Annotated in this window: 109 protein-coding genes, 5 tRNA genes and 5 pseudogenes (1 of these 119 only partly in view); 53 read left to right on the top strand and 66 right to left on the bottom strand. The window is 66.1% G+C overall.

Annotation, left to right across the window (positions count from 1 at the left end):
• The first annotated feature begins 301 nt into the window (after positions 1–301).
• Positions 302–1600 carry an ATP-binding protein gene (locus tag ACOGJB_RS12190; RefSeq protein ID WP_419837388.1) on the top strand — a complete coding sequence of 433 codons (1299 nt, stop codon included), beginning with the start codon at positions 302–304 and terminating at the stop codon, positions 1598–1600.
• 9 nt (positions 1601–1609) lie between these two features.
• Here ACOGJB_RS12190 and ACOGJB_RS12185 read toward each other — a convergent pair whose 3' ends face one another.
• Positions 1610–2161, bottom strand: coding sequence for a helix-turn-helix domain-containing protein (locus tag ACOGJB_RS12185; RefSeq protein ID WP_419837387.1), 552 nt, complete (start codon positions 2159–2161; stop codon positions 1610–1612).
• Positions 2162–2666: 505 nt separating this feature from the next.
• On the opposite strand from ACOGJB_RS12185, the gene ACOGJB_RS12180 reads away from it, so the two are divergent.
• A complete protein-coding gene (locus ACOGJB_RS12180; RefSeq protein ID WP_419837386.1) occupies positions 2667–3518 on the top strand; it encodes a hypothetical protein in 852 nt (283 codons plus the stop codon).
• Positions 3515–4501, top strand: coding sequence for a nucleotidyl transferase AbiEii/AbiGii toxin family protein (locus ACOGJB_RS12175; RefSeq protein ID WP_419837385.1), 987 nt, complete (start codon positions 3515–3517; stop codon positions 4499–4501). The genes ACOGJB_RS12180 and ACOGJB_RS12175 overlap by 4 nt, the downstream gene beginning before the upstream one ends.
• 82 nt (positions 4502–4583) lie before the next feature.
• On the opposite strand, the gene ACOGJB_RS12170 is transcribed toward ACOGJB_RS12175, so the two are convergent.
• Complete coding sequence (locus tag ACOGJB_RS12170; protein WP_419837384.1) at positions 4584–4706, bottom strand: hypothetical protein; 123 nt, start codon at positions 4704–4706, stop codon at positions 4584–4586.
• Positions 4707–4782: 76 nt separating this feature from the next.
• On the opposite strand from ACOGJB_RS12170, the gene ACOGJB_RS12165 reads away from it, so the two are divergent.
• The 5 genes and pseudogenes from ACOGJB_RS12165 to ACOGJB_RS12145 form a co-directional block, all read left to right on the top strand.
• Positions 4783–5055: a hypothetical protein gene (locus tag ACOGJB_RS12165; protein WP_419837383.1), complete on the top strand. Its 273-nt coding sequence runs from the start codon at positions 4783–4785 to the stop codon at positions 5053–5055.
• 85 nt (positions 5056–5140) lie between these two features.
• Positions 5141–5968 (top strand): transposase, encoded by an 828-nt coding sequence (locus tag ACOGJB_RS12160; protein ID WP_419837382.1) that lies wholly within the window; start codon positions 5141–5143, stop codon positions 5966–5968.
• Complete coding sequence (locus ACOGJB_RS12155) at positions 5961–6824, top strand: nucleotidyl transferase AbiEii/AbiGii toxin family protein (protein ID WP_419837381.1); 864 nt, start codon at positions 5961–5963, stop codon at positions 6822–6824. Before ACOGJB_RS12160 ends, ACOGJB_RS12155 begins: the two co-directional genes overlap by 8 nt.
• A 103-nt stretch (positions 6825–6927) precedes the next feature.
• Positions 6928–7482: pseudogene (locus tag ACOGJB_RS12150) on the top strand (UGSC family (seleno)protein); the annotation flags it as partial.
• Positions 7483–7671: 189 nt separating this feature from the next.
• A pseudogene (locus ACOGJB_RS12145) lies at positions 7672–8802 on the top strand (UGSC family (seleno)protein); the annotation flags it as partial.
• A 207-nt stretch (positions 8803–9009) separates the two neighbouring features.
• On the opposite strand, the gene ACOGJB_RS12140 reads toward ACOGJB_RS12145, so the two are convergent.
• The 9 genes from ACOGJB_RS12140 to ACOGJB_RS12100 all read right to left on the bottom strand — a co-directional run bounded on the left by ACOGJB_RS12140 (position 9010) and on the right by ACOGJB_RS12100 (position 19865).
• Complete coding sequence (locus tag ACOGJB_RS12140) at positions 9010–11001, bottom strand: cell wall-binding repeat-containing protein (protein WP_419837380.1); 1992 nt, start codon at positions 10999–11001, stop codon at positions 9010–9012.
• Between the two features lie 130 nt (positions 11002–11131).
• The gene (locus ACOGJB_RS12135; protein WP_419837379.1) at positions 11132–11506 is read right to left on the bottom strand and encodes a cytochrome C oxidase subunit IV family protein; all 375 of its coding nucleotides are present in this window, start codon (positions 11504–11506) and stop codon (positions 11132–11134) included.
• Between the two features lie 10 nt (positions 11507–11516).
• Positions 11517–12197, bottom strand: a complete 681-nt coding sequence (locus tag ACOGJB_RS12130; RefSeq protein WP_419837378.1) for a cytochrome c oxidase subunit 3 — start codon at positions 12195–12197, stop codon at positions 11517–11519.
• Positions 12190–14271, bottom strand: a complete 2082-nt coding sequence (gene ctaD, locus ACOGJB_RS12125; protein WP_419837377.1) for a cytochrome c oxidase subunit I — start codon at positions 14269–14271, stop codon at positions 12190–12192. The genes ACOGJB_RS12130 and ctaD overlap by 8 nt, the downstream gene beginning before the upstream one ends.
• A gap of 35 nt (positions 14272–14306) precedes the next feature.
• Complete coding sequence (gene coxB / locus ACOGJB_RS12120) at positions 14307–15470, bottom strand: cytochrome c oxidase subunit II (protein WP_419840732.1); 1164 nt, start codon at positions 15468–15470, stop codon at positions 14307–14309.
• Positions 15470–16252 (bottom strand): hypothetical protein, encoded by a 783-nt coding sequence (locus ACOGJB_RS12115; RefSeq protein WP_419837376.1) that lies wholly within the window; start codon positions 16250–16252, stop codon positions 15470–15472. Before ACOGJB_RS12115 ends, coxB begins: the two co-directional genes overlap by 1 nt.
• Before the next feature lie 7 nt (positions 16253–16259).
• Positions 16260–16877, bottom strand: coding sequence for a cytochrome c oxidase subunit 3 (locus tag ACOGJB_RS12110; protein ID WP_419837375.1), 618 nt, complete (start codon positions 16875–16877; stop codon positions 16260–16262).
• Entirely contained in the window at positions 16877–18679 is a 1803-nt protein-coding gene (locus ACOGJB_RS12105; RefSeq protein WP_419837374.1) for a cbb3-type cytochrome c oxidase subunit I, read from the bottom strand. The genes ACOGJB_RS12110 and ACOGJB_RS12105 overlap by 1 nt, the downstream gene beginning before the upstream one ends.
• Positions 18680–18929: 250 nt before the next feature.
• A complete protein-coding gene (locus tag ACOGJB_RS12100; protein ID WP_419837373.1) occupies positions 18930–19865 on the bottom strand; it encodes a heme o synthase in 936 nt (311 codons plus the stop codon).
• Between the two features lie 62 nt (positions 19866–19927).
• Here ACOGJB_RS12100 and ACOGJB_RS12095 point away from each other — a divergent pair, with 62 nt between their 5' ends.
• The 4 genes from ACOGJB_RS12095 to ACOGJB_RS12080 all read left to right on the top strand — a co-directional run bounded on the left by ACOGJB_RS12095 (position 19928) and on the right by ACOGJB_RS12080 (position 22219).
• Complete coding sequence (locus ACOGJB_RS12095; RefSeq protein WP_419837372.1) at positions 19928–20929, top strand: COX15/CtaA family protein; 1002 nt, start codon at positions 19928–19930, stop codon at positions 20927–20929.
• A 122-nt stretch (positions 20930–21051) separates the two neighbouring features.
• Entirely contained in the window at positions 21052–21399 is a 348-nt protein-coding gene (gene clpS, locus ACOGJB_RS12090) for an ATP-dependent Clp protease adapter ClpS (RefSeq protein ID WP_419840731.1), read from the top strand.
• Between the two features lie 59 nt (positions 21400–21458).
• Complete coding sequence (locus ACOGJB_RS12085; protein WP_419837371.1) at positions 21459–21947, top strand: DUF2017 family protein; 489 nt, start codon at positions 21459–21461, stop codon at positions 21945–21947.
• A 199-nt stretch (positions 21948–22146) separates the two neighbouring features.
• Positions 22147–22219 (top strand) — tRNA-Glu (locus tag ACOGJB_RS12080).
• A gap of 502 nt (positions 22220–22721) precedes the next feature.
• On the opposite strand, the gene ACOGJB_RS12075 is transcribed toward ACOGJB_RS12080, so the two are convergent.
• Both ACOGJB_RS12075 and ACOGJB_RS12070 read right to left on the bottom strand, forming a co-directional pair.
• Positions 22722–23360, bottom strand: a complete 639-nt coding sequence (locus tag ACOGJB_RS12075) for a DUF6036 family nucleotidyltransferase (protein ID WP_419837370.1) — start codon at positions 23358–23360, stop codon at positions 22722–22724.
• 37 nt (positions 23361–23397) lie between these two features.
• Entirely contained in the window at positions 23398–23898 is a 501-nt protein-coding gene (locus ACOGJB_RS12070; RefSeq protein WP_419837369.1) for a hypothetical protein, read from the bottom strand.
• Positions 23899–24304: 406 nt separating this feature from the next.
• On the opposite strand from ACOGJB_RS12070, the gene ACOGJB_RS12065 reads away from it, so the two are divergent.
• Both ACOGJB_RS12065 and ACOGJB_RS12060 read left to right on the top strand, forming a co-directional pair.
• The gene (locus ACOGJB_RS12065; protein ID WP_419837368.1) at positions 24305–25489 is read left to right on the top strand and encodes an ATP-binding protein; all 1185 of its coding nucleotides are present in this window, start codon (positions 24305–24307) and stop codon (positions 25487–25489) included.
• A 239-nt stretch (positions 25490–25728) separates the two neighbouring features.
• Positions 25729–26400, top strand: a complete 672-nt coding sequence (locus ACOGJB_RS12060; protein ID WP_419837367.1) for a recombinase family protein — start codon at positions 25729–25731, stop codon at positions 26398–26400.
• 155 nt (positions 26401–26555) lie between these two features.
• Here the strand turns inward: ACOGJB_RS12060 and ACOGJB_RS12055 are convergent, their stop codons facing one another.
• The 4 genes from ACOGJB_RS12055 to ACOGJB_RS12040 form a co-directional block, all read right to left on the bottom strand.
• Entirely contained in the window at positions 26556–27071 is a 516-nt protein-coding gene (locus ACOGJB_RS12055; protein ID WP_419837366.1) for a hypothetical protein, read from the bottom strand.
• A 147-nt stretch (positions 27072–27218) separates the two neighbouring features.
• Positions 27219–27752: a hypothetical protein gene (locus tag ACOGJB_RS12050; protein WP_419837365.1), complete on the bottom strand. Its 534-nt coding sequence runs from the start codon at positions 27750–27752 to the stop codon at positions 27219–27221.
• A 412-nt stretch (positions 27753–28164) separates the two neighbouring features.
• Positions 28165–28398: a hypothetical protein gene (locus tag ACOGJB_RS12045; RefSeq protein WP_419837364.1), complete on the bottom strand. Its 234-nt coding sequence runs from the start codon at positions 28396–28398 to the stop codon at positions 28165–28167.
• A gap of 129 nt (positions 28399–28527) precedes the next feature.
• Positions 28528–28770: a hypothetical protein gene (locus ACOGJB_RS12040; protein WP_419837363.1), complete on the bottom strand. Its 243-nt coding sequence runs from the start codon at positions 28768–28770 to the stop codon at positions 28528–28530.
• Positions 28771–28842: 72 nt separating this feature from the next.
• On the opposite strand from ACOGJB_RS12040, the gene ACOGJB_RS12035 reads away from it, so the two are divergent.
• Positions 28843–29706, top strand: a complete 864-nt coding sequence (locus ACOGJB_RS12035) for an ATP-binding protein (protein ID WP_419837362.1) — start codon at positions 28843–28845, stop codon at positions 29704–29706.
• A 39-nt stretch (positions 29707–29745) separates the two neighbouring features.
• Here ACOGJB_RS12035 and ACOGJB_RS12030 read toward each other — a convergent pair whose 3' ends face one another.
• From ACOGJB_RS12030 to ACOGJB_RS12005, 6 genes are all read right to left on the bottom strand, one after another.
• Positions 29746–29919, bottom strand: coding sequence for a hypothetical protein (locus ACOGJB_RS12030; RefSeq protein ID WP_419837361.1), 174 nt, complete (start codon positions 29917–29919; stop codon positions 29746–29748).
• Positions 29920–30274: 355 nt separating this feature from the next.
• The gene (locus ACOGJB_RS12025) at positions 30275–30520 is read right to left on the bottom strand and encodes a hypothetical protein (RefSeq protein ID WP_419837360.1); all 246 of its coding nucleotides are present in this window, start codon (positions 30518–30520) and stop codon (positions 30275–30277) included.
• A 59-nt stretch (positions 30521–30579) separates the two neighbouring features.
• Complete coding sequence (locus tag ACOGJB_RS12020) at positions 30580–32040, bottom strand: hypothetical protein (RefSeq protein WP_419837359.1); 1461 nt, start codon at positions 32038–32040, stop codon at positions 30580–30582.
• A 387-nt stretch (positions 32041–32427) separates the two neighbouring features.
• Positions 32428–33840: an ATP-binding protein gene (locus ACOGJB_RS12015; RefSeq protein ID WP_419837358.1), complete on the bottom strand. Its 1413-nt coding sequence runs from the start codon at positions 33838–33840 to the stop codon at positions 32428–32430.
• Between the two features lie 88 nt (positions 33841–33928).
• A complete protein-coding gene (locus ACOGJB_RS12010) occupies positions 33929–34633 on the bottom strand; it encodes a response regulator transcription factor (protein WP_419837357.1) in 705 nt (234 codons plus the stop codon).
• A gap of 204 nt (positions 34634–34837) precedes the next feature.
• Positions 34838–35380: an NUDIX hydrolase gene (locus ACOGJB_RS12005; RefSeq protein ID WP_419837356.1), complete on the bottom strand. Its 543-nt coding sequence runs from the start codon at positions 35378–35380 to the stop codon at positions 34838–34840.
• 96 nt (positions 35381–35476) lie between these two features.
• Here ACOGJB_RS12005 and ACOGJB_RS12000 point away from each other — a divergent pair, with 96 nt between their 5' ends.
• The 4 genes from ACOGJB_RS12000 to ACOGJB_RS11985 all read left to right on the top strand — a co-directional run bounded on the left by ACOGJB_RS12000 (position 35477) and on the right by ACOGJB_RS11985 (position 38489).
• Positions 35477–36562: an LLM class flavin-dependent oxidoreductase gene (locus tag ACOGJB_RS12000; RefSeq protein ID WP_419837355.1), complete on the top strand. Its 1086-nt coding sequence runs from the start codon at positions 35477–35479 to the stop codon at positions 36560–36562.
• 133 nt (positions 36563–36695) lie between these two features.
• On the top strand, positions 36696–36932 hold the full coding sequence (rpmB, locus tag ACOGJB_RS11995; protein ID WP_419837354.1) for a 50S ribosomal protein L28: 237 nt from the start codon (positions 36696–36698) through the stop codon (positions 36930–36932).
• Positions 36932–37096, top strand: a complete 165-nt coding sequence (gene rpmG / locus ACOGJB_RS11990) for a 50S ribosomal protein L33 (RefSeq protein ID WP_323671457.1) — start codon at positions 36932–36934, stop codon at positions 37094–37096. Before rpmB ends, rpmG begins: the two co-directional genes overlap by 1 nt.
• A gap of 136 nt (positions 37097–37232) precedes the next feature.
• Positions 37233–38489 carry a winged helix-turn-helix domain-containing protein gene (locus tag ACOGJB_RS11985; RefSeq protein WP_419837353.1) on the top strand — a complete coding sequence of 419 codons (1257 nt, stop codon included), beginning with the start codon at positions 37233–37235 and terminating at the stop codon, positions 38487–38489.
• A 91-nt stretch (positions 38490–38580) separates the two neighbouring features.
• Here ACOGJB_RS11985 and ACOGJB_RS11980 read toward each other — a convergent pair whose 3' ends face one another.
• Both ACOGJB_RS11980 and ACOGJB_RS11975 read right to left on the bottom strand, forming a co-directional pair.
• Positions 38581–39507 carry a hypothetical protein gene (locus ACOGJB_RS11980; protein WP_419837352.1) on the bottom strand — a complete coding sequence of 309 codons (927 nt, stop codon included), beginning with the start codon at positions 39505–39507 and terminating at the stop codon, positions 38581–38583.
• Positions 39507–40571 carry a DNA methyltransferase gene (locus ACOGJB_RS11975; RefSeq protein ID WP_419837351.1) on the bottom strand — a complete coding sequence of 355 codons (1065 nt, stop codon included), beginning with the start codon at positions 40569–40571 and terminating at the stop codon, positions 39507–39509. Before ACOGJB_RS11975 ends, ACOGJB_RS11980 begins: the two co-directional genes overlap by 1 nt.
• Before the next feature lie 315 nt (positions 40572–40886).
• On the opposite strand from ACOGJB_RS11975, the gene ACOGJB_RS11970 reads away from it, so the two are divergent.
• Together ACOGJB_RS11970 and ACOGJB_RS11965 are read left to right on the top strand one after the other, a co-directional pair.
• Positions 40887–40961 (top strand) — tRNA-Asp (locus ACOGJB_RS11970).
• Position 40962: 1 nt separating this feature from the next.
• Positions 40963–41035 (top strand) — tRNA-Phe (locus ACOGJB_RS11965).
• An 84-nt stretch (positions 41036–41119) separates the two neighbouring features.
• Here the strand turns inward: ACOGJB_RS11965 and ACOGJB_RS11960 are convergent.
• The 4 genes from ACOGJB_RS11960 to purL are packed head-to-tail and all read right to left on the bottom strand — an operon-like array spanning position 41120 to position 47689.
• Positions 41120–42535: an NAD-dependent malic enzyme gene (locus ACOGJB_RS11960; protein WP_419837350.1), complete on the bottom strand. Its 1416-nt coding sequence runs from the start codon at positions 42533–42535 to the stop codon at positions 41120–41122.
• Positions 42532–43665 carry a phosphoribosylformylglycinamidine cyclo-ligase gene (purM, locus tag ACOGJB_RS11955; RefSeq protein ID WP_419837349.1) on the bottom strand — a complete coding sequence of 378 codons (1134 nt, stop codon included), beginning with the start codon at positions 43663–43665 and terminating at the stop codon, positions 42532–42534. Before purM ends, ACOGJB_RS11960 begins: the two co-directional genes overlap by 4 nt.
• A 56-nt stretch (positions 43666–43721) precedes the next feature.
• On the bottom strand, positions 43722–45314 hold the full coding sequence (purF, locus tag ACOGJB_RS11950) for an amidophosphoribosyltransferase (RefSeq protein WP_419837348.1): 1593 nt from the start codon (positions 45312–45314) through the stop codon (positions 43722–43724).
• The gene (purL, locus tag ACOGJB_RS11945) at positions 45311–47689 is read right to left on the bottom strand and encodes a phosphoribosylformylglycinamidine synthase subunit PurL (RefSeq protein ID WP_419837347.1); all 2379 of its coding nucleotides are present in this window, start codon (positions 47687–47689) and stop codon (positions 45311–45313) included. The genes purF and purL overlap by 4 nt, the downstream gene beginning before the upstream one ends.
• A 50-nt stretch (positions 47690–47739) precedes the next feature.
• Here purL and ACOGJB_RS11940 point away from each other — a divergent pair, with 50 nt between their 5' ends.
• A complete protein-coding gene (locus tag ACOGJB_RS11940; RefSeq protein ID WP_419837346.1) occupies positions 47740–48141 on the top strand; it encodes a hypothetical protein in 402 nt (133 codons plus the stop codon).
• Positions 48142–48202: 61 nt separating this feature from the next.
• Here ACOGJB_RS11940 and purQ read toward each other — a convergent pair whose 3' ends face one another.
• From purQ to ACOGJB_RS11905, 7 genes are all read right to left on the bottom strand, one after another.
• Positions 48203–48901, bottom strand: a complete 699-nt coding sequence (gene purQ, locus ACOGJB_RS11935) for a phosphoribosylformylglycinamidine synthase subunit PurQ (RefSeq protein WP_419837345.1) — start codon at positions 48899–48901, stop codon at positions 48203–48205.
• Positions 48898–49200 (bottom strand): phosphoribosylformylglycinamidine synthase subunit PurS, encoded by a 303-nt coding sequence (purS, locus tag ACOGJB_RS11930; RefSeq protein ID WP_419837344.1) that lies wholly within the window; start codon positions 49198–49200, stop codon positions 48898–48900. The genes purQ and purS overlap by 4 nt, the downstream gene beginning before the upstream one ends.
• On the bottom strand, positions 49197–50102 hold the full coding sequence (locus tag ACOGJB_RS11925; RefSeq protein WP_419837343.1) for a phosphoribosylaminoimidazolesuccinocarboxamide synthase: 906 nt from the start codon (positions 50100–50102) through the stop codon (positions 49197–49199). The genes purS and ACOGJB_RS11925 overlap by 4 nt, the downstream gene beginning before the upstream one ends.
• Positions 50103–50177: 75 nt before the next feature.
• Complete coding sequence (gene purB / locus ACOGJB_RS11920) at positions 50178–51608, bottom strand: adenylosuccinate lyase (protein WP_419837342.1); 1431 nt, start codon at positions 51606–51608, stop codon at positions 50178–50180.
• 7 nt (positions 51609–51615) lie between these two features.
• Entirely contained in the window at positions 51616–52062 is a 447-nt protein-coding gene (gene purE / locus ACOGJB_RS11915) for a 5-(carboxyamino)imidazole ribonucleotide mutase (RefSeq protein ID WP_419837341.1), read from the bottom strand.
• Positions 52063–52249: 187 nt separating this feature from the next.
• Entirely contained in the window at positions 52250–53509 is a 1260-nt protein-coding gene (gene purD / locus ACOGJB_RS11910; protein WP_419837340.1) for a phosphoribosylamine--glycine ligase, read from the bottom strand.
• Between the two features lie 26 nt (positions 53510–53535).
• Complete coding sequence (locus ACOGJB_RS11905) at positions 53536–54816, bottom strand: adenylosuccinate synthase (RefSeq protein WP_419837339.1); 1281 nt, start codon at positions 54814–54816, stop codon at positions 53536–53538.
• Between the two features lie 276 nt (positions 54817–55092).
• On the opposite strand from ACOGJB_RS11905, the gene ACOGJB_RS11900 reads away from it, so the two are divergent.
• Both ACOGJB_RS11900 and ACOGJB_RS11895 read left to right on the top strand, forming a co-directional pair.
• Positions 55093–58173 (top strand): DEAD/DEAH box helicase, encoded by a 3081-nt coding sequence (locus ACOGJB_RS11900; protein ID WP_419837338.1) that lies wholly within the window; start codon positions 55093–55095, stop codon positions 58171–58173.
• Positions 58174–58180: 7 nt separating this feature from the next.
• Positions 58181–59041, top strand: coding sequence for an SWIM zinc finger family protein (locus ACOGJB_RS11895; RefSeq protein ID WP_419837337.1), 861 nt, complete (start codon positions 58181–58183; stop codon positions 59039–59041).
• A 136-nt stretch (positions 59042–59177) separates the two neighbouring features.
• Here ACOGJB_RS11895 and ACOGJB_RS11890 read toward each other — a convergent pair.
• The 5 genes and pseudogenes from ACOGJB_RS11890 to dnaK form a co-directional block, all read right to left on the bottom strand.
• A pseudogene (locus ACOGJB_RS11890) lies at positions 59178–61334 on the bottom strand (ATP-dependent Clp protease ATP-binding subunit); the annotation flags it as partial.
• 136 nt (positions 61335–61470) lie between these two features.
• Entirely contained in the window at positions 61471–61902 is a 432-nt protein-coding gene (locus ACOGJB_RS11885) for a heat shock protein transcriptional repressor HspR (RefSeq protein ID WP_419837336.1), read from the bottom strand.
• The gene (locus ACOGJB_RS11880; RefSeq protein WP_419837335.1) at positions 61899–62873 is read right to left on the bottom strand and encodes a DnaJ C-terminal domain-containing protein; all 975 of its coding nucleotides are present in this window, start codon (positions 62871–62873) and stop codon (positions 61899–61901) included. The genes ACOGJB_RS11885 and ACOGJB_RS11880 overlap by 4 nt, the downstream gene beginning before the upstream one ends.
• Positions 62874–62882: 9 nt before the next feature.
• Positions 62883–63611: a nucleotide exchange factor GrpE gene (locus ACOGJB_RS11875; protein WP_419837334.1), complete on the bottom strand. Its 729-nt coding sequence runs from the start codon at positions 63609–63611 to the stop codon at positions 62883–62885.
• Positions 63608–65425: a molecular chaperone DnaK gene (gene dnaK, locus ACOGJB_RS11870; RefSeq protein WP_419840730.1), complete on the bottom strand. Its 1818-nt coding sequence runs from the start codon at positions 65423–65425 to the stop codon at positions 63608–63610. Before dnaK ends, ACOGJB_RS11875 begins: the two co-directional genes overlap by 4 nt.
• Before the next feature lie 213 nt (positions 65426–65638).
• On the opposite strand from dnaK, the gene gpmA reads away from it, so the two are divergent.
• A complete protein-coding gene (gene gpmA, locus ACOGJB_RS11865) occupies positions 65639–66361 on the top strand; it encodes a 2,3-diphosphoglycerate-dependent phosphoglycerate mutase (RefSeq protein WP_419837333.1) in 723 nt (240 codons plus the stop codon).
• 42 nt (positions 66362–66403) lie between these two features.
• On the opposite strand, the gene ACOGJB_RS11860 is transcribed toward gpmA, so the two are convergent.
• Positions 66404–66757 carry a P-II family nitrogen regulator gene (locus ACOGJB_RS11860; RefSeq protein WP_419551321.1) on the bottom strand — a complete coding sequence of 118 codons (354 nt, stop codon included), beginning with the start codon at positions 66755–66757 and terminating at the stop codon, positions 66404–66406.
• Positions 66758–66940: 183 nt separating this feature from the next.
• On the opposite strand from ACOGJB_RS11860, the gene ACOGJB_RS11855 reads away from it, so the two are divergent.
• The 3 genes from ACOGJB_RS11855 (at position 66941) to ACOGJB_RS11845 (ending at position 71025) form a co-directional block, all read left to right on the top strand.
• Positions 66941–67372, top strand: a complete 432-nt coding sequence (locus ACOGJB_RS11855) for a Crp/Fnr family transcriptional regulator (protein WP_419837332.1) — start codon at positions 66941–66943, stop codon at positions 67370–67372.
• A 216-nt stretch (positions 67373–67588) separates the two neighbouring features.
• The gene (locus ACOGJB_RS11850) at positions 67589–69766 is read left to right on the top strand and encodes a heterodisulfide reductase-related iron-sulfur binding cluster (protein WP_419837331.1); all 2178 of its coding nucleotides are present in this window, start codon (positions 67589–67591) and stop codon (positions 69764–69766) included.
• A 101-nt stretch (positions 69767–69867) separates the two neighbouring features.
• Complete coding sequence (locus tag ACOGJB_RS11845; RefSeq protein ID WP_419837330.1) at positions 69868–71025, top strand: ATP-binding protein; 1158 nt, start codon at positions 69868–69870, stop codon at positions 71023–71025.
• A 201-nt stretch (positions 71026–71226) separates the two neighbouring features.
• Here the strand turns inward: ACOGJB_RS11845 and dcd are convergent, their stop codons facing one another.
• Entirely contained in the window at positions 71227–71805 is a 579-nt protein-coding gene (dcd, locus tag ACOGJB_RS11840; RefSeq protein WP_419837329.1) for a dCTP deaminase, read from the bottom strand.
• A 40-nt stretch (positions 71806–71845) separates the two neighbouring features.
• On the opposite strand from dcd, the gene ACOGJB_RS11835 reads away from it, so the two are divergent.
• A tRNA-Gly gene (locus tag ACOGJB_RS11835) sits at positions 71846–71916 on the top strand.
• A 4-nt stretch (positions 71917–71920) separates the two neighbouring features.
• On the opposite strand, the gene ACOGJB_RS11830 is transcribed toward ACOGJB_RS11835, so the two are convergent.
• The 7 genes and pseudogenes from ACOGJB_RS11830 to ACOGJB_RS11800 form a co-directional block, all read right to left on the bottom strand.
• A complete protein-coding gene (locus tag ACOGJB_RS11830; RefSeq protein ID WP_419837328.1) occupies positions 71921–72181 on the bottom strand; it encodes a hypothetical protein in 261 nt (86 codons plus the stop codon).
• 5 nt (positions 72182–72186) lie between these two features.
• Positions 72187–73587, bottom strand: a complete 1401-nt coding sequence (dnaB, locus tag ACOGJB_RS11825; protein ID WP_419837327.1) for a replicative DNA helicase — start codon at positions 73585–73587, stop codon at positions 72187–72189.
• 169 nt (positions 73588–73756) lie between these two features.
• Complete coding sequence (rplI, locus tag ACOGJB_RS11820) at positions 73757–74206, bottom strand: 50S ribosomal protein L9 (RefSeq protein ID WP_419837326.1); 450 nt, start codon at positions 74204–74206, stop codon at positions 73757–73759.
• A gap of 182 nt (positions 74207–74388) precedes the next feature.
• Positions 74389–74649, bottom strand: a pseudogene (rpsR, locus tag ACOGJB_RS11815) (30S ribosomal protein S18); the annotation flags it as partial.
• Entirely contained in the window at positions 74649–75113 is a 465-nt protein-coding gene (gene ssb / locus ACOGJB_RS11810; protein WP_419837325.1) for a single-stranded DNA-binding protein, read from the bottom strand. The gene ssb and the pseudogene rpsR, both read right to left, overlap by 1 nt.
• Positions 75114–75124: 11 nt before the next feature.
• Positions 75125–75454 (bottom strand): 30S ribosomal protein S6, encoded by a 330-nt coding sequence (gene rpsF, locus ACOGJB_RS11805; RefSeq protein ID WP_419837324.1) that lies wholly within the window; start codon positions 75452–75454, stop codon positions 75125–75127.
• 234 nt (positions 75455–75688) lie between these two features.
• Positions 75689–77308, bottom strand: a complete 1620-nt coding sequence (locus ACOGJB_RS11800) for a transglycosylase domain-containing protein (RefSeq protein ID WP_419837323.1) — start codon at positions 77306–77308, stop codon at positions 75689–75691.
• Positions 77309–77372: 64 nt separating this feature from the next.
• Here ACOGJB_RS11800 and ACOGJB_RS11795 point away from each other — a divergent pair, with 64 nt between their 5' ends.
• From ACOGJB_RS11795 to ACOGJB_RS11750, 10 genes are all read left to right on the top strand, one after another.
• Positions 77373–78740: a hypothetical protein gene (locus ACOGJB_RS11795; protein ID WP_419837322.1), complete on the top strand. Its 1368-nt coding sequence runs from the start codon at positions 77373–77375 to the stop codon at positions 78738–78740.
• Positions 78741–78750: 10 nt separating this feature from the next.
• Positions 78751–79146: a DUF5318 family protein gene (locus tag ACOGJB_RS11790; RefSeq protein WP_419837321.1), complete on the top strand. Its 396-nt coding sequence runs from the start codon at positions 78751–78753 to the stop codon at positions 79144–79146.
• Positions 79147–79323: 177 nt separating this feature from the next.
• Positions 79324–79806 carry a CarD family transcriptional regulator gene (locus ACOGJB_RS11785; protein WP_419837320.1) on the top strand — a complete coding sequence of 161 codons (483 nt, stop codon included), beginning with the start codon at positions 79324–79326 and terminating at the stop codon, positions 79804–79806.
• A gap of 38 nt (positions 79807–79844) precedes the next feature.
• A complete protein-coding gene (murJ, locus tag ACOGJB_RS11780; protein WP_419837319.1) occupies positions 79845–81644 on the top strand; it encodes a murein biosynthesis integral membrane protein MurJ in 1800 nt (599 codons plus the stop codon).
• On the top strand, positions 81641–82498 hold the full coding sequence (locus ACOGJB_RS11775; RefSeq protein ID WP_419837318.1) for a DegV family protein: 858 nt from the start codon (positions 81641–81643) through the stop codon (positions 82496–82498). Before murJ ends, ACOGJB_RS11775 begins: the two co-directional genes overlap by 4 nt.
• Before the next feature lie 29 nt (positions 82499–82527).
• Complete coding sequence (locus tag ACOGJB_RS11770; protein WP_419837317.1) at positions 82528–84036, top strand: hypothetical protein; 1509 nt, start codon at positions 82528–82530, stop codon at positions 84034–84036.
• Positions 84037–84209: 173 nt separating this feature from the next.
• Positions 84210–84554: a hypothetical protein gene (locus ACOGJB_RS11765; RefSeq protein WP_419837316.1), complete on the top strand. Its 345-nt coding sequence runs from the start codon at positions 84210–84212 to the stop codon at positions 84552–84554.
• Positions 84509–85573: a thioredoxin-disulfide reductase gene (trxB, locus tag ACOGJB_RS11760; protein WP_419837315.1), complete on the top strand. Its 1065-nt coding sequence runs from the start codon at positions 84509–84511 to the stop codon at positions 85571–85573. The genes ACOGJB_RS11765 and trxB overlap by 46 nt, the downstream gene beginning before the upstream one ends.
• Positions 85574–85650: 77 nt before the next feature.
• On the top strand, positions 85651–85974 hold the full coding sequence (gene trxA / locus ACOGJB_RS11755; protein ID WP_419837314.1) for a thioredoxin: 324 nt from the start codon (positions 85651–85653) through the stop codon (positions 85972–85974).
• Positions 85965–86936 (top strand): peptidoglycan-binding protein, encoded by a 972-nt coding sequence (locus ACOGJB_RS11750; RefSeq protein ID WP_419840729.1) that lies wholly within the window; start codon positions 85965–85967, stop codon positions 86934–86936. The genes trxA and ACOGJB_RS11750 overlap by 10 nt, the downstream gene beginning before the upstream one ends.
• A gap of 133 nt (positions 86937–87069) precedes the next feature.
• On the opposite strand, the gene ACOGJB_RS11745 is transcribed toward ACOGJB_RS11750, so the two are convergent.
• Complete coding sequence (locus tag ACOGJB_RS11745; protein ID WP_419837313.1) at positions 87070–87978, bottom strand: ParB/RepB/Spo0J family partition protein; 909 nt, start codon at positions 87976–87978, stop codon at positions 87070–87072.
• Positions 87975–88829 carry a ParA family protein gene (locus tag ACOGJB_RS11740; protein WP_419837312.1) on the bottom strand — a complete coding sequence of 285 codons (855 nt, stop codon included), beginning with the start codon at positions 88827–88829 and terminating at the stop codon, positions 87975–87977. Before ACOGJB_RS11740 ends, ACOGJB_RS11745 begins: the two co-directional genes overlap by 4 nt.
• Positions 88830–88959: 130 nt before the next feature.
• Between ACOGJB_RS11740 and ACOGJB_RS11735 the strand changes: the two genes are divergently transcribed.
• Positions 88960–89580: a 16S rRNA (guanine(527)-N(7))-methyltransferase RsmG gene (locus tag ACOGJB_RS11735; RefSeq protein WP_419837311.1), complete on the top strand. Its 621-nt coding sequence runs from the start codon at positions 88960–88962 to the stop codon at positions 89578–89580.
• A gap of 23 nt (positions 89581–89603) precedes the next feature.
• Here the strand turns inward: ACOGJB_RS11735 and ACOGJB_RS11730 are convergent, their stop codons facing one another.
• The 3 genes and pseudogenes from ACOGJB_RS11730 to ACOGJB_RS11720 form a co-directional block, all read right to left on the bottom strand.
• Positions 89604–90104: a protein jag gene (locus ACOGJB_RS11730; protein ID WP_419837310.1), complete on the bottom strand. Its 501-nt coding sequence runs from the start codon at positions 90102–90104 to the stop codon at positions 89604–89606.
• Positions 90105–90130: 26 nt separating this feature from the next.
• Positions 90131–90847, bottom strand: a complete 717-nt coding sequence (locus ACOGJB_RS11725) for a hypothetical protein (protein ID WP_419840728.1) — start codon at positions 90845–90847, stop codon at positions 90131–90133.
• Positions 90848–90886: 39 nt separating this feature from the next.
• Positions 90887–91186 (bottom strand): annotated as a pseudogene (locus ACOGJB_RS11720) (Rieske 2Fe-2S domain-containing protein); the annotation flags it as partial.
• Between the two features lie 156 nt (positions 91187–91342).
• Here ACOGJB_RS11720 and ACOGJB_RS11715 point away from each other — a divergent pair.
• Complete coding sequence (locus ACOGJB_RS11715; RefSeq protein WP_419837309.1) at positions 91343–93388, top strand: cytochrome P450; 2046 nt, start codon at positions 91343–91345, stop codon at positions 93386–93388.
• 10 nt (positions 93389–93398) lie between these two features.
• On the opposite strand, the gene ACOGJB_RS11710 is transcribed toward ACOGJB_RS11715, so the two are convergent.
• Genes ACOGJB_RS11710 through rpmH form a run of 5 tightly spaced genes read right to left on the bottom strand, consistent with a single transcriptional unit; the run spans position 93399 to position 95808 of the window.
• Positions 93399–93767, bottom strand: a complete 369-nt coding sequence (locus ACOGJB_RS11710) for a Jag N-terminal domain-containing protein (protein ID WP_419837308.1) — start codon at positions 93765–93767, stop codon at positions 93399–93401.
• A gap of 40 nt (positions 93768–93807) precedes the next feature.
• Positions 93808–95037 carry a YidC/Oxa1 family membrane protein insertase gene (locus ACOGJB_RS11705; RefSeq protein ID WP_419837307.1) on the bottom strand — a complete coding sequence of 410 codons (1230 nt, stop codon included), beginning with the start codon at positions 95035–95037 and terminating at the stop codon, positions 93808–93810.
• Positions 95037–95333 carry a membrane protein insertion efficiency factor YidD gene (gene yidD, locus ACOGJB_RS11700; RefSeq protein WP_419837306.1) on the bottom strand — a complete coding sequence of 99 codons (297 nt, stop codon included), beginning with the start codon at positions 95331–95333 and terminating at the stop codon, positions 95037–95039. The genes ACOGJB_RS11705 and yidD overlap by 1 nt, the downstream gene beginning before the upstream one ends.
• A complete protein-coding gene (gene rnpA / locus ACOGJB_RS11695; protein WP_419840727.1) occupies positions 95330–95674 on the bottom strand; it encodes a ribonuclease P protein component in 345 nt (114 codons plus the stop codon). The genes yidD and rnpA overlap by 4 nt, the downstream gene beginning before the upstream one ends.
• Positions 95674–95808, bottom strand: a complete 135-nt coding sequence (rpmH, locus tag ACOGJB_RS11690; RefSeq protein WP_419840726.1) for a 50S ribosomal protein L34 — start codon at positions 95806–95808, stop codon at positions 95674–95676. The genes rnpA and rpmH overlap by 1 nt, the downstream gene beginning before the upstream one ends.
• Before the next feature lie 438 nt (positions 95809–96246).
• On the opposite strand from rpmH, the gene dnaA reads away from it, so the two are divergent.
• The 11 genes from dnaA to ACOGJB_RS11635 all read left to right on the top strand — a co-directional run bounded on the left by dnaA (position 96247) and on the right by ACOGJB_RS11635 (position 107860).
• Positions 96247–97851 carry a chromosomal replication initiator protein DnaA gene (gene dnaA / locus ACOGJB_RS11685; protein WP_419837305.1) on the top strand — a complete coding sequence of 535 codons (1605 nt, stop codon included), beginning with the start codon at positions 96247–96249 and terminating at the stop codon, positions 97849–97851.
• A gap of 325 nt (positions 97852–98176) precedes the next feature.
• Positions 98177–99286, top strand: a complete 1110-nt coding sequence (gene dnaN, locus ACOGJB_RS11680) for a DNA polymerase III subunit beta (RefSeq protein ID WP_419837304.1) — start codon at positions 98177–98179, stop codon at positions 99284–99286.
• Positions 99283–100365 carry a DNA replication/repair protein RecF gene (gene recF / locus ACOGJB_RS11675; RefSeq protein ID WP_419837303.1) on the top strand — a complete coding sequence of 361 codons (1083 nt, stop codon included), beginning with the start codon at positions 99283–99285 and terminating at the stop codon, positions 100363–100365. Before dnaN ends, recF begins: the two co-directional genes overlap by 4 nt.
• 74 nt (positions 100366–100439) lie before the next feature.
• Positions 100440–100760 (top strand): DciA family protein, encoded by a 321-nt coding sequence (locus ACOGJB_RS11670; RefSeq protein ID WP_419837302.1) that lies wholly within the window; start codon positions 100440–100442, stop codon positions 100758–100760.
• Positions 100761–100877: 117 nt separating this feature from the next.
• Entirely contained in the window at positions 100878–102851 is a 1974-nt protein-coding gene (locus tag ACOGJB_RS11665; protein ID WP_419840725.1) for a DNA topoisomerase subunit B, read from the top strand.
• Between the two features lie 33 nt (positions 102852–102884).
• Positions 102885–105449 carry a DNA gyrase subunit A gene (gyrA, locus tag ACOGJB_RS11660; RefSeq protein WP_419837301.1) on the top strand — a complete coding sequence of 855 codons (2565 nt, stop codon included), beginning with the start codon at positions 102885–102887 and terminating at the stop codon, positions 105447–105449.
• A 9-nt stretch (positions 105450–105458) separates the two neighbouring features.
• Positions 105459–105878, top strand: a complete 420-nt coding sequence (locus tag ACOGJB_RS11655) for a pilus assembly protein TadG-related protein (RefSeq protein WP_419837300.1) — start codon at positions 105459–105461, stop codon at positions 105876–105878.
• A 17-nt stretch (positions 105879–105895) separates the two neighbouring features.
• Complete coding sequence (locus tag ACOGJB_RS11650) at positions 105896–106519, top strand: DUF3566 domain-containing protein (protein WP_419837299.1); 624 nt, start codon at positions 105896–105898, stop codon at positions 106517–106519.
• 99 nt (positions 106520–106618) lie between these two features.
• A tRNA-Ile gene (locus tag ACOGJB_RS11645) sits at positions 106619–106692 on the top strand.
• 20 nt (positions 106693–106712) lie between these two features.
• Positions 106713–106853, top strand: a complete 141-nt coding sequence (locus ACOGJB_RS11640) for a hypothetical protein (RefSeq protein ID WP_419837298.1) — start codon at positions 106713–106715, stop codon at positions 106851–106853.
• Positions 106854–106873: 20 nt separating this feature from the next.
• Entirely contained in the window at positions 106874–107860 is a 987-nt protein-coding gene (locus ACOGJB_RS11635; RefSeq protein WP_419837297.1) for an NAD(P)-binding domain-containing protein, read from the top strand.
• A gap of 26 nt (positions 107861–107886) precedes the next feature.
• Here ACOGJB_RS11635 and ACOGJB_RS11630 read toward each other — a convergent pair whose 3' ends face one another.
• Positions 107887–108624: a maleylpyruvate isomerase family mycothiol-dependent enzyme gene (locus ACOGJB_RS11630; RefSeq protein WP_419837296.1), complete on the bottom strand. Its 738-nt coding sequence runs from the start codon at positions 108622–108624 to the stop codon at positions 107887–107889.
• On the opposite strand from ACOGJB_RS11630, the gene lgt reads away from it, so the two are divergent.
• A complete protein-coding gene (gene lgt, locus ACOGJB_RS11625; RefSeq protein ID WP_419837295.1) occupies positions 108623–109570 on the top strand; it encodes a prolipoprotein diacylglyceryl transferase in 948 nt (315 codons plus the stop codon). The two genes, ACOGJB_RS11630 and lgt, sit on opposite strands and share 2 nt — an antisense overlap.
• Before the next feature lie 75 nt (positions 109571–109645).
• Here the strand turns inward: lgt and ACOGJB_RS11620 are convergent, their stop codons facing one another.
• The 5 genes from ACOGJB_RS11620 to ACOGJB_RS11600 form a co-directional block, all read right to left on the bottom strand.
• The gene (locus tag ACOGJB_RS11620) at positions 109646–110542 is read right to left on the bottom strand and encodes a TIGR03564 family F420-dependent LLM class oxidoreductase (protein ID WP_419837294.1); all 897 of its coding nucleotides are present in this window, start codon (positions 110540–110542) and stop codon (positions 109646–109648) included.
• Positions 110543–110592: 50 nt separating this feature from the next.
• Positions 110593–111495 (bottom strand): LLM class flavin-dependent oxidoreductase, encoded by a 903-nt coding sequence (locus ACOGJB_RS11615; protein WP_419837293.1) that lies wholly within the window; start codon positions 111493–111495, stop codon positions 110593–110595.
• Between the two features lie 52 nt (positions 111496–111547).
• Positions 111548–112585 (bottom strand): methyltransferase domain-containing protein, encoded by a 1038-nt coding sequence (locus ACOGJB_RS11610; RefSeq protein WP_419837292.1) that lies wholly within the window; start codon positions 112583–112585, stop codon positions 111548–111550.
• 227 nt (positions 112586–112812) lie between these two features.
• On the bottom strand, positions 112813–114018 hold the full coding sequence (locus ACOGJB_RS11605) for an MFS transporter (RefSeq protein WP_419837291.1): 1206 nt from the start codon (positions 114016–114018) through the stop codon (positions 112813–112815).
• Positions 114019–114121: 103 nt separating this feature from the next.
• Positions 114122–114153: the 3' end of a hypothetical protein gene (locus tag ACOGJB_RS11600; RefSeq protein ID WP_419837290.1), read on the bottom strand. 652 nt of this gene lie beyond the right edge of the window; 32 of the gene's 684 nt are visible here — the last part of the coding sequence; the start codon falls outside the window, past its right edge — the gene reads right to left on this strand; its stop codon occupies positions 114122–114124.

Raw genomic sequence — 114153 nt, 5'->3', positions numbered from 1 at the left:
CGAGTCCTCATCGAAGCTTGTGGCACCTCCGCGGGCGGCGAACCGTGGTTTGCGCGAGTACCCCCCCCCCCCGGATGTCGCCGGGCTCGTACCCGCAAGTCAGAGAGTTGCACTCCTGCCCAGTTTCCATACTTCAGCACTCTGGGAGGAGGCGAGGGCTCGAATGATTCCAGAGTGCCAGATGGGCCCACTTCACCGAACTCCCAGAGTGCCAACATCGCCGAAAGGCTACTCCCCCAGACCGAAGCCTCCCGCTCACCGTCCGCCCATCTCGCTGCATAAATGCAATAATGTTGCATATATGCAGTTCGGTACGCGCAATCCGTTCACTCCGACGTTCGGCTTCGCTCCACACGTCCTCATCGGCAGGGACGGGTTACTTTCGGCCTCTGGTCTTGCCCTCGAAGAAGGCCCCGGCAGCAGCGGATTCTCCGCTCTCTACATGGGGCCGCGAGGTTCGGGCAAGACCGTGCTTCTCAACGAGATCGAGGACCACGCCGCGCGGCGCGGCTGGACAGTCATTTCTGTCGATGCCGCAAGCACAGGCGTGGGCGAACGGATCTCCGAGATGATCGAATGGGCCGCATCGGGCGACGACCGCAGCAGTGACGGCAGCGAACAGATCACCACGGTCAAGGGCGTTCGCATCGGCCCGTTCCATGCACGCCGAGAATCGCTGCGAAGAGTGCAGCCCAGATGGAGTCTTCGACGACAGCTCACCGAACTCGCATCGGCTGCCGCAGACAGCGGTGCTGGGGTCCTGCTGTCCATCGATGAGATGCATCGCTGCGAGTCGGACGCGCTGCTGCGGCTCGCCAACGACATCCAGCATGTCGCCAAGCGTGGACAGATGCCGTTGGCGTTCGCCGGCGCGAGCTTGCCGGAGATCAAGCACACCTACCTCGCCGACGACAGGTTCTCGTTCTTTCGACGGTGCGAATGCGTCGACCTGCCGCTGATCGACGCTGCGGACGCATTCCGGTTCGTCACCGAATCCGTCACTGCCGGCGCCGGAGAATGCACGCTCGAAGCGGCGAGACTGCTCGCCGACGCATGTGACGGTCTGCCGTACCAGATGCAGCTGCTCGGCGATCACGCATGGCGAATCGCCGGCGCACCAGACTCCGGGATCGACAGCGACGCCGCCCTGGAGTCAATCCGCGTCACCGCGTCCGTCATGCAGGACCGTGTGTATCGACCGACGTTCGACAGCCTCACCCCCATCGAACGCCGCTACCTGGCAGCGCTGGCAGAACACGGCGGCACGGCCACACGACGCGATCTCGGCACCGGATCAAGACTCAGCGCTGCCCAGATGGCAACCGCCGAACAGTGGCTGATGGACAACGCTTGTATCGAGGTCGTGAACGCTCACGAGCACCCGGCCGGCCCCGAGGCGGAAATCGGATTCGGCTGCGCCCTTGCGGCGAGCACGGTCGCTGAGCGCATCGAGATCGAATCGGGCTACGGGCGCACGGAGGCGACAGTGACGCACGAGTCCGCTCGTGCCCTGTCGCCGCGCTGCAATCACCCGATGCCGCGGGCGCGAGCACGTTGCATCCTTCGCCTCGGTCATCGAGGAGGGCACAGGTCTCGCTGAAGCCGGCGCTCACACCGACGTTCTGAACGGCAACCGGGCCGGACATCTCGCCGGAGGGCTAAGTCGCTCGTGAGGCATGTCATGAGAAAATGAGGCACATAGTGCGTTACGTTGGGCGTCTGGCAGGTCTGCTGGCACCTCGTCGACGGCGCTGTTGGCGAGCTTGACCACATGGAACGGATCGGCGACCTGGACCGCTTCGGGCAGCGCATCGGTGAACGCCTTGCGATAGGGGCCGCGGCGGAACATCAAGATCTCGTCGAGCCCCAAAGCGGTCACCCCGTCGATGCGTGAAGCGTCGGCGTCGAGCAGCGCCTGGCCCCACCGGTGCACTGCTGCCATCGCGGTGCGCCAGCTGCATCCCAACTCGGCTGCGATCTCGGTGATCGCGCGTCCCGCACCGGCGCGACGGGTCGCCCAGCGGGCCGCCCGGCTGGTCATGCGCCCCCTGGGCGGCGCGACGGCAGGCTGCTGATCGGTGAACGTGCGCACCGGGCAGTCCTGATGCGGGCACAGCCAGCGATGCCTGCGCCATACCAGCCGCACCGCCCGACCGAACACCGGCAGATCGTTTGCAAGGCACGAAACCAGCGAAGCGCAGAGTCAGACCCGTACCCGTCGAGGACACAACCACCATCATGAGTGCGAAGCGCCTCTTTAGCCGTCCGAAAGGGCGGCCACCGTTGAAGGAATACATCAACAGAACACTCAGATCGATCTCACGACCTCATCGGCAGCACCCAGCACCCTCATGGTGGCGGCCGATGCTCGCTCGGCAACGGCACCCGCTTCAGCCTCAAGTGCCGGACTCGCGGCTGTCCCTTCGCCGAGACCACCAAAATGGCCAATACCGACCTGCGCGACCTGAAGCGACGCACGGGGACAAGCCCGAGGATATGACAGCCGTTTAACTCGCCGCGTGTGCCCGAGTCTGCCGCTTCGCCGCTTGGGCGATCTCGTTGAGTGTGCCTGCGCGTGTGGCTGCCATGTGGCACCGACTGCACAACCCACGCGACTCGATGCGTTTCACTTGGCGCATCTTCGTTCGTTGATGTATACTATTCGTATGGCTTCTGCATATGCGCTTGTGAAGATGCCGTTCGTCTTCAGGACGAACGAGTTCTGCGCGTGTGCCGGCATCAAGCTGTCGTCTGCGTCGCGTGCCCTGCGTGCTGCCGCCGCTGAGGGCGCCATTTCGCGAGTCGGACGGGGCCTGTGGCAGCGCCGCGACTGCGAAGCGCCTGTTGCCGAATACAGCGCGCCTCATCCGTTCCCGCCTGCTTGGATGAACACCAACGAGTGCCTCATGGATGCAGTGATCGGCCCGCAGCCGCGCCGCATGTCGCACATGATGGCGCTTGAAGCCGCCGGGGTGCCGCTTGTCATCGGGCCGCAACTGTCGCTCCCGCATGAACACGCTAGGACTGCTGCGCCGCTGGGAATGACTGTGTTCAGCGAAAGCAGCGATCGTGTCACTATGTATGCGACGAGGCTGACCGCGCGCACATGGATGTCGTCCCCGACACGCGCTGCCGTCGAAACTGCCCACCACGATGTTGCTGCGCCCTTGTGGGACGAACGCATAGCGTGGGCGTTCGCAGAGGACGGCACCATTCTCGACGCTGCCGAAGCCATCGAACTCAGCGACGCGCTGCAGATGCGCGCAGGGCTGCGGCGTCTGTCGTCCATCGCGGACGCACTGCGCCGCTTCGCAGCAAACGACCTCGGCGACAGCTTGCACAGCGCCACAGACGAGTGGGCAGACATCGTGAGCGCCCGGCGCGGCGACGCGTGGATTCGCCTGCGCCGATCCAGGCGCAGCCCGCTCGGGCCGTCCGAAGCTGCATGGGCAGACATCGAACACAAAGTCCTGTGGGATCGGCATCCCAGCGTGCTCGTGGCATCCCTAATGACATGAGCGTTCTTTCACCTGCCGAAGCAAGAGACATGGTTCAGCACCAGATACTCGCTGCGTTGGCCGAAAAGCAAGAGACCAACCCGCGGATGTGCTTCAAGGGAGGGACGCTGCTGCGGGCCTGCTGGGCAGAGCAGTACCGATTCTCTGAGGACTTGGATTTCGACTGGATCGGCCCACCTGAGACTGCCAACAAGGACCGCATTCTGGTCTTCCTGCTGGACTTGGCGAAGCTGACTGACCGGCGGTACAGCACAGAATGCGAAGTGCATTGGGGTTCGCAGAACGCTCGCGTCGAGTGGAGAAGCAAGACTCTCGGAAGCGGACGCATCAAGATTGACATCAACCGCAACATGGCACAAGACAACCTGCCGGAAACGAATCAGTGGGAATTGATCGACAGATATCCGGGCATTGACCGATCGTATCCGGTGTTGGGATATTCGCTGAATTCGGTTGTCGCAGCGAAACTCGACTGCATACTGAACCAGCAGCGAGCGAAATCCCGTGACTACTACGACATGTGGCGTCTGCTTGAGTCAGACGATCTCGACACTGCCGTTTTCGTCGGACAGCACCTCCGTCGGCAGAATCTCACTTTCGACGGTCCGCCGGGCCATGCGATCATGACGGAGCTGCTCGAAGAGAGCTTCCAAGCGTTCGATGAACTGGACAACGACTACAGGGAATCTCGCGCTGCGGGGCTGATCACGGACGGGCCGGACAGCTTCGAGGCGCTACTGGACGAATGGGAAGGACGCATCACAAAATCATTGGATGTGTTCGACTCCGTGGTCGAGAACGAACAACAGACACAACAAGATCAATCCCTGCAGACCGCCATCGGGAGACTCATAGATGATCACGCCACTGCAAGCAGGCAGAAGCAAGCCAGATGCGGGAAACGTCTACCCGTAGCGAATGCCCGATGCACACTTCGCAAAGGACATCCCGGGGCCTGCCGTCGCGACAAGCACAATGGCTAGAGCGCCTTCGGCTCATCCTCGGCACAGCGCAACAAGACGGCCGATGCCGACACTGAGGCTCCCCAAACGGGCTCTTCGCGCTTTAGCGTGGGGTGAGGGTGTCGAGCAGGGTCCAGTCGGGTTTTCCTGCATACAGCAGGACTCGGATTCGGTAGTGGTCGAAGTTGGTGATCCCGAACGAGGGCCTGTCAGAACACGGCGGCACGGCCACACAGGAGGTCTGAGTCGCTCATGAGGCACTTCGTGAGAAAATGAGGCACATAGTGCGATACGTTGGGCGTGTGGCAGGTCTGCTGGCGAACCCCAATGTGCCTCCCCCGAATCTCTTCACACCTGACTTCGGGCAGGAGCCCCATGTGGTGGTCGGCCGTGATGCGCTCAACGGTGCGCTGCGCGCTGGCCTCGGCGGCGGCCCTCGGGACAACAGATTCACCAGTCTTCTTCTGGGGCCACGAGGATCCGGCAAGACGGTGATGCTCAATGCGCCGATGCCCCGTGCCCATGCCCGCTGCATCCTTCCAGTCGGACACGCTGGAGGGCACCGATCACGCTGAGATGCCCCTCCACGCACCGAGACGATCTGCTCAATAGCGCGACTATCTGCACCCAGCTCAGTACCCAGGTGGTACGTTTCGGGGGATGGGCGCACGCGATGACGAAGAAGCGGAGCGCTTCGTCGCGCAGCAGCGTTGGCCTGACGGCGCGCGTTGCCCCAAGTGCGACAGCCGCAACGTCGCTGTCCGCAAGCGTCGCCCGGATCGGCGCTGGCCGCAGTGGCGATGCCGCGACTGCCGACGCGACTTCACGGCGATCACCGGGACCAAATGGGCCGGCAGCCGACGCTGCGCCCTCGAGATCGCCGCCGTCGTGGAATCCGTCGATCAGCAAGTCGATCAGAGCGCCGAGGGCAGCAGCATCACAGCAGGGCTGCCCGCAAGCGAGCGCAAGGTCATGGCCGCGCTGCGCCGGCGTCCGCTGGGGGCCACATCAGCCAAGCTGGCCGAGCTCGCGGCTGTGTCGCCGTCGCAGACTCGCAGAGCGCTGCGGCGGCTGGAACAGCGTGGCTGGACCGAGCGTCGGAATAGGGCGATCAACGACGGGCACGTGCTGGCCCCGGTGTCGCTCTGGGCGCTCACCTACGGCTCAGAGTGCATCAGCGCCTTGAGGTACCTGCCGCAGCAGCCGGCACCGATGCCACCCCTTCCGGCGCCAGATGCAGTGCCGCCGGAATTCTGGCATCTCTTCTGGTCGGGCACTTCAGGACCCGAGCTGCGAATCTCCGAGGACGCACTGCGGATCGCAGGGTCAACGATTGGCAGCAATGACCTCAGCGCCGAAGCATGGGCGTTGGCAACATTGCCGCTCCACGCATTGCAGACGCTCGAGCAGATACGCGGCTACCAGAAAGGTGATGCAGCGTCTCTCGTCGCTTGCGAAATCGAACGCCGGACGACAGCTCGTGCTTGACAGCTACGACGATCTGCTTGACCCTGAGTTGCGCGCTCTTTGGCCTCTTGCGTCCGTGGTGGCCAAGAGCATTGAAGGCCGATTGATGGGCGGCACCGCATTGACGTTGCACCTGCGTCATCGCGCGAGCAAAGACATCGACATCATGACGCTGATTCCATTCGACGGCAGAGATGTACAGACGCTGATCGAGAGTCAATTGCGGTCAATTCGCCCCGATGACTATTGGAGATTCTGCAGCGTCATCGAGGCACGAAAGAACGGCTACTGCGCTCTCATCGACAACGTCAGGTTCGACGTGTTCTTGTCTTTGGGAAGCGGCGATATGCAGGCGCATGACATGCGATGGCTGCAAGCACCGAGATGCATCGAAGGCATGGCGGTAGGCGAATTACCGGATCTCTTGGCATCAAAGCTCGCGGCGGCATCAGATCGCGGCAAACTGCGAGACTTCGTAGATCTTGCGGCTATCGATCGTCTCAGCGGATACACGCTTGAGGACGGTCTGGAGTTCTATCGCCGAGTGTTCGGGCTGGACGTGCATCCGAACCCAGCAGCCATGCGTCGCGTCTTGCGAGTATTGGCTGACCCTGGCTACGTGGAACCCGATCGCGCCTTCGAATCGTTGCGAGAAGACGTATTCGTGCATCTGCGCAGCCGTTCTGAGGACTTGCAGCGCTACATGGTCGAGATAGCCGATCAACACATCCAAGCTGGCACCGCCGCCCATGCATCCGATCTCGGCGCCCCGCGATCATCCGCCATGCCAGGACGGTGCGGGCAGTGGATGCCGCGCGCCAGAGCCCAATGCTCGCTGCCGCCAGGTCACAAGGGGCCTCATCGCCGGCGCCGCTGATATCGAGCTGGCGCCGTCAAATTCTGACATTCCGCTGTCTCGTAGGATTTCGCCATGCGGACACCGAACCGGCCCCTCACCAACCGGCCCCTCACCAAGACCTATGACTGCCATTGATTCAGGCGGCGAACCCGCCTATGACGTTGTCTGGCCCGGGGCGCCGTCGGGTATCGAACAGCGAGCGCTCGCGCCGCGGCTCGACACGCTGTCAGGCAAGCGGATCGGCTTCCTGTGGGACTACCTGTTCCGGGGCGACGAACTGTTCCCGGTGCTCGAGCGCGAACTCGCTGCCCGGTATCGCGATGTGACCTTCGTCGGCTACGAAGCTTTCGGCAACACCCACGGCGGCGACGAAGCCGAGATGATCGACCGCCTGCCTGAATCGCTGCGCTCACGAGGTGTGGACGCGGTGGTGTCGGGCATGGGCTGCTGAGGCAGCTGCACGCCCGCCGTGGCGCGGGCAGCAGTGGCAGCCGAGGCCGCAGGGGTGCCGTCGGTCTCGATCGTGTGCGAGAGCTTCGACGGCCAGGCCGTCGCGACCGCCCGCGGACACGGCTTCGACGGTCTGCAGTTGGCGGTCACCGTGGGCCACGTCGATGCCCAGTCGGCCGCCGAGATGGAACGCAACTTCGTCGACCACACCGTCGACGCCGTAATCGCCGGGTTGACGGAGGCGGCAACCGGCGGCAGCAGCACGACCGGCGGCAGCAGCACGACCGGCGGCAGCAGCGCGACCGGTGCGGTCGCGGGCGTCAGCACCGACAACACCGGTCGACCCCAAGGTGGACCGGGCACCGTTCGCATGAACCCCGCCGACCCAGACCAGGCACGCTCGAATGCCGCCGACCCAGACCCATTGGACACGGTGGCGAGCGGGTCGATCGACGAGATCAACGACACCTTCGCAGAGCGCGGCTGGTCTGATGGCCTGCCGATCATCCCCCCGACACGCGACCGCGTCGAGGCATTCCTGGACGGTTCCGGCTTGGACCCGCAGCAATCGCTGGGCCTGGCTCGCACCACCGGCCGCGACATGACCGTGTGGTCGGTGGCGACCAACGCCGTGATGGCCGGCTGCGAGCCGCGCCACCTGCCGGTACTGCTCGCCGCCGCGCGCATCTTGGCAGATCCGCACTACGGCGTCGAGCACTCGGGCAACACCACGGGCGCCGATGCGCTGATGATCCTCGACGGTCCGCAGGCGGCGAAGCTCGGCTTCAACTCCGGCGTCGGGGCGCTGCGCGACGGCGTGCGTGCCAACACCAGCGTCGGACGCTGGCTGCGGCTCTATCAGCGCAACGTGTTCGGCTTCACCACCGCCGAGCACGACAAGTCCACCTTCGGGAACTCGTTCCGTGTGGTGCTGTGCGAGGACGCTGCTGCGCTCGCGGACATCGGTTGGGAACCCGTCGGCGCCGAGTTCGGCTTCGGCCCCGACGACGACGTGCTGACCATGGCCCGCTTCAACAGCGGCGCGATCGTCGGCAGCGTGTTCGGCTCGACCCCCGACGAGATCGTGCCCTACCTCGCCGACGGCCTGGCGCGCATCACCGGCTGGGATCTCGTGCACCTGTACGGCCTCGGGCAGCTGCACTACCGGCCGCTGCTGGTGCTGTCACCGATCCTGGCACGCACCTGCGCTGCGGCCGGGTGGTCGAAGGCAGACCTGGCCGGCGCGCTGTTCGAACACGCTCGCATCCCAGCGTGGCGTTTCGAGAAGCTCATCGGTGCTTGGACCAATCTGGTGCCAGGCCGGCCACGACTGAGCGATGTCGTCGCCGACGGCAATCTGCCGCCCGAGTTTGCGACCTCTAACGATCCTGACCGCCTGGTGCCGATCGTCTCGGCGCCCGCGAAGTTCGTCATCGCGGTAGCAGGCGACGCAAACCGCACCAACGCGTACGTGTTCAGCCACGACGGCCCCCACGGCGACTACACCGCAGCAGCCCTCGACCTCCCCCCGCCCGGGACCGCGTAGCGCCGCCGCGCAGTGCCGTCACTCAGGCGGTGAGGAGCGCCGCGGGGATCACGGCGATCCTGCCCGCGGCAGATAGGCATTGCGCGACTCCGACCCCATCCCGTCCAACGCTACTGGACCAAACCGACGGTCTCTAATGAACCGATACGACGGTCTTAATCACACCAAAACGACGCTCGGCTGTCGGCGCGAAGTCGCGGGCACCCGTCATGTGCCGCCAGCACCCGTGACGAATATCCGGCTGTAGGCATAGCCCATCTCGAAAGTGTTAAACAGAATCAGCTGTCCATCGGGTGACCAGTCAGGGTTGATCTCATCGCCTTCCAAGTCGGTGATTTCCCTCACCTGCTTGGTGCGAAAATCGAAGACGGCAATGTTCGACTCGCCTGAAATCGGGATACCATCTCGTTCTTCGAAGACGCTGAACGCCAGCTGCGTGCCGTCAGGTGACCATGACGGCCCGCTCCAACTGTTGAGTTCATAATCCACCGGCAATGGCTCGACATCGGTGCCATCGGGATTCATCACAGCCAACCGTCCGTTCCACTCCACGGCAATCCGGGAGCCGTCCGGCGACCACGATGGGTTGGTTTCGCTATATGGGCCCCGAGTGATTTCCGAGAGGTTCTCGCCATCCGCATCGATAGACGCGATGAACCACTGCTGGCCGCGTCTGCCTTCCGCAGACTCCTCGGTCCATATCTGGCGACCGAATACCAGCTCGCGCCCATCCGGCGACCACGATGGCCCGTAGTCCTCGACGGCGCCGCTGGTCAATTGCGTCATACCGGTGCCGTCTGAGCCCACAGTGAAAATGTGACTCCGGCGAAAGAAGTGGCCCGCTGAACTTTCGTACCGCGACGCGACGAGGGCAATCATGGTGCCGTCGGGCGACCAATCCGGTTCAACGGCGGACACCGTCGGAATACCGAACACGCTCCGAGGGTTCGAACCGTCACGGTCTGCCACATACACCGAACCTCCAGACGAAAATGCGATCTGCCGGCAATCTGGCGACCAAGCCGGATCCCGGGCGATGCTGGTTCTTCCGGCTATTACTGCACGGGGCGGATCCGTGGCATTCCCGCCGCAGCGGTTGGCTACATCCTCAGATTGTTCGGGTGCTGATGCGCCGTTTCGGGTCAAGTACGCCTCGATAGCGGCTTGTGAGACTGCCGCCTCTCCGCCGAACACGGTCACCCTGACGTCACCATCTTGGACGGAGCGACGGACACCGTCGAGGTAGGCGGCTGTGTCGTCGGGGATGGCTTTGGGGTCCGCGAGCAGCAGAGGCGCGCAGAGGCGGGCCAGCAGCGGTCCGGCGCTGAACGAATCAAATGGCACACGAGCGCGAGCGAGGCCAGCACGACGAGTGCTGAAGCAATCGCTGCTGTAGCGGCCCGTCGTCAGCTCGGCAGCCTTGACCGCAGTGTCGTACCGAGTCGTGCCGGCGAGTCGGGTGACCTCGATGCCGAGCGCCCGAATGGATACTTCGACGCCTCGGCTGAGCGCCGCGGTACCACCCATCAGCACGACATGGTCGACCTGCAGATCTCTGAGATATTCGGCGGCGCTGTCGTGCAATTCGTCATCTGGTGTCAACAGCACCGGATGCTTCCCACGGGCAGCAAATGCCCCCGCGACGAGAGCGTCGGCGAACACTTCACCGCTGGCCACTACCGCAGTCGAGCCGAGGCTTCCCATGTCGCCAGGCGTACCGATGACTGCGGCGACGAGTGCGGCGGTCGTGTACTGGTCACTGTGCGAAGTCCGGACGGTCGTGATTCCCAGCCTGTTGAGGCCCGAGATGACTGTGGGGCCGACGCCGTCGGTGTCGCTGTTCGCGCCGATGAGCTGCACCGTCGAGACGCCGGTTCGCTCCAGGAACGCGGCCGCATCGGCGCGCAGTTCGCCGGGCGGCGTTGCCAGCACCGCTGCTCCCAGATGTCCTGCCAGCGGAGCCGCAACGACTGCGTCGGTCCAGTTTCGGCCTGAGACCAAGACCACTTGGTCGAGCGTGCCTCCCGCCTCTGCGGCCACTGCCTCGGCGATGAGCAACGACGTGGCGTACCGGTCACTGCCTCCGTAGCGCTCGATGGCGACATCAGCGGGCGATTCCGCAGCGCCGGCCGTCGCGCAACTTGGCAGCGTCCAAGCTGCCGCCGTAACGACCACCACGATCCAAAGCACACGTCGCATGCATGCGAGCTTAGGCATAGCGGGTTACTTGTGTGGCTGGCCCCGTAATTTGCAGCGGGTTCTCGGCGTCGAGTACCTCACCAGCGGCTGACGGGCAGATTCACCGACGTGCCGCGGCACGCTGCGCGGATCAGCAGCTTGGGTTGGGGCTGAGGTCGCAGCCTGCGGGGTCGGTCCAGAAGACCATCGATGTTGCGAACGCCGCGTACACAGCGATGGCGAGCACCAAGCCACCGACGAATAGCCACGTGAAGAGCTTGTTGTCGAAACGAAGGTGCATGAAGTACGCAACGACGATCCAGAACTTCACCACCATCAGAATCAGCAGCCCAGGCACTTCGACCGGTCCGACATCGACGAAGTACGTCATCACCTCGGCCGCAGTGAGCACCGCCAGCAGCAGCGCGACCTTGATGTAGCCGAAATCGCTCAGGCCGTGGCCGTGGCCGTGGTCGTCGTGCGCGTCGTGAACCTCTTCGGGGGTGGTCTCGGTGGCGGTGCTCATCGATCTCCCCCTACGGAATCAGGTACACGACCGCGAAGATCACGATCCAGACGACGTCCACGAAGTGCCAGTACAGGCCGATGATCTCGACGGTCTCGGCACGCTCAGGGCCGATGATCCCTCGATTCACCATCGCCCACAGCGTGACCAACATGATGATGCCCAGCGACACGTGGACGCCGTGGAAGCCGGTCAAGGTGTAGAACGCCGACGACGAGATGCTGACGGTGTAGCCGAGGCCTTCGCGGTAGAAGCTCGTGAACTCGTACACCTGCCCGGCGATGAACACGACGCCCTGGGCAGCGGTGGTCAACAGCCACAGCTTGCAGCGCTCCATCTCGCCACGGGAGATCGCCGACACGGCCAGCACCATGGTGAGCGAGCTCATCAGCAGCACGAACGAGCTCACCGAGGTGAACGGGATGTCGAACAGATCGGCCGCTCTCAGCGACTCCTCGCCCGACAGCGGTTGACGGTTGCGCAGCAGCAGGTAGGTCGAGATCAGCGCTCCGAAGAGCAGGCAATCTGAGCCCAGGAAGGCCCACATCGTCATCTTCTCATTCGACAGATTCGTCGTGGGCGGAACGATCTCGTAGTCGTCCCACTCCGTGCGTGGATACGCGGCCGGCGGCTCGTCGCCCTCGACCGGCTCGGCGGCGGCTGTGCTGGAGGCCGTCGGGGTATCAGTCACCGGCGGTCTCCCCGTTCACAGTGCTGGAAGTCAACACGCCGTTGCCGTCGTCGTGGCCGTTGGGCCCGCCGTCATGATCGTCGCCGTGGCCCCCGTCATCGTGGCCATGGTCATCGTGACCGTGACCGTGGCCCGCGTCGGGATCGGTTGCCGGCTCGAGCGTCCAGCCGAACATCGAGCCGACCAGCAGCAACAGTCCGATGCCGGCGATCCACAGGTTGTAGATCAGCCCGAACCCGATCAGCGGCAGGCCTGCTGCGAGCACGATCGGCCAGTACGACGGCGATGGCAGGTGGGGGTGCTGGTCGCCGCGCTGGGCGATGTCGTTGCCGTCGGCAATGCGCCGCAGCTTGCCGGTCTCGTCGGGCTGGTATTTCTTGTGCCAGAAGTCGTCGACGTCGGTCACCACCGGCACGTAGTCGAAGTTGTGCTCGGGCGCCGGCGAGGGAATCGCCCACTCCAAGGTGCGGCCGTCCCACGGGTCTGCTTCGGCCTGCGGCTCGAGGCCCCGGCGATATCGGCCCCACGTCCGGAACATGTTGACCGCCAGGATCGTCATGGCGATGAACATGAAGAAGTAGCCGATCGTGGCGATCTTGTTCCAGAACTCGAAGCCGTCGAATTCGCCGTACACGCTGTGACGCCGCGCCATGCCCTGCAAGCCCACGATGTGCATCGGCCCGAACGTGACGTTGAAGCCCAAGAGCATGAGCCAGAAATGCCAGCGGCCGAGCCGTTCATTCAGGTGATAGCCGAAGGCTTTGGGCCACCAGTAGTAGATGCCGGCGAACATGCCCATCAGGGCGCCGCCGACGAGCACGTAGTGGAAGTGCGCCACGATGAAGTACGTGTCGGTCTGCTGCGTGTCCGCGGGCGCGATGGCATGCATGACGCCTGACAGGCCGCCGATGGTGAACATCGAGACCAGCGACACCGAGAACATCATCGGCACCGTGAAGCGGACCTTGCCCGCCCACATGGTCGCGATCCAGTTCAGGATCTTCACGCCTGTGGGCACCGCAATGAACATGGTCGTCGCCGAGAACGCCGCCACTGACACCGGCCCCATGCCGGCGGTGAACATGTGGTGGGCCCACACGCCCCAGCCCATGAAGCCGATCGCAGCGCCCGACAGCACCACGATCGGGTACCCGAACAGGGGTTTGCGGCTGAACACCGGCAGCGTCTCAGAAACGACGCCGAACGCCGGCAGGATCAAGATGTACACCTCAGGGTGGCCGAATATCCAGAACAGGTGCTGCCACAGCAACGGGTCGGCACCCGCGGCTACGTCGAAGAAATTCGACTCGAAGGTGCGGTCGAAGGTCAGCAGCACCAGCGCCACGGTGATGACCGGCAGCGCGAACACCAGCAGGAACTGCACTACCAGGATCATCCACGTGAAGACCGGCATTCGCAGCAGCGTCATGCCCGGGCAACGCATGTTGATGATGGTCACGAGCAGATTCAACGCGCCCAGCAGCGAGGCGATGCCGGCGATCTGCAGGCCCAAGGCGTAGAAATCCATGCCGTTGCCGGGGCTGAATGCGAGCCCGGTGTTGGGTGCGTAGGCGAACCAGCCTCCGTCAGCGCCGCCGCCCAGGAACCAGCTCAGGTTCAAGAAGATGCCGCCGAAGACGAAGATCCACAATCCCAGCGCGTTCATGCGCGGGAAAGCCACGTCCCGGGCGCCGATCTGCAACGGCACGAGATAGTTCGCGAACGCATTCGCCAGCGGCATGATCACCAGGAAGACCATCGTGACGCCGTGCATCGTGAAGAGCTGGTTGTACGCGTCGGCGCTCAGCACCTCGCCGTCGGGCGCCCACAGCTGCAGGCGCACCAATCCGATCTCGATGCCGCCCACGAGGAACCAGAACAGCGCAGCAGCGCCGTACATGATCCCGATCTTCTTGTGGTCCACCGTGAAGAGCCACTCGCGCCAGCCCGTCGCGTGCGTGGGGCGGGCAAAGACGCCAGTACGGGGCGCGTCGTCGTGATCAGGGTTGCCGTCAGCCACCTCGAGCTCGGTGCTCGGCCCAGCGCTGTCCGGCTGATCGGTGATGATTGCCATCAGGTCGTCCTCCTAGGCCCGTGCGCCAGTGCTCATCAGGGCAGCACCGGCGGGCTGCCGAGGGTCTTCAAATAGGCCATGAGATGGTCGAGATCCTGATCGGTCAAGACCTCCGAGAAGTCCAGCATGCCCTGCTGGTTGTCGGCACGAGCCGGCTTCATGTCGGGCGCGTTGCGCACCCACTCACGCATTTCTGCGATGTTGAGGACGAGGTTGCCGTTGGAATCTCGCAGGTACTCACCGTCGGGTCCTTGCAGGTAGGTCTCATACAGCGCTCCGGCAAAGGCCGTGCGGCTCATGAGGTTGGTGAGATTCGGTGCGACGCCTGCGAGGAGGTTCGCATTGCCCCCCGCCGCGCTCTCGTACGTTCCGTCGACGACGTGGCAGCTGATGCAGTGGGTCTCGAACAGCGCTGCACCGGCAGCTACGGCCGATCCTTCTGCGAGGGCCGCCTGCGCTGCCGCCTGCCCGTCGAGCTGGTCTTGCTTCCAGCGCTCGAAGTCTTCAGGCGCGAGCGCAATGGTTCGCATCTGCATGTTGGCGTGGCTCAGGCCGCAGAACTCCACGCACTCGCCATAGAAGACGCCCGGTTCGTCGGAGCTGATACGCCAATCGTGAACGCGGCCGGGTACAACGTCGCGCTTGCCGTTGAGTTGAGGGATCCAGAACGAGTGGATGACATCTCTCGAGTGGAGCTCAAGGTTGACCTCTTCGCCGGTCGGGATCACCAGGTCATTCGCCGTGACGATGTCGTCGAATTGCCCGTCGTCGTCGAGGTCGTAGCTGAACTGCCACCACCACTGCTGACCCTCGACCTTGATGGTGCGTCCGCTGCCTTCTTTGGCAAGATCGAACACCACCGGCAACGTGTAGGCCGTCAGGCCGACCAGCATGATCGTCGGAATAAGCGTCCAGGTGAGCTCAGCTTTGCGGTTTCCGTGAATCTGCGGAGGCAGGTCGTCGGGGTCGTCGGTGGGCTTGGCCCGGAACTTCACGATGATTGTGGCAACCGCCGCGGCCACGAAGATGCCAACGCCCACCGCCATCCAGCCCGACAGGCGCATGAGCCCGTCGATTTCGCGGGCGTTGGGGCCGGCGGGCTTGGTCGCGTCGAGGCGGCCCGTGGCACAGCCGGCGACGGTCAGGCCCGAGAGCGCCACGGCCGCGATGCGCCAGCATCGAGCGAAGCGAATGCCCATCACTCGTGCCCTCCATCTGACTCGGTCATTTCGCCGGACTCGCCTGAGCCTGCTTCGCCATGATCGTCGGATACCTCGGCGTGCCCGCCATGCGGGTGGAACTCGCGCTCGCCGATCACGGCTGAGGCGATGCCCGCGACAATGAGTGCGATAGCGCCCAGCACCAGCATCGAAGCCGTGACAGCACGGCGCAGCTGGGGCTTCGCGTACACGACGAAGGCGAACGCCAGGATCACCGCAGCGATCACGATGGCCGCGAGGCTCGCCGCCGTCTTGCTCACGGTCAGGAAGATGCGCGATGCGAGCACCACCGGAATGGCGATGCCCAACGCGCCGTAGAGCGAGATCTCGAAGGGCCGCAGCAAGCGTGCGCGCTCAGTCGCATTCGACGCCGCGTCAGTGGACAGGTGCTCTGCCCATGCACTCATCGTCCACTCAACCGCGGCGATCAGCAGCAATGCCACACCCGAGATCGTGAGCAGCGAATCGGTCACCAAGCCCACCATGAGCACGCCCATGCCCATCGCCGCCATGACCGGCCAGTACGCGGGGGTCGGCCGGTGGACGTGGGAGTGCTCGCGGTCGAGCGAGTCGCCGTCGCCCACGGTGAGCGCCAGCGCGAACAGCAGGGCAAACGCCCCGGCGGCGACGCCCAGCACGATCGTGGCGTACATGACCACGTGACCGGTGCCGTCCATGCCGGTGAGCACGCCGACCACCACAGCGGCAGCGGCGGCCAGCGCTATGCGCCCGGCGAAGTACCTGCTGGCGATGCCGACCATCGATCCCCTACTTCACCACGTACACGACGTACCAGGTGGCGGCCCACGCAAGCACGGCAAAGTCCCAAAAGAAGACCGCTGCACCCAGCGGTGTCGAACGGTCGCGGCCGACGCTGCCGCCCAGCGAACGAAGCGTCATCAGGCCGAGATAGAACATCCCCACCATCACGATGGCCAGCGAGAGCCCGGTGACGGCGAACGCCAGGGTGGCCCATTCGCCCGAGCCGATCTCGATCTCCATGCGGTTCAGGCTGAACATCACCATGTTGAAAAAGGCGAAGCCCATCACCAAGGTCAGGGCCATGCCCACCCAGGTGTGACCGCGCTCGCCGCGACCGCTTGCCCACACGGCCCAGTGGGCGGTGACAACGGAGACCCCCAAGGTGATGAGCGCGTAGACAAGTTGCGGGTTCGGCACCGCATGGCCGGCGATCCATTCATGGCCCGGGTCGTTGAGCAGGTGCCGGCGTGCCATGTAATGACCCAGCGCCCCCGCGACTGCCATGGCGCCGGCCGCGACGGCGAACCCGGTGGCGACGAGCTGGCTGCGCGGGCGCGGCGGCGGTCCGGGGAGGTTGTAGCGGCCCGGCTGGGGGGCCTCGACGGTGCCGGTCATGTCCGCCATCAGGCCGGCACCTCGTGCGCGTCGCGATCGGCCGCAACGCCACTGCCGTTGAGCCCATTGCCGTTGAACTCAAGGTCGAGCAAGGGAGTGCCTGAGGCGAGCTCCGGCAGGGTCTCGGACGGCCCGAGCGGGGGCGGCGAGTCGAGCAGCCATTCCGGCGTCAGACCGCCCCACGGATCGGACTCGGCCGGGGCACCCTTGCGCATCGACACGCTGACAAGCAGGTTCAGCACCACGAGCACCACGCCTGCCAGCACGATGACAACCCCGATAGCACCGACCGTCGACAAGCCCTCAGCGACGGAGGCACCGGTGTCGTCAACCTGGTCGGCATAGCGAGTCGTGAGCAGCGGATCGCCGTACACGAACTGCGGCTGCTCGGTGAGGACACCCGACAGTGTCGGGCCGAGCCACGCCAACAAGGCGCCTCCGCCGATCGCCAGGAGGCTGGCCCAACCGGCGAGTTCGGACAGCCGCCGACCCCAGATCTTTGGCGCCCACCAGTGCAGTGCAGCCAGCCCGCCCAGGAGTCCAGCGCCATAGATGAGCAGGCTCTGCTGGCCGGTGACCCATGTCGTGAAGCGCAGTGGGGCATTTCCGTCGACGCCGCGATCCGCAATCTGCAGCCAGTCGACACCGGCGCCGACCAGGCCGACCAGCGCGGCCGCGGCGACGAGCGTTCCGGCAACAAACGCTGCGGCCAGCGCCGTGTTGGGCCGCGTCAATGACAGAGTGCCGCTGCCGGGCCTCGGCTGATTGCGGCCTTGCCACACGGTGAAGCCCAACAGCGCCAGCAATCCGGAGACCCCTGCGAGTGCACCTGCGTAGAGGCCGACCAGCACGATGCCCTCGAGTCCGTCGACAATGTCGGCGCCCTCGTCGGTGATGCCGAAGTTCGCCCACGCGCCGAACCCGAAGAGCCCGACGAGCCCCATCGTGAAATACAGCGCCAAAGGCTCGAACACCCAGCGGCGAGCGGCCGCCAGCATGATCTCGGCAACCACGCCCAGCACCGGCACCACGTAGATGAACAGCTGCGGCGTGCGGTACATCCAGTCGATACGAGACCAGATGCCGTAGTTGCCGCCGAGGAAACGGGGGCCATAGCGGTGTTCGATGTAGAGAATGACGATCTGGCCGAGCACCACGCCGAGGCTGACGACCAGCATGGACGCCGTGACGAGTGCCGACCAGGCGAACGGGGGCGTGCGGTCCATGTACATGCCCGGCGCGCGCATCGTGAGCGTGGTGACGGCGACACAGATCGCTCCGGTCAGCAGCGATATCACCAGCCCCGCGACGGCCAGCAGGTGCAGATCCACTCCGTCCGCGAAGCCGCCCCCGGGGCCGCCGTTCGCGATGTAGGCCCCGACGAGCACGCCAGCCGATACCAGCCAACCCCAGAACGACAGGGCGGCTGCCCGCCCGAAGGCCACGTTCGGCGCGCCGACCTGCAGCGGCACCACATAGACGGCAATGCCCAAGAACAGCGGGATGAGCATGCCAAATACGAGGGCGTCGCGCGTGAAGGTGAATACCTGCACGAACGAGTCGCCGTTGAGAACGGTGTGTCCGCCCGATGAGGTCAAGTCGAACCGGACCAGCAGGTCCGCGATGGTGCCGGCGAGGCCGAACAGCAACGAGCAGGCGATGAACAGCCTGCCGATGCGCTTATGGTCGACCGTGTTGAGCCAACCGAACGCCGTCGGGTCTTCCGCCGGTGCAGGCGCGGCAAATCCGTCTGCATCCGCAGACACAGACGGCCCTTGTGTATGCCCCGCTTCGGTAATGGCGTCGGTCATGCGGCGAAGTGGTTCCCGGACTCGGCTGGCAGCGCCGCTTGGGGGCGACGCCAACGGGGCACTCTAGCGACCCGCGGCCCCCTCAACCAGATTGCCAAGGTCGCAGCTTGCGTTGCATCCCGCTCCGGTTTGAGGTCCCCGTACGAGGCTCGTTCAACGGCTGCTTGTGCTGGCACAGTGCCCTGCGAATGTTGCTCTCGCTCGCTTCGCCCGCGGGCAGCACTGGCCCGAGGCGGCGCCTCTTCGCGGCTCACCAGCTGAGCCGAACTACGACGTCCACCGCCATTGCCGCGAACAGCAGCCCCAAGTACGCGATGGAGGTGTGAAAGACGCGCATCGCGGTCGCCGGTGTCAACGCACGCCACAACCTCACAAGCTGCCATCCGAACGCTGCGCCCCCGGCCAGCGCGACCGCCCAATACAGCCCGCCCGCACCGGCAGCCACCGCGAACCACAGCGACAGCGCGATCACCGCACCGGTGTGCAGCGTCATCTGCACTAGGACCGAACGCTCGCTGGCAACCGAGGGCAGCATCGGCACCTCGGCGGCGCCGTAGTCCTCGGCGTAGCGGATCGCCAGCGCCCAGAAATGCGGCGGCGTCCAGAAGAAGACAATCGCGAACGCGATCCAGGCCTCGAGCGACAGCGTCCCGGTCACGGCCGCCCAGCCCACGAGCACTGGGGCCGCACCGGCTGCACCGCCGATGACGATGTTCTGAGCGGACGACCGCTTCAGCCACAGCGTGTACACGAATACGTAGAACAGGCAGGCCGACAGTGCAAGCGACGCCGCCAGCAGATTGGCGCCCCACCACAGAATCCCGAAGGCCGACGCCTCGAGCACCACGCCGTAGATCAGCGCTGCCCGCGGCGTCACCGTTCCGACCACCAGCGGGCGGTGCGCTGTGCGAGCCATCGTCGCATCGATATCGCGATCGATGTACATGTTGAAGGTGTTGGCGCCCGCGGCGGACAGCGTGCCGCCGACGACGGTGAGCAGCATCAGCGCCACGCTGGGCACGCCGCGCTCGGCCACGAACATCGGCGGCACCGTGGTCACCAGCAGCAGCTCGATGATGCGCGGCTTCGTGAGCGCGACATATCCCCGCAATGTCGTGGAGACCGACGGGCCGGCGGGCGCGTCGGCGTGCAACCCGGCGACGCGGGGTGCCTTCATCGCCGACATCGCAGCGGCCGCTGACGGGCTGGCATCGGTGTGAGGCTACGCATCAGCCCTAGCGTTTCAGCGTGAGCTTCCAGCGCCACGCCGACACTGCGCAACGTCGGCCGTTCGTCACACCGCAGCGGTTCGCGCTCGTGGCGCGCTGGGCGCTGTGGTCGCTCGTGGCGATCGTCATCACGGGCTCGCTCGTACGGCTCACCGGCAGCGGTCTGGGATGCAGCGAATGGCCGAACTGCGAGCCCGGCGAGTTCGTGCCGGCTGCTGACTTTCACGGCTGGGTGGAGTTCGGCAACCGCATCGTGACCGGCCTGGTGTCGGTGGCCGTCGTGGTGGCGGTCGGGGCGTCGTGGTGGCGCCGGCCGCGCCGGGGCGACTTGGTGTGGTGGTCGCTGGGCCTGGTGGCCGGAGTGGTCTTCCAGATCGGTCTCGGCGCTGTGACCGTGCTGACTCACCTGTCCCCGCCGGTCGTGATGTCGCACTTCCTGGCATCGCAGGTGCTGGTATCGGCGGCGGTCGTCTTGGCGCATCGAGCGGCTGGCGAGCCGTCCCCCGGCGGCAACCGCGACGCCCGGCTCCCAACTCATGTCCGGACGCTCGCATGGCTCGCCGCGACGCTGACGGCCGCAGCCCTGTGGACCGGAACGGTGGTGACTGGAACAGGCCCCCACGGCGGCGACGAGCATGTCGAGCGCTTGCAGTTCGCCCTGCCGTCAGTGGCGCGCATTCACGGCATCACGGTGGTCGTGCTGGCAGCGGTCACGTTGCTGGGAAGCGTTGCGGTCCGTCGTCTCGCCGCGACATCGCGCGACGAGACAGCCAGCATGGGCGCTGCTGTGCTGGGTCGGCGCATCCGAATCGTGATCGGCGTGATGGCCGTGCAAGCGGCGATCGGGTACGTGCAGTACTTCAACGAATTGCCCGTGCTGCTGGTGGCCCTGCATGTTGCAGGCGCAACACTGCTGACCATTGCGATGACTCGCCTCGTGCTCGCCGCTTCGGGCCGCGGGGCCAGCGATGGCTGGTTCGCTCATTCGCCCAACACCGTGATCTCTGGTCGAGACCGATGATCCGACACCCGCACGGTGCGGGATCGGCGAATTGGTTGGCATCGCGGGCCGCGATTTCGCAGAATAAGCCCGTGAGCCCGACCGCTTCGACTGTGTCGTCCGATCTGGTGCAGGTGCCAGCCATGTCGTCTGAGTTGGCGAACGCCATTGCTGTGTCGCCTCGCCTGGCGAGCGCTCCAGCCGTGGTCGATCCCGAGGTCGTCCGAAATCCGACGACTGAGGACGAGCACGAGACCGACGCGCCGTGGGTGGTTCTCGTCTGGAATGACCCGATCAACCTGATGAGCTACGTCGTGTACGTGTTCCAGAAGCTGTTCGGCTACAGCGAGGCCAAGGCCACCGAGCTGATGCTGGACGTGCACCACAAAGGTCGCGCCGCTGTGGCCTGGGGCGCGCGCGAGAAAGCCGAGCTCGACGTCTTCCGGCTCCACGAATACGGACTCTGGGCCACCATGCAGAAGGACAACTGAGCGATGCCCGCGGCACCCCGGCGGCGACCGCCTGACGGCGGGCTGATGGCGGAGGCCTCGTGAGCGGGACGCGGTTCGGGGCCCGCGGTTCGCTGGTGAGCGTGCACCTCGCCGATTGGGAGCGGCGTCTGCTGGCCGAGATGGTGGGAGAGCTGCGATCCAACCTGCTCGACCACACACCGGCGCGCGACGGCGGCGACGGGCTCGACCCATCGCTGCGGCGGCTGTTCCCGCCGGCCTACTTGAGCGACCCCGACCGCGATGCGGAGTACCAGCGACTCATGCGCGACGAACTGCTGGCCGAGCGCTTGGACCATCTCGATCTGCTCGACAGCACCCTCGCCTTGGAACATCTCGACGATTCGCAGGTCACCGCCTGGGTGCAGGGCCTGAACGAGCTGCGCCTCGTGCTCGGAACCCAGATCGACATCTCCGAGGAAGACGATCCCGCCGACGTAGATCCGCACGATCCTGCACAGCGGCCACGGCTGCGCTACCACTACCTCGGCGGCCTGCTCGCGGAACTCATCGACGCCGTCGAGCGTTAGGGTCCGCCAGAAGTCAAGTCGCGTGGTCTGCGCTCGGAACCATGCGTAACTCTTGGCAATCACACGGATCGTTCGCGCGACTTGACCCGCGGCGGGCCCTTAGGGCACCGGCGCTCGATTCCCTCCCACCAACGGCCGGAATTGCCCGCATTCAGCGTCGGTGGTCGCGGCGGTGGCGAGGCGTAACCTGATGTGCCCTGCCCCCATCGTCTAGCGGCCTAGGACACCGGCCTTTCACGCCGGCGGCACGGGTTCGAATCCCGTTGGGGGTGCTGTCGAGCAGCCTCCGCCTCAGTCATGTCGGATGAGCGGAAGCCGAAGCTCGACGGCGGCATCGGGGCCCTCGGTGCCAACCACTGAAGCAGAGCCGTCGTGAGTGCGAGCGACATAGACGACGATGGACAGCCCGGGGCTGACCTGCCCCGCTGAGACGGGGCCACTCGCAACGGGAAGCTGTCCCGAAACCTGCAGGTCAGGGACGCATTTTCGTGTCTAAGAAACGGTTGTTTCATCGACAGAACCGGAGCGCGACAATGAGTCGGCGTGCGACGCCGCGGCGGGTGTCAGTTCGGCGGCGGCGACGGTCCCCGATTGCTCAGCAAGCACGCGGGTTTGCGGCTCAGACAGGCCCCGTCACCGGCGAGAGACCGAAGAGCTGAAAAGTCAGCTTGACAGGCTCAGATCAGATGTCCACGATACGAACGATTCGTGTGCAGCCATACGGTCCGGTGTGCTGGCAGTAATCGAATTGGGCGGCTGCTGGTTTCGAAGCGGCTACCGTGGTTTCATCTCTGACGGGTAGCGGGTCTTGTCGTCGCGTACAAGGCGTCTCAGACGCTGCCACAAGCCGACCTTGCCTTGCTTCGTACGGAGTTCGGCGGCTCGGGCGAGGATCGGTTCGATGTTGTCTGACCAGTCGGCCGTGCCGCCGGGGAACTCCCAGTCGTACGTCTCAGTCACAGCGTCGTAGATCTCGTCGTAGGTAGTGACGTCGAGATCAGCTGCCAAGCGGGCTGCGTCGCGCAGGTCGTTGTCGCGTCCGGCTAGGACTTTCATAGCGATTAGCGCCTGCCCGCTCACGCTGTCCACTGTGAGGTTTCGTCCGGTGTACATGCGTTCTCGCTCGAAGTGCGGCAACAATTGATGGCGTGACACGGAATCGTTCATCCAGTCATGGTGGATACCGAATCTGCCAGCCACTTCAAGGACGGCTGCATGGGTCCTGTCGTCCAGCAACGAGTTGAGGACATCGATGTCGCTGCTGAGCCGATCGTCGTAGCGCCAGATCATCGACGCGCCGCCGCAGACGATCAGATGCACCGGCGGGCCGCCGCTCAGCGCTTCGTCGAGCGCCGACAAATAGTCGAGCATCTCCGAACGGCCGAACCGGTAGCTGTCTCTGGATGGGGCCATGCCCTGTGTCCCCGCAGCCGTGCTCAGGGCGGCTTATTCAGACCATTGGCCGAAAGCCATGCACCCTGATGTCCTCAATGAACGCTTGGTCAAACCATGCCCGGTGATAGTTGCATGCCTCTGGGGCGTCGCTGTAGCGCTTTTCGGAACGCGGATCAGCCTGATCCGGTGCGCCGAGAACGGAGAATGCCCCCCATGAGACACGAATGTGATTCGGTGCACGGTGCTTGTGAACCCAGTCGGGCACGTCGATGCCGTCTCGATCGCACAACGCATGCACCACTGCTGCGACTCGCACCAGGTTCCATCGATGCCATGGGTGCCAACGGTCGGTGATGTAGCCGTGACGTGGCGGGTCGGCGATCATCGCTTCGCGGTGCTCGGGGACAAGCGCCCAGTGCTTCGCGAAGCTGCGCAGAGCCGAGTCGCGGGTCGAGCGGCGACGCGGGGACATGTAGCGCGGCAGCCAACGGGCCACTGGCATGCGCAGCCCAGGATGCGGCGGTGTCACGACCGACTCGGCAGCGCTCGACTCCATGCACGCGACACTAACGCGGCGAAAGCACCCGGCGACAGCGTGAGCCAGGCGACACGACAAGACTCGCGATGCTCCTATGGTTCGTCAAGCGGCGGTTTGTTGGGTGTTGAGCCAGTCGCGGCAGGCGGGGCGAGCTGGGGGTGGGTTGAGGGTCCGCGGGTAGGGGTCGAGGCCGTGGGGGATCGGTGTTTGGACACGCCGAACCCTGGAGGGCCTCGATGAATCGTGATGCTGTGTCGGTGCGGCTGTGGCGCCGGGCCGCACTCGCCCTGCTCGACCGAGATGGCACGGGTGCACCCATCGCTACGTGCATGCACTGCGCCGGCTCGCAGATGCAGAAACCGTTGGTCTGATAAATAGAAATGGACTTGCTGAGAAATAGAACTTGAAACTAGGCTTCTCAGCAGTGCTGGAACGGAAGATCGCCGCCGATTGCCATGACTCGCTGCTGCAGCGCCGCCTGGCGGACTATCCGGCGGTCGCCCTGGTGGGACCGCGTCAGTGCGGCAAGACGACGCTCGCCCGCTCGCTCGGGGCCCGCTATTACGACATGGAACTCGACGCAGACCGCTTGCGGCTGGACTTGGAGTGGGCCGAGATGGCCGCGAGCGAAGACTTGGTGGTCATCGACGAGGCTCAGGCAGCGCCGGAGATCTTCCCGCGCCTGCGCAGCACCATCGACGCGGCCCGTCGCCGGCACGGGCGGTTCCTGCTGCTGGGGTCGATCTCGCCGTCGCTCATGAAGAACGTTTCCGAATCTCTGGCCGGCCGCCTCAGCGTGGTGGAGCTGACGCCGCTGTCGTGGCTGGAACTGAACGGCGACTGCCGCGAACGGCTGTGGCACCGCGGCGGCTTCCCCGACGGCGGGGTGCTCGGCGGCCGAGGGTTCGCGGACTGGCAGCACGATTATCTGAGCCTGCTCGCGCAGCGAGACCTGCCGGCATGGGGCCTGCCAGCAACGGCGCGCACCACCCAACGGCTCTTCGACCTGCTGGCGGTATCGCACGCGCAGCAGTGGAACGCGAGCGAGCTGGGCCGCGGCCTCGGCCTCTCGTATCACACCGTGAACGCCTACTTGGACTACCTCGAGGGAGCGTTCCTGCTCAGGCGCCTTCCCGCCTACCACGCCAACGCCCGCAAGCGACTCACCAAGCGGCCGAAGGTCTACTGGCGCGACAGCGGCCTGCTGCACGCCCTGTGGGGTGTCGACACGGCTGCAGGCCTGTTTGGGCACCCAATGGTGGGAGCAAGCTGGGAAGGGCACGTCATCGACCAGGTGCTCACCGCTTTGCAGCAAGCCGGAAGGAGGTTCAGCGCCTCGCACCTTCGCACCGTCGATGGCCGCGAGATCGACCTGATCCTCAACGTCGGACGCGAATTGTGGGCCGTCGAGATCAAGCTCACCACGAACCCCAGCCGCGCCGACATGACCCGTCTCAACGACACCGCCGACCTGATCGGCGCCCATCGACGGTTCCTCGTCAACCGCGGCCCCGAGACAGCCAGCAGCGGCACAGCCACGGTCTGCGACCTCAGCCGCATGGTCTCCTACGCGACGCAGCCGTCTGCCGATCCCCGCAACACCGTCTGATGCCGGCGAGCGATGTGCGCAGTTCATGACCAGCATCGGTGACCAATTTGCTGGGCGTGCGACATCGCCAAGGTTTCCAGCATCGCATTGCAGCTGCGCACCAATTCGCCCCGCACGTCGTCTTCGCGGCGGTACTTGGGTTGTGGGACACCACCTCGGCGGCTGCGCGGTTCGACTTGGTCATTTACTGCGAACCTGCATTCTTGAATCATTCGTTTGCATGCACTACGTTGCGTTCTATGAATGAACGTACGTATGTAGTCGAATCGAAGCGAGTCATCTCGTATGCCCGCGTGTCGACCGGCGCCCAAGCCGCAAGCGGGCTCAGTATCGATGCCCAGCACCGAGCCGTCGCCGACATGGCTGCCGTTCGCGGGTGGCGCGTCGTCGAGCGCGTCAACGACGAAGCAGTATCAGGATCAGTGCCCGTTGACGAGCGGCCTGGGCTCGGCACTGCACTCGTGCAGCTCGAGCAAGGCGAAGCAGACATGCTCGTGGCGACACGCGTTGACCGGCTGGCCCGCGAAACGCTGGCAACACTGCAGCTGTTCGACCGTGCTGAGCGCCTGGGATGGGAATTGATCACCCTTGATGCACCGGAGGGCACCAAGACTCACGACGGCCGGCTGCTGGTCGGAATCCTTGCTGTCATCGCTGCCCACGAAGCCGGGTCAGCCCGCGCCCGCACGGTCGCGGCCCTGCAAACCGCCCGACGCAACGGCACACGGCTCGGCAGGCCCAGCAATCAGCCCGAGGAAGCCCGAGCCCTCGCCAAGCAACTCCATGCCGAGGGCTACAGCCTGCGCGAGATCGCAGCGGCGCTCGAAGTCGCAGGCATTCTCACCGCGACCGGCAAGACCACCTGGCACCACTCCAGCGTCGCCGCCCTGCTCAACAAACCCGACGCTTAGCCCGATTCGCCGTCGCGCACGGCACCCGCGACATCGCCTGCGTCACCGGTCGGCCCTGCCAGACCGTCCACCGCTGACGCACACAGCCCCCCGGCCAGACCCGGCTCAGGGAAGTATGCGACGCCCTCAAAGACGCGGGCTGCGGATAACCCCCGCTAGCGGCTCGCGACCGCCGACGATTCGACGGACTGGCAGGGTCCGCCGTCAGAACGGCCCGCGCACAGCACAGCGGCTGGCCGCAGCCCGCACCAACGACAACGCCCCGAAGCAACAACGTCGGTACGCATCGCCGGCTGCGAGGACCTTGCCGCGATCGGCGGCGGCCCGTGCTTTGTCGGCGCACGGTGCCCCTGCCACCTGATCAGGGTCGCCCCTGCGGCAACGCTGACAGCCAGAACCGGCGCTACGGCCCAGCCGGGGGAGAGCAGACGCAAGGACAGCACTCCAACGGCCAGCACCGCGACCGCTGCGAGCAACCCTGCCAGACGCTCGCGCAAGTCACGGCTGGCCCACAGGGCAACCGCTGCGAACAGCGCAGCAAAGGCGATCAGTCGCGCCAGCGTCATGCTCGAATCGATGACGCTTCGCCCCGCGAGAATCACCACGAAAAACCACAGCCATTCCCAGCGGCCCCGCTTCGTGGGCATCGCATCGGGTTCGTTCGCGGCCATGGGTTCAAGGTAGTTCGGGGCGCTCATTTGCGGAACAGGTCGATCTTGCGCGGGTCATCGGCTCGGCGGCGTGCTCGCCTCGGGCGGTGTGTTCGGCGTGGGATCCACATCGCGCGTCGGCAAGCCCGACGTCGAGCGCCCGCGATGTCAGCTACCAGCCGCCTCGGCCTCGCGCCGCTCGGCGGCCTCACGGCGCCGCTGCTCGGCCGCCCGCTCGTACTCGGCTGCTTGTTCGGCCCGCTCGCGGCGGGCCGCCTCCGCGCCCTGCGCCCAACGCGCTTCGGTTGCTGCTCGCCGCTCCGCTGGCGTCCGGGCCGCGGGCGACGCCTCGGGCCTGTCCGGCCGACCGCCCGACATACGCCTCTTATGCCACCCGAGCAGCGCCGTCATCGCCGCAGCAGTGAGGGCGAGGATCGCCGCCAAAGCCCACCCCGCGGACAGCAGCCGCAGGGCCAGCAGGCCCACGGCGAGTACCGCGGCAGTGGCAAGAACAGCGGTAGCGCGCTCGCGGCCGTTGCGGTCAGGAAGGAGCGCGAGCGCTCCGAGAATAGAGACGGCAGCGAGCAAGATTGCCAGCGGCCCTGGGTCGATAATCCGTGCCGCGACGTACAGCGGGACAAACCAGAGAAGCGCCCAACGACCCCACTCCCGGCGGCGCCCAGCGGTTTCGTTCGTAGGCATGGTGTCAGGGTAGTTGGGGTCGCTCATTGCGGAACCGGTCGATCTTGCGCGGGTCATTGGCCGAGGCTGGCGAGGGCCGCTTGGCATTGTGTCACAGCCCATTCTCGGTTGTCGTAGCTGCTTTGGTACTGGCTGTATCCGGCACCGTTCACGTACAGCGTGACCTCGCCGCGACCGGGGCGCCCTCGGAACGCGAACGATGTCCACGGGCCGCAGTAGCTGCCGTCATCGTCGCCGCTGCTGTCGTCGTCGCCGCTGCTGTCGTCGTCGCCGCTGCTGTCGTCGGCTCGATAGTCAGCCCTCGCCTTTGCATCAGAGACTCCGAGCGCCCTCAGCGCAACAAGCAGAAAACCCGCCGACCGAAACCGACGGGTTCCCCAAAGTTCCAGCAGCGCCCAAGCGCAGCGGGCCGCTATTTGGCGAACGTCTCCGCTTGCTCAGCCTCACGGCGGCACTGCCTGCGGAAACGCGTATACGACACGATCCCGTAGATCGGAACCCATGCCAGCACGACCCACCACGGGAAGCCGATGCTCATCGCGCCCTTAGCTGCCAAGTACGCCACAGCGCAGCGCGGCCCGGAATGGAGCAACGATTTGAAGAAAGACGTCGGGGCTGGCGGGCTGCTGGGTTCGGCAGCGCTCATGGTGTCAGGGTAGTTCATGGCGCTTAGCGCAACGTCGGGGGTGCTCATTCGCAGTGCCCCGGCGGGAAGTCACCGTGCCCAGCCGCGCCCAGGCGGCCTCTACCGGCAGCGCCCAAGCGCAGCGGGCCGCTACTTGGCGAACGTCTCCGCCTGCTCGGCTGCGCGTCGGCGGGCGCTCTTGCTGGCCTCTATCGCCTTCATAAAGACTTCTTGGCTGAGCACCATGAGCACGCCACAAAGCAGCCCGAGCAGGAGACGGGGCATGATCCAATCGGCATGCGACGTCAGTATGCATGCCGCGATGAATGCCGCTAGGGAGATGGCCCAGACCGTCCAGAGCTGGGCGAGTGCCATGGTGTCAGCGTAGTTCATGGGGCCGACTTGCAGAAATACTCGATGCCGTAAGTGTCACACATGTACTTCGCGTGGAGAGCATCTCGCTCCTTGTCATTCTGCGGCGGATTGTTTCGCAGCAGCTCGTCCCAGACGGGATCGCCCGAGCCGTCGCCGTCGCTGTCGTGGCTGGAACTGAACGGCGACTGCCGCGAACGGCTGTGGCACCGCGGCGGCTTCCCCGACGGCGGGGTGCTCGGCGGCCGAGGGTTCGCGGACTGGCAGCACGATTATCTGAGCCTGCTCGCGCAGCGAGACCTGCCGGCATGGGGCCTGCCAGCAACGGCGCGCACCACCCAGCGGCTCTTCGACCTGCTGGCGGTATCGCACGCGCAGCAGTGGAACGCGAGCGAGCTGGGCCGCGGCCTCGGCCTCTCGTATCACACCGTGAACGCCTACTTGGACTACCTCGAGGGAGCGTTCCTGCTCAGGCGCCTTCCCGCCTACCACGCCAACGCCCGCAAGCGACTCACCAAGCGGCCGAAGGTCTACTGGCGCGACAGCGGCCTGCTGCACGCCCTGTGGGGTGTCGACACGGCTGCAGGCCTGTTTGGGCACCCAATGGTGGGAGCAAGCTGGGAAGGGCACGTCATCGACCAGGTGCTCACCGCTTTGCAGCAAGCCGGAAGGAGGTTCAGCGCCTCGCACCTTCGCACCGTCGATGGCCGCGAGATCGACCTGATCCTCAACGTCGGACGCGAATTGTGGGCCGTCGAGATCAAGCTCACCACGAACCCCAGCCGCGCCGACATGACCCGTCTCAACGACACCGCCGACCTGATCGGCGCCCATCGACGGTTCCTCGTCAACGGCGGCCCCGAGACAGCCAGCAGCGGCACAGCCACGGTCTGCGACCTCAGCCGCATGGTCGCCTACGCGACGCAGCCGTCTGCCGATCCCCGCAACGCCGTCTGATGCTGGCGAGTGATGTGCGCAGTTCGTGACCGACGTCGGCTAGCCCCCACCTGCCGCCTCAGGGCGCCGCTTGGCCCATGCGTACATCAGGATGCAGCCCGCGATGACCGCTGCGGGTGCCGACAGCACCCACCACGGCCACCCTGTCAGCCACAGCACGGCACGCCAGATCATGGCCATCACCACGTACCCAAACCAGTCGTTTCCGATCACACGCCGCAGCCGGGAACTCCCTGGCGGCGCTCATCGGCTCGGCGGCACCTCAGCCTCGTGGGGATTTCTGCGGGCTGCGATCAATTCCGCCGAACGCCGCTCCAGGCCCGATGTTCCGATCAGGCCAGCCCAGGCGATTGTCTTCGTCCGAGCCGCTGTCATCATCATCAGTGGGGCTGTCGTCGCCGCATTGCTCGATAGCCCCGACGCTTAACCCGGTTCGCCGTCGCGCACGATGCCCGCGACATCGCCTGCGTCAACGGTCGGCCCCACCAGACCGTCCACCGCTTACGCACACAGCCCCCCGGCCGGTGCAATACGCCTGCCTGCCTCTTGAGCACGGGTAGGCATCGCGTCAGGCCGAGATTCGGTTCCGCTGCCAGCGAACGAACATCATCGCGCCCAGCGCCCAAACGCAGAGCACGGCTGCGAGCGCTACCAGAGCGGCGGGTGAGGTCCCCCAGGCACTGAATATGAGGCTCATCAGCAGGAGACCTAGGGCATTCACAAGCAAGACGATGGTCTTCTCGCGTCGGTCCCGCCCGCGTGCCCGCCACCATCGGGGACTGGCCGCTGCTGGCGGTGCCGTGTCGGTGTTCATGGGTGCAGGGTAGTTTGGGGCGTTCATTCGCGGAACCGAGCCGGTTGATCTTGCGCCGGTCATCGGCCGAGGCTGGCAAGGGCCGCTTGGCATTGTGCCGCCGCCCATTCTCGGTTGTCGTAGCTGCTTTGGTACTGGGTGTATGCGGCACCATTCACGAACAGGGTGACCCCGCCGCGATCCGGTCGTCCCCGGAACGCGAACGATGCCCAAGGACCGCAGTAGCTGCCCGCCGAGTTGTCGTCGGGCGCGTCGTCGGCGGGGCTGTCGTCGCCGCCCGGGCTGGGGGGAGCCGTGGTGGGCGTTGGCTCGGGTTCGCTGTTCGCGTCGCCGTTGTCGTCGTCGGGGCAGGTGTCGCCCTTGGCAGGGTGGCAGCCGGCGCTGTCCTTGTCGGTGCTATCAGAGCCCGGTTCGGGCCGTTTCATCGGTTCCAGATACGGCTTGATCTGCTCGCTATAGCGGTTGGCGTAGTGAGCGCCAAAGCCGACGAGCAGTCCGCACGCCGCAGCACCACCAACCGTGGAAAAACCCAAACATGCGGCCACAGCGATGGGTATTCTTGCTTCCGGCGGGAGCTCCTGCCACGTTCTTGCTGCGGCTTTGGCATCAGCGAGGCTGATGGTCTTTCCGCCGACGCGGATGAGCGGGTAGTACTTCTCCATGAGAATGAGGGCTTCGCGCCCGACGGTCTCGGCGGCGTCGCGGGCGGCCTTGCTCTTGGCGGCGTCGGTCAGCGCGTCGATCAGCGCTTGGTCGGGTTCCGCGAGGGTGTCCTTGTTGTTGTCATAGGCATGCATGAGCTTCCCGAACAGGTTGGCTAATCCGTAGGCAGAGCCGCCGCTCGGCTCCGTGCCGCTGCCTGTGCCGTCGCTCTTGTCGTCTTCGCAGGCGGGCCGTTGTTGGGGGGTGTGTCCGACGTGAGGTGTCCATAGGCCGGTGCCGCAGGGCGGGTCTCCGTGGTTGGGGTGGCAGGTGCTCCCGTTGCGGTGGTAGCCCGTGGCGCATCGCGTCGTGTCGCGGCCAGTCTTGCAGTTCGGCGGCGTGCCGGTCTGCTCGGCGGGGCATTCCGGCGGGGCTGTGGTGGTCGTGGTGGTCGTGGGGGGCACGTAGGCGGTCGGCGGCGGCGGCGGGGCCGTTGTAGGCGGGGGAGGCGCCGCTGTGGTCGGAGGTGGTGGCGGCTCGGTCGTGGCTGGCGGCGGGGGTTGTGTGTTTGCGGGCGGCGGGGGGTGGCAGTTGGGGGGTGTGCCGGTCATGCCTACGGGGCAGACCGGCTGGTTCGCGGGCGGGATGGGGTAGCAGTTCGGGTAGCTGCCGGTCATGCCTGCTCCGCATCTGTGGACGTGGGAGACGCTGACGGTCTCGGTCCAGCACTGCTGTCCGGCGAAGGGGTCATAGGAGCAGCGCTGCACGGTCTTGGTGCGCGGGTGCGCGTCGGCGCTGTCGGTGCTCGCCGGCACGACGACGAGAACGGCGGCGAACGCGAGCACGACGCCGAGCGCCGCGAGGGTGCGTTTTGGCATTTGGCGGGTCCTTGGTGAGCGGATCGGTTGAGGCGGGCGATCCGCGGCCGCGCCGGCGCCTGGGGAGGGACCCATGCAACTGATGCCGTCCGCAGAGCCGACGCGGCTACGAATCGTTCGTTTCATCGACAGAACGGGAGCGCGACGACGGGTTGGCGCGCGACGCGGCGGCCGGTTCGCCTCGAGGCGGTGACGGTTCCCGATTGCTCAGCAAGTACGCGGGTTTGCGGCTCGGACAGGCGCCGTCACCGGCGAGTGACCGCAGAGCTGAGCCGCCTGCTTGACAGGCTCAGATCAGCCGTCTACGATACGAACGTTTCTTAGACAGGGAAATACGCCCTTGACCTGCAGATTTGGGGACAGTTTCCTATTAGGAGTGGCCCCGTCTCAGCGGGACGAGTCTTCGTCGGGCGCCAGAGGCAGGCGGAGTTCAACGGTGGTGCCCGGGCCCTCGGTGTCGACTACGGCGGCAGCGCCGTCGTGGGTGCGAGCGACGTAGTCGACGATGGACAGCCCGAGCCCGGATCCGGGCTGGGCGCGGGCTTCGGGTGCGCGGTAGAACCGCTCGAAGACGGTCTCGCGCAGGGCGGCGGGTATGCCCGGGCCGCGGTCGCGCACTCGGACCCGAGCTTCGCGTTCGGCTGCTGCGACGCTGATCTCGACGGGTGCGCCGGGCGGGGACCATTTCACCGCGTTGTCGACGAGGTTGCCGATCGCTCGCTCGACCAGCGCCGCATTCACGACCACCTCGCACGGCTCGAAATCAGTCACGAACTCCGTCTCGGTACGGCGGCGGTGCCGGTCCACCACCGATGCCGCCAGCTCAGCCAAGTCGACTGGCTCAGGCTCGCCCTGAGCTCGCTGGTCGGTCGCCAGCTCGACGAGCTCGCTCACCAGCTCAGTGAGCTGGTCCAGCTCGAACTGCACATCGTCGAGCATCTGGCGGCGCTCGTCGCTGTCGAGCGCGACGACTGCGCCTGCGCCGACGGCGTCGGCTTCCGCTGCGGCCGATGCTGCTACCGCGGCCGGCTCGGCGCGGGCCAGCAATTCGATGTTGGTGCGAATGCTGGTGAGCGGCGTGCGCAGCTCGTGGCCGGCATCCGCGACCAGCCGATGCTGCTGGGCGCGCGACAGCGCCAACGCCTCCAGCATGGCGTTGAAGCTGCGAGCCAATTCGCCCAGCTCGTCATCGCGTTCGAGCTCGATGGGCTGATCCAAGTCTTGGGTCTGCGCGACATTCCGCGCCGCATCGGTGAGCCGCCGGACCGGCCGGATGGCACGACCGGCCACCAAGAACCCCAGCAACCCGGCACCGGCGACACCGACCACAGCGACAAGCGCCAACGCGTTGCGCAAGCCCGACACATTCTCGTCGACTTCGTCGAGCGGGCTCGCGACCATCAGCGCGCCGGCCGGCGATATCGGCACCGTCAGCACTCGCAGGCGCACACCGTCGGCCGACACGTCGGATCGGTGACGGCGAGTGCCGCCGTTTGCCACCGCACGGTCGGCGCGCCCCACCGGCAGCACGTCGTCTGACTTGTACACCACCGCGCCGTTGGGGGCGACTACCTGCACCAGCACGTCCCGCGGCACGAACCGTCCGAAGAACTGGACACCTCGACGTTCCGGCAAGCGCCCGCCGCTCGCAGCCAGCACAGCGACGCGGTCATCCAGCTTGCGATCGAGTGCCGAGCGGGCCTCGCCTCGGGCGATCCACAGCGCGACCCCCGAGACCGCCAGCACGGCAACGGCGACCGAGGCCGCTACGAGCAGACCGAGCCGGGTGCGAACGCTCATGTGGGGTCCCCAGGAGCGGCTGGGGACCGAGCGGCCCGTGAGCGCGGCGAGCAAGAGCGGAAGAAGAGGAGTGCCACGAGGAGAACCCTCAGCCGCTCGCGCTTGCTCTGAGGACGTATCCCACGCCGCGCACTGTTCGGATCGGGCTGTGGCCATCCGCGCCCGCTGCCGCGGCGGCCAGCTTGCGGCGCAGGTAGCCCACGTAGACCTCCAAGGAGTTGGAGGCCAGCGACGCGTCGTAGCCCCAGACCGTGTCGTAGATCTCCTCACGGTGGAGCACCCGACCAGGGTTGCGCAGAAACAGCTCCAGCAGCCGGTGCTCGGTATGGGTCAGCTCGACGGGCTCGCCGGCGCAGCTCACCTCGTAGCTGGCGGTGTTCAGCACGATGTCACCGCACGTCAGACGCTCACCGCTATCGCTGGGGAGGGGCTCGGCGTTCCGGCGCAGGAGCGCGCGCAGCCGAGCCAGCAGCTCGTCGAGCGCGAACGGCTTCGCCAGGTAGTCGTCAGCGCCAGCATCGAGGCCTTCCACCCGGTCAGCGGTGGCGCCTCTGGCGGTCAGCAGCAGGATCGGCAAGCGACTCCCGGCCGCGCGCAGGCGGCGGCACAGCTCGAATCCGCCCAGATTCGGCATGGTGGCATCGAGCACCAGCACGTCCGCCCGACCGGCGAGCGCCTCGCCTTCCAAGCCGTCGCGGCCTTCGAGCACCTCGTAGCCCTCGAGCTGCAGCGCGCGTCGCAGGGCAGCCCGGATGCGCTGGTCGTCGTCGACGACAGCTACGCAGGCGCTCATGGGTTCATTGTGGACGGTGCTCGATGAAAACCCGATGAGAGCGCTCTCACAACCGCGTTCTTGCAACGTCAGCCGGTCGGCCCAACACTGTCGTGTGTCTGGGTCTCCAGAACAGCTGATTGCTCCGCGCCCATGGCCTCATTCTGGAAAGCGAGCTATGACAAACCCATGAGGGGCCAGCCGGCTCGGCCCACGGCTTCGTCGCTAGCCAGCAGCGGAAGCGGTACGTCGCAGGTGCGGGATCGTGAGCACCGAACAGGCTTCTCGTTCGGCGTCGTAGCTCAAGGCGCGCACAGCGTCGGCGATGTCCCACCAGGCCACCTCGTCGACCTCGCTCGGGTCTCCGGTGAGCCGCTTGGGCACCTTCGTCGGCGCCATCGCGTAATAGAGCACCAGCTTGGGCACCCCGCTGGCGATCAGGTAGCTGACTGGGTACGGCGCCGAGGTGATCGCACACCGGACGCCGGTCTCCTCGCGCACCTCACGAAGCGCAGCCTCTTCCCAGGACTCGCCCGGGTCGAGATGGCCCTTCGGCAGCGACCAGTCGTCATAACGGGGCCGGTGCACCACCAGTACGGCACCCTTGTGGCACACGACACCGCCGGCAGCCCGGTCCACTGGGGCGTTGGAGTAGCGACCTCGCTCGCGGTGGCGGCGCCGCGTCTTCATCGGCGTCTTGGCTGAGTCTTTCTTCTGGCCCTTCTTGGGGGAACCCGACTTCGATGACCCAGGTCGGTTCTGTGCCACGGTTCGTGTCTAGCGTGTCCGCGCCACCCGCGGTGAGCTCGTCGCGGGCAACGACGAAGATCGCGCGGAGATCCACGCAGACTCGGGGGTGCCGACATGGACTTGGGAATTTGCATCGCATCGCACATCGGCGATCTCGACTACGTCGAGCGCGCCGAGGAACTCGGCTACACGCATGCCTGGTTCGCAGACAGCCACATGCTGTGGTCGGACTGTTATGCCACGCTGGCGCTTGCTGCGGAACGCACCAGCACCATCGGGCTCGGCACAGGTGTGTCGGTCTCGGGCACGCGGCCCGCGCCGGTCACTGCCGCGTCGATCGCCACCATCAACGCCCTCGCTCCCGGGCGGACATTTCTGGGCATCGGCACCGGCAACACGGCCATGCGGATTATGGGGCACAAGCCCCAGCGCATTGCCGAGTTCGACCAGTACCTCGGGGCGTTGCGGCCGCTGCTTCGCGGCGAGGAAGCCATGCATCACTTCGGCGGCAGCGCGCAGCCGATCCGTCACATCATGCCGGACTCGGGCTTCGTCAACTTTGACGACCCGATCCCGCTGTACGTGTCGGGCTTCGGGCCTCGGTCGTTGGGGCTGGCGGGCCGGTACGGCGACGGCGCCGTGCTGTCGGTGCCGCCTGACGGTTCAGCGACGGCCCGGGTGTGGGAGTACATCGAGGCCGGGGCCGCCGAAGCAGGTCGCACCCTCGACCGAGACGATTACTTGATGTGTTCGCTCACAACCATCGTGATCCTCGATGACGGCGAGACGCTGGCCAGCCAGCGCGAGCGGGTCCATCACGAGGCGGGTGCGTTCGCGATGGCATCGCTGCACTACTCCTACGACCAATACCGGCAGTTCGGCAGGTCGCCCGGAGCGCGCCTGGAGGCGGTCTGGGACGAGTACTGCGCCATGCTCGACGACACCGACCCTGATCGCATCCACCAGCGGATCCACGCCGGCCACAACTGCTGGGTGCTGCCCGAAGAGACGTGGTTCCTGACCGACGAACTCATCGATGCAACCTGCATCGTGGGCACCGTCGACCAGGTTGTCGAACGCTTGGCGGACTTGGGCGAGCGAGGGCTCGACCAGATCATGATCCTGCCCAACTTCGACCCTCGCTATGACGTACTCGAACGCGTGGGGAGCGAAATCATTCCCCGGCTGCGGGCCGGTTGACCGCACCGATCACCGGCGGACGACGTCCCGCTGTCGAAGGCCGTCTCTGCATCACGTCGACGGCGCGACCTCGCCAGGCTGCTCGGTAGCCTTGTCCGCTGCTGTCGAGTCCACCCGCAGGGGGCTGCTTCACATGAGCAACATCTGCCAAGTCACCGGCCGCCGGCCGCACTCGGGCTTCAACGTGTCGCACTCGCATCGGCGCACCAAGCGCTGGTTCAAGCCCAACATCCAGCGGAAGCGGTTCTGGGTTCCCAACGAACGGCGCTGGGTCACGCTGACCGTCAGCGCCAAGGGCATCAAGACCATCAACAAGCGCGGCATCGAGTCTGTAGTGGCTGAGCTGCGCCGTCGCGGGGAGAAAGTCTGATGCCCAAGAGCGACAAGCGTCCCGTCATCAAGCTGAAGTCCACCGAGGGCAGCGGCTACACCTACACAACGCGCAAGAACAAGACGAACACCCGCGACCGGATCGAGCTGCGCAAGTACGATCCGGTGCTGCGTCGGCACGTCATCTTCAAAGAAGAACGCTGATCGACGTCGCTGTCGGGACAGCTGCGCGGGTTCGCGAACGGCCTGCGTCCCAACGCCTGTTGCCCTGGGCGCCTGCCCGCCGCGTATCCGGACTTCCGGGGGCGCGTTCCCGCCCTTCGGCGCGGCCACTGAGGCCATGACCGCCGTTCGGCCTGTGCATCTGAGCTTGCGCGCGGCGCGGCACCTCGCCATCGGCGCGCAAGGGCTCGCTGCAACGCTCCCGGCGGGACGGCTCGATGCGCGCCATCTGCGACGCGCCATGGACCACATGGGTCTGCTGCAGATCGATGCCGTGAACGTCGTGGCGCGCTCGCACTTGCTGGTTCTGCGAGCTCGGATCGGCGGCACGCACGACGCCGTGCTCGCGTTGCTGGAGCGGGCGGCCTACGCCCGCGGGGCGGCCGACCGGGAGCTGACCGAGTACTGGAGCCATGAGGCATCGTTCGTTCAGGTGAGCGATTGGCCGCTGTATCGCTGGCATATGCGGCGCGGCGAACAAGGCGAGATGTGGAGCGGCTTTGCGCGCTTCGGGCGCGAAGAGCCACGCCGCATCACCGAGGCATTGACATGGCTGGCCGACAATGGACCAGCATCATCGGCGGAACTGGACGCAGCGCTGGGCTGGGGACCCGGTGTGCGAGGGCCGTGGGGCACACGCAGCAACGCAAAGATGGCGCTCGCATGGCTCTTCTGGTGCGGTCAGGTGGGCGTCGCGGAGCGGGTCGGCTTCACTCGCCGCTACGACGTGATCGAACGGGTGCTGCCCGACGATGTGCTGGCACGCGAAGTCGATGAGCCAGACGCTCACCGGGCGTTGCTGAGCCAAGCCGCCATCTGCCTCGGCATGGGGACTGCTGACGATCTGATCGACTACCACCGACTGCCGAAGCGCGTTGCGCGGACACACATTCGCGAATTGGTCGAGGAGGAAACCCTGCTCGAAGCGACGGTCGAAGGATGGGACGAACCCGCCTACGTGCCTGCCGGGTTGAAGCGCGGCCGCAAGCAGTCCCGGTCGGTGCTGTTGAGCCCGTTCGATCCGCTGGTGTGGTTCCGCCCGCGTGCGGAGCGCCTCTTCGGGTTCCACTACCGGATCGAGATCTACACGCCCAAGGCCAAGCGGCGGTACGGCTACTTCGTGCTGCCGTTCTTGCATGACGATGCGCTGGTGGCGCGTCTCGACGTCCGTTTCGATCGGGACCGCGGCATCCTGGAGGTGCCGGCTTCTTGGGCGGAACCAGGGGCGTGGCCCAGCGGTGGTGAAGCAGAGACCAGCGCTCTCGAGGCGTTGGCAGCCGAACTGCGCTCGCTGTCAGGATGGTGCGGCGGCGAGAGAGTGTCGGTGTCGCCCCACGGCGACCTCGCCGGCCGACTGCGCAAGACGCTCACGTAAAGCGCTGACCCGATACCCCGTGTGCGCGGGGCCGTGACCACCACCGATCCGAGTCAGGATCGAGGCACGGACGAGCGGTCGTCTTCAATCCTCACTGGTCAGCGAGCAGGGCAGTCAGACGTCGAAGGGTGGCTACGACCTCTTCTGCGCGCGCTGCGCTGCCTCCGGCGAGCATCTCGGCGGCTTCGGCGCTCAAGAGAGACCACACAGCCTCCGGATCGCTGTCATCGGTGTGCTTTCGCAAGAATGCCGCCCAGTCACGGGCCGGAATCCCGGCCAAGGGCTGGCGGATTGCATCGTCGATCCAGTCATCCATGATGCCGGTACGCGCAATTCTGCCGAAGTTGTGGCCGCTGTCGGAGACCGGCTCGTCGACCGTGTGGTCCCGACCGCTGTACGGCACTACCCCGTCGGGCATGCGAATGGTTGTGTCGCTGCGAGTCTGCTTGATGTGCTGCCACCAGTAGTTGCGAAACTCGGCGGCGAAACGGGCCGACCAGATGCCAGGCGCCAATACCCGCGGTCTGCCTGACACCACATTCGACAAGCACCACGGCACCACCACGAGCAGGTCCCACGCGCTGCATGCATGCGGTGTGACGGTGTACCGAAAACTCGGCACGGCTTCCTTCGCCAGCAGATACCAGCCCTTCAGTTCGATGCCCATCGCCACTTCGTCGACACCGTCCGTGCTGCGGCGGCGCAAGAGGACATCGGGAAACGTCTGCGCTTGTCGGACGAACTCGTACAGCGGCCACTCGCCGTCGGGATCCCACACTTCGCGCATTCGATTCAGCGCTGCCACGACCTGCACTTCAATGGTCGCGCCGAGCACGGTGTTCAACGCAAACAGATCGGTTGCGTCGAGACCCTCCATGACCGTCGGCGACTGGAAGTGAATCGGCAATGCGGTGAGTGCATCTCGAACTCGGCTGGCCAGAGCGGTCGTCGGGTGGTCAGGATCCGGCGTCGGGGGCCTGGGTTCGGGCACTCGTGCGATATCGGCGTCTTCGGGCATTACAGATCGTCGTGCTCGCCTGTCGTTGCTTCGGCAAGTCGCTGTTCAGCGATATCGGCGAAGTGCTCTACTTGCTCAGCCGCGTATGCCCGCCGTCCGAGGGTGACCGCCGCTGCCGACGCACTGCACAGGCCACCGAATGGCTCCCAGACGACGTCGCCGGGACGCGTGGCCGCGGCGACGATGCGTCGCATGAACTCGATCGGCTTCTGGTTGAGGTGAACAGCGGCCTGCCGGCCGGGATTGTGAACACGCGGCGCGGAACGCACTCCGTTGCCCTTGTAGCGCTCACTGCCGTGCAGAGCAGGCTGAGCCCAAACGTTCGTCAGGCCATGTGCATGAGTCCAGACATCACGCATCCGCGACCATTCCGCCGCTGTGAGTGGCGAAGCTCCGTCAATCGAGTAATACGGCGCGCCGTGGGGATCACCATGGCGGTTCGCGAAGGCGACCAGCCGCTCCATCATCTCGGGCGGCGGGAAGTACCACAGCCAGTCTTGGGTCAGGTACTTGCGAGTTGCCGCGTTCGCGACGCCGCACGCCTCGTTTGCACGGTGCAGCGGCAAGCCAGCCCGCTGCCATTCGTGGCGCAGCCACTGCTTGGCGGACATAATGCCCTCAGGCGTCTCGAATTCCAGCCGCCGACGGTAGAAGACGCACACCTCGGTGGTCACCGGAAACTGGCGGATGGTGTCACCGTTGACGTTGCCCGCAATATGGCTGACGCCCTTGTCCCAGACCACGGTCTGGACGTAATCCCAGCCGCTGGCCGCCAGCAACGGATGCACGGTGGCCCAGCCGATCTCGGTATTCCAGAACCACAGCGTCGTCGCCGCAAGCGCGTACTTCGACCAGCACTCAACATGGGGTGCATACCAGCCAACCAAGTCGTCGGGTGTTCGCGGATCGCCTGGGAAGCCGCCCACGCCATACGCGCCGTCGGACATGATCAATGCGGGCCGCGGCCAGTCCACATATGCATCGAGCGCGTCGCCGCGGTGCAATGACCAGCACTGTCCCGGCTTGTCCGCGATGGCCGGGTCGCGCGTCGGTTTGACCGGCATGCGTTCAGCGTAGGCGGGGGGTGTCATGGACTCCCTGCTCATTGTCGAGCACCGGCGATGACGCCGACTCCTTCGGTTGACTCAGCAGGATGCGCGGATTGTCGAGGTCTCCCACCGTGACACCAAGCTCCCCCCGCCGTTGCTCGCGGTGCCCACGGGACGCGCGCGCGATGGCTTCGCCGTGCTCCGCCGCAGCTCGGAAGAGATCGCTCCGAGTGCGACGCTTGATTTCTGATCGAGGTGGCTATCGTTGCTGATCTTGCATCGGGGGCGACTGCGGTCGCCGTGTTGGTGCGAGCAGACAGCAAATCAACTGGTCCCGTGGTGAAGTCTGGAGTTCACGCTGGCCTGTCAAGCCAGAGGTCGCGGGTTCAAATCCCGTCGGGACCGCGGTCGGGTAGCTCAGTTGGCAGAGCGCGCGCCTGAAAAGCGTGAGGTCACCGGATCGACGCCGGTCCCGACCACTGGTTTATGCGAGCGAAAGGGCTTCGCCCTCGCTCGCGACAATAGAAATCAAGGCTTCGCCGCACTCGCGACAATAGGGGTGCTTAGCGGCGCGTGACTTCGTCGGCGCGAGCTGCGGCGGCTACTGCGGCGGCTACTGCGGGGACTACTGAGCGGTCGAAGGCTGTGGGGATGACGAGCTCGGGGCAGAGGTCGTCGCTCGACACGGCCGCTGCGATTGCGTCGGCTGCCGCGATCTTCATGTTCTCGGTGATGTCGGTGGCACCTGCGTCGAAGGCGCCCCGGAAGATGCCCGGGAATGCCAGCACGTTGTTGATCTGGTTGGGGTAGTCGCTGCGGCCGGTCGCGACGACGCCGGCGATATCGGCGATGTCGTCGGGCAGGATCTCGGGGTCGGGATTCGCCATCGCGAACACGATTGGTCGCTTCGCCATGGTCGCCACGTCGTCGCGGGTGACGAGCCCAGGGCCGCTCAGCCCCAAGAACACGTCTGCACCGACCATGGCGTCGGACACCGTGCCAGCCACGCGCTCGGCGTTGGTGTTGGCGGCAAGCCATTCCTTGGCGTGGTTCAGGTCGCCGCGACCGGGGTGGATGGTGCCCTTGCGGTCGCAGGCGATCACGTTGCCGACGCCTGCGCCAGCCAAGATCTTGGCGGTTGCCACGCCGGCGGCGCCGGCGCCCAGGATGACGCATTGAAGATTCGCCAGCTCCTTGCCCACAATGCGCGCCGAGTTGCGAAGCGCCGCCAGCGCAACCACCGCGGTGCCGTGCTGGTCGTCGTGGAACACGGGAATGTCGAGTGCGGCGCGCAACGCTTCCTCGACCGCGAACGCGCCAGGCGCCGCGATGTCCTCGAGGTTGATGCCGCCGAAGGTCGGTGCGAGCCGGATGACCGTCTCCACGATCTCGTCCGGGTCGGTGACGTCGAGGCAGATCGGGAAGGCATCCACGCCGGCGAACTCCTTGAAGAGCAGCGCCTTGCCTTCCATGACCGGCATCGCCGCTGCCGGGCCGATGTCGCCGAGACCGAGCACTGCCGTGCCGTCGGTGACGATGGCAACCGTGTTGCCCTTGATCGTCAGGTCATGGACTCGTTCGGGGTCATCCACGATTGCCCGGCAGACACGAGCGACGCCCGGCGTGTACGCCATGGAGAGGTCATCTGCGTTGCGCAGCGGGATGCGGCTGACCGTCTCGAGCTTCCCGCGGTCGTGCAGCTCGAACGTGCGGTCGAGCGCCGCAATGACCGTGATGCCCTCGAGGCCGTTGACTGCTGCGCAGATCTGGGTGATGTGCTGCTCGCTCGCGGCGTCGACCACGATGTGCTGGCGCAGCGCACCCTGTGTGATCGTGAAACCGTCGAGGCTCTGAATGTTGCCGCCGACATCGCCGATGGCGGTACACAGCCGGCCGAGCGTGCCCGGCTGGTGAGCCAGCTCGACTTCGAGGGTGGCGGAATAGGCGGCGGTGGGTCGGGACCCCGCGGTGGCAGTCATCGGCGCTCCTGCGCGTTTGCAGAAACGGCAGGGTATTGGTCTGAATCGATGATCTGGGCCCCGCCGTTGCCGGGTCGGATCTCGCCGATCCGGAATGCGTCGTGTCCCGCTGCGCCGGCAATGTCGATGGCACTGTCCGCGTACGCAGGCGGGACCGCCACCACCATGCCGATACCCAGGTTGAAGACGCGGTCCATTTCGGACGGGGCCACCGGACCGCTGCTGGCGATGTGGTCGAAAATGGCGGGCACCGGCCACGTGCCTCGCCGCACGATCGCCTGAGCGCCGGGACCGAGCATGCGCGCGACGTTCGCAGCCAGTCCCCCGCCGGTGATGTGGGCTGCTGCACGGGCGTCGCACTCACTGAACAATGAGAGCACTGCGGGGGCATAGATCACCGACGGTCGCAACAACTCGTCGCCCAGCGTGCGATCGGCGCCCGGCCATGCCGGCGCGGCAAGCTGTTCCGCGTCGAGCGAACTGCCGCACAGGACGCGGCGAGCGAGGCTGTAACCGTTGCATCGCAGCCCACCGGAGGCGAGTCCGACGAGCACGAGGGGCTCACTCCCCACCGGGGTTCGCAGCTGTGCCCGCTCGACGACTCCTACGGCAAAGCCGGCGATGTCCACCTCGCCCGGCGCGAGTGCGTCAGGGTGTTCTGCCAGCTCGCCGCCGACCAATGCGCAACCGGCGGTCCGACAGCCCGCCGCCAGACCCGAGACGATCGTCTCCACCACGTCGGGATCAAGACGTCCCGCAGTGATCTGGTCGTGAAACAGCAACGGTTCTGCGCCGAGTGTGACGATGTCGTCGACGCACATGGCCACCACGTCGATTCCTATCGTGTCCCAGCGGCCAAGCGCAGCGGCAATGAGCGGCTTGGTGCCAGCACCGTCGTTCGCGCTCACCAGCACCGGTTCGTCCATGCCCGGCGGCACCGCAGTGACCGCCCCGAACGCCCCGATGTCATTCAGCACCTCGGGTCGGTATGTGCTGCGGGCGTGCGGTGCCAAACGCCGGACCGCCTCGTCTCCCGCAGCGATGCTCACTCCGGCCGATTCGTAGGTAAGCGGCCCAGGCTCGGAGGCCCCAGGCTCGTCCTCGGCGGAGCCTGCACTCTCAAGCGTCATCAGATCGGATGGCGTCGGGCGGGCAGCGTCATCGGGCAGCCATCGTCAAGTCGGAGTCAGCCGCCGAGCGGTCCCGCGACGGCTGCGGCTTGCACGCTGCCGGTCGCGATCAGGGAGCGAGTGGGTTCGTCGCTGCCGCTGCCGAACACCTCGGCCCGTGCGCTCGCACCGATTTCCACCGGGTACTCGCCAGTGAGACATGCGTGGCAGAACCCGCCACCGAGCACGCCGGTGGCCTCGACGAGCTGATCGAGGCTCAGGTACGCCAGCGAATCGACTCCCAGATACGCCTCGATCTCGGCCAGATCACGACTCGCGGCCAGCAGCTCGTCGGAGGTGCCGGTGTCCATGCCGTAGAAGCAGGGCCACCGGTAGGGCGGCGAGGAGATGCGCATGTGCACCTCCGCGGCGCCGGCGCCGCGCAGCATCTCAACAATCGACCGAGTGGTCGTGCCCCGCACAATCGAGTCGTCGACCACCACGAGACGGCGTCCGTTGATGTTGGGGCTGATCGGGTTCAGCTTTGTTCGCACGCCCAACGACCGGACATGCTGGTTTGGCGCGATGAAGGTGCGCCCGATGTAGCGGTTCTTGACGAGTCCGTCGCCGTAGGCGATGCCGCTGGCACGCGCGTAGCCCTGCGCCGCCGGAATGCCCGATTCGGGAACGGGCATCACCAGATCCGCTGCGACCGGTGCATTGGTCGCCAGGTGCGCGCCCATGCGCTGCCGGGCTGCGTGCACGTTCTGGCTGGCCAAGGTTGTGTCAGGACGCGAGAAGTACACGAATTCGAAGATGCACAGGTGCGGTGCCAGCCCGCCGCCGGTTTCGGGTCTGCTGGCGAACGGCCACAGCGAACGACACCCCGCGGCGTCGATGATGATCATCTCGCCCGGCCGGATCTCGCGTTCGAACGTCGCGCCCACCACCTCCAGCGCGGGGTTCTCCGAGGCCAGCACCCAGCCGCCCCGATGCGGGTCGACATCGGACGGATCGACCCCGTGCTCATCGACATTCAGGCGGCCGAGACACAGCGGCCAGATGCCGTGCGGGTCGCGGACCCCGATCAGGCGATCCCGGTCGGCGACCACGAAAGTGAAACCGCCACGAAGGCTTGGCAGCACCGCTCCCAGTGCCTCGGTGACGGCCTCGCGCGGTCGCGTGCGAGTGATCTGCGGGGTGGCGGTGATGCGTTGGGCGACCAGCTCGGCGACGAGGTCGCTGTCGCTGGTGACCACCCCGTCGAGCATCCCCGATGAGGCAGCAAGCTCGGCGGTGTTGGTGAGGTTCCCGTTGTGCCCGAGCGCGAATTCCGTGCCGTCGAGGCCCCGGTAGAACGGCTGCGCCGCGCGCCACGAACTCGAACCTGTCGTCGAGTATCGGGTGTGCCCGATGGCCAAATTGCCCTCGAGCCCGGCCAGCACCCGATCATCGAACGCACTGGCGACGAGACCCATGTCCTTCACCACGGTGATGTGCGTGCCGTCGGACACCGCAATGCCAGCCGATTCCTGCCCGCGGTGCTGCAGCGCGTACAACCCGAGGTAACTGAGGTGGGCGACGGGGCCGCCAGGCAGGTACACCCCGAAGACGCCGCAGGCTTCGCGCGGCTTGCAGAACTCCACACCGTCGGAGGGAGCTTGACTCATGCCACTGCTCCCTCGACGGGTTGAGCAAATGACTGGGGCAAAGCACCGCTCCACCGGGCGAGCGTCTCGTCGAGCGCGAGGTCGACATCAAGGCCCCGTTCGGACATCCGGCCGATCTGCACGCGCGATCCGCCGAACGATCCAAGGCGGCGACATTCGACTCCCGACGCGGCCGCCGCACTCGCGAGACGATCGACATCGCGAGGCTCGACAGCGGCGAGGACGCGACCGGGCGGCTCAGCGAACAGCGCCCGTGCCGCTGGCGCCGATTCTCCGAGCGACGGAACCCGGGCGCGCACGCCCGTGCCACTGTGACAGCACATCTCCGCGATGGCCACCGCGATGCCGCCGTCGGAGACATCATGAGCGAACTGCACGAGGTTGTCCCGTACGGCTGCCGCTGCGAATCGGGCAGTTGCGACGCAGCCCGCAATGTCGAGATCCGGCAGGGCCCCGTCCCTGCACTGGCGGCGTTCCCACGCCCATCGACTGCCACCCAGCGGAATGGGGTGCCGCCCCACAGCGTCAGCGCCGTCTTGCGCGTGGCCGGCGAAGCCGGTCGGGGCCAGCACCACGAGTTCGGTCCGAGACGGCAGGCCGTCTGCGATCGGGCGCCTGTGGAGGTCGGGATGGACGCCGACCATGCACACGACGGGCGTCGGGCAGATATTGGTGCCATTGGTCTCGTTGTACAGGCTGACATTCCCGCCCACGACCGGTACACCGAGCGCGTCGCAGGTTTCCGTCATGCCGTCGACGGCCTCTGACAGCTGCCACATGACCTCGGGATGAGTTGGATTGCCGAAGTTCAGGCAGTTGACGAGCGCGAGCGGGTCGGCGCCCACACAGGCAAGGTTCAGTGCCGCTTCGACCACCACCATGGCGGTGCCCCGGCGGGGATCAGCGTCGCACCAGCGGTGGTTGCCGTCGACCGAGATTCCCAGTCCCCGACCGGTGGGCGTGCCGTCGCGAGGGTTTCGCAATCGCAGCAGCGTGGCGTCGTGCCCGGGGCCGACGACCGTGTTCAGAAACAGTTGGTGGTCGTACTGCCGGTATACCCAGCGCGCATCCGCGAGCATCGCCAGCAGATCGGCAGCGCAATCGTCCGGAGTGACAGCCGGCGCGCTCTGTGCGGCGCGATGGGCCCCAGGATCGACGCGGTGGCGGGCTGCCAGATCAGCAGGCGGACGCTGGGGACGGTCATAGGACGGCGCGTCGTCGTGCAGCGTGCTCGCCCGGATCTCTGCCAGGACTGGGCCCTCGGCACCGTCACGCACCCGCAGCATCCCGTCGCCGGTCACTCGTCCGACAACTGTCGCACTCACCTCCCACCGCGCGCAGATCTCGAGCACCCGGTCGACGTTGGTCGGCGAGACGATCGCCAGCATCCGTTCCTGAGACTCCGAGGTCATGATCTCGAACGGTTCCATGCCGTGCTGACGCAAGGGCACGGCGGTGACGTCGACCTCCATGCCGGTGCCGCCACGCGAGGCTGTCTCGCTGGCCGCGCAGGTCAAGCCGGCACCCCCGAGATCCTGGATCCCGCTGACGAGTCGTGCTTCCAGCAATTCGAGGCAGGCTTCGATGAGGCGCTTTTCCTCGAAAGGGTCGCCGACCTGAACGCTCGGGCGTTTGGTCGCATCATCGTCAGCCTCGTCGAAGCCTGCCGACGCCAGCACGCTGACGCCGCCGATGCCGTCGCGGCCGGTGCTCGCGCCCATGAGCACGGCCGAGCTGCCCACATCGGTTGCACGGCCGAGGACAAGTCGTTCCGTGGGCATGATGCCAAGTGCGGCCACATTCACCAGAGGGTTGTCTCGATATGTCTCGCACGACACGAATTCACCCGCAACGGTCGGTACACCGACGCTGTTGCCGTAACCCGATATCCCGCTGACGATTCCTTCTGCAATCCAATTGCTTCGCGGTTCGTCCAGCGGTCCGACGCGCAGAGGATCTGCGAGCGCAATGGGTCGCGCACCCATAGTGAAGATGTCGCGCAAGATGCCGCCGACTCCGGTCGCCGCACCTTGATACGGCTCGATGGCGCAGGGGTGGTTGTGGCTTTCGATGCGTACTGCTACTGCAATGCCGTCACCGACATCGACAACGCCGGCGTTCTCGCCCGGACCGACGAGCACCCAGGGTGCCTCGGTTGGCAGCCGCGCAAGATGGCGGCGCGATGACTTATACGAGCAATGCTCGGACCACATGACCGCATACATGGCCAGTTCGAGATGGTTCGGCTGCCGGTCCAACAGTTCGCAGATGCATTCGTACTCGGTATCCGTCAGGCCAAGTGACGCATGAACGCTTGCGGTATGGGCAACGCCGGAGGCATCAGCCGAGTGAGATCCTGAAAGCACCGCAGTCATATCGACCCGAGTTCATTGGACACTGTCGATTCTCGTGATATACAGACGGCATGAGCGAACGAACAATGTCCGACGAACATAAGGCTGCAATCGCTGCGGGGCGCATCGAGGCTACGGCAGTGCGGGATTATCTCGAGGCAGTCGAGACTCACCGGCCCAAGCCCGGACGCCGACCGAGCGCTGAGTCCCTCAAGGCAAAGCAGGCTGCAATCGACGTCCAGATTGCCGATGCGAAGCCGATCCAACGCTTGAACCTGATGCAGGAACGTCGGGACGTCGAAGCAGCCATCGAGGCCCTGCAAGTCGAACCGGACATGGCCGCGGTCGAAGAGGGCTTTGTCACCCACGCCGCCAACTACGGGCATCGCAAGGGAATCCAGTACGCCACCTGGCGTGAATTCGGGGTCCCCGCGGACATGCTGGCCCGTGCGGGCATCACACGGGGCGGCTGACACTTCAGACCACCCGGCCGTCGGCACTTGAAGTTTCGATCCTCACGGTCGTCATTCCCCTTCAAGCCGAACGGCGATCGACGACTTGACGAGTGCTCGCTGCTGCTTCGAGCAGCGCCTCGAGCAGCCTGCAGCCGTCCGTTGATCCCAATAGTTCCGAGGTGGCCCGTTCAGGGTGGGGCATGAGACCCACGACATTGCCCATCTCATTGCAGATGCCGGCAATGTCATCCAACGATCCGTTGGGATTGCCCACGTAGCGCATCACTACTTGGCCTTTCTCGCGCAAACGCTGCAACGTCAGGCGATCACACACATAGTTCCCTTCGAAGTGGTTAATGGGGATGTGCAGCACCTCCGACGTCGACAGTCCATGCCCTAGGGCATGGTTCACCGACGCCATCACTACCTGCTGCGGCTGGCACAAGAACGAGAGCCCCGCATTCGGTCGTAGCGCTCCGGGCAGCAGACCTGCCTCGGTCAGCACTTGGAACCCATTGCATATGCCGACGATGGGACCGCCGGCGCTCGCAAATGACGCCACTGCGTCCATGATCGGCGAGAAGCGGGCGATTGCTCCCGTTCGCAGGTAGTCGCCATGGGCGAATCCGCCTGGGATGACGACAGCATCGACACTTCCGAGCGAGGTCTCGTCGCTGTGCAGCAGCACAGTTCTCGCCCCCAATTCAGCGAGCGCGTCGAGTGTGTCGAGATCGCAGTTCGTGCCGGGAAACCGCACGATGCCGACCGTGACGCTCACGGACTGGGTTCCTGCGCTGCGGGTTCCTGCGCTATCGGTTCTTGCGCTACGGCGCGCAATTCGATACGGGTGTCTTCGATCACCGGATTCGCCAGCAGGCGATCGCACATCTGCTCGGTCACTGACCGGGCCTCAGCGGCGTCCGCTGCGGAGACCTCCATGCGAATGGCTTTGCCGACCCGCACCTCGCCGACGCCCGCAAATCCCAACGCTGCGAGGGCACGTTCAATCGTGGTTCCCGCCGGATCGGCAATCTCAGCGCGCGGCGAGACTTCCACCAAGACATCCCAGCGACTCATGGGGCAGTTGCTCCGCTCAGCACGCCCGATTGCGTCAACCAGTCGTCGAACGACTCGCCGGTCAGCGTCTCGTATGCCTCGATGTACCGGGCACGGGTGGCGGCCACCACGTCGTCGGGCAGCGGCGGGGGCGGCGGCTCTTTATTCCAGCCGGTGGCTTCGGTGGCGTCACGCACCGGCTGCTTGTCGAGCGACGGCGGCGATGCGCCCGGCTGCCAGTGATCCTTGGGCCAGAAGCGGGACGAATCGGGCGTGAGCCACTCGTCGGCGATGACCAGGGTGCCGTCCACGTAGCCCAGCTCGAACTTGGTGTCGGCGATGATGATGCCCCGCTGCGAAGCGTGAGCGGCCGCCGTGCTGTAGGCATCGACGCACACTTTCTGGGCGGCGGCGGCGGCTTCATCACCGACCAGCTCTGCGGCAGCGGCAAAGGAGATGTTCACGTCGTGCCCATCGGTCGCCTTGGTGGACGGCGTGAAGACCGGTTCCGGAAGCTGCTGCGATTCGAGCAGCCCGGCCGACAGTGGCTCGTCGTGCATGGTGCCGTGCTCGCGGTATTCCTTCCACGCCGAACCGGTGATGTACCCGCGCACGATGCACTCGATCGGCAGCATCTCTGCCCGGCGGACAAGGAGAGCCCGGCCGGCGAATTCGGGTCGCCGCGCAGCGGCGGGGAAGTCGCCAGGGTCGGTCGAGACCACATGGGTCGGTGCAATGTCGCCGAGCCAGGTGGACCACCACGCCGTCATGGCGGTCAGGACGCGGCCCTTGTCGGGCACCGGTTCGTCGAACACCACGTCGAAGGCCGAGATACGGTCGCTTGCGACCATCAGCAGATGCCTGTCGTCGACGCGGTACATCTCGCGCACCTTGCCGCGGTGGACGAGTTCGAGCTCGCTCACGTTGCTCCTTTCATCGGGCCTGTCTCATCGGGTCTGGCATCGGGCCGTGATCTCCGAAGCGCCGTCTCGCCGCGTTCACAGCACCTCGCCCCCTTCATAGGCCACAGCCGGTCCGTATCGCTCGGCGATCTTGCCTGCCGCAGCGACGAACTCGTCGACTTGATCGGCGGCACGACCGCTGAAGGAAGCGGGGTCGGCGAGTGCCGATTCGATGTCGCCGGCGCTGAGCGCCAGCACGGGGTCGGCCGCGAGCCGCTCGGCCAGATCGTTCGTGGCGGCGTTGCCCTCCCGCAGCGACAGCACTGCGGCGGTCGCGTGCTCGGCGATTCGCTCGTGCGCCTGCTCGCGGCCCGTGCCCGCGGTGACAGCAGCGGCGAGCAGGCGGGTCGTCGCAAGGAACGGCAGGTACTCGGCCAGCTCTGCCGCGATGCGCGCAGGGAAGGCACCGAACCCGTCCAGCACGCTGAACGCCGTCTCGAGTGCGCCGTCGAGTGCGAAGAAGGCGTCGGGAAGCACCACCCGGCGCACGACCGAGCAGCTGACGTCGCCCTCGTTCCACTGATCGCCGGCCAATTGCGATGCCATCGTGAGATGCCCTCGCAGGATGACGGCGAGACCGCTGATGCGCTCGCAAGACCGGGTATTCATCTTGTGCGGCATGGCCGACGAACCGACTTGGCCGGGCTCGAATCCCTCGGTCACCAGCTCGTGGCCGGCCATCAGGCGAACGTTGAGCGCCAGGTTGGCGAGCGGCGCTGCGGCGACGACGAGCGCGGCAACGACATCGAGGTCGAGCGAGCGCGGATAGACCTGCCCAGCCGACCCCAGCACGCGGCCGAATCCCAGCTCATCGGCGATCCGGCGTTCCAGGCGGTCGACCGCTGCGGGATCGCCGCCGAGCAGTTCCAGCAGGTCCTGCTGGGTGCCGACCGGTCCGCGCAGCCCGCGCAGCGGGTAGCGGCCGATCAGCTCTTCGAGGCGTTCGATGGCCACCATTGCCTCGGTGCCGATGGTGGCCCAGCGCTTGCCGAGCGTGGTCGCCTGCGCAGGCACGTTGTGGGAGCGGGCGGTCATCACGAGGTCACGGTGGGCAGCGGCCAGGGCGGCGACGCGCGTGACGAACGCCGCCATGCGCTCAGTGACCAGCTGCAAGGCTGAGCGCACCTGGCACTGCTCGACGTTCTCGGTGAGATCTCGCGAGGTCATAGCGCGGTGAATCTGCTCATGGCCAGCCAGCGCGCAGAACTCCTCGATGCGTGCCTTGACGTCGTGCCGGGTGATCCGCTCGCGTTCGGTGATGGAATTCAGGTCGACCTGGTCGATCACCTCGCGGTAGGCCTCGAGCGCGCCGCCGGGAACGTCGACGCCTGCGTCGCGCTGGGCTTCGAGCACCGCTATCCACAGACGGCGTTCGAGAATGATCTTGTGGCGTGGCGACCACAGCTCGGCCATCTCGCCAGAGGCGTAGCGCGTCGCCAACACGTTGGCGACGACGTCGGGGCTCATGTCGGCGTCACCGGGCACCCGCGGCGCGGAATTCCGCCAGACCCCGGGCGAGCCCCGCATCGGTCACCGCCAGGATCTCTACGACGAGCACCGCAGCATTCGCCGAGCCGTTCACCGCAACAGTCGCCACGGGGATGCCCTTGGGCATCTGCACCGTCGACAGCAATGCATCGAGCCCGTCGGCAAGGCCGCCGCTGAGCGGCACGCCGATCACCGGCAGAGTCGTGTGTGCGGCCACCACGCCAGCGAGGTGCGCTGCCATGCCGGCTCCGCAGATGATCGCGGCAAATCCGGCATCCCGTGCTGCAGTCGCGAACGACATGACGGCTGCCGGCGTCCGGTGGGCGCTCATCACCTCGGTCACATGGTCGATGCCGAACCTGTCGAGCATCTCGGCGGCTGGCGCCATCTTCGGCGCATCGTTCGGCGAGCCCATCAAGATGGCGACCTTCATTGCTTGGCTCCCCTGACCCACATCGACTCAGCTTCCATACTTCCCCGCTCTTGTGCGCTGCGCTCACGGGCCGCTCGGGCCACGGCTTCGCCGAACGGCTCAGCCTCTGAGTCTCGCCGCCCGGAGTCGGTGGCGGGGAGATTTCCGCACTCATGCCACAAGCGCCGAACAGCACCCATCGGCCCCTTCATCGGTTGCCTCCGGCGGTGGCTGCGGCCTCGGCCGCAGCGATGTCGGTGCGGTAGGTCATGCCGGGCCAATGAAGGTGCTGCACGGCTTGGTAGGCGCGGTCGCGGGCCGCCGCGACATCGGGGCCGCGGCCGCACACGTTCAGCACCCGGCCGCCGCCGGTCACCAAAGACCCGCCAGACCCAGCCTGACCGTCCGCGGTCCCGACACCCGCACAGAAGATGGTGACGCCGTCAACCTCACGCGCGCGCTCGAGGCCAGAGATGACGTCGCCGGTGCGCGGTGCAGCCGGGTAGCCCTCCACAGCACAGACGACACACACCATGGCGTCGTCGGAGACGATGATCTCGTCGCTCAGCTCGCCCGCTGCCGCCCCGGCCAGCAGCAATGCGAGGTCGTTGGTGATGCGCGGCAGCGTGACCTGTGCCTCGGGATCGCCGAAGCGCACGTTGAACTCCAGCAGGCGGGGTCCGTCGGGCGTCAGCATGAACCCGGCGTAGAGCACGCCGCGGTAGTCAACGCCCCGCCGGGCCAGCTCGGCCAGCGTCGGCTCGAACGCCAACGCGCCCAGTTCGGCGCAAACAGCCCGATCGACATCAGCCAGCGGCGAGACGCAACCCATGCCGCCGGTGTTCGGCCCCGTGTCGCCGTCACCGACGCGCTTGTGGTCACGCACCGCTGTGGGCAGCAGTACCGCTCGGCGACCGTCACAGAGCGCGAACAGCGACACTTCGGGGCCTCGCATCCCTTCTTCGATGACGATGCGGCGACCGGCGTCCCCGAATGCGGTGCCGTCGAGCTTGGCGTCGATGTCGGAATGGGCTGATGCCACGTCGTCGGTGACCAGTACGCCCTTGCCGGCGGCGAGTCCGCTCGTCTTGATGACATACGGCGGTGCCAGCGTCTCGAGGTAGGCGTGTGCTGCGCGGCGCTGCACCGGCTCGCTGGCGAAGGTGGCATAGCCCGCCGTGGGCACCCCCGCAGCGCTGACCACTTCCTTCATCCACGCCTTGGAGCTTTCGAGCGCGGCGCCATCTGCACCCGGTCCGAACACGAGGCGGCCCACTGCCCGCAGGCGATCTGCCAAGCCATCAGCCAGGGGACCCTCAGGTCCGATGACGTACAGGTCGGCGTCGATCTCGGTGGCGGTGGCGGGAGTGCTGCCGGCTATGCCGGGGTTTCCGGGGGTGACAACGACATCGGCTGTCGCGGCCAGGGCACTCGCAAACGCGTGCTCGCGCCCACCCTGGCCAACCACACAGACCCTCACCGGCGCTTCCTGACTCAAGCCGCGAAGCGGATGTACTGCTCGCGGCCCGGACCGACGCAGACATAGCGAATCGGCAGACCAAGCTGGCGTTCGAGGAAGACGATGTAGTCGACGGCCTGGCGGGGAAGCTGCCACCGCTCGGTAACCCGCTCGAGCGGCGTCTTCCAGCCGGGCAGCGTTGCGTAGACCGGTCGGGCGCGATCGCACAGCGAGCGCAGATGCGGCAGGTAGTCGTAACGGCGGCCATCCACCTCATAGGCCACGCACACCTTGATCGTGTCGAGTTCGTCGAGCACGTCGAGCTTGGTGAGCGCGATCTCCGTGCAGGCGTTGAGACGGGCAGCCTGGCGGCCCATCACCGCGTCGAACCAGCCGCAGCGGCGCCGACGGCCGGTATTGGTGCCGAATTCAGCGCCGCGCTCGACCAATTCGTCGCCGACTTCATCGTCCAGCTCGGTCACGAACGGCCCCGAACCGACTCGGGTGGTGTAGGCCTTCGCAATGCCCATCACCTGATCGACGGCGCCAGGCCCGATGCCCGCGCCCACCAGCGCGAAACCTGCCACCGGGTTCGAGGAGGTGACAAAAGGGTAGGTGCCGTGGTCAAGATCCAAGAAGGTGGCCTGGGCGCCTTCGAACAGCACGCGCTCGCCCGCATGCAGCGCTTCGTGCAGCCACCCGACGGTGTCGGCCACCAGCGGCCCCAGCCGTGGTGCCACCTCGGTGATGAGCTGGTCGGCCAGCTCATCGGGATCGACACCGGGATGATCGTGCACCCGTTGCAAGTAGGCGTTGCGATCCGCCAGCACGCTCAGCAATCGGGAGCGCAGCGCCATCGGCTCCAGCAGATCTTCGACGCGCAGCCCCACCCGTGCCGCCTTGTCGGCATACGCCGGCCCGATGCCGCGCTTGGTGGTGCCGAGCTTGGCGTCGCCGCGCTTCGCTTCGGCGAGCTCATCGGCGATCTGGTGGTAGGGCAGCACGAGATGCGCCGCGGGGCTCAGCATCAGCCGGCCGCAGTCGACGCCCCGGCGCCCGAGCATGTCGATCTCGTCGATCAGCACCCACGGGTTGATGACCACGCCGTTGCCGATGATCGGCGTCACGTGGTCATAGAGCACCCCGCTCGGGATGAGCTGCAGGGCGAATGTCTCACCGTCGACGACGATCGTGTGCCCGGCGTTGTGGCCGCCCTGGTAGCGGACGACATGCTGGCATTCCTTGGCGACGATGTCGACGATGCGGCCCTTGCCCTCATCGCCCCATTGCATTCCGACGACGATTGAGCCCGGCATGCGCGGTATCGCTCAGCTTGGCTGGCTGAGGTCCGGGCTGCGGACGGCGCAAACCGGATCACGGCGGATGCCTGCGGTCGGACACATCGCGGCGCATTCGGGGTGAGACCCAGCTGCGGTGCCCTTCGTCACTTGGCCAGTGTAGGAGGGCGATCAGAACACCGCATTTCAGGCGCTTGAGGTCGCCGATCGTATGATTTGCGGTCCCCGCTGATTGCCAAACCCCGCGAGCCCACGATGCTTCTTGTCCATGGCGTCTGCCACCACGGTGCCCTCGTGGTATGGGCCGAAGCCTCCGATGCCGCTGACACGCTGCCCGCGAGCTACCCCGATGGCCTCACCCACCGGCCGCACCCGTTCGCAGCTGCCGCGTCCGTCCTCGCCAAGGCGATCCGGAGCACCGAAGCCGATCTTCGCATCACCGCGCGCCGCGGGCGGCCGGTCGCGATGTGGCTTCCGAGCACGGCCGATGCGCCGGTCGCTTCGAGCACGATCATCAAGCCCGCTGGCGAGGGTGACCCTGGCGCCATCTGCAGAGCCCCCTGGACGGTGCCCGCACTGCGCCTGGCGCCGACTGAGGCGATTGCGCTGCTGCGGGCAGTGTGCCGTGACCGGCATCTGGCCTCGGGGGTATTCGCGGGCACAGACCTACGTTTCTGGGCGGAAGACGCATTCAGATTCGCGGCCGCGCTCGTAGCCCGACAGCAGTTCCTGCCGGGCATCGCGCTCGACCCGCGGGGAGCACGAGCAGTCTGGGAACCGGTATGCACCGGCGCCGACGGCGAGCGCATGGCGGCCATCGCCGCTCGCATGCCGGGGTCGGCACGGGCAGCAACTGATCCGGACGCGCAGACAGCCCCCGACGATCCGTCAGTCGAAGTCCTGCGCCAAGCGCTCACCGTGCTGGTCGACCATCTGGTGCGCAGCACGGCCAGCGCGGCCGACCGCCCCGCCGGCCGTCTCGGCGCAGACTCCCACGACCTCTGGCTCGAGGCGTTGCTGGGCACAGACGGCCTGCTTGACCGCAGCGTCGACGCCGAGCACATGGCGGACCAAATTGCCAAGTGGCGCCGTCCAGTGGCCGCCGCGGAACGTTCCCCGTTCAGGCTCTGCTTCCGGCTGGAGGAGCCGGAAACCGCGCTGGACGCCGACTCCCCACCGGACGCCGACCCGCCGCAGGAGGACGCTTGGCGCGTTCGTTACCTGCTGCAGCCGCATGCGGACCCCAGCCTGCTGATCTCCGCGGCAGACGGATGGCAACCAGACATCGGGGAGATGGTGCCCTTAGCGGTCTCCGAGAGCGGGACGCGAGAATCCTTGCTGGTGGGTCTCGGACAGGCTGCAGGGATCTCCGCGCGCGTCGCCGGCAGCCTCGACCACGCGAACCCCGATGGCTTCAGCCTGAACACGACAGAGGCGTACGACTTCCTGAGCGAGGAAGCCCTTGCCCTCGAGGAGGCAGGCTTCGGCGTCCTCTTGCCGTCGTGGTGGGCGCGTAAGGCGACGGGGTTGCGCCTGAGCGCGCGGGCGAATACCTCCGCTCCCGCGGTGCAGTCGGGCAGCGGCATTATGTCGCTGGACGCGATCGCGGACGTCGATTGGGATCTGGCGCTCGGCGATCATCGCCTCACCGAAGACGAGATCGAGGCCTTGGCCACGATGAAGGCGCCCCTCGTGCGCCTGCGCGGACAGTGGATCGCGCTGAACTCGAATGAGATTCAGGAGGCAATCCGGTTCTGGCAGACTCGCGGCGAGCATCCGTCGACGCTTCGCGACATCGTCCAGATGCATATCGGGATGCCCGTCGGCGGCGGCGGTCCGCAGCTTGACCATGTCGAGGCAGCAGGCCCGCTGGCTGATCTGCTGGGACGTCTCCGCGGCGGCGACGCAGCTCTCACCGACATCGACGCTCCGTCGGCGTTCGCGGGAACGCTTCGCCCGTACCAGGCGCGGGGTTACGCATGGCTGTGGTTCCTGCGCCGCTGGGGCCTCGGCGGCTGCCTGGCCGACGACATGGGACTCGGCAAGACCATTCAGGCGCTGGCGTTGTTCCAACGCGACTGGGAGTCCGGCAGCGACATGCCGACCTTGCTCGTGTGCCCGACTTCTGTGATCAACAACTGGATCAAGGAGGCCTCGCGGTTCACCCCGGACCTGCCGGTGATGGTGCACCACGGCCCTCGCCGGGCCCGCGGCGAGGCCTTCGGCGAGCGCGCCGGACGTCATGCTCTCGTGGTCACCAGCTACGGCTTGCTGCAGCGAGACATCGAGTTCTTGCGCGAGCAGTCTTGGCGCGGCGTCGTGCTCGACGAGGCACAGCAGATCAAGAATCCCCACACTGCCCAAGCGCGTGCCGCCCGCTCCTTGACAGCTGACTATCGCGTCGCCCTCACCGGCACGCCAGTCGAGAATCACCTCGGCGACCTGTGGTCGGTCATGGAATTCCTGAATCCGGGCTTCCTTGGCACCCTGACGGACTTCAAGCGCAACTTCTTGGTTCCGATCCAAGCAGAACGCGACGCCGACGCTGCTCAACGACTGCGCCGCGCCACAGGGCCGTTCATGCTGCGCCGGGTGAAGACCGATCGCGCCATCATCAAAGACCTGCCCGAGAAACTCGAAGCCAAGACGTACTGCGCCCTGACCGCCGAGCAAGCATCGCTGTACCGCGCCGTGCTGATCGATACCGAAGAGTCCCTCGAACACGCTGAGGGCATCGACCGGCGCGGTCTGATCCTCGGCGTGATGACGAAGCTCACGCAAGTCTGCAATCACCCCGCGCACTTCCTCGGCGACGACTCCGCAATCGACGGGCGTTCCGGCAAGCTCAATCGGCTCATCGAGATGATCACCGAGACCCTGGCGAGCGGCGAGCGTGCCCTCGTCTTCACCCGTTTCGTGACCATGGGCACGATGCTGCAGCGGCATCTCCAAGAGGTATTCGGCACCGAAGTGCTGTTCCTTCACGGCGGTGTGCCCAGAGCAAGCCGAGATCGCATGGTCGACCGCTTCGGAGACACCGACGGTCCTCCATTGTTCGTCTTGTCGCTGCGGGCCGGCGGCACCGGACTGAATCTGACTGCAGCCAACCACGTGTTCCACTTTGATCGCTGGTGGAATCCCGCTGTCGAGAACCAAGCCACCGACCGTGCGTACCGCATCGGCCAAGAGCGCAACGTGCAGGTCCACAAGTTCATGTGCGCCGGCACGCTCGAAGACCGGATCGACGAGATGATCGATCACAAGCGCGAACTCTCCGACCAGATCGTCGATGGCGGCGAGCGCTGGCTGACAGAGCTTTCCAACGACGAACTGCGCTCCGTGCTCACGCTGAGCCGCGATGCCGTGCGGGGGTGACGTTGCGATGAGCCGATCCGGTTTTGGCAGGTACGCCGACTATGGCCGACCGCTTCAGGCACGCGGCGGCATCAAGGCACAATCACGCCGCGGCGATTTCGCGCAGAACTGGTGGGCCCGTCGCTGGATCGAGGTCCTCGATGGCTTCGACATCGCATCACGTATCGCCCGTGCGAGAACCTATGCCCGTCGCGGCCAAGTCCTGACGATCGATGTCGGCATTGGCGAAGTGACAGCCCAAGTGCAAGGATCGCAAGCGCGGCCCTACCGAGTCTCGATCCGGGTCGCAACGCTGCACCCCGATGATTGGCGCAAGATCGCGTCGACGCTGGGCGAGCGGCCCGTATTCGCCTCCAGCCTGATCGCGGGGCGCATGCCCGATCGGATAGAAGACGCATTCGGGGAGTGGGGGCTTTCGCTGTTCCCTGCGGCGAGAAGCGATCTTCGCACCTCGTGCTCGTGCCCTGACCAGACGAATCCGTGCAAGCACATTGCTGCTGTCTACCTCTTGCTCGGCGAGGAATTCGATCGCGATCCGTTCCTGTTGTTTCAGATGAGAGGAATGCAGCGTGACGACTTGCTCACGCTCGCCGGTCTGCGCCTCGCGTCCTCGGACACAGATTCGGCACTCGCTCCCGCCGATCCGCTGCCAGAGGACCCCGAGGTGTTCTGGGGCCGGGCGTACGAACCCGACCCAGCACGAGTGGTGGGCGCCGCGAGAGTTCCGGCCGCGAACGCGGTCATCGCACGTCGTCTGGGGGGCTTCCCCTTCTGGACGGGTTCGACTCCCTTCTTGGCGACGCTGGAAACCGTCTACAGCGGGACAGCATCGGCAGCGCTGGACGACTTGGTCAGCGATGCCGAGTGATGCGCGTTCGGCATCGGCATGCCCGCCGAAGCGGCCCGCGAGCGCAGCGCGTGGCTGCGGCCCGAGCGACCCGTGAGCCCGATCACATCGCGCCCGATCACATTGCGATGGGGTACAAGCGCGAGAAACAAGAGGCTCAACAGGCTTGCGACAGCGGTGGCGCGTCATCGGGCTCGCAGGTCGACGCACCCGCCAGTTGCGAAAAGGCGCTCAGGCTGATCGAGCCGTCAATGCTGTCCGCCACCACGATGTCGCCCTCGGCGAAGGTGCCGTCGAGCAGCCCAGCCGCCAAGGGATCGGTCAGCTCGCGCTGGATCAGGCGTCGCAGCGGTCGGGCGCCATAGGCCGGGTCGTATCCGCGGTTTGCCAGCAACTCGGCGGCAGCCGTGCTCACCTTCAGCGTGATGTCGCGTTCGGCCAGACGCTGGCGCAAGATTTCGAGCTGCAGTTCGGCGATGTCAGCAACCTCGCCCCTGCTCAAGGAGTCAAAGCGGAGGATCTCGTCGACACGATTGACGAATTCTGGGGCGAAGAAATCGGCTGGCGCCACGGCCAGATTCGAGGTCATGATGAGCACCACGTTGGAGAAGTCCACCGTGCGTCCGTGGCCGTCGGTCAGCCGGCCGTCATCGAGCACCTGAAGCAGCACGCTGAACACGTCGGTGTGCGCCTTCTCGATCTCGTCAAGCAGCACAACTGAGTAGGGTCGGCGCCGGATCGCTTCGGTCAATTGGCCGCCGTCGTCATGGCCGATGTAGCCAGGCGGTGCACCGATCAACCGGCTGACCGAGTGCCGTTCGAGGTACTCAGATATGTCGATACGAACCATCGCACGCTCGTCGTCGAAGAGCGATTCGGCCAATGCACGAGCCAACTCGGTCTTGCCGACCCCGGTGGGTCCCATGAATAGGAAACTGCCGATGGGCCGATCGGGCTCGTTCAACCCGGCGCGGCTGCGACGGATGGCGTTTGCGACTGCGTCGACAGCATGTCGCTGGCCGACGACCCGGCGGGCGAGCGTCTCTTCGAGATGCACCAGCTTGCGCGCTTCGCCCTCCAGCAGCCGGTTCGTGGCGATGCCTGTCCAGCGAGACACCACTTCGGCGATGTCGTTGGCATCCACCTCTTCGCGAAGCATCCGCTTGTCGGCCTGCAGTCGTGCGAGCTCTCCGGCCGCCTCGTCGAGGCGGCGGTGCACTGACGGGAGCCGTCCAAAGCGGATTTCCGCGGCGCGTTCGAGATCTGTCTCTCGCTCCACCTGGGCAGCCAGCGACTCTGCCTCAGACTTCAACGTCCGGATCGCGCCGATGGCCTCCTTTTCCGATTGCCAGTGCGCCTTGAGCGCCGTCGCTCGCTCACGCTCAGATGCCAGTTCTTCGGCGATGTCGGAAAGTCGCTGAGATTTGTACCCCTGGTCGGAGGAGCGCCCATTGGTGGTCTCATCGGCGCTCAGCGCCAGCTCTTCGATCTCGAACTGGCGGATGCGGCGCTCGCAGATGTCGATCTCCAGCGGCACCGAGTCGATCTCGATGCGCAGGCGGCTAGCGGCTTCGTCCATGAGATCGATGGCTTTGTCGGGCAGGAAGCGTTCCCGCAGGTACCGGTCAGACAGCGTGACCGCCGCGATCAGTGCGGCGTCGGTGACGCGAACACCGTGATGCACCTCGTACCGCTCTTTCAGCCCACGAAGGATGGCCACCGCATCGGTCACGGACGGCTCACCCACATAGACCGGCGCGAAGCGACGCTCCAATGCGGCGTCGTGTTCGATGTGCTGGCGGTATTCGTCGAGAGTCGTCGCGCCGACGAGCCGCAGCTGGCCCCGAGCCAGCATCGGCTTCAACATGTTGGCGGCGTCGAGCGAGCTGTCGCCGCCGCCGCCGGCGCCGACCAGCGTGTGCACCTCGTCGAGGAACGTAATGATCTCCCCGTCGGATTTGACGATCTCGTTGAGCACGGCTTCGAGCCGCTCCTCGAACTCGCCCCGGTACTTGGCTCCCGCCACCATCGCAGCCAGATCGAGTGCGACGACGCGCTTGTCGCGCAGGCCCTCGGGAACGTCGCCTTCGGCGATGCGACGGGCCAAGCCCTCGACAATCGCCGTCTTGCCGACGCCCGGCTCGCCGATGAGGACCGGGTTGTTCTTGGTGCGCCTCGACAACACCTGGATGATCCGGCGGATCTCGTCATCGCGACCGATGACCGGATCAAGCTTGTCGTCACGAGCATCTGCGGTGAGATCACGGCCGAATCGCTCGAGCGCTTCGAAGGAATTTTCCGGAGTCGGCGATGTGGCGCTGGACGGCAGCGGATGATTGCGAGGATCGGCGTCATGATTCATACCTACTATTATATCAGCAAACTTGATAGGTAACGACTCAAGTTTGCCCTTGCCTCGGCGCTGGGGGCTATCCAGAGAGGTGCACGTCTCAACCCTGTGGATGCGGCCCTCCCCCGTGCCCCGAACCTGGTCGCGGGACCAGATCGGTCTGCGGCAGCGGCACCAAGTCGCGCCGGTACTGCCGGTGCGTCTCGGCCACGACAGCGGCGGCCTCGGCCTGCACATCGGCGAGTTTGCGCTCCAAGGCCGCCACACGTTCCTCCAGTTCCAGCACACGCTTGACGCCTGCCAGGTTGAGACCCTCGCTGGTGAGCTGGCTGATGCGGTTGAGCATGGCGATGTCGCGGTCGCTGTAGCGCCGGCTCCCGCCTGAGGTGCGTGCGGGCGCCACGAGGCCCTTGCGCTCATAGATGCGCAGTGTCTGTGCATGCACACCGGCGAGCTCGGCCGCCACGGAGATGACGTACAGCGCCCGGTTGCGCTCTGAAACAGACGGCGTTCGCCTCGGCTGTTCGCTCATGTTGTCGCTCCTGGCGCATCGGCGAGTGTCGCCGGCTCCGGGGCGGCATTGCGCTGTCGCCGGCTCGTGCCTCCTTCGAAATCAGTGACGTCACCCAGCGCCTCGATGGCGGCCTGCTCCGCGGACGACAGCTTCGTCGGCACCACTATCTCGACGCTCACGAGCAAGTCGCCGGTGCCGCGGCGGGTGGCGATGCCGCGACCGCGCACCCGGAAGGTCTTGCCCGAAGGTGTCCCCGGCGGGATGCGCAGCGTGACGGAGTTCCCGTCGAAGTCGAGCACTTTCACATCGGCGCCGAGAACGGCCTCGGGGAACGTGATCGGCACGCTGACGGTCAGGTTTCGGTCGTCTCGGCCGAAGTCGGCATCGGGTGCCACGTCGACGAGCACGAACAGATCGCCGTTCGGTCCCCCGCCCGAACCCGGCGAGCCCTTGCCCGCCAGCCTGATCCGCCCGCCGTCGTCGACGCCGGCGGGAATGCGGACCTTGACGTTCCGAATCCCACCCCCCGATGAGTCGGGCACCGCGACTTCCGTGACTGCTCCAAAGACCGCATCGCGGAACGAGATGCCGACACGGGTTTCCAAGTCGTGACCACGTATCGGCAAGGGGCCGCCGCGGCCGCGACCATTGCCGAACAGATGGCCGAATAGGCCGCCAACGTCACCGAGATCTTCGACCCGGACGCTGAAGCCTCCCGGGCCCGACGCGAAGCCGCCCGTGCGGGGGCCGAAACCAGCGGGCCCCAACCGGCGCGCCTCGTCGTAGGCAGTGCGCTTGTCGGCGTCGCCGATGACGTCATACGCCGCGGAGAGCTGCTTGAAGCGTGCCTCGTCGCCGTCGCTCGAGTCCGGATGGTGCTTGCGCGCGAGCTTGCGGTAGGCCTTGGTGATCTCCTTGCCCGACGTGTCGGGCGAGACGCCCAAGACCGCGTAGTAGTCGGTCTCGAACCACTCGCGTCGTGGGTCCATCGCTGCCGCCTACCCCGTACGCACCTTGACCATGGCGGCACGCAGCACACGGCCGTCGAAACGGAACCCGCTGCGCAACTCCGCGGTCACCACTTGGTGGACTTCGCCGCCGAGTACTTCGCCGCCAAGTTCTGGCTCGCCAGCATCAGCTCCAATCGCGGCGGCGTCTGGGGACGCTCCAGCATCGTCATCAAATGCCGCCGGACCGGGTTCGGGTGCCGCTTCGATCGTCACTGCCTCGTGCTGGTTGGGATCGAAGGGTTCCCCGACTGCGTCGATTCGTTCGAGTCCTGCCTTGCCCAGGGCCACCATGAGCGACTGCCCGACGGCGGCCACTTCACCGTGTCCCTGTGCAGTGGCCGCGTCGCACCCGTCGAGCACTGGCAGCAGCGACTCGACCAGGCGGCTGACGCCAGCGGAGACCTGTTGGCGTCGCTCCGCTTCGACTCGCTTACGGAAGTTCTGGAACTCGGCTCGCTGCCGCTGCAGCTGGTCCAGATATTCATCCCGCTCGGCCGTGAGGGCATCAAGCTGCGCCAGCAGGTCAGCTCGCTGCGTCAAGTCATCCACATCCGGCGGACTCTCGCTTGGTGACTCCGCAGTCGCTGCAGCAAGTTCGTCGGTCTCGCCGGCGTCAGGCTCGCTGCTGTCGGGCTCGCTGGTTCCGGCGTCGTCGACGACATCGACGGCGGCCTCAGACGGCCCCGGTTCAGACGGCTCGGGTGCTGAGGCGCTCACTTCTCCTCGTCCACGATCTCCGCGTCGACGACATCGTCGTCGGAACCGGTGCTGTCGGCACCTGCAGCGGTGTTCGCGGCCGCAGACTCGTACAGTTTCTGACTGAACGCGCCGCTGGCCGCAGCGAGCGTCTCGGTTGCGGACCGGATCGCGTCGAGGTCATCACTCTCGAGCGCCTCGCTGGCAGCCGCCAAGGCCGATTCCACAGGCGCCTTGTCGTCCGCGGCAACGCTGTCGCCTTGCTCGTCAAGCAGCTTGCGGGTCTGGTACACGAGCGTGTCCGCGTTGTTGCGGACTTCAGCCTCCTCACGGCGCCGAGCGTCCTCAGCGGCATGCGCCTCCGCGTCGGAGACCATCCGCTCGATCTCCTCGGGCGACATGGCTGACTGCCCGGTGATGGTGATCGACTGCTCCTTGCTCGTCGCGCTGTCCTTCGCGGACACGTGCACGATGCCGTTTGCATCAATGTCGAACGCCACCTCGATCTGCGGGACGCCTCGCGGCGCCGGCGGCAGGCCGACCAGCTGGAACTTGCCCAGCGTCTTGTTGCCGCCGGCCATTTCTCGCTCGCCCTGCAGCACGTGGATCTCCACCGACGGCTGACCGTCTTCAGCGGTGGTGAACATCTCCGACCGGCGCGTCGGGATGGTGGTATTCCGCTCGATGAGGCGCGTCATCACACCGCCCTTGGTCTCGATGCCCAGGCTCAGCGGCGTGACGTCCAACAACAGGACATCGGTGACATCGCCCTTGAGCACGCCGGCCTGGATGGCCGCACCGACCGAGACCACCTCGTCGGGATTCACGCCTTTGTGGGGCTCACGACCCGTGAGCTCGGTCACCAGGTTCTGCACAGCGGGCATGCGGGTGGAACCGCCCACCAAGATCACATGGTCGATGTCGGCCTTCCCGAGGCCTGCGTCGCTGATGGCCTGCTCGAATGGAGAGCGGCAGCGCTTCAGCAGGTCGAAGGTCAGCTCTTCGAACTTGGACCGGCTCAACTCATAGTCGAGATGGAGGGGACCGCTGTCGGTTGCCGTGATGAACGGCAGGTTGATCTGGGTGGTCTGCTTCGACGACAGGTCCTTCTTGGCTTGCTCGGCCGCCTCTCGCAGACGCTGGCAGGCCATCGCATCGGAACTCAGGTCGACCCCGTGATCGCCCTTGAACGACGCCGCCAGCCACGCCACGACCGCGGCATCCCAGTCGTCGCCGCCGAGGCGGGTGTCGCCGGCGGTGGACTTGACTTCGAAGACGCCGTCGCCGATCTCGAGCACCGACACGTCGAAGGTGCCCCCGCCGAGGTCGAACACCAGGATCGTCTGATCCTCAGTCTCCTTGTCGAGGCCGTACGCCAACGCTGCGGCGGTGGGCTCGTTGATGATGCGCAGCACCTCGAGCCCGGCGATCTTGCCGGCCTCCGTCGTGGCGGTCCGCTGCGCATCGTCGAAGTACGCCGGCACGGTGATGACCGCCTCGGTGACCGTGTCGCCGAGGTACTGCTCGGCGTCGAGCTTCAGCTTCTGCAGTACTCGGGCCGAGATCTCCTGTGGCGTGTAGTTCTTGTCGTCGATGGACTTGCCCCACGTGGTGCCCATGTGGCGCTTGACTGAGGCGATTGTCCGTTCGGGATTCGTAACTGCCTGCCGCTTGGCGACCTCGCCGGTCAGCACCTCGCCATTGCGTGCAAAGGCCACCACCGACGGCGTCGTGCGGTCGCCTTCGGCGTTGGCAATGACGGCGGGCTCGCCGCCCTCCATGGCGGCCACCACCGAGTTCGTGGTTCCGAGGTCAATTCCGACAGCCTTGGGCATCGTTGCGCCTTTCATCATGATGCATCCCGGCCCACAGCGGCCAAGGATGCGGGTTGGTAGCTAGGACAAGCATATAAGTTGAGTGTCTTATTAGCAATTTCCCTCAGTGATCCTACCGGTTGAAACATCAGAGCCACCCAATCGAGGCCAAGAAGGTGCTGTGGCGGCGGGCGCGCCCATGGCCACAACGTCTGCGAGCTACCGTGCACGCCCATGTCACCGGCCGCAGAGACGCACACGCTCGTGCTCTTGCGCCACGGGCAGAGCGCTTGGAATCTCGAGAACCGCTTCACCGGCTGGTGGGATGTAGGACTGACCGCCGCAGGCGACGCTGAAGCCCGCGGCGCCGCAGCGGCGCTCGCGCTGGCGGGCATCGAGCCAGACGTCGTGCATACGTCGCTTCTTCGGCGTGCCATTCAGACTGCCAACACCACGCTCGATGCAATGGGCAGGGGCTGGCTGCCGGTGCGGCGGCACTGGCGTCTGAATGAACGGCACTACGGAGCGCTCACCGGTCTGAACAAGGCCGAGATGGCCGAACGGCACGGCGCCGACCAAGTTCACCTCTGGCGTCGCAGCTACGACGTGCCTCCCCCGCCGATGCCCGCCGACCATGACTTCGACGTCTCGGGCGATCCGCGCTACGCCGGCCTGGCTGCGGACGAGCTGCCCCGCACCGAGTGTCTCGCCGACGTCGTGACGAGACTGCTGCCCTACTGGCACGACGCCATCGCGCCTGATCTGGCGGCGGGGGACACCGTGTTGGTGGCAGCCCACGGCAACAGCCTGCGGGCGCTCGTGAAACACCTCGACGGAATCGGCGATGCCGAGATTGCCGAGCTCAACATTCCGACCGGGGTGCCGCTGGTGTACGAACTCCGCGGCGATCTGCAGGTCGCGCGGCAGTGCGCTGTGCAGGACCGTTATCTGCGCTGAGCCGCTCGCAGTGCGCAGCAGTCACCCAGCGCCGGTGCGCCGCTACAGGGCGTCGATGCCGCGCTCGCCGGTACGGATGCGCACGACGCTGTTCACCGAGGTGACCCACACCTTGCCGTCCCCGATGCGTTCGGTACGGGTGGATTCGACGATCGCATCCACCACACGTTCGGCCAGCTCGGTCGCCACCAGCACTTCGATACGGACCTTGGGGATGAAGTCGACGTGGTACTCGGTGCCCCGGTAGGTCTCGGTGTGGCCGCCCTGGCGGCCGAATCCCCGTACTTCCGACGCGGTCAGCCCAGTGATGTCGAGATCCCTCAGTGCCTCGAGCACCATCTCCAGCCGGTGCGGCTTGATGACCGCTGTCACCATTGCGACCGAGGCCTCAACCATTGCGCCCTCCCGACTCACCCCCCAGCGTCGCACGCCTCGGGGCTGATTGCACGCAACCTGTCCGATGAATGGGCAGCGGGCGCAAGTCTTCGGCCCGACTTTAGGGCCGGACGCGTGCTATGGTCCGGCGCTTGTGGGCCTGCAAGCCCCGGCGCAATAGGCCACTGTGGCAAGGAGTGAGACATGACCGTAGCGAATCGTGCGGAGAGTCTTCGTGAAGTTGATCTGTTCTCCGACTGCAGCAAGAAGGAACTCCAGCACATCGCACGCAGGGCCGAGCAAGTCGATTTCACGGCCGGCGACAACATTGTGGAAGAGGGCAGCGGCGGTCCGTCGGGGGGCTATGCCTTCGTGATCGTGCACGGCACCGCAGTCGTGCGGCGCAACGGGCGCAAGGTCGCCGAGATCGGACCCGGCGAGTCCATCGGCGAGATGGCGCTCTTTGACGACGGCCCGCGCACCGCTTCGGTCGTGGCCGCCACAGACATGGAGACGATCATGCTCTCGCGCCGCGAGCTGAAGGGCATCATCGACAGCACGCCATCGGTCGCGCACAAGCTGCTGGCAGAACTGGCCGGTCGCCTGCGCAAGGCGAATCGCAAGCTCTACGGCTGAACCGACTCACACTCTGTGGCCCTCGCGACATCGTGAGCCCGACGACGCCCCTCACGTCCACCGGAGTGCGCGGGCAAATGAACCTCTTCGCTGTGGTGCCTCTCACTCCCCGTTCTGGTTCGCTGCGCCCACGGGCCGCTCGGGCCACAGCCTCGCTGACCGGCTCGGCCTCTTGGGCGCCCGGCGGCCGCGGGGTCGTCAGCTAACTTCGCCAGCGTGAGCAAGCCACCCCTGCGGCCGCACCAGCTTGTGCTGGGCATCGGCATCGCATTCGCTGCCATCACCGCGGCCTCGGGCATTGCGGCGGCTGTGTTCGGATTCCACTCCGACACCGAAGAGGCGCATCGCGAGGTGTTCGGCAACGTGCCCGGTGGCGTCAAGTTCGCGTTCTACGCCTTGACGTGCGTACTGATCGTCTACGGGGCATGGAACTTCTCCCAGCGCACACGCAATTGGCAGCGCGGTGCGCCCGACCGGCGCCCCACCACCGCGTCCAACGTCGGGCGGCGGCTGCACGACTACCGCGGCGGCGTGCTCATGCAGACGCTGCTGCGCGACCCTGCCGCAGGCGTGATGCATGCGCTGCTCTACTACGGCTTCCTGGTGCTGCTGGCGGTCACGACCACGCTCGAGATCGATCACCAGCTGCCCACGGCGGCGAAGTTCCTCGTGGGGCCGACCTACCAGGGCTTCAGTTTCGTCGGCGACTTGGCGGGATTGATCTTCGTCGTCGGAGCGGTCTGGGCGATCGTGCGACGGTATGTGGCGCGCCCGTATCGCATCCGGATCAAGTCACGGCCCGAGCACATGGTCATCCTGATCGTGCTTGCGGCTCTGGGCGCCACCGGCTTCGTGGCCGAGGCCATGCGCATCGTGATCGACGGCCGACCGGCATACGAGCAGTGGTCGTTCATCGGCTACCCGATGTCGGCCGCATTCGACGGCCTCGCGAACATCCGAGGCTGGCACCAAGCCCTGTGGATTGCCCACGTGGGCTGCTTCATGGCCTTCCTCGTGATGCTGCCGATCACGATGCTGCGGCATATGTTCACCTCGCCGCTCAACATGTACCTGCGTGACCGCGAGCGGCCCAAGGGCGCCATGCGGATGGTGCCCGATCTGATGGAAGCCGACGACATCGAGACCATCGGCGTGTCGGTGGTGAACGAGTTCACCTGGAAGCAGCTGCTCGACACCGACGCCTGCACCATGTGCGGCCGCTGCACAGCGGTATGCCCGGCTCACGCCACGGGCAAGCCGCTCGATCCCCGCGAGATCGTGCTGAAGACGGGCGAGATCATGGCGGCGACCGGCGATCACGGCCAGGTGACGCCGCCGATCGGCACCGACGCCGAGATCACCGTGTCGGCCGATTCGATGTTTGAACGGATCTCTCACGAGGAGCTCTGGGCGTGCACCACCTGCAGGGCGTGCGACGAGGCCTGCCCAGTAAATATCGAGATCCTCGACAAGATCCTCGACATGCGTCGCTACCTGACGCTGATGGAGAGCGAGTTCCCCGCAGAGCTGGGTTCTGCATTCCGAGGCATGGAGAACAACGCCAACCCGTGGAACCTCAACAACGGCGAGCGGGCCGACTGGGCTGACGGCCTCGAAGTCGAGGTGGTCGATCCCGACGACGCGTTCGACCACGAGTACTTGTACTGGGTGGGCTGCGCCGGATCGTTCGACGACAAGAACCGCCGGGTGTCGGTGGCCACGGCGAAGCTGCTGCAGCGCGCCGGCGTCGACTTCGCGATCTTGGGCCCGGGCGAGAACTGCACCGGCGACAGCGCGCGGCGCTCGGGCAACGAGTACCTCTTCCAGATGCTCGCCGCGGAGAACATCACTGCGCTGAACGGCATGGGCGTCCGCAAGATCATCACCCAGTGCCCCCACTGCTTCAACACGCTGCGCAACGAGTACCCGCAATACGGCGGGAGCTGGGAGGTCATTCACCACGCCCAGTTCCTCGAACAGCTCGTGGCCGACGGGCGCCTGGATCTGTCGCAGGCGCGCCTGGACGAGCGGGTCGTGTACCACGACTCGTGCTATCTGGGCCGCCACAACGACGTCTACCTGGCGCCGCGCAACGTCATCGGCAGCCTGGGCGGGGTCGAGATCGTGGAAGCCCCGCGCAACGGCACCAAGGGCATGTGCTGCGGGGCAGGCGGTGCACGGATGTGGATGGAAGAAACCCTCGGCACCAAGGTGAACGACGAGCGCTCACGCGAGCTGCTCGACACGGGCGCCGACCGCATCGCTACCGCGTGCCCGTTCTGCTACATCATGATCGACGACGGCGTGAAGGGCCACGGTGTCGAAGACGACCAGGTCAAGGTCGCCGACATCTCCATCCACCTCATCGACGCCCTCGAAGCCGGCGAGAACTGAGTCGCCCAATCGCGGCGACGAGACGCGAAAAAACGCGAAAAAACGAAAACAGGCGAAAAAACGAAAAACCGCAAGAAGGCTCAGCCGCTACCGTGGGAAGCGTGCCCAATCCAGCGGTGAATCCCTTTGCGCCGACCTTCGGCGCACCGCCTCCGCTGTTCGCGGGCCGTGGTGACATCCTGCGGCGATTCGATTCTGCACTCGACACGGGACCGACACACCCGGATTACACCCTGCTCATCACAGGCGAGCGCGGCACCGGCAAGACTGCTCTGCTGAACGTGCTCGAAGCCCGCTGTGCCGAGCGGGGTTGGCAGTCGATCACCGCCGCTGCGTCGACAGAATCGCTGTCCACACGTATCACCAACGAAGCCCAGCGCCTTCTCGCCGACTTGGCGGCAGAATCTCGGCGGCCCCGCCTCAGTTCGATCAGCGCACTCGGCGTAAGCATCGAGATGGTCGACGAGGGGCACCGTGATGGTGCACCGGCCGGGGCGAGCCTGTTGACCACTCTCGAGCGGTTGGCCGAGGTGCTCCAAGAAATCGGCGCCGGCCTGCTCATCACCGTCGACGAGTTGCACGACGCCGAGCGCGACGATGTACGCGACGTGGCGTCGGCAGTGCAGATCGTCACACGACGCAAACAACGGCCGCTCGCATTCGCAGCCGCCGCATTGGCCTTCATTGAGAACACGCACTTGGCCGACGCGAACATGACGTTCCTCCAGCGATGCGCCCGCGCCCGCTTGGATGCGCTCGACTCCGCGGACGCCCGCCGAGCGATTCGCCAGCCGATCCAAGACTCCAGCAGCGACATCGACGGTGACGCGCTGGACGAGGCAGTCGCCGCCACGCTCGGCCATCCCTACATGATCCAGCTCGTCGGGTTCCATGCATGGGAGATGCGGACGAACTCCGCTGCTTCCGTCAGCGTTGCAGACGTCCGTGCGGGCATCGTCGAAGCCGACCACGCGATGGTCGGCCAGATCGCAGGTCCCATCTGGAATCGGCTCTCCGTCATGGACCGCAGATTCCTCGTGGCCATGCTCGATGACGGTGATGATTCCGCGCTGCCGGATATCGCCGACCGAATCGGGCGTGACCTGCAGTACACACGCGTCTACCGCCGCCGTCTCCTCAGCGCCGGCGCAATTGACGACCGGAACGGGGCCCGCGTCGCCTACCGCCACCACGCGCTCAGAAAACGCGCCCAAAATGCCGTCCTGGAAGACCCCAGCCTCTCCCCAAGTAATCGCTGATCCACCACGGGCGCACCGTGCTTGCACTTCACGTTCGGGACTACCCCGCGTCAAGCCGCAGCTGCTTGGATCCGCTGACGCAGCTCGGCGATTGCCAACGGTGGGGTACGGAGGTGTACGACTGCGACATCGACATCTCCTCCGGTGCGCGCGTTTGTTCCAGGGTAGCCGAGCGGTGTGACAAACCACGCGAGCCGCCGATCAGAGCATGCGGCGGGAGCGGAAGTTCTCGTGGTAGCGGCTCGGCGTAGGGCCGCGCTGGCCCCGGTACTTGGACCCCAGCAGCTCAGCCCCGTAGGGATGCTCGGCCGGCGTGGTCATCTCCATGAAGCTGATCTGGCAGATTTTCATGCTGGGATACAGGGTGATTGGCAGGTTGGCCACGTTGGACAATTCGAGGGTCAGGTAACCGTCCCAGCCGGGATCGACGAACCCGGCTGTGGTGTGGATGAGCAGGCCGAGCCGCCCCAGCGACGATTTGCCTTCGATGCGCCCGACGAGATCGTCGGGCACTGCCACGCGTTCGAGGGTGGAACCCAAGGCGAACTCGCCGGGATGCAGGATGAATGCATCACCCGCGGCGACCTCTACCTCCTCGGTCAGGTCGGTCTGGTCCTCGATGACGTCGATGACCTGGCGCGTGTGATTGCGGAAGACCCGAAACGTGGCATCCAGCCGCAAGTCCACCGACGAAGGCTGCACCGCGGCGTCGCCCAGCGGCTCGATCATGATGCGGCCCTTCTCGAGCGCTTCACGAATGCTTCGGTCCGACAAGATCACCTCGGCTCCCTTCCATCTGAATAGGCTCCGGCCTCGTTCCGCGGGTGTAGTTCAATGGCAGAACTTCAGCTTCCCAAGCTGATAACGGGGGTTCGATTCCCCTCACCCGCTCAACTCATCCTGCCAGCAGCGTCGCGAGGGCCCAGAGGGCCGCGACGAATCCCACGAGTGCCAGCGGCACCGCTCGCCGCGCTGGCGCTCGCACCGGTTGCCCGCCTTCATCGGCACGCCGAGGCCGCACCATGGCTGCCACGTTGCCCACGAACAGCGCGGCACCCAGTGCCAACACCAAGTACGGGATGAGATCGTCGCCGAGAAACATCGAACCGCCGTTGGCCGCAGCCGACAGCACGGTGAGCGCGGCAACTCCGAACATGGTGATCAGTTCTCGTGCGCCATGTCGACGAAGCGCGTGAATTGGGACAAGAATGCCAAGCGCGCGGTGCCGGTCGGCCCGTTACGGTGCTTAGCGACGATGATCTCCGCCATCCCATGATCGGCGGTGTTTTCGTCGTAGACCTCGTCGCGGTAGATGAACATGACGATGTCCGCGTCTTGCTCGATGGAACCCGACTCGCGCAGGTCCGACAGCATCGGTCGTTTGTCGCTACGGGACTCGAGGTTGCGGCTGAGCTGGGAGAGCGCCACGATCGGGGTCTCGAGCTCACGGGCCAAGATCTTGAGACCACGTGAGATCTCGGCGATTTCCACCTGGCGGTTCTCGGCATTCGCGCGGCCGCTCATGAGCTGCAAATAATCGACCACAATGAGCCCCAAGCCGCCGAGCCGGCTGCGCAGCCGCCGGGCCTTGGCGCGGATCTCGGTGACGGTCACATTCGGATTGTCGTCGATCCACATCTGCGCATCGCCTAGGCGTCCCACGCTGCGCGTGATGTTGTTCCACTCCTCTGCGCGCAGCTGGCCAGTACGCACCCGCGTGGCGTCGACACGCGCATCGGAGGCCAGCAGCCGACCCGTCAGTTCGGCATGGTTCATCTCCAGCGAGAAGAGCAGCACCGGCTGCTGCAATTCGAGGGCCACGCTGGAGGCGATCGTCAATGCGAAGGCCGTCTTGCCCATCGCGGGACGGCCGCCCACGACCACCAAAGACGACGGCTGAATGCCGGCCAGAATCCTGTCCAGCGAGGCGAAACCAGTCGCAAGGCCCGAGAACGCGTCACCCCGCTCGTACAGTTCCTCCAACCGGTCCAGGCTCTCGTCGAGCAAGTCGTGCAACGACTGCGTGGAATCGACGATGCGGCGCTCGGCCACGCTGAACACCATCGACTCCGCCTGGTCGATCGCTGTAGCCGTATCGACGGGCCGGCTGTAGGCCAGCTCGGAAATCTCTGACGAGACAGCGATCAAGCGCCGTAGCAACGCGTTGTCCTCCACGATCCGCGCGTAACGGTCGACGTGGGTGAGCGTCGGCGTGGAGGCTTCGAGTGCCAGCAGGCGCTCGGGCCCCCCGGCGGCGACGAGGTTGCCGGTGCGTTCGAGCTGATCGGCGACGGTCAGACAGTCGACGGGCTCGGAGGTGACATAGAGCGACTCGATCGCCTCGAAGACCAAGCCATTCGCTGGGACGTAGAAATGATCGGCATCAAGACGCTCGACCGCGGCACCGATGGCGTCACCCGAGAGCAGCATCGCACCGAGCACGGACTCTTCCGCGTCAATGTTCTGAGGTGGTACCCGGCCACCGGCTCGACGCGCGACATCGGTCGGCAGCTCGGCAAGACTCATTGCCGCATACCTTGCCGGGTGCACCCCGTGGAGCACTTGGGCAAAGAACGTGGAATTCCGGTGGAAATCGCGGCCCCCGCCTGTGCACAGGCGGCCAGTTGTCCACAGGTCGTGTATCGGTGCGTACCCATGCCCTCAGTTCACAGCAGGGCTGTCACATCAAAGCCGGCAAGACCGGGTACCGACCCGGCTCGCAGACCGAGCGCTAGTCGAGCGCGACTACCTCGACGTTGAACGCGAATGCCACCTCAGGGTGCAGCCGTGCGGAGACCTCGTGGGTGCCGATGGTCCGGATCGGGGCGTCCATCGACAGCTTGCGCCGGTCGACATCAGCGCCGGTACGGGCGGTCACCGCAGCAGCGATCTCGGTGGTCGTGACCGATCCGTACAGGTGCGTGCCCGAGCCCGCGCGCGCTGCGATCGTCACACCGTTCGCGACCAGTTCTTTGGCGACACGCTCGGCGGTCTCGCGCTCACGCAGGTCACGCGCTGAACGTGCCCGAGCCATGGCAGCGGCCTGGTCGACGGTTCCGTCCATCGCCCGCAGGGCCAGCCCGCGCGGGATCAAGTGATTCCGCGCGAAACCGTCCGCAACATCGATCACGGATCCAGCGGTGCCGACGCCGTCGACATCGCTGCGCAGAACGATTTTCATGCTCGTTCTCCGCCGATCTGCGCAGGTGCCTGATCAACGATCTCGTCGAGCTGCTCGTCGATCTCGCTGTCGGGCTGCGCCTGCTCGTCGCCCGCAGGCCCACCTGCTCGATCACCAGGCGGCCGGCGGTCGTCGCCCGGACGCCCGCCGCGGCGCTTGTCACCGCGGCGCTGCGTCATCGGCCGACGCGCGTACTCGATCAGCGCCATCTCCCGAGCGGTCTTGATCGCGCGCGCCACCTCACGCTGCTGCTGGCGGTTGTTGCCAGAGACGCGTTGGGACCGGATCTTGGCTCGCTCGGAGATAAAGGCCCGCAGCAGCTCTGCGTCCTTGTAGTCGACGTAGGACGTGCCGGCCGTCGTGAGCGGGCTGACCTTGCGTCGGCGCGGTCGGCTGCGCAGGTCCTTCGTGCGGGCTCGCCCGGTTCGCTTGCGTGGTGGCATTAGAACGGTTCCTCCTCAGGTGACTGCTGCGGCGGGCTGTCGCCCGATTCCCAAGCTCCGCCGCCGCGACGCTCACGAGACCCGCCCGCGTCGCCGGCCGGCCCCCTCGGGGTCCGGGTGACCTCGGCTGTCGCCCAGCGCAGCGACGGTGCGATCTCGTCGGCAACAATTTCCACGACGTTGCGCTGCTCGCCGTCCGGCGTTTCCCAGCTGCGCTGTTCGAGCCGTCCGTTGACGACCACGCGGTTGCCCTTCGCCAGCGACTCGCTGACGTTCTCGGCCAGTTCGGCCCAGCAGACCACGTTGAAGAAGCTGACCTGCTCCTCCCAGTCGTTCGTCTGGCGGTTCATCCACCGCCGGTTTACGGCGACGCCGAGCACTGCTCGAGCGCGGCCGGTTTGAGTGAATCGAAGTTCAGGATCGCGGGTGAGATTTCCCACCACGGTGATGGTGTTGTCAGCCATGACGCCTCCGCTTAGTGGCTGTTGGTCGACTCCTCGCCGAGCAATCCGCGCCGTTGCGCTTCGTCGTCGGGGAGTCTGATGAGCTTGTGGCGGACAACTTCGTCCGCGATCCGCAGATACCGCTCAACTGGGTCCATGGCTCCGGGCTCAGCCCGCAACTCGATCACCGAGTAGTAGCCGCGTGTCTTGTGGTTGATCTCGTACGCAAAATCGCGCAGACCCCAGAAATCGAACGAGGCGACCTCGCCGATCTCCGAAATCCGGCCTTGGACTTCGTCCATGGCCTTGCGGGCTTCAGCATTCTCCAAGTCACCGTCGCAGATGACCATCAGCTCGTACACGCGCAATTGGGGGCGACCTCCTGTGGACCCGCCGGGGCGGGGCCCCTCGCGGGGCAGGGACTGGTTGGTGCACCCACCTTGCGAACCCGGCCCCAATGAGCGGGCTCGCAGCAAGCGTCGAGGACGCTTGCGGCTGGACGGGCAACCAAGTGCCCGTGGTGCGCCCGCAACGCTAGGCCCAGAGTTCGTCGATCGCACACTGAATTTCCGGCGGGCCACATCCGCGCGTGTCCGCTACGGCACGGAGTGCAGCGTGTCCAGCACTGTCGTGAACAACTCATTCGCCCGTGACGCAGCGTCGAGCTCGCCCGGCGGCGAGCTCGCAGTGACCCGCACCGCGGCGGTGTAGTGATCGGTCCAACCGGCGAACCACGCGTCGCCAGTCTGCGGGGAGACCCCGGCACGGCCGAGCGCCGATGCACCCCACGGCAGGGTGAACGTGGCCATGCCCGCCCTCAGGTCCGAGATCGACGCTGGCTCCCCAACCGCGGTGCGCTGCATCAGCCAACGGTCGGTAGTGCGCTCGGTCAGCGACAGGTTCGGCGCGCCGTCACCGGTTTCGAGCACGATCCGGGGGGTGCGCTCCTCCCCGCCGGTAGCGGCAACGCTGAATGCCGCTGCAACCTGCGCGGCGTCTGCAGTCTGAGCGACCACCTCGTCAGCTACGTCTGGCGCGATCCAGCGCTGCAGGTCAGCTGCTGCGGCGCCGAGCAGATCCCCCACCGGCCGCGGCCGCATCAGCGACGCCACATCGATGTCGACTGCCGGAGTGGCCCGGGAGGCGGTCACCAGGACACGCACGTCGCCACTGCGGTCCAGCACAACGACGTCGACGCCGACATCGCCACTCGTGGTGTCGCCGATCTGGCGGCGAACGGCACGCAGCGCTGCACGCTGGGCCTCCAGATCGAGACTGGTCGTGACGTGCAGGCCACCGGTGACGACCCGGTGAATGCCGTACCTCTCCACGAGCTCGATGTACGCCCACCCCACTGCCGCGCCCAAGCCGGCGTCGGCGATGAGCATCCGGACAAACCCGCCTGCCGCGACGTCAGGGGCCTCAGGGTCGGCCGCGCCGACACCGAGGCCGGTCGCCGGGCGGATGCCGGCCTCGACGCGGGTGGATCGTCCCGCAGCCAGCTCGTCGGATGTGAGCACCTCGTGTTCGAACATCGCCAGCAGCACCCGATCACGGCGCAGCCGCGCTGACTGGTTCGGATCGTCGGAAGGTCCCGACGCGGCATCGACGCCCCCGGGGGCGTCGACGAGTGATGCGATGAACGCCGCCTGCGTCACCGTGAGGTCCGAGGCTGCGACGCCATACCACGCGTTGGCCGCGGCATGCACGCCGTAGGCACCACGACCCAGATAGGCGATGTTGGCAAATCGCTCGAGAATCTCCGGCCGGCTGAGCTCGCGTCCCAGCCGCAACTCCGCCAGCAGCATGCGTGCTTCGTCGAGGCTGCCGTCGCGCGCATGGTGGACCATGTCGAGGTACCTGCGCATGATCCCTTCGCTCGCCGGTTCAGGACCGCCCCTGGCGCGACGCAGCGATGCCGCATACGTCGCGGCATCGACGCCCTCTCGTTCCAGAAAGCTCGGGTCCAGCACCGCAACCATGGCGTCGACGAGTGCAGGCGCCATGTCCTCGAGGCCCAGCGATGCGTGCGGGACACTCGGGCCGATCTCGACAATCGGCGTGCCGTGGCGGTCATACAGCACGCTCGGCGCCACCGAAGCGTGCGACGGAGTCGAGGGCAGGCTGTCCAACAGCCGGCTGCCGGCGCCCACTGCGATCGCGATCACCAGCACGAGCCAGAGCAGCCATCGGGCCCAGCGCTGCCGAGCGGGCATCCGGCGCAGAGTACAGCGAACCGGCGGGCCAACTTGCGCACAGTCGATTTGTACCCTCGGACACATGGGATCGACCCCGGCTCAAGCGCCCCGGCCGGGTACACGAGCGCTGAGCGACCACGACCGGCGAGAGCTGGCCGAGCGGATCGGGCCGCTGGCGACCGCGTTCGCCGGCGCGGGACATCGGTTCTTTCTCGTCGGCGGGCTCGTTCGTGACGCGCTGCTCGGTCACGGCCTGACGGGCGACATCGACATCACCACCGATGCCATCCCGGATCGGATCGCGGAGCTCGTGGCCCCCTGGGCCGACACCGTTTGGGAGCAGGGAAAGCGTTTCGGCACGATCGGGGCGCGCCGAGGCGGGACCACGGTGGAGATCACGACTCATCGGGCCGAGTCCTACGACAGCGGGTCGCGCAAGCCGCACGTCCGATTCTCCGACGATGTCGCGATCGACCTAGGACGGCGCGATTTCACCGTCAATGCCATGGCCATCGAGCTGCCGGGTTGGACACTGCTCGATCCCTTCAACGGCCAGGCGGATCTGGCGAACGCCGTTCTGCGCACCCCGTCGGCCCCCGAAGGCCTGTTTGCCGACGACCCGCTGCGGATGCTGCGGGCGGCCCGGTTCAGCGCGCAGCTCTCGCTCGTCGCGACGCCAGAGCTCGTCTCGGCAGTGCGCAGCTCGCGCCCGCGGCTGGCCATCGTGTCGCGCGAACGGATTGAAGCCGAGCTGAGGAAGCTCCTTGAGCTGCCCCGGCCCTCCGCCGGCGTCAGCTTCCTCGTCGAAACGGGCTTGCTCGGCGATGTGCTGCCGCCCTGGCAGCACGCCGACGTGGCGGTCCCCGCCGCAGCGCTCGACGACATCGCCCATCTCGATGCGTACCTCGAGGATCCAGTCGCACTGCGCTGGGCCGTCCTGCTCGGACCGGTGTGCGACGACGGAGCTGCCGCGGCGCGCTCGCTGTCCGCGCTGCGCTGCACCAGCTCGACGACCCGCAAGGTCGCCGCGATCATCCGGGCGTCCCGGTCGCTCGAGACGGCTGTCGCTGAGGCCATCGACACCGGAAACAACGCCGACGACTGGCGCAGGGCAGCTCGTCGACTGATCGCCGACTACGACCCCGAACTCGACGCCGCAACCGTCAGCTTGACCGCATGGGGCCGAGCGCTCTGCGAGCCTCACGCCTCATGGTTGGCTGAGATTCGCGCGGCCGAAGGCGCCGGCCTCAGGCATCTCCCGGTGGACGGCCACCGCGTGATGGAAGTGCTCGGTCGGTCGGGCCCCGTGGTCGGCGAAGCGCTGGCATGGCTGCGCACTCAGCAGATCGAACATGGCCCGCTGAGCGCTCAGCGAGCGTATGACCTGCTCTCAGCGTGGGATCGAGGCCAAGAGCACGAGGGGCCGAGCGCATTTGAGCCAGCGCACTAGCGTGAGCCGCGTGGCGCTCCAGCCTCACATCGCACCAGAGCCTGCTCCACCGGTTCCCGGATCGGTCGACTACCGGCTCAAGCGCCGCCGGCTGCTCGCCGACGTGGAAGCAGGTGTGGTGTCACGGGCCGAGGCCTGCGATGCCCACCCAGACCTGTTGCGGGCCGCTCGCAACGCCGCTCCGCCCCTCGGCAGGCGCTGCCCGCTGTGCCCCGAGGGCGACTTGCGCATCGTCGGGTACGTCTTCGGTCCCCGGATGGGCAGCGGCGGCAAGTGCGTGCTCTCCGACGCGGAACTCCAGCGCGTCGCACGGCGCAACGGCAGCTTCATGGCCTACGAGCTTGAGGTATGCCCGGAGTGCGGCTGGAATCACCTCATCCGCAAGTACCCCCTCAACACCGGCTGAATTCCCGGCGCGGCATCACCGCCGGCGCGATGAGAATCCGAACCGTGGGCCCCGCAGTGGCAGGAGTGGGAGTTTCTGGCATCCTCATGGCAGTCCGTTGCGGGCCTCGACTAGTCCGTGCTCGCAAGACTGGCCCGGTCTGTACGCCGGTCTGATCGATGACTTCGGCAGGTGACGATGAAGTTTGAGCTTGGCGATCGCGTGATCTACCCCCATCACGGTGCGGCGGAGATCACAGCCCGTGAGGAGCGAGACGAATTTGGCGAGTCCCGCGAATATCTGGTGCTCAAGACCGCCCATGGCGATCTGACCGTCAAGGTCCCCGCCGACATGGTCGACGAAGTGGGCATGCGACCGCCGATCGACACCGACGACGTCGAAGATCTCTTCGAGCTGCTCGCCAAGAAAGACGTCCGCGAGCCCGCCAACTGGAGCCGCCGCTTCAAGAATCACCAAGAGAAGCTGAAGTCGGGCGACATCTACCAAGTCGCCGAGGTAGTGCGAAACCTCGCGCTTCGTGAAAACGCCAAGGGCCTCTCGGCCGGTGAGAAGTCGATGCTGGAGAAATCTCGGCAGATTCTCGTCTCGGAGCTGTCCATCAGCATGGACGTCACCGAGGACGAGGCCCGCCAACAGGTAGAACTGCGGCTCGCCGGCTGAGCGAGCAGCGATCGGGCGGCAGAGGCCAAGCGAACCAGATGCCCCGCCAGCAGGGTGCCGCGGCAGCAGCCGCAGGAATCGGCGCCTCACGACTGGCAGGTCTCGCACGCACGGCGCTTGTCACCAACGTCCTCGGGATCGGCACCATCGGGGATGCCTTCGCTGCGGCGATGCGCATTCCGAACTTCCTGCAGAACCTCCTGGGGGAGGGTGCGCTCTCGGGGGCATTCGTGCCCGCGTACAGCTCGCTGGCCGAGCGCGATGAGCGTGCCGCGGGTCGGCTGGCCGGCGCGATCGCCACGTTCTTGGTCGCGATCACCGCGACCGCAGCGCTGATCAGCATCTTTGCCGCACGACCCCTGGTGCGGCTCATCGCCTGGGGATTCGTGGGCGAGCGATTCGAGCTGACGGTGACGCTCGTGCGCATCACGGTGTGCGGTACGGCACTCGCCGTGCTGAGTGCCTGGTGCCTGGGCGTGCTCAACAGCCACCGGCGCTTCTTCCTGTCCTATGTGGCACCGGTGGTATGGAATGCCACCCAGATCGCCGTGCTCGTCGGCGTGCTCGCGTGGGGGGTCGCTGGCACCGGCCGCGCGACCGCGTTGGCCTGGGGCGTGACCGCCGGTGCAGCGGCCCAGGTGCTCGTGCAGCTACGCGGTGTCTGGCGGGCGGATCGGTGGATCGCACTGAACTTCAAGTGGCGAGAACCGCAAGCAGCAGGCGTCATCAAGCGGTTCGGACCCGCGGTGGCCGGGCGCGGGGTGCTGCAGATCTCCGCCTTCCTGGATCTCGCGCTGGCCTCGCTGCTCAGCGTGGGAGCGGCGGCAGCGATGGCCGCCGCGCAGACGCTGTACCTGCTGCCGCTGAGCCTGATCGGCACCAGCATCGCCGCGGCCGAGCTGACCGAGCTGAGCCGCATCCGCGACCCCGCCGAGGTTGCGCAGCGCACGTCGGAGCGCCTGTGCGCGACTGCATTCGGCGTGTCGGGCGTGATGGCGATCTACTTTGCCGCCGGCGGCCCGCTGACCGACTCGGTGTTCAATCTCGCTGGGCTGCGCAACGCCATCGCGGATGACGACATCACCTTGATCGCGCTGGTGCTCGGCGCCTACTCGCTTGGGTTGGTGCCGCTCGTGGCATCGCGGCTGTGCCAGAACGTCCTCTTCGCCGCGCGCGACACACGCACCGCCGCTTCGATCGCAGCCATCCGGCTGACCGTCTCATTGGTCATCGGCGCGGCGCTGATGCTGCCGCTGGACCGGGTGCTCATCGTGGAAGGCGCCCTCACCGGATTCGGCGATATCGATCTGTTCTCGCTGGAGTCCACCTGGTCATTGCTGGACGCAAAGATCCGCTCCGAACCCGCATTGCCTGCCCGCCTGGGCGCGGTGGGTCTGGCACTGGGCGCGGCAGTGGGTGCGTGGGTGGAACTGGCGCTGCTGCGTCGAGCGGTCCTGCAGCGCCGACCCTCCAGAACGGGTCTGCCGCGACAGGCCGACTGGCCCGCACAGCGGATGTTCGGCGGCACTCTCGCCCGCCACATGGTGCCGGCCGTCGTGGCGTTCGTCGTCGGACTGCCGGTCACGCTCGTGCTGGCGCCGCTGCCGTCAGTGCTGCGAGTTGTGATCGCCGGGTTCACCATGGCGGGGCTTCACATCGGCTGCGGTCTGGCGCTGCGGCTGCCCGCCGCACGAGCGCTAACTTCGCAATTGTCCGGCGTCATGGGACAGCACCGGCAGCACCCGCCCGACGACGCTCACGCAGACACCGACACCGACACCAACTCAGACCAGTCCCAGTCCCCCACCGACGACAACGAGGGAGGGCCGCCGCGATGACAGCGCAAGCCCCCGTGCACATCATCACCGACAGTTCTTGCGATCTCAGCGAGGAGGTCACCGCAGACCTGGGCGTCACGGTGGTGCCGCTGGAGATCCGTTTCGGCATGCAGTCGTTCACCGATCGCGTCGAGCTGAGCACGGCCGACTTCTGGAAACGCAGTCGCACCAGCGACGAGCTGCCGTCCACGGCCGCTCCCTCCCCCGGTGCCTTTGCCGAGGCATACCAGCGGGCCGCTGACGCCGGCGCGAGCGAAGTGGTCGTCATCACGCTGAGCGGCGATCTTTCTGCAACGATTGAAGCGGCACAACAGGCGGCATCTCAACCCCCAGAGGGCCTCATGTGCCATGTGGTCGACAGCCGTACCGTCAGCGCAGGCCTCGGCTTGCTGGTCATCGCAGCCGCTGAGCTCGCGGCCGGCGGCGCCAGCGGTTCCGAGGTCGCCGACGCCACACGAGAGACATCGGAACGCGTCCGCGTCCACGCAGCGCTGGACACGCTGGAGAATCTGCGCAAGGGCGGCCGCATCGGCGCAGCGCAATCACTGCTCGGCTCGGTGCTGTCGATCAAGCCGCTGATCACGGTCACAGACGGCCGCGTCGAACCGGCGGGCAAGCAGCGCACGCGCAGCCGAGCACTCTCGCACCTCGTCAACCTGGTCGACGCCGAGAGCTCGAATATCTCCCAGATCGCGGTGATGCACGCCGACTGTGACGACGTAGACGACTTCGTGGCGCGGATCGCTCCGCTCACCGTCAGCGAGCCCAAGGTGATGCTGATCGGGCCGGTGGTCGGAGCACATGCGGGCGTCGGCACGATCGGGGTCGTGTATGTCACACAGGAGCGCGGATAGGTGAACCCCCTGGCAGCGCCGCCACAGGAGTGAGCAGCACAGATCACACCAGCACAGTCTCGAACGACCGGTACGAGCGGCGCGAGCTGCTGCAACCAGGTGCCGTCGAGACGTGGTCCGGTCTGGATCGCACGCTCAATCGGCCCGTCACCATCCGCCGCGCGACGGCTGACAGCGAGATCGGTCATCGGCTGCGCCTGCAGGCCAAGGCACTCGCGCGGGTGGAACACCACGGCCTGCTCCACATCCTCGACACCTACGACGACGCGAACCATTTCGCGATCGTCACCGAGCAGCTGCCCACGAGGATGCTCATCGACGAGATCACCTCGGCGGGCCCCGACACCAGGCGACTCGCTGCGACCGAGGCAATCCGCATCGTCATCGCGGTCACCGAGGCGCTGGCGGTCCTGCACAGCGCGGGCTTTGCTCACGGAGGGGTCGACGCCGACTACATCGGATGGCGAGCCGAAGTGGGATGGGTCATTCTCAACGGCCCGCCGACCGACGACGCCGTCACGATTCCCGCCACACGGCGAGCCGACCTGGCGTCAATCGCTGTGCTCGCGCACCGGCTCCTCGCCGGAGCTGCGCCCAAGCGCCGGCCCGATGGGACTTGGGAGCTCGATCACGTTGTGCCCGATGTCGTCGCGCCAGTGCTGGCGCGGGCCATCAGCGCGTCTGATCCCTGGCCCGATGTCCCGTCGATGCTGCTCGCGCTGCGTTCTGTCGTGGACGAGTTGCCAGCAACCGACGGCGACCGCCCCGATCGCAGGTCGGTATGGCAAGCCGAAGGGCACTGGTTGGCGCCAGTCGGCGTCTTGCTGGCCGCAGCCGCAACGCTGGTCGGCGTCGCACTGGTCATCGAGCAGCCGTCTGAACCCGAGACCGACGCGCCACCCGACGCCGAGACTCGCGCCCCCGTCACGGGGACCCCGACGCTGGTCACGGTGGATCCGCCTGCTACCGCGACCACCGCGCCACGCGCCACGCCGACCACACCGCCGGCACCGACGACGACCCAGGTTCGTCGCGCGCCGCTCCTGCTCGAGTCCATCACCGACTTCGATCCCGCTGGTGACGACCGCGTCGAGCATCCCGAACGCCTCATCTTCATCAACGACGGCGACCCGACGACCGGGTGGAGCACGGCGCGCTACAACTCCCGCGATTTCGGCGGGCTCAAGGACGGTGTTGGGCTCATCGTCGTGCTCGGCGGCGACGAGCCCCAACCGGTGGATCGCCTCGTGATCGATTCTCCCACCGTGGGGTGGGCCTTCGAGGTGTACGCATCTCGCGAGCGCAATCGCACGTTGATCGACTGGGGCAGCCCCGTCGCGATCACGCAGGACATCACCGGATCGACAACGCTGGATGTGCCAACCACCGACGCCGCCGCCCTGCTCGTGTGGATCACCGATCTCGGCAACGAACTGCCCAACGGCGGCCACCGGGTGACCATTTCGCGGATTGAAGTCAGCACCACGCTCGGCGGCGCCGTCGAAGCACCGCCCAGCACCGATGCCGTGACGCGCTAAGCGGTTGAGCCGACAGGCGAAGCCGTGGCCCGTGCGGCCCGTGAGCGACAGCGAACAAGAGCGGGAAACAACTGGTGCGACAGCGGGAAGGTTCACCTATCCGCGCGGCCTCTCGGGACTGCGCCGCCCGTCGCCTTCGCTGCGGGATGGCCCTGTCTCGTAGGCTTCCGCCGATGGTTATGAAGCGGGGGCGACGCCGTCCGCCCGAGAATCCACCCGAGGGAGCTGACGACAGCGTCGATGCAGCGGTCGCTCGCTTCGTCGACTTGGTCGAGGCCGTCCGCGCACGCACGACCGGACCGCTGCTCACCGCCGCTCGCGCCGTCGTGTACGGCCTCGTCATCATGACCGCAGCCGTCGCTGTCGTGGTGCTCATCGCAATTGCCGCCATCCGGGCACTCGACATCGCGGTGCCCGGTGACGTGTGGTCGGCGCACCTGATCGCGGCAGGCGTGTTCGGCGGTGCCGGAGCATGGGCGTGGTCCAAGCGTCGCCCGCGTACCGCGAGCGGGACATGAACGGCTCCGGCGGCACTGAGCCCGATGATGCCGCCCCATGCGGCACTGGGTCCGATGATGCCGCCCCATGCGGCACTGAGCCCCGCGACGTCATCATCGTCGGGAGCGGTCCGGCTGGTCTCACTGCCGCTATCTACACCGCACGGGCGAACCTGGCGCCCCTCGTCATCGAAGGTGAGCCCTCCTCCACGAGCGATCAGCCTGGAGGCCAGCTCATGCTGACCACCGACGTGGAGAACTACCCCGGATTCCCCGACGGCGTCATGGGTCCCGATCTCATGGTCAACTTCCGCGCCCAGGCGGAGCGCTTCGGCGCCGAATTCGTGACTGCCAAAGCCACGAGCGTGGATTTTAGCGAACGACCGTTCTCGGTCTGGGTCGGCGACGAGTGCTACCGGAGCCGAACCGTCATCGTCTCGACCGGCGCGCAGAGCCTGATGCTGGGGCTGCCCGACGAGGAGCGCTTGATCGGCCACGGGGTGTCGACATGTGCCACCTGTGACGGTTTCTTCTTCCGCGGCCAAGAAATCGCAGTGGTCGGAGGCGGCGACAGCGCACTCGAAGAAGCCATGTTCTTGACCCGATTCGCATCCAAGGTGTACGTCGTACATCGGCGCGACCAGTTGCGGGCCTCCAAGATCATGCAGGACCGGGCACTCGCCAACGACCGGATCGAATTCCTGTGGAATCGACAGGTGGTGGAAATCCGGGGCGATGACAAGCTCGAAGGCGTCATGCTCATCGACACCGAGACCCAGGAGCGTTCGGCGCTGGACGTGACCGGCCTGTTCATCGCGATCGGCCACCGACCGAACACGGAGCTGTTCGCCGACTGGCTCGATCGCAAGCCCAATGGTTATCTCATGACCGATGCCGGCAGCGCCCGTACGAACATCGAGGGCGTCTTCGCTTGCGGTGATGTACAAGACGACTACTACCGCCAAGCAGTGACAGCGGCCGGCTCAGGGTGCCAGGCGGCCATTGACGCCGAGCGCTGGCTCGAGGCCCAAGGCCACTGAGGCCCCCACACGCTGAGCCGCCATTGGGCGAGATCGCAGCGGTAACCTCGCGACAACCACGAGATGAGGAGCCAGCGATGGCCGAAGGCATTTCCACCTTGGATGACAGCACGTTCGACGAGACCGTCGGGAGTGCTGACAGCCCGGTGCTGGTGGATTTCTGGGCCGAGTGGTGCGGACCGTGCAAGATGATCGCCCCCATTCTTGAGGAGATCGCCTCGGAGCACGACAACATCCGCATCGCGAAGGTCAACGTCGACGAGAGTCCCGACTTGGCTATGCGCTACCAGGTGATGAGCATTCCCACGCTCATCATGTTCCAAGACGGCGAACCGGCGAAACGCCTCGTCGGCGCGAAGCCAAAGAGCGCCTTGCTCGCGGAGATCGGCGAATTCCTCTGATCCGACCGTTCGGCATCGGCGCGGCAGGTCCGCACGTTCGAGACCTGCAGCACCGCCTGAGCGCAACCGGCCACTGGCATGGCCCCATCACCGGACTCTTCGACTCGGCGACTGCCGAAGCCGTCACGTCATTCCAGGCGCAGCGATCGATCGATGTCGACGGCATCTGCGGTCCCGAGACCTGGTCGCTGCTGATCGAGGCAGGGCAGCGGCTGGGCGACCGCCTGCTGTACTTGCGCACACCGAACCTTCGGGGTGACGACGTCGCCGAGGTCCAACGGATGCTCAGCACCTTGGGTTTCTCCCTCGGCCGCATCGACGGGATCTGGGGTCCGCTCACCGCGGCGGCACTCGCCGACTTCCAGGTGAACGTGGGCCTCGGCGGTGACGGCGTCTGCGGCGGCCGCACCGTGGCGACGCTGCAGCGCTTGGTGCGACCGCTCGGTGACGCGTCGGTGGTTGCCCACATCACCGAACGCCAGCGCCTCGAATCCGCAAGCGGGCAGCTGGCTGGACATCGCATCGCGGTGGGTGAAGCCGGCGGACTCGAACCCGTGACCGCCTCGGTGCGGCGCGAGATCGGGCGCAATGGCGCCGACGTGCTTACCGTTCATCATCCGGACTGGTCGACGCAAGCCGCGCAGGTCAACCGCTTCGGCGCAGCCGTCTACATCGGTTTCGAGGTGAAGCCCGCCGCGCCGTCGGTCAGCTACTTCCAGGGCCGTCACTTTGTGAGCCGCGCAGGTCGCAAGCTCGCAGCCGATATTGCCGGCAAGCTCGAACCAATGTTCGGTGCCATCCCGACCAACGGCATGGGGCTGCCAATGCTGCGCGAGAGCGCCATGCCCGCGGTGCTGTGCCGGTTTGAGCGCATTGACGCTCTGCTCGCTCGCAGCCGGGAGGTGGCCGACGTGGTTGCCGGCTCGACACGCGACCTGCTCGCCGACGATCCCGCTGTCTGACCACCGGTTCCAGCAATCGCGTGCTTCTCCCCAAGTTGTCCACAGTTAGTGGACAACAAGTTCAGATTGAGGCTGCGAGCACCGGCTGGCAGGCTTGTTGGACGCAAGGTTTAGGTTTGTGCGCGTGCAGCGCTCAACCTTCGATGAATACTTGAATGTTGGTGCTCAGCGCCTCGTAGAGCCGATCGAGATCGTCCATATCGGCAAATCTGATGACAATCTGCCCCCCGCGACGCCCGATCTGCACCTCGACCGAGGTCGCCAGGGCATCGGCGAGGGCGGATTCGACTTCCAACACCGCTGCTGGACGATCTGTGCCAGCAGACCGCACATCGGCGACCTCATCGCTCGGCGACGCCGGTGACGGCTCGCGCTCGGTCTCGGGTTCGACACTGAGGGACCGAACCGCATCCTCGACCGTGCGAACCGACCATCCTTCGTCTACGGCTCGCTCGGCCAGCACTTCAAGCTCGATGAGATCTTCGCAGCCGAGCAGCGCACGGGCGTGGCCGGCCGAGAGCCCTCCATCCATGAGATAGCGCTGCACCGTCAGCGGCAACGACAGGAGACGGAGCGAGTTGGTGACCGCTGCGCGGCTGCGGCCCATGCGGCGTCCCAATTCATCATGGGTGACGCCGAAATCATCGATCAGTTGGCGATACGCCGCCGCTTCCTCCAGCGGGTTGAGATCTGCCCGATGAACGTTCTCGATGAGGGCATGAGTAAGGCTCGACTCGTCATCGACAGCTCGAACGACGACCGGAATCGTGTCCAACCCGGCGCTGCGCGCCGCTCGCCAGCGGCGCTCGCCCGCAATGATCTCAAATTGCCCGACAATGCCCGTCTCGCGTACGACGATCGGCTGCAACACCCCGATCTGGCGAATCGAATTTGCAAGAGCCTCGAGGGCCGCAGCATCGAAGTGCTGCCGGGGCTGCAACGGATTGACTTCGACTGCCGACAGGGGCACTTCGCGGTAGGCCGATTGGCCGGTGGGAATCAGTGCACCGAGTCCCCGTCCGAGTCCTCGCTGAGCCTTCATGTGGCTGCTCCTTCGAGGCTCTGCGGCGTAGCGAACTCCCCCGCTGCAGCGTGGTTCGTCGCCTCCCGAGGTTGCGCAGGCTGGTGTGGATCGCCGCGCTCATGGATCTCCCGGGCGAGCTCCTGGTACGCCACGGCGCCGCGGCTGTTCGGTGCGTACACCGTCACCGGCTGACCCACGCTGGGGGCTTCAGACAGGCGCACGGTCCGCGGGATCACCACTCGGCACACACGCTCGCCGAAGTGCCGCCGCACATCGGCGACCACTTCAGCGGCGAGCCGAGTCCTAGCGTCGTGCATGACCATGACGATGGCAGTGATGACGAGAGCAGGATTCAGGCCTTCGCGCACCATTTCCACATTGTGCAAGAGCTGGCCGAGGCCTTCGAGTGCGTAGTACTCACACTGGACCGGCACCAAGACCTCAACTGCCGCGCTGAGTGCATTGATGGTCAGCAGGCCGAGCGACGGAGGGCAGTCGATGAAGATGTAGTCATAGCCGTCAGCGATCGAGGCGAGCGCATGCCGGAGCTTCAACTCGCGACTGAAGGCAGTCACGAGTTCGATCTCCGCGCCAGACATCTCCAACCGTGCGGGTGCGACGGCAAAGTTCTCAATGTTCGTCGCTCGGATGCAGTCGGTGATCTCGGCCGAGCCGAGCAGTACCTGGTACATCGAGATTTCGAAGGCTCGCGGGTCGATGCCAGCTCCAGTTGCCGCGTTGCCTTGCGGGTCCATGTCAACGAGCAGGGTCTTCTGACCGGTGTCGGCGAGAGCCGCACACAGATTGACGGCTGTCGTGGTCTTGCCGACACCGCCCTTCTGGTTCGTCACCGCGATGATCCGACCCATGCAGCCTCCATCCACTGACAACTGATGATCAGGCGATTGGATTTCAGCGTACGCCAGTCGCGGCCCGACGCGAGATCCGTTTTTTTGGCAATGTTTCACGTGAAACACCTGAGATACGGTGTCTCGCGCCATGTCAACAGCGGACGCCGACCTGCTCGCCGTGCTGGGCCACAGTCAATTCCAGGGTTTTCTGGGCCCGGGTGATCTCCTGACCCACGTCGATCACGCACGAGCCCACGATGCAGCCGCTCGTCCGATGCCCGGTCAACGCTGGTGCGATCTCGGCAGCGGCGGGGGAGTGCCGGGACTAGTGATCGCCCTCGCTCGACCCGACGTAGAGTTCGTGCTGCTGGATCGGTCCCGACGGCGGGTCGACTTCCTCGAGACCGCTGTTCACGACCTCGAACTCGCGAGTCACGTCGCTGTCGCGCTCGGGGATGTCGCGGATATCGCTCATCTTCCCGCGCATCGTCATTCCTACGATGGCGTTGTGAGCCGAGCATTCGGACCCCCAGCTGCGGTCGCCGAATGCAGTGCCGGCCTGCTGAAACCTCGCGGCAAGCTCATCGTCAGCGAGCCACCCGGAAACGACGAGACGCGCTGGCCGGCGGAGCCACTTGCCCGGATCGGCATGCGCTTCGTGCAGATGATCGGTCACGCACCCACGTTCGCGGAGATCGTGCGCCAAACATCACAAGACTCGGCATATCCCCGAACCTGGAAGCAGATCCGGAAACACCCGCTCTATTGAGCTGGATGGATCGGTGTGCGGGACTAGCCCTCGTCCGCCGGACTCGAGGGCACCAGCACCACACGACGGCGCGGTTCATCGCCGACCGAGATGGTGTCGACGCCATCGATGTCATTGATGGTGTCGTGCACCACCTTCCGATCAGCCGCATTCATCGGCTCGAGCCCGCGTTCGGTCCCACGCTCCAGCACGGCTCCAGCGAGCTCACGAACGTATGCCTCGAGCGCCTCTCGTCGTCGCTGCCGATAGCCGCCGACATCCACCCGGACCCGCGCGCGGCGAATACCCGGCAGCCTGCGCTGGAGCATGGTCTTCGCGACCTCCTGGAGCGCAACCACATGACGGCCACGCGGGCCGATGAGCAGGCCCAGCGCCTCGTTCTCGCCTTCAAGATTGATCTCGAAGCTGTCGTCATCTGCAGCGACCGGCACAGCCTTGGCATCGATGCCGAAGGCGGCAACCAAGCCGTCCAGGAACTCCTGCACCATGGTCTGCTGTTCTGCTGTCGTTGTCTCGCCTGTCATCTATCTCTCCTCTGATCGGACCATTCTCACCGAGCCGTCGACTGGCACGCACCCGGTTCCGGGTAGAACTGGGCGCAATACGCTCGGTACTTCGTCACTTCGCCGTCGGAACGAACCAGTCGCGGTCGCGGCACGTACTGCTTGCGGCTCCAGATGACCACATCCTGCTTGACGTCGTGAACCTGCAGGCTCGAAACGATCTTGTTCATGACGGGTGCTCGCATCTGCCGCGGCAGAAAGGCCAAGCCGGCGATGGGACGCTTCGGACTTCGTATCTCGCGAACCTGCGAAACGATGGACAAATCGATCAGCGTGCCGTCCACCGGTGTGGCCAATACCCACAGCCGGGCATCCATGCCAATCGTGAGTTCGGTGAATTCGACATACGAGTAGCCCAGCCCACTGAGGTTCGCGACTGCCTCCACCTCGAGGTGCATCCCGACAACCTTGGCGATCTTGCGGTCGGTCGAGAACCCGAATCGGCTCTCGAGATACGGGCCATCGATAGTGACTGGCGTCTCGTTTGTCACATTGCCGTAACCGTGGACATAGCTCAGGTGCGCAATGTCGACGGAGTTCTCGCTCGTCTCCTGGGGATGGCCGGGGAACTGCAGCGTCCGGACCTCGATATCGCTCCACCCAGCGCCTGCGGGCGGCGCGTCGGGAAGCTGCCATTGTGGCGGGCGCCCGTCCAGGCCCCACCAGGCGAACAGCATCCCGTTGATCTCACACGTTTCGAACACGCTCAACGTTGCAGAGCGGCCAGGGGCTGCCGACGACGGGGTGGCGACACATTGGCCATCGACGTCATATTCGAAGCCATGAAACGGACAGACGAGTCGGCCATTGACGACTCGCCCCCCAGCATCTGGACCCAGCTGCGACCCCAAGTGAGGACACAGTGACTCACCCACGCAGATCTGGCCACGCTCGTCGCACCAGATGACAATGTTCTCGCCCATCCACGTCTTGGAGATGAGCTTCGACCGCTCGACCGCGCGCCGAGTCGCCAAGAAGTACCAACCCTCGGGGAACGGTAGCAGCGAACATCTGTACGCTAGCCCCTTCGGTCCGGTCGGCACGGCTCCACTCACCTCACCCGAAGCCAACGGTCGTGTCTTGCTCAGCAGCCTTGGGCTCCGGCAGGATAACTGTTTCGTCACGTTCGCCGAACCGGAAGGCTTGTATCCTTGCCGACATCGCGAGCAACACGTATGCCCCAAGACCCTCCTCCCGGGATGTCTAGCCCAACCGTCGGTTCGGCGGCACCGGCAGTCATACCGACGCTCAGCCTTCCCGAAGAACTCATTCTGATGCTCCTCAATGAGGAGACCGGCTACTTCCACCAGGTTCCGGGATGGCATCTGAACTGTGCCATGGCGGGTGCCGCGCTCGCCGAATTGTCTCTGCAGGCTCGCATCGACACCGACATGGAGCATTTGATCCTGCTCGACAAGACCCCAACCGGTGATCCTGTCTTGGACTTCGCGCTTCACCATCTCACTGCCGACGGGGAACCGAAGGACGCCCAGTATTGGGTCGAACGGCTAGCGCCCTACGCAGAGATCATCATCGACCTTGCGCTGGACCGGCTGACCAATGCCGGCATGCTCGAATACCACGATGGCAACTTCTGGACGCTGACGACGGCTGTCCGTCACGGTGACTACATCGTCGACGGCGACCATGACACCGCCGTCGAGTTTATCAAAACTCGCATCGGAAAATCAATATTTGGCGCAAAGATACCAAGTCCCCGCGACGTCATCATCATCGGTCTCGCAAGCACCTGTGAGGTCCTGAGATTCATCTTCGAAATCGACGACGACGCCGAAGACCGGATACAGCTCCTGCGCCAGATGGATCTGATCGGTCAGGCTATCGCCAACGCAGTCGCACACAATCTTGCTGGTCCCTCGCTCCGTCACGCCGCATTCACTAAGCAAATCCCGGCCGTGCCGCTGCGTCGGCTCATCTTCAATCGCCATGCGCTTCGAGGTAATCTGCCAGCGTACTTCGCCGAACTCCAGCAGCACTTAGGACCCATCTACCACATTAAACCACCGCTCAAGATGTTCCCTGACATGTATGTCTTGGCAGGTCCCAAGACTAACCGATGGGTCCATCGCTACGGCCGGATGTACCTGCGCTCACGCGACTATTTCCGAGGCATCGAAGCCGCGTATCACGCATCTGGCCTGCTACCGGCGTTGGATGGCGCTGAGCATTTTCGTATGCGTAAAGCCTTGCGCTCCAGCTATTCACGGGCAAATCTCGAGCGACAGATGAGCAAGGTATATGCCGACGCAAAGGCCCATATTGCAGCTTGGAGTGAAGGCGACACGTTCAAGCTCGTGGAGATGTGCCATCACTACTCCAACGCGCAGCTTTCGCCATTGCTCGTCAGCGTTGATTCGCAGGACGTGGTCGATGACATCATTGCGTACAAGCAGCGTGCACTCAGCACACACGTAGCGAGAGTATTGCCTCGGTTCTTGCTTCGAACGCCCGGAATGAAGCGAAAGGCGAAATCCATCGACCTCGTCGTCGATAGGATCCAACGCTCCCATACTTCAGGCCAGCGCACCGGATGTCCGCGAGACCACGCAGACGACTTACTCGCTCTTCACAACAGCGACCCGATTTTCCTGCCGGAATCGAATCTGAAATTCGCGCTATCGGCGCCGGTACTCGCTGCGATGTATGTCGGCGATGAACTCAGCTTTATCTTGCATGCCCTCATGACGCATCCTGATCTGTATCGTCGTGTCCAAGCAGAAGCCGATGCCGTCTTCGGAAATCCCGAGCCTAGATGGGACCTGCTGGACTCCGACGAAGTCGACGTCACCCAACGCTTCTTCAAAGAGTGTCTGCGTCTGTATCCGACGATCCCAGGGTCGATTCGCACGGTAATGAACTCATGTGTAGTCGAAGACTACGCACTTCCCATCGGCGCACGAGTATTCGTTGCCACGACAGCGTCTCACTACTTGGACGACGTCTTTCCCGATCCGTATACCTTCGACATCGATCGCTACCTGCCCGAACGTGGCGAGCATCGTTCGCCGGGCTACGCACCATTCGGACTGGGCACCCACAACTGCCTCGGTCAGCGACTCGTCGAGCTGCAGCTGGTCTCGAGTGTGCTGCTGCTGGCTCACTGCTTCACCTTCGAGCTGAAGAAGCCTGAGCGCAAGCTGAGTATCAGCCCCTTCCCGTCGTTGTCGCCGGCGAAGCGGATCAAGGTGGTCATCAAGGAGCGGCGGCACAAGCTGGCCATCTGAGGCATCCAGCTCAGGAATTTGACCCTGACGGCTTTGGCGCGCCAGCGCGTCCCGAAGACCGGGAGCGACGACGGCCGGTCCGGCCGCCTCGGTTCTGGCCCTGGCCTGCGCCCTTGCCTCGCTGCCCCTTGCGCTGCCCGCCACCGGATCGCCGACGAGAACGTCGACGATCCCGTCGCTGGTCGCCTACTCGCGGCGGCGGACCGGTCGGGCGGACTCGCACGCGCACACGAGCAGGGTGGTGCCGGAGCCCCCACCGTGAACGGGCCGGTTCAGCGAGGATCTCTATGTCCGCGTCTTCGGCCGCCACCGAAAGCGCATCGAGGGCACGATCCCGTGCTTCGGTGACGGTGTTGCCGGTCACCACGATCCACTCCATGATCGAGCGCCCTAATTCTCCACAGCAGTCGCCGGCACGCTCATCGTTTGCGGCGATTACGGGTCTTGCCGTCACCTGAGGTGCGACGACTCTGGATCGGCCTGGTCTCTGGCTCCGGCTCGGCACGCCTGCGCTTGCGGCCTCGCCCCCCGGTCTGATCCCGACTCGACGATCTCGCGCCACGACGCGCGCGCTTGCGAGCGTCGTCCACTCGTTCACCCGACGAGCGCGTCCGGCGCACTGCTGGCGGTTCCACAGGCTCGGTCGGGGCCGGCTGCGGGGCAGGCTCGCTCGCGGGGTCTCGTGAGACTGCCCGACGCTCCGTGCTGCGGCGCTCACGCTCAGCCCGGCGCGCCGCTTCGGCGTCGAGTGCCTTGCGTGAGCGCTGATTCGGCACCTGGCGCGGCGCCTCGGGCTCAGGCTCGGGGACTGTCTCGGCTTCGATGACGCCGCCGGCGGAATTGCTCTCCACCAGCGGTTTCGGCGGCTTCATCGTGGCATGGATGAAGGCCTGGGTCAGCATCCGGTAGATGCTGGACACGATGAAGTAGGGCACCAGTGCTGCGGGCACGAAGAAGCTGAAGACCGGCAGCATGAAGGGCAGGTACTTCATCATGATTTCCATCTGGCGATTCGGCATGGCCGAATTGCCACGCCGCCTCGCCATCTGGCGTTGCTGGAGCCAAGCCAACACGAAGGTGACTCCCACCAGCGCCAGATACGGCAAGCCATCGACAAAATCTGCTTGCACCACTTCTCGGGCCGACTGGGCCAGGTCCATGCCGAGCGACCGCATCTCGCCGAAGCCATCGGAGATCGCGGCGACGAGGTCGTCGAAGAGGCCCGTGTCTTGGCTGAGATTGCGCGGATAGCTGTCCGGATTGCTCGGATCGTTATAGAAGTGCGGGCTGTCCGGCGTGACGCGCAGGTTCAGGATCACCCGGTACAGCACTATGAAGATCGGAATCTGCACCAGATTCGGCAAGCACCCGCCCAAGGGGCTCACCCCGTTGGACTGGTACAGCTTCATCATCTCTTCGTTGAGCTTCTGGCGGTCGCCGCCGTGTTGCTTGCGCAGCTGCGTCATCTCCGGCTGCAGCGCCTGCATCTTGGTCATCGACCGGGCGCCCTTCAGCGTGAGCGGCGTGAACAGCAGCATGATCGCCAGCGTCAGCATGCAGATGGCGAACGTGTAGTCAGGCACCAATGAGTAGAACCACGCCAACACGGCGGCGAGGCCGTCAAATATCGGATCAGCCCAAGCGAACATCAGTGCTTCCCAGGTTCAGGCGCGGCGAGCACACTTCCAGCCGCATGTCCAGCTCCGTAGATCCGGTCGCTGCGCTCCGGCACCGGGTCGTAGCCCCAGCCGCCCCAGGGGTGGCAACGGCAGATGCGCCGCAGGGCCAGCCAGCCTCCGCGTGCCGCACCCCAGGTTCGTACGGCGTCCAGTACGTACTGCGAGCACGTCGGATCAAACCGGCACGACGGCAACCGCGAGCGGGGGAGCGCTCGATACAGCTTGACCGCGCCGATCAGTGCCCGTCCGACAGGTCCAGATCTCATGCCTGCGGGCTCTTCGGGCTGTTCAGCGCCCCTGCCGCCGAGAGCAGCTCCAGCAATTCGGCTCGCGTTCGCCGGTAAGTCACCGGTGGTGCCGCTGCTCGCGCGCCGACGAGGTAACGACCAGGTGCCAAATCGTCCGCGAACTCGCGGAAGATCGCTCTCAAGCGCCTGCGAATCCGATTGCGCACCACTGCTGTTCCCAGATGGCGGCTGAGCGCGAACGCCACACGCGGCCGCTGCAAGCCGCGGTCGGCCGCGAAGGCCATCCACAGCAGCTCGCTGTCGAATCGACGACCGCGGCGCAGCGCTGCGAAGTCGGCCCTGCTGCGGCACGAATCGATCAGGCGCTCAGCCGTTGCCGGCCCTTGCGTCGGCGAGAGTTCACAATCGCCCTGCCTGCGCGGGTGGACATGCGATGGCGAAAGCCGTGCCGGCGTGCCCGTCTGCGGTTGTGTGGTTGAAATGTGCGCTTCACGCTGCAGCCTCCTGGAGGGTTCAGGCCGCGGGCAGTTCCGCGAATTGCGGTGCGACGGCCGGAGCGTGCCCGGACCTTGGCCCGAGAGCACCAACAGCCTAGGGGCGCTGTTGCGGGGCGGCACCGGGGTTCGGTGCCGTCGGCGCGTCTGTCTGGGCGCGCGTATTTCGCGCGCGACGGGCGCACACCACCCGCGCGCAATCGCTCGCGTCAATGCAGCACTTCTCGATGGCATCCGCCGGTTATGCGGGCGTTTTGCGCCTGTCGGCGTACTGTCGAACGCCCGTCGACTCCCGCTTGGCAGAGGTCCATGAAGACCCGCTTGCGACAGGGGGAGCGCGGCCATAGGTTCAGATCACCGGATGCCGCTTGGTTACTCGAAGGCGAACAACGCGTTCCTTGGACACACATCGGCCGCAGGCGAACGAGGTTGTCGTAGTGAGTTCTCCGCAGGCGGAATCCGCAGTCGGCGGACCCCACGGCCAACACGAGATTTCGGCATCATCGGAATCATTCGAGGTCCCTCAGGTGACCTCGCGGGCTGGGGCGGCGGCCGAAAGGACACGCGCAAACACCGACGAGCTGTGGTCGCAATGCCGCGAGATCCTGCGCACCACGGTGTCCGACGCGCTGTGGCTGGGTTACTTCCGGCACCTGCAAGCGCTGCACATCGACGGCGAGCTTGCCGTGCTGATCGCGCCGAGCAACATGATCCGCGATCGCATCCAGAGGCGATACATCCCCATGCTGCACGCCGCCTTCGAGCAGCTGCCCGTACGCCCGCAGACCTACGAGATCGAGACCCGTTCCGAGCTCGACAGCGCCGACGGCACCGGTGCCCAGCCGCACGACCTTGACGCCGTCGTCAACTACGACGATGCCCCACTCAGCAATGACGCCGAGGCATGGCACCCAGCCGCCGGCGCGGCCCAGGCGCCGCCGGCCGGCGCCTCCGCAGCAACAGAAGCAACAGAGACAGCCGCCGCCTCACCCGAGGTCACCACGCCGTCGCGCCGGGTCTCCGGCGTCGACATCACCAACCCCCGGTACACCTTTGAGAGCTTCGTCACCGGCAGCAGCAACCGGTTCGCCCAGGCCGCTGCGCTCGCGGTCGCCGAAACGCCAGGCGTTGCTTACAACCCGCTTTTCATTCACGGAAGCACGGGGCTCGGCAAGACCCATTTGCTCCAGGCCATAGTGAACTTTCTGCGATCCACGCTGCCGGAGCACCGCGTGCGGTACGTCTCCACCGAGACGTTCCTCTCGGAGTTCATCGAGGCCATCCGCACGAACACCACGCCGGCGTTCAAGCGGCGCTACCGCGAACTCGACGTCTTGCTGCTCGACGACATCCAGTTCATGGAGGGCAAAGAAGGCTTACAGGAAGAGCTGTTCCATACCTTCAACTCGCTGCACGTCGCGGGCCGGCAGATCGTCATCTCCTCAGACCGCCCGCCCCGCAGCATCGCCACGCTGTCGGATCGACTGCGCAGCCGCTTCGAGTGGGGCCTGATTACCGACATCCAGCCACCCGATCTGGAGACCCGGGTGGCCATCCTGCGCAAGAAGACCGAGCACGGCCATGTGCCCGACGAGGTGCTCGAGCACATCGCCCACATCATCACAAACAACATCCGTGAACTCGAGGGTGCGCTGGTGCGGGTCACGGCGTACGCCAGCCTCACGCGCAGTCCGGTCACGCTTGAGATGGCCCAGCAGATTCTCAGCGATGTCCGCGAGCCGCAGGAGAAGCCGATCACTACCGACCGGATCTTGCAGATAACTTCCGACATGTTCGGTTACAGCATCAGCCAGCTCACCAGCCAGGGCCGCCAGCAAGGCCTCGTGAAGGCCCGCCAGATCAGCATGTACGTCATGAGGGAACTCACCGACTTGAGCTATCCCGCCATCGCCAGCGTCTTCGGCGGCCGCGATCACACCACCGTGATGCACGCTGTCAAGAAGATCAACCGTCTCCTGCCTGCAGAGCGCAAGGTGTACGACCAAGTCGCCCAGCTGATCGCTCACGTCCGGGCTGCTTGAGGCCGACTCGACGGCTGCTGTCCGCTGTGCGGTCGGTGGCTGGATCTAGGGTGTCTCCACACGCTGTGGACAACGAGTGGAAAAGTTCTCGACAAACCTCGGGAAAAGTTGCGATTATCCACCGCGGAGACGGCGACGCGAGACAACGGAGGGTGTAGCTGTGGACGCGGCAAGTAAGACTGTTGACGGCTTTCGTTGGGCTGATCTGCGACAACGGCCGGTCATCCACAATCCACAGCCCCTACAACCACTATTGATTAACTATCAACCGTCTCTTTGAGGATTGTCCGTCTCATCGGTTCGGTATGGCCAAGGAGAACCGCCTGTGAAATTGCGCATTGAACGAGACGCATTGGTCGAACAGCTGGCCTTGGCCAGTCGAGGGGTCAATGCGCGCGGTGGCGGCCTGTTCGTGCTGACCGGCTTGCATCTGCGTGCCGATGAGGAAGGTCTCGCTGTCACTGGCACCGATCTCGACCTGACGGTGCGCACGCGTCTGCGCACCGCGGTGGAGGCACCTGGAGAGACCGTCGTGCCAGCTCGACTGCTGACTGATATCGCGCGTGCTCTGCCGCCGGGCGAGGTCGATCTGCAGGTGACCGATGACGAGGCCCAGATCACGAGCGCACGAGCGCAATTCTCGGTGCGGACCCTGCCGACTGCCGACTTCCCGACTTTGCCCCAGCCCGCCGGAGACGATGTCACGGTGCCTGCTGTCGATCTCGCGCAGGCCTTCCGTCAGGTCGTCCGCGCGGCAAGCTCCGATGACGCCCGCCCGATCCTGACCGGCGTGCTCATGGCCGCCCGCGGCGATGGTCTGCGCTTGGTAGCCACCGATTCCTATCGCCTCGCCTTGCGAGACCTGCCCGAGGCACAGGTGCTCGGGCCGGGCCAGCAAGTGCTCGTGCCCTCGCGGGCGCTTGAGGAGCTGGGCCGGATCCTCGACCCGACCAAAGACGTCACCATGCGCTTGGGGGAACGGGAAGTCACCTTCGAGGTCACCGACGATTCTGCCTCCGCGCAGGTGACCTGCCGCCTCATCGCTGGCGACTTCCCCAGCTACGAACCGCTGATTCCCGACTCTCACGACAACCGCCTCGAGGTGGACCGCGGCGCGTTGCTCGACGGCGCCCGCCGGCTCCGGTTGCTGGCCCGCGACACGAATGCACCCCTGCGCATGGAGTTGCGCGCTGACAGCATCGAACTTACGGTCATCAGCCAGGACGTGGGCAGCGCGAGCGAAGAAATCGATGCTGCTTATGAGGGAGAGCCCACCACCGTGGCGTTCAATCCCGACTACCTCATCGAAGGCCTCGAGGCGGCCAGCGGCGACACCGTCGAGCTTGTGCGGCTCGATGCGCTGAAGCCTGCGGTGCTGCGGATGCCTGGGCAGGGCGACTTCTTGTACCTGCTGATGCCCGTGCGGGTGTCGTGATCGTTGCTTGGCTGAGCATCGAGAACTTTCGTAATCACCGGGCGACGAAACTGTCGCTCGACGCGCAACGGACGCTCGTGGTCGGTCCGAACGGGCATGGCAAGACCAACCTGCTCGAGGCGATCGCCCTGCTGGACGGTTCGGGCTCGTTCCGCGGGGCGAACGCGGAGACGCTCGTGCGCTCCGGCTGCGAGCGGGCCTTCGTGCGTGCCGAGGTCCGGCGGGATCGCCGGGCGCACCTGGTGGAGATGGAGATTGCTGCAGGCGGTCGATCTCGTGCCCAGTTGAACGGACAGCGGGTGCGCTCACTGCGCGACCTTGCCGAGGTCGTCAGCACCGTGGTGTTCTGCCCCGCAGACCTGTCGATCGCAGCGGGCGCACCGTCGGTGCGCCGCGAGCTGCTCGACAGCGTGCTGACCGTCACCGACCGCGAGTACCGAGCGACGCGGCTTGACTTCGAGCGGATCCTGCGGCAGCGCAACAATCTCTTGAAGCAGGCTGGTCACCGTCCCGACGCCGAGGCCATGACGACCCTCGATGTGTGGGACGCGCAGCTCGCGACCACCGGCGAGGTCATTGCACGCCGGCGCGAGGCCCTGTGTTCGGCGTTGACAGCGCCGGCGGGGGCTGCCTACGACCAGCTCGCGGGCTCTGCCGCGGATCTGCGTCTGTCCTACGCAGCCGAGTGGCGCCATCACACGCTCGCTGAAGCGTTGGCGCACGCTCGGCGCGACGATCTGCGGCGCGGCACGACAACCGTGGGCCCGCACCGAGACGACATGACGATCTGCCTCGATGGCCTGCCGGCGCGCACGCACGCTTCCCAAGGCGAGCAGCGCAGCATCGCCCTGGCGTTGAGACTGGCGCAGCATCGCTGCACAGCCCAGATCAGCCAGGTCGAGCCGCTTGTCTTGCTAGACGACGTGTTCTCCGAACTCGATGAGGGCAGGGCCCTCCGGCTCGTCGGCTGCCTTCCTGGCGCGCAGATCGTGGTGACCTCGGCTACCGGACATGTGCCGCCTGGGATCGAAGGGCACAGCCACGTCCACATTCGCGACGGCGAAGTGGTGCCCGCGTAACGCTGAGCGGCTGGGCGCCGAGCCTGAGCTGTCCGCGCGCCCTGTGAGGTCGGGCGTGCGAGCATGTTGACCCGATGAACAGACGCCGTCGCACAACGGGTGGCCGCGAGCCACGGCCGATCAGTGATTCGATCCAGGCGGTCACCGCCGGCTTCGGTTCTCGAGGTCGCGCGATGGACCTCAACGAGCGTTGGACCGAGGCGGTCGGCGAGGCGATAGCGGCTCACTCACAGCCCGAGCGGCTCGACGCCGGCCGGCTGACCGTCGTGGTAGACGACCCTGCCTGGGCGACAGAGTTGCGCTATCACTCCAGCCGGATTCTGGCCGCGTTGAACGCCGAATCGGGTGCCGCAACGATCGCTGAGCTCCGCTTGCGCGTGCAACCTGGGACTTGATTCAGAAAAGTGCTGTTGACCTGCGGTTATAGCACTCTGCGAACGACTGATCCTGCGCCGAGAAAGGCTCACTCTCCAGTAGACTGATGAGCCGTGACCGATACCGCCCTGGCACCCATTTCAGCGGCAGGAGCGGAAGGCGCAGACACATCTGGCAACACCGTCGTCGGCGACTACAACGCCGATGCCATCACCGTGCTCGAAGGCCTCGAGCCAGTGCGTGAGCGACCAGGCATGTTCATCGGTTCGACGGGTCCAGCCGGGCTGCACCACCTCGTGTACGAGGTGGTCGACAACGCCGTTGATGAAGCCATGGCAGGGCACTGCAGCTCGATCGAGGTGACCTTGCGGGCCGACGGCATGTGCAGCGTGACCGACAACGGCCGCGGCATTCCTGTCGAAGCCCATCCGCAGTATCCCGACAAGTCGGCGGCCGAAGTCGTCCTCACGGTGCTCCACGCCGGCGGCAAGTTCGGCGGCGCCGGCTACAAGGTGTCCGGCGGGCTGCACGGCGTCGGCGTGTCGGTGGTGAACGCCTTGTCGTGCGAGCTGGAAGCGATCATCGACCGTGAAGGCCGTCGCTGGAAGCTGCAGTTCCGTGACGGTGGCGAGCCCGTTGGCGATCTGACCGATACCGGCCCATCACCCGATGAGAACACCGGCACCACCATCACGTTCAAGCCCGACCCGACCGTGTTCGACCAGGTCGAGTTCCGCGCCCAGACGCTGACCGAGCGGCTGCAGATGATGGCGTTCCTGAACGCTGGCCTGCGTATCGGCTTCATCGACGAGCGCCGGTCCGAGCCGGTCCGCCACGAGTACTGCTACCCGGGTGGCATTCGCGACTTCGTACGGCACCTCAACGAGACCTCCGAGACGCTGTTCGACGACGTCGGCTATCTCACCGCTGTCGAAGACGGCGACGAGGTGGAGATCGCCTTCCAGTGGAACACCGGCTTCAACACCGACGGCATCCACAGCTTCGCGAACGGCATCAACACCATCGAGGGCGGTATGCACACCGAGGGGTTCCGCTCGGCGCTGACCTCGGCAGTGAACGCCTACGCCAAGGATCGCAAGATGCTGCGACCCGACGACGGCAACCTGCAGGGCGATGACATCCGTGAGGGCCTCACCGCGGTGGTGAGCGTCCGCATGGAATCACCGCAGTTCGAAGGCCAGACCAAGGCCAAGCTGGGCAACACCGCCATGCGCAGCCTGGTGCAGAAGTCGGCCTACAGCGGCTTGGGCGAATGGCTCGAGGAGCACCCCAGCGAAGCCAAGCTGGTCCTTGGCAAGGCCGTCGACGCCCGCCGGGCCCGCGTCGCCGCGCAGAAGGCCCGCAATACCGTCCGCAAGTCGGCACTCGGGGGTGCTGGCCTGCCCGGCAAGCTCACCGACTGCTCGTCGGGCGACCCCGCCGAGTCAGAGCTGTACATCGTGGAGGGCGATTCAGCGGGGGGATCGGCCAAGGAGGCCCGCGATCCCGCCACCATGGCGATCCTGCCCATCCGGGGCAAGATTCTCAACGTCCAGCGCAGCCGGCCCGAGCGCATCTTCGACAACAACGAGATCGGAGCGCTCATCTCGGCGATCGGCGCAGGTGTCGACGGTGCGACCGGCGAGGGGGGCTTCGACGTCGCCAAGGTGCGCTATCACAAGGTGATCCTGCTGTGCGATGCCGACGTCGACGGCAGCCACATCCGCACCCTGCTGCTGACGTTCTTCTTCCATCGCATGCGTGCGCTGCTGTCGGGGGGCTGCGTATACATCGCTCAGCCGCCGCTGTACTCCACCAAGGTCGGCACAGACTCCGTCTACCTCAAGGACGACCGAGCAAAGGCAGCGTTCCTCGAACAGCGGCCCAACCACCGCAACGAATTCCAGCGCCTCAAGGGCCTCGGCGAGATGGATGCCCAAGAGTTGTGGGACACCACCATGGATCCGGCCAGCCGGACCTTGCTTCGTGTCACGCTCGAAGAGGCCGCCACGGCCGATCTCATCTTCAGCATCCTCATGGGCGACGACGTGGACGCCCGCCGGGGCTTCATCCAGAACAACGCCAGCGACGTCCGCTTCCTCGACGTCTGAGCTGACGGTCAGACGGATCCGGCCCGGAGCGACATGAGCAACGACGAACCCGACACCGGCCCGTCCCCCGGGAGCGGCGCCGTCGGCGTGGTGGATGTCGAGATCCAGACCGAGATGGAGCAGTCGTTCCTCGACTACGCCATGTCGGTCATCACCTCGCGGGCGCTGCCCGATGCCCGTGACGGCCTCAAGCCGGTGCATCGTCGGATCCTGTGGTCGATGTTCGACACCGGCCTGCGCCCAGACCGTCCGCACAAGAAGTGCGCCACCGTGGTCGGCGACGTCATCGCCAACTACCACCCCCACGGCGACGGATCGATCTACGACGCGCTGGTGCGGATGGGCCAGTCATTCAGCCTGGCCAACACCCTGATCGACCCGCACGGCAACTTCGGCTCGCCGTCTGACCCGCCGGCCGCCTACCGCTACACCGAGTGCCGGTTGACCAATTTGGCCATGACGATGGCCGAGGGCATCGACGAGGAGACGGTGGATTTCGCCTCCAACTTCGACGGTTCCCGTACCGAGCCGATGGTGATGCCGTCTCGCTTTCCGAACCTGCTGGTCAATGGCAGCCAGGGCATCGCGGTGGGCATGGCCACCAACATCCCCACGCACAACCTCGGCGAGATCATCGACGCCACGATCCATCTCATCTCCCATCCCGAGGCCACCGTCGAAGACCTGATGGAGTTCGTGCGAGGGCCCGACTTTCCCACCGGCGCGCGGATGCTTGGGCGCGCCGGCGCTCGTGCAGCTCTGACGACTGGCCGTGGCTCGGTGAAGCTGCGGGCTCGAGCCGAGATCGTCGAGCACCGAAAGCGGACAAGCATCGTGGTTACCGAGATCCCCTACCAGACCTCGATCGAGAACATCGAGCGCAAGATTGCCGACGCGGTGAATCGCAAGGTCATCGAGGGCATCACCGAGTTGCGCAACGAGTCGGCCAAGGGCGTCACCCGTTTCGTGATCGAGCTGCGGGCCTCGGCGCCGGCGAACGTGGTGCTCAACAACCTGTGGAAGCACACGCCGCTGCAGTCGAGCTTTGCCGTGAACATGGTGGCGCTGGTCGACGGTGTGCCCCGCACGCTCAATCTCAGAGATGCCCTGGTCGCTTACGTCGATCACCAGATCGAGGTGGTCACGCGGCGCAGCCAGTACCGGCTCGACCAGGCCCGAGCCCGGGCACACATCGTGGAAGGCCTGCTGCGCGCGCTCGACCTGATCGACGAGATCATCGCCTTGATCCGCGCCAGCGAAGATCGGGCGGCGGCGCTGGAAGGCCTGTGCGCGGCACCGATGTCGTTCAGCGCTGAGCAGGCCAATCACATTTTGGACATGCAGCTCAGCCGTCTGACCCGGCTGGGCCGCACACGGCTGAGTGACGAGTTGGCTGAGTTGACGCAGGTGATCGTCGAGCTCGAAGCAATCCTGGGCGACGACGTACGGCTGCGGCAGGTCATCGTCGATGAGTTGAGCGCGCTGCGCGCCGACCATGCCATGCCTCGGCGCACCGAGATTGTCACTGATCCCGGCGAGATGGACGCGGAAGATCTCATCGAGGACGAACCACTGGTGGTGACCTTCACCCGCGAGGGCTACGTGAAGGCCACGTCGCCCGACATGTTCCGCACCCAGGGCCGCGGCGGTCGCGGCGTGCAGGGTGCGCGGCTCAAAGACGACGACGTGGTGGTCCGCGTCCTGCTGACGACGGCGCACGCTTGGCTGCTGTGCTTCACCAACCGCGGCCGGGTACACCGGCTGAAGGCCTACGAGGTGCCGCTCACCAACCGCACCGCGCGGGGCACGGCACTGGTGAACTTGCTGCAGCTCGCCCCCGACGAGCGAGTCGAAACGGTGGTGGAAGCCCGGGAATTCCCTGCTGACCGGTACCTGATGTTCATTACCCGGCAAGGACTCGCCAAGAAGACGCCGATCAGTGCCTACGAGAACATCCGCTCGAACGGCTTGATCGCTCTGAGTCTGCGGGACGGTGACGAGCTGGTACGGGTGCTCGAGACCTCCGGTGACGACGACGTGCTCGTCGTGTCCCGTGATGGTCGCGCCATCCGATTCTCCGAGAGCGAAGTGCGCTCGATGGGCCGCACCGCCGCGGGCGTGCGGGCGATGCGGCCGCGCAAGGGCGACACCGTGGCCGCCGCGGACGTACTTCACCCCAACGAGGCACGAGACTTGCTCCTGGTAACGAGCGGTGGTGCTGCCAAGCGGACGTCCGACGAGGAGTTTGGGCGCAAGGGACGCGGGGGCTTGGGTGTGATCGCAGTGAGACTGCCCGGCGCCGACACCCAGGTCGTGGGGGCTCGTCTTGTGGACGCAGACGACGAGGTGCTGCTGGTGTCGTCGAGTGGCGTGTTGATCCGCACACGAGTCTCCGACATCTCGCGCCAGAGCCGCACGGCCTCCGGCGTGCGGGCGATGGCCCTTGAGGAAGGCGAGCAGGTCGTGGCAATCGCGCCGGTCGAGCTGCCGGACATTCCCGACGCCGACGCATCCGATGAAGCAGGCGCCAGCGAAGCCGAAGACGGCGACGGCACAGTCCGCGAAAACTCTGCAGGCGAGGCGAGTCCGACGTCATAGCGTCAGCCAATGCCGACAGATACGGCACCGGTGACACCGGCGACATCGGCGATACCGAGCCAGCGCGGGCAGGCGGCGCTGCCGGTGGCGCTCATGGCTCTGGCGTTGCTCATCAGCGTGGGGTTGGTGGCGCGCTGGGGTCAGGCGGCGCTTGCAAGCTCACGGGCGCAGGCCGCAGCCGACGCGGCCGCGCTGGCAACGCTCGCAGCAGCCGACCTGCATGCCATCGCCGAAGGTGTGCCGCCGGACAGTTCCGTGGCGTTGTCTGCGGTGAGGAATGCGGGCGGGTCGCTGCTCGCCTTCGAATCGCACGTCAACAGCAGCGAAGTGTTGGTGGAAGTCGTCGCAGAGGTCGACGGTCAGCGCGCTTCGGCGGCGGCGGCGTCACTGCTACCGGTTTCGGGGGCGAACGGGCGGCCTGGCGGCTGACTCCTACACTGCGAAGCGTGGCCGATCCGACATCCGGTCAGGGGCCGCCGTCGCCGGAGCAAAGCGGACCGACTCCCACCGACGAGCTGTTCGCGGAAGCGTTGGGCATCACCCCGGCGAGCCGCGCGCCCGTCCCGCCCCAGATCCTGCCCGCGCCGCCGCACGCAGCACAGGCGCCGCCGCCCCACCTGCCACCCGGCCAGCAGGCGCCGCTGCCCCACGATCCGCAAGCCCTGCCGGCGCGATGGGCATGGCTGAGCCAGCGTCGGGCCCGGGTGCGCCGAACGCACCGGATCCTGCGCCATATCGACCCTTGGTCGGTCTTCAAGGTGTCGGTGCTACTGTACGCCTGCCTGTATGTGGCTGTGCTGGCGGCCGGGGTGCTGCTGTGGAACGCGGCCCAGCGGTCAGGCCTGGTCGACAAGGTGGAGTCGTTCATCACCGAGGTCGGCTCCTATGAGAGCTGGACGATCGACGGAGCGGTGATCTTCGGGCGTGCCCGGATCGTCGGCCTCATCGTCGCTGTCGTCGGCGTCGCCTTCAACGTGGTGATGGCGATCATGTTCAACCTGATCAGTGATCTCACCGGCGGCGTGCGGGTCACTGTGCTTGAAGACGACCGCCGCCCCCCCGCCCGCTAGACCTCCGAGCCAGCCGCTGCAGATACCAGAGCTTGTGGGAGCGTGCCGTTAGCCGGCTTGGTCGCGGCGGCGGCCTGGCTGTAGTGTGTGCGGCTTCGCGGGGCTATAGCTCAGTCGGTTAGAGCGCACCCCTGATAAGGGTGAGGTCGTTGGTTCGATTCCAGCTAGCCCCACAAGAGGGCCCGCAGCAGTCATGGTGAGCTTCCTTCGCCGTGCCCTGCTCGCGGTCGTCGTCGGCGGGCTGGTCACCATCGTCCTGCGCCTGCGACCCTCCCAAGACGTGCCGCGCCGCGAGGGCAGCTGGCGCGAGCTGTCCGGTCCTGGCTTGCGGTGAGCTGACATGAGCCTGAACCCATGAGCACCGTTGCCGTCATCGGCGCGGGTGCTGTGGGGCAGCGCATCGCCCGGCAGCTTGCGTCGCGGCCCGACGTGGATCGCTTGGTGCTGGGGTCGCGCCACACCTCTCGCCTGCGGGGCCTTGCGTCACAATTGCTCGACGTGGACGTAGAGGTGGTTGAGCCCGGCGCGCTGCCCGAAGCTGACGTGGTGGTGCTGAGCCTGCCGAGCGGGGGCCACGCTGCGCTGGCCGAGAAGGCCCTCGAGCGGCGCTCGCACGTGGTGTCGCTGTCGGGTGCCGTGGCCGACGTCGAGCAATTGCTCGCGATGAACAAGCGGGCCACGAACGCCCGGCGGTCCGTCGTGGTCGGAGCGGGTTTCTCGCCGGGGTACAGCTGCCTGCTGGCGCGTCACGGTGCTGCCCAGTTCGACGTGGTGACCGAGGTGCACATCGCCCGGGTCGGCACTGGTGGTCCCGCCTGCCAGCGCCAGTTGCATCGCGCCCGCACCGGCACTTCGGTCGACTGGCGCGACGGGCAATGGCGTCGCCGACGCGGCGGTTCGGGCCGTGAGCTGGTGTGGTTTCCCGATCCGCTCGGCGCGCATGACTGCTACCGGGCAGCCCTGGCAGATGCGCTGCTGCTCGTGCCCGCCTTCGGTGAGGTCGAACGGGTGACCGCCCGTGTGGCAGGCACCCGGCGCGATCGCCTCACTGCGATGCTGCCGATGCTGCGCCCGCCGCATCCCGAAGGCGGTCCCGGGGGAGTACGCGTCGAGCTGCGCGGCCTGCGAGACGGCCGCCACTGCACCGACGTGCTCGGTGTGATCGATCATCCGAGCGCCGCCGCCGCCGCGGTGGCGGCCACTGCCGCAGGCTGGGCGCTGGCCGAAGAGTTGCCCACCGGCGCTTGGGGGCTGGGAATGCTCGACGACCCGTTGCCTTGGCTCGCAGAGCTGGCCGAGCGCGGAGTCCGCGCTGCCGCCTACGAAGGAGCGCGCCTGTAACGCTTCCGCAGCGGGCGGGCGCAGGGTCAGATCCGTACTTCGCGCTGCCAATCGGCGAGCAGGCTGTCGTCCCCGAACGTCTCGAGCTGTTCGGTGCCACCGCGGCCCCACACGAACAGCAGCAGGCTCTGCGCCGTCCCCCGTGCGGCCACGTCGCACTTGCGATGCGCATGTTCCACCTCGATGCCGCTTTGCGTGCGGGTGATCACCCATTCCCCGTCGGCATCGGTGGCATGCAGGTGAATGGTCTGACCGTTGCCGGCGAAGACGTTTGGCTGGCGCACCGGCAGGAAGAAGTCGAAGAGTTCGTCGATGCCGTCGATGCCTGCAGCGGGTTCGATCGGTGCAGGCGTGGGGTCATAGGCAGCTTGGGCGTCCCAGCGGTGCATCACCGCTTCGTTGGCCATGCGGCGCTGCCAGAAACCGATGGTCTGGTTGTGGGGGTGGAAGCTCCATGACGGCTCGCTGGGGTCGCGGTCGGCGAGCACGTCGGTGATGCGGGCGAGGGCATCGGCGTGCCACTGCGACAGCGAGCCGTCGGGCTGGATGATGGAGTCGCGGTCGACGGGACCGCCGGCTGCGATGCTCGAACCGACGAAGGTCCACACCCCCGCGCAGTGTCCGATCAGACCCTCGAGATCCCACCCAGGGCACCGGGGGATGACGCGCTGCCAGTCGCTGGGGTTGGCCTCGGCCCTGCCGGCGATCTCATTGAGCCGCGCGCCTTCTGTTTCCAGCCACTGTGCGTAGGGTTGCTGCGTCATGGCTGCGGTGTCTCTCTCGTCGGTTGCCGGGGCGCTCGCATCGATCCCGAGCCCGTCGCGCGGCTCTGTCTCGCTCGGCCCACTCGATATTCGAGCTTATGGCGTCGGGATCGGCCTCTCCGTGCTGGTCGCGATGTGGATCACCAGCCGCCGCTGGCGCCGGGCTATCGCGCACCGAGACGATGCGTACCGGGCTCGTGCCAACGATCTCGTCGGCACCATTGCAGTCTGGGCGGTCCCCTCTGGGCTGATTGGCGCCCGGCTTTATCACGTCATCACCGACTTCGATCGCTACCAGGACAACCTCGGCGATGCGGTGAAAATCTGGCAGGGCGGCCTGGGCATCTGGGGCGGCATCTCGGTCGGCGTGCTGGTCGCGGTGTGGTTGCTGCGCCGGGGTGGGCACAGCACCGGCGCGATGCTCGACGCGCTTGCGCCTGCATTGGCGGTGGCCCAGGCCATCGGCCGGCTGGGGAACTGGTTCAACCAAGAGCTCTACGGGCGGCCGACTGACCTGCCGTGGGGGCTCGAGATCGACGAGGCACACCGTGTGGACGGCTACGGCCTCGAAGAGACGTTTCATCCCACGTTTGCGTACGAGGCCCTGTGGAACCTGTGCTTGGCGGCGACGCTCGTGTGGGTGGTGCCCAAGGTGATGCCGCAGTTGCGGACGGGCTACCTGTTTGCGATGTACGTGCTGGGCTACACCGCTGGCCGGCTGTGGATCGAGCTGCTGCGCATCGATGCCGCCAACGAGCTGTGGGGCGTTCGCATCAACGTGTGGACCAGCACCGCGGTCGGCCTTGCAGCTGCAACAGCAATGCTGGTGGGCCTGCGTCGCGGTCCCCATGAGGCGGCCGAGGCCAGCGACTCCGATCCCGCGGCGCCCGATGCTGACACCGGTCTCGGCGACCCGGCAACGACGAGCGCAGAGACGGACGGCTGAATGACAACGAACGGCGCAGGCGGCCGGTGATCAGATGAGCAGGCCGATGAGCGTCTAGCGGGTGGCCGCCTGCGATCAGCTGAGCAGGCCGATCAGGGTCTCGCGGGTCGCAGCCTGCTCGTCGAGTGTGCCGAATGCCGAGCCGGCGAACGAGGTCACACCGCACTCGGCTAGCGCGTTGATGCGGTCGCTGACCTCGGCTGCGCTGCCGATGATGGCGATGTCTTCGGGCCCGCTCAGGCCCTCCCGGTCGATCATCGCCCGGTAGCTCGGCAGCGTCCCGTACACCACCAGGTCCTTGGCGGCTCGCTCGCGGGCAGTGTTGGCGTCATCGGTCACGCACACCGGGAATCCGGCCACCACCTGCGGTGCCGGGCGGCCGGCCTCGGTAGCGACCTCGTTGATGGTCGGCGCAGTGTGATCCCGCAATGTCGCCGGCCCGGTCATCCAGGTGATGGTGCCGTCGGCCATGCGACCGGTCAGCCGCAGCAACTGGCTGCCCAGCGCTGCCACGAACACCGGCGGCGGGTCGGCCGGCGGGGGAGTGATCTCGCCGCGGCCGACGACGGCGTCGCCGCCGTGGGACACGCGCCGATCGGTGAGCAGCTTGGTCAAGATGGTCAGGTAGTCGCGCATGTGGGCGATCGGCCGGTCGAACGAGTAGCCCCACATGCCCTCCACGACCGGCTTGTGCGACGGGCCGATGCCGAGATCGAGGCGACCGCCGATGATCGCCTGGGTCGTCAGGGCCTGCTGGGCCAGCATCATCGGATGCCGCGGGTAGGTCGGCACCACCGACGTGCCGACGCGAATGCCAGGCACGTCACGGGCAGCGACCGCAATGGTGGTGAGTGCGTCGTGGCCGAAGATCTGCGGCGTCCAGTAACGCCCGAAGCCTTGTTCGGAGGCCTCGCGGATGCTGGCCTCGAAGCGCTCAGGCGTGGTGTCGAATCCGAACAGCTCAATATGCATGGCTGGGATCGTAACGGCGCCTCTCGCCTCGTTTGCGAGTACGCGGGCTGTCAGGCGAAGGTGTCGAACAGCTCTTCAAGCGCCTTGAGCTGGCCCCCGCTCGTGCTCGATGGCACCAGGATCGGTGTCTTGCAGCCGGCGTCGAACCAGGCTTCGACGCCGTCGCGGACTTCGCTGGCGGATCCGTACAGCGTCGCATTCGACAGCCAGTCATCGGTCATCGCCCGGTTCAGAGCGTCGCCGTCGCCGGCCGCAACGGCCGCCTCGACCGCCTCCATTTCGTCGACCCAGCCGGCCTGCTTCCAGTAGTTCCGGTAGTTCGGCAGCGCCACGTAGCCCGACAGCGTCTTTCGGTTGCGGGCTGCGCCCGCAGAGCGGTCATCGTCGATGACGGTCGGGATCATGTTTCCCACGAAGAAGTCGTCACGGTTCGCGGCGTCGCCGAGGTGCGCCACCGAGTTAGCGAAGTCGTTGCAGCTCGCGTTCGCCCAGACCGCCCCGGAGCTGATCTCGGCCGACAGCTCGGCCATGCGCTGGCGCAGCGTGGCCAGCACGATCGGGGGGAGCTCACCGTGCTGCTGCGATGCCGCCTCCATGGCAGCGATGTACTCGCGGATGTCGGCGAGCGGCTTGCCGGGCGTGATACCGAGGCGCTGGTGCACCGGGCCGTGCGTCACGCCGATGCCCAGCCAGAAGCGTCCGCCCGAAACCTCATGGATAAACGCCGCGGTTGAGGCCATGTCGACGGGGTTGCGGAAGTAGATCGGCTGCACCGAAGTGCCGAAGTGGATCTCGTTGGTGACGTGGGCAATGGACTGGCACAGCGCCACCGGGTCGCCCATGGAGGGGCAGTAGATGCCGCTGAATCCTCGTTGTTCGATCTCGGCGGCGATTTCCAGGGTGCGCTCGCGGCGGCCGCGTACGGCCGCCAGCGAAATGGCAGGCATGTTCATGCGGGGTTTCCTAGCAGACGTGCCCGATTGTCGCCGTTTCGCCGGGAGGGTCTCAAAGCGGTTTGCGGGCCACGAAGCAGTACAGCGGCGTGAAGATTCCTGTCTTGCCGCCGGCGACGTACGCCTCGGCAGTGCGATCCAGCAGCTTGGCGATCTCGGCGGTGCCCCTGGGCAGCACCCTCAACGTTTCAGCAACGCGTGCGGACCCGATTGCGAGCCGTCGACCCAGGGGTGTTCCTCGCAGGGTGCTGCTGCGGGTGCCGCTGCTCGCCTCCATGGGCTGATACCACGGAGTGGTCGAGCCGTTTTCCGCAGTGCCGCGGTCGTTGCCTTCGACGACCTCGAATCCTGCCGATTCGAGTGCTGCGTTGACTTCTGCGAACGTTGCAATCTTGCGCAGCGCTATCCCGCGCATGAGTTCTTGTTTGATTGCTTGGTGCTGAGCGTTGTCGGGATCGAACGTGTCCGTCAGGCACATTTCCTGACCCCACAGCAGGGCGCCCGGCTTGAGCACGCGCGCGATCTCGGTGAATGCGCCGACCTTGTCGGGCGCGTGACATGTCGATTCGATCGCGTAGGCGCGGTCGTACGTACTGTCTTCGATGGTGCCCATGTCCATGAAGCTGGTTTTCACGTAGTCGATCATGTCGCTGAGGCCTGCTTCGGCGGTCAATGACATTGCCCTGGCCAGTTGGACTTCGCTGCTGTTGATGCCGGTGACCCTGACGCCCGATTCTCGAACCACCGTCCGCATCGGTCCGCCGATCCCGCACCCGACGTCGATGACGGACATCCCCCCGTGCAGGTCCAGCTTGTCGATCATCAATCGCTGATGGCGGAGCTTGGAGTCTTCCAGGCTTTCGGAGGCAGTCAGCGGCGCGAAGTGCAGCGACTCACCCCAGCCATAGATCATCAGATGGCTGCAGATGTCGTAGTACTCGCGTGCTGTCTCGGCGTGGTCTGAATTCGCGCTGCCGTCAGGCGCCAGCGTCTCGTCGAGCCGTCCGTTGAGTTGCTCCACCCGGTGTCGAAGATCTGAGTCGCGGTACGACGCTCTCAGTCCGCGCGCGACTTGCCAGATGCTGCTCACCCGGCGGAGCCTAGAGATTGCTTCAATGGGTGAGCCTTCTGGTTGTCGCACCAGTTGTTTCCCGATCTTGTTCCCCGTCCTCATGCGATTGGGCTCACGGGCCGCTCGGGCCACTGCTTCGCCCTGCGCTTCCTGCTCTAGCTCGCTTCGCTCGCGGGCTGATCGGGCCCGGGGCTCAGCCTTCTGGGGCCTGCGCAGACATCGCTTCGCCGGGTACAGCTGAGGAATCAGCCCGAGCGCGTAGCTGGGTCGTGCATCGGAAGGGCGAGCAGGCCGAGCGCGATGAGGCTGGTGAGGGTGACGAGCCCGATGGCGGGGCCGAAACCGGCGGCGTCGATGATGAAGCCGCAGACGGCCGGGCCGGCGAGCGCGCCGACACCCAGACCCGTGTAGTAGATGCCGATCACGCCACCCAGATTCTCCACGCCGTACCAGCCGGCGAGTACCGAGGGCGTGGCGGTGACCCACACCGCCCAGCCGACGCCGTGAGCGATGGCACTCACGATGAGCACGGCCGGATTCCCGCCCGAGATCCACCAGATCGCCAGAGCGGCAGTCATGGCGGCGAATGCTGCTCGGCACAGCCACATGGGGTCGACGCGGTGGCCCAGCGCGCCGCAGGCCAGGCGGGCGGCCACGCTGGTGGCACCCGAGATGCCGATGAGTGCGGCAGCCAGCGCTGGTGCGACGCCGCGCTCGACCGCGTAGTCGTTGTAGAACGCGACGGGGGCGTAGAAGCCCGGTCCGATCGCCACGACGGCTGCGAAGAACAGCAAGAATCGGCGTGAGCGCGCCAGCACGGCGACCCCGATGAGACGGGCAGGCGCTGTTCGCACCCGGTCGCCGCGTGTTGCCGCCCAGCCGATGGCCACGAAGGCCACGCCTGCCAGCACGGCATAGGTCTGGCGCCAACCCAGGGTCGAGATCAGGACATGGCTCGCCAGTGGCATCACCAGTGTTCCTGCCCCGACGCCGGCCAGCAGGAAGCCCATGGCCGCGGGACGCCGCCGCTCGCTGAAGCTGCGACCGATGAGGCCAATCATCGACGGATAGCAGAAGCCGGTGGCCATTCCGACGAGGACCCCGAAGGCGGCGTAGGTCTGCCACAGAGCGTCTGAGGCCGCCGTCAGCAACAGGCCGACGGACATTGCAAGCGCTGCGGCTGCGATCAGCAGCCGGGCCCCGTAGCGGTCGCCGATGCGACCCCCGATTGCGCCGCCGGCGTAGTAAGTGCACACCGCCGTCGAGAAGAGGGCGGCCACGGGTCCGGTCGTGGTGCCGAGGTCGTCCGCGATGGGCGTCAGGAACACGCCGAACGAGAAGAGGATCCCGAAGGTCACGAAGTTGGCGGCGAACGCCGCTGCCGCAATCGACCACGGCGCTCCGGGGTCCTCCGGGTCCCCCGGTTGCGTCAGATTGAATGTGCCGGACACCAGCCCTCAAGCCTGCCCTGCACCAGCCGTGCCCGCCTGACACTCAACGCGAAACTTGGTTTCCCGGCAGGCAATTCCAGGCTTCGAGCGTCAGACTTGGATTTCAGGACGACGCGGTGTCGTCATTTGCTGCTT

It is taken from the genome of Candidatus Poriferisodalis sp., assembly GCF_965208895.1.
GTDB lineage: Bacteria > Actinomycetota > Acidimicrobiia > Acidimicrobiales > Poriferisodalaceae > Poriferisodalis.
Note: the sequence above shows the minus strand (reverse complement) of the source record. Positions and strands in the feature narration are given on the sequence as shown.

Coding starts and splice junctions, on each gene's coding strand:
- ACOGJB_RS11855 (WP_419837332.1), top strand. CDS start 66,941: ATGACCGTAGCGAATCGTGCGGAGAGTCTTCGTGAAGTTGATCTGTTC.
- ACOGJB_RS12110 (WP_419837375.1), bottom strand. CDS start 16,877: ATGGCGGACATGACCGGCACCGTCGAGGCCCCCCAGCCGGGCCGCTAC.
- ACOGJB_RS11740 (WP_419837312.1), bottom strand. CDS start 88,829: ATGGGTCGGATCATCGCGGTGACGAACCAGAAGGGCGGTGTCGGCAAG.
- ACOGJB_RS12190 (WP_419837388.1), top strand. CDS start 302: ATGCAGTTCGGTACGCGCAATCCGTTCACTCCGACGTTCGGCTTCGCT.
- ACOGJB_RS12020 (WP_419837359.1), bottom strand. CDS start 32,040: ATGCCAAAACGCACCCTCGCGGCGCTCGGCGTCGTGCTCGCGTTCGCC.
- ACOGJB_RS11975 (WP_419837351.1), bottom strand. CDS start 40,571: ATGCCGGTCAAACCGACGCGCGACCCGGCCATCGCGGACAAGCCGGGA.
- ACOGJB_RS12015 (WP_419837358.1), bottom strand. CDS start 33,840: ATGAGCGTTCGCACCCGGCTCGGTCTGCTCGTAGCGGCCTCGGTCGCC.
- ACOGJB_RS12000 (WP_419837355.1), top strand. CDS start 35,477: ATGGACTTGGGAATTTGCATCGCATCGCACATCGGCGATCTCGACTAC.
- ACOGJB_RS12060 (WP_419837367.1), top strand. CDS start 25,729: ATGAATGAACGTACGTATGTAGTCGAATCGAAGCGAGTCATCTCGTAT.
- ACOGJB_RS12105 (WP_419837374.1), bottom strand. CDS start 18,679: ATGACCGACGCCATTACCGAAGCGGGGCATACACAAGGGCCGTCTGTG.
- ACOGJB_RS11670 (WP_419837302.1), top strand. CDS start 100,440: ATGAACAGACGCCGTCGCACAACGGGTGGCCGCGAGCCACGGCCGATC.
- ACOGJB_RS11960 (WP_419837350.1), bottom strand. CDS start 42,535: ATGACTGCCACCGCGGGGTCCCGACCCACCGCCGCCTATTCCGCCACC.
- ACOGJB_RS12135 (WP_419837379.1), bottom strand. CDS start 11,506: ATGAGCACCGCCACCGAGACCACCCCCGAAGAGGTTCACGACGCGCAC.
- ACOGJB_RS12115 (WP_419837376.1), bottom strand. CDS start 16,252: ATGGTCGGCATCGCCAGCAGGTACTTCGCCGGGCGCATAGCGCTGGCC.
- ACOGJB_RS12140 (WP_419837380.1), bottom strand. CDS start 11,001: ATGCGACGTGTGCTTTGGATCGTGGTGGTCGTTACGGCGGCAGCTTGG.
- ACOGJB_RS12070 (WP_419837369.1), bottom strand. CDS start 23,898: ATGGAGTCGAGCGCTGCCGAGTCGGTCGTGACACCGCCGCATCCTGGG.
- ACOGJB_RS11765 (WP_419837316.1), top strand. CDS start 84,210: ATGGTTATGAAGCGGGGGCGACGCCGTCCGCCCGAGAATCCACCCGAG.
- ACOGJB_RS12050 (WP_419837365.1), bottom strand. CDS start 27,752: ATGCCTACGAACGAAACCGCTGGGCGCCGCCGGGAGTGGGGTCGTTGG.
- ACOGJB_RS12025 (WP_419837360.1), bottom strand. CDS start 30,520: ATGAACACCGACACGGCACCGCCAGCAGCGGCCAGTCCCCGATGGTGG.
- ACOGJB_RS12160 (WP_419837382.1), top strand. CDS start 5,141: ATGGGCGCACGCGATGACGAAGAAGCGGAGCGCTTCGTCGCGCAGCAG.
- ACOGJB_RS11830 (WP_419837328.1), bottom strand. CDS start 72,181: ATGTTCGGAGTTGCCGCGCTCACCGTGCTGTCGGCTGCGGCCAACGGC.
- lgt (WP_419837295.1), top strand. CDS start 108,623: ATGGCTGCGGTGTCTCTCTCGTCGGTTGCCGGGGCGCTCGCATCGATC.
- ACOGJB_RS11655 (WP_419837300.1), top strand. CDS start 105,459: ATGCCGACAGATACGGCACCGGTGACACCGGCGACATCGGCGATACCG.
- murJ (WP_419837319.1), top strand. CDS start 79,845: ATGCCCCGCCAGCAGGGTGCCGCGGCAGCAGCCGCAGGAATCGGCGCC.
- ACOGJB_RS11745 (WP_419837313.1), bottom strand. CDS start 87,978: ATGAAGGCTCAGCGAGGACTCGGACGGGGACTCGGTGCACTGATTCCC.
- ACOGJB_RS11980 (WP_419837352.1), bottom strand. CDS start 39,507: ATGCCCGAAGACGCCGATATCGCACGAGTGCCCGAACCCAGGCCCCCG.
- ACOGJB_RS11710 (WP_419837308.1), bottom strand. CDS start 93,767: ATGGAGTGGATCGTGGTGACCGGCAACACCGTCACCGAAGCACGGGAT.
- ACOGJB_RS11630 (WP_419837296.1), bottom strand. CDS start 108,624: ATGACGCAGCAACCCTACGCACAGTGGCTGGAAACAGAAGGCGCGCGG.
- rpmB (WP_419837354.1), top strand. CDS start 36,696: ATGAGCAACATCTGCCAAGTCACCGGCCGCCGGCCGCACTCGGGCTTC.
- ACOGJB_RS11615 (WP_419837293.1), bottom strand. CDS start 111,495: ATGAACATGCCTGCCATTTCGCTGGCGGCCGTACGCGGCCGCCGCGAG.
- purL (WP_419837347.1), bottom strand. CDS start 47,689: ATGACTGCGGTGCTTTCAGGATCTCACTCGGCTGATGCCTCCGGCGTT.
- ssb (WP_419837325.1), bottom strand. CDS start 75,113: ATGGCTGACAACACCATCACCGTGGTGGGAAATCTCACCCGCGATCCT.
- ACOGJB_RS12045 (WP_419837364.1), bottom strand. CDS start 28,398: ATGAGCGCTGCCGAACCCAGCAGCCCGCCAGCCCCGACGTCTTTCTTC.
- ctaD (WP_419837377.1), bottom strand. CDS start 14,271: ATGGCAATCATCACCGATCAGCCGGACAGCGCTGGGCCGAGCACCGAG.
- ACOGJB_RS11940 (WP_419837346.1), top strand. CDS start 47,740: ATGAGCGAACGAACAATGTCCGACGAACATAAGGCTGCAATCGCTGCG.
- coxB (WP_419840732.1), bottom strand. CDS start 15,470: ATGGGCATTCGCTTCGCTCGATGCTGGCGCATCGCGGCCGTGGCGCTC.
- ACOGJB_RS11885 (WP_419837336.1), bottom strand. CDS start 61,902: ATGAGCGAACAGCCGAGGCGAACGCCGTCTGTTTCAGAGCGCAACCGG.
- ACOGJB_RS11705 (WP_419837307.1), bottom strand. CDS start 95,037: ATGTTCGCTTGGGCTGATCCGATATTTGACGGCCTCGCCGCCGTGTTG.
- trxA (WP_419837314.1), top strand. CDS start 85,651: ATGGCCGAAGGCATTTCCACCTTGGATGACAGCACGTTCGACGAGACC.
- ACOGJB_RS11715 (WP_419837309.1), top strand. CDS start 91,343: ATGTCTAGCCCAACCGTCGGTTCGGCGGCACCGGCAGTCATACCGACG.
- gpmA (WP_419837333.1), top strand. CDS start 65,639: ATGTCACCGGCCGCAGAGACGCACACGCTCGTGCTCTTGCGCCACGGG.
- ACOGJB_RS11620 (WP_419837294.1), bottom strand. CDS start 110,542: ATGCATATTGAGCTGTTCGGATTCGACACCACGCCTGAGCGCTTCGAG.
- ACOGJB_RS11640 (WP_419837298.1), top strand. CDS start 106,713: ATGGTGAGCTTCCTTCGCCGTGCCCTGCTCGCGGTCGTCGTCGGCGGG.
- ACOGJB_RS11730 (WP_419837310.1), bottom strand. CDS start 90,104: ATGACAGGCGAGACAACGACAGCAGAACAGCAGACCATGGTGCAGGAG.
- purS (WP_419837344.1), bottom strand. CDS start 49,200: ATGAGTCGCTGGGATGTCTTGGTGGAAGTCTCGCCGCGCGCTGAGATT.
- ACOGJB_RS12175 (WP_419837385.1), top strand. CDS start 3,515: ATGAGCGTTCTTTCACCTGCCGAAGCAAGAGACATGGTTCAGCACCAG.
- ACOGJB_RS11895 (WP_419837337.1), top strand. CDS start 58,181: ATGAGCCGATCCGGTTTTGGCAGGTACGCCGACTATGGCCGACCGCTT.
- ACOGJB_RS12100 (WP_419837373.1), bottom strand. CDS start 19,865: ATGTCGGCGATGAAGGCACCCCGCGTCGCCGGGTTGCACGCCGACGCG.
- ACOGJB_RS12010 (WP_419837357.1), bottom strand. CDS start 34,633: ATGAGCGCCTGCGTAGCTGTCGTCGACGACGACCAGCGCATCCGGGCT.
- ACOGJB_RS11735 (WP_419837311.1), top strand. CDS start 88,960: ATGTCAACAGCGGACGCCGACCTGCTCGCCGTGCTGGGCCACAGTCAA.
- ACOGJB_RS12075 (WP_419837370.1), bottom strand. CDS start 23,360: ATGGCCCCATCCAGAGACAGCTACCGGTTCGGCCGTTCGGAGATGCTC.
- ACOGJB_RS11800 (WP_419837323.1), bottom strand. CDS start 77,308: ATGCCCGCTCGGCAGCGCTGGGCCCGATGGCTGCTCTGGCTCGTGCTG.
- ACOGJB_RS12055 (WP_419837366.1), bottom strand. CDS start 27,071: ATGGCCGCGAACGAACCCGATGCGATGCCCACGAAGCGGGGCCGCTGG.
- gyrA (WP_419837301.1), top strand. CDS start 102,885: ATGAGCAACGACGAACCCGACACCGGCCCGTCCCCCGGGAGCGGCGCC.
- rpmG (WP_323671457.1), top strand. CDS start 36,932: ATGCCCAAGAGCGACAAGCGTCCCGTCATCAAGCTGAAGTCCACCGAG.
- ACOGJB_RS11880 (WP_419837335.1), bottom strand. CDS start 62,873: ATGGACCCACGACGCGAGTGGTTCGAGACCGACTACTACGCGGTCTTG.
- purM (WP_419837349.1), bottom strand. CDS start 43,665: ATGACGCTTGAGAGTGCAGGCTCCGCCGAGGACGAGCCTGGGGCCTCC.
- clpS (WP_419840731.1), top strand. CDS start 21,052: ATGTCGTCTGAGTTGGCGAACGCCATTGCTGTGTCGCCTCGCCTGGCG.
- purE (WP_419837341.1), bottom strand. CDS start 52,062: ATGAAGGTCGCCATCTTGATGGGCTCGCCGAACGATGCGCCGAAGATG.
- ACOGJB_RS11785 (WP_419837320.1), top strand. CDS start 79,324: ATGAAGTTTGAGCTTGGCGATCGCGTGATCTACCCCCATCACGGTGCG.
- ACOGJB_RS11795 (WP_419837322.1), top strand. CDS start 77,373: ATGGGATCGACCCCGGCTCAAGCGCCCCGGCCGGGTACACGAGCGCTG.
- ACOGJB_RS11635 (WP_419837297.1), top strand. CDS start 106,874: ATGAGCACCGTTGCCGTCATCGGCGCGGGTGCTGTGGGGCAGCGCATC.
- ACOGJB_RS12040 (WP_419837363.1), bottom strand. CDS start 28,770: ATGAACTACGCTGACACCATGGCACTCGCCCAGCTCTGGACGGTCTGG.
- ACOGJB_RS11860 (WP_419551321.1), bottom strand. CDS start 66,757: ATGGTTGAGGCCTCGGTCGCAATGGTGACAGCGGTCATCAAGCCGCAC.
- ACOGJB_RS11775 (WP_419837318.1), top strand. CDS start 81,641: ATGACAGCGCAAGCCCCCGTGCACATCATCACCGACAGTTCTTGCGAT.
- ACOGJB_RS11905 (WP_419837339.1), bottom strand. CDS start 54,816: ATGCCGGGCTCAATCGTCGTCGGAATGCAATGGGGCGATGAGGGCAAG.
- purF (WP_419837348.1), bottom strand. CDS start 45,314: ATGAGTCAAGCTCCCTCCGACGGTGTGGAGTTCTGCAAGCCGCGCGAA.
- yidD (WP_419837306.1), bottom strand. CDS start 95,333: ATGAGATCTGGACCTGTCGGACGGGCACTGATCGGCGCGGTCAAGCTG.
- rplI (WP_419837326.1), bottom strand. CDS start 74,206: ATGAAAATCGTTCTGCGCAGCGATGTCGACGGCGTCGGCACCGCTGGA.
- ACOGJB_RS12180 (WP_419837386.1), top strand. CDS start 2,667: ATGGCTTCTGCATATGCGCTTGTGAAGATGCCGTTCGTCTTCAGGACG.
- ACOGJB_RS11985 (WP_419837353.1), top strand. CDS start 37,233: ATGACCGCCGTTCGGCCTGTGCATCTGAGCTTGCGCGCGGCGCGGCAC.
- dnaK (WP_419840730.1), bottom strand. CDS start 65,425: ATGCCCAAGGCTGTCGGAATTGACCTCGGAACCACGAACTCGGTGGTG.
- trxB (WP_419837315.1), top strand. CDS start 84,509: ATGGGCGTGGTCCAAGCGTCGCCCGCGTACCGCGAGCGGGACATGAAC.
- purB (WP_419837342.1), bottom strand. CDS start 51,608: ATGAGCCCCGACGTCGTCGCCAACGTGTTGGCGACGCGCTACGCCTCT.